Here is a 115,343-nt window from a genome sequence, read left to right on the forward strand (position 1 = left end):
CAGGATCAAACTCTCCATAAAAGAAGTAAGCTTGATTAGCTCTTGTTGATTGGTTAAGCCAATCACTCTTTGAAGTACTTTCAGTACTCAAATTATTGGAATTAACGTTGACATATTGTCATTCAGTTTTCAATGTTCATTTAAATAAATGTTCAAACAATATTGTACTAAAAACAAAGATTGTTTTCAACTTATTTTTCTTAACTATTTTTTAACACGTTTATAAATATATCGCATTTACAACGTCTTAACAAGAGTCAATTTTACACTTTCAATAAAAACTTTATTTATTGTTTTGTGTGTTTCGCCTGTCGTTTTCGGCGACTTTTATATAATATCAAGTGGCCAATAAAAAGTCAACGATATTCCTTAAAATTTTTACAAAAAATTAAAAAACACAAATTCGGATTGTAAATCATCCATAAATTTGTGTTTTTCTTCTCTATTTCGTCTTTTTGGTACTTGTACCTTTAATTTTTTCTTTCTTTTTTCTTTCTTCCAAAGATAGTTCATTATATTTGGGTAACATTATTAATTGATATGAATTACATAATAAAAGTCCAAATATCGTTAAATAAATCCAACTAGTATCCTCAACTCTTAAAAATGGGATTAATTCTACAGTTGTCATAACTATCATAAAGAACATAGAAGGAATCCATAAGTTCTTTTTAGATTGTTTATTTTTGATATTACTTGTAATAATCGCAAAAATAATTACAACAATAGGTAACCATATGAATGAAATAATTTGATCCGTGCCACCAAATCTTAAAAATCTAAAATAAACGAGGTCAAAAATCGCAAATACAGTTACAACGATTTGTACATGTGGCCATATCTTACCAAATATACCTATACCTAACTGATTGATAAACAAATAAATAAAATATGCTAGCTGACTTATTGTTGCAACCAGTAAGCCTACAACAACAAACCATATCGATGCTGCTACAAATTCGCCAACTTCTCCAGCGACTATATATTTAGTTACTTTATCATATCCAAATATCAATGAAGATATATATGTAACAATTACACCGATTAACAGAGTATTCCTATAAAATTGTATTAAATATTTAAGAGTCACTAACTTACCTCCGTATTATGATTCCGTTGTAATATCAATAACATTTTCAGCTATTTGATCATAAATTTTGCCTAGTGGTTCATGAGAACCATAAATAGAAGGAGAGAAATTCTCTTCATTCCATTCTGGTTGACTCAACGGTAATTCTCCTAATAATGGCGTTTGTAACTCTTGTGCTAATTTAGCACCGCCACCTTTACCAAACACATATTCCTTATTTCCAGTTTCTTTACTTTGGAAATATGACATATTTTCTATGACACCTAGTATTGTATGTTCAGTATGTTTAGCCATAGCTCCAGCTCTTGCTGCAACAAATGCTGCGGTTGGATGAGGTGTTGTCACTATTATTTCCTTACTAGAAGGTAACATCGTATGCACGTCGAGTGCCACATCGCCCGTGCCTGGAGGTAAATCTAAGATTAAATAATCTAATTCTCCCCATTTAACTTCTGTGAAGAAACTAGTAATCATTTTACCTAGCATTGGACCTCTCCAAATTACAGGTGCGTTTTCTTCAACAAAGAAAGCCATAGAAATAACTTTAACGCCTTCTCTTTCTACAGGTATGATATGCTCCCCTTCTACTTCAGGTTTTTCCTGAATACCCATCATATCAGGTACACTAAAACCATAAATGTCTGCGTCTACAAGACCAACTTTTTTTCCTTGTCTTGCTAATGATACTGCTAAGTTTACGGCAATAGTTGATTTACCAACTCCACCTTTACCAGAAGCTACTGCTATAAATTCAACCGGATTATCTTTAGATAATAATCCTTCTATTGTTTGTTCTTCCATTATTCCTTTGAATTTTTCTAATGTTTCTTCAGATAATTCATCGAAACGTATTCCAACAGTTTTAGCACCGTTGTCTTTTAATAGGTCTACAATTTCCATTTGTAAATCAAGTTGCGGTTGTCCACCCATCTTGGCAATCGCTATTTTAACACTAATGTGTTCTTTTTCTTCTTTAACGCTAACTTCTACAATTCCACCAGTTTCTTTAATTGGTACATCTACTATCGGGTCGTGTAACTCCCCAACTAATTCTTTAACCTGTTCTACAGATAACAATGCTACTACTTCCCTTCTTCTTGTTAATCTATTCGTATCATATTCAGTGTAACAAAAAATATAGATTAATTGTTAGTTTATTGTTCAAAAAAAGCAGGCGAGACATTAATTAAATGTCTTAGCCTGCTTCTTTTAAATTTAATTTGAATGATTTGGAATTCTTGTATTTTGGTGTTTGTTCTCTGTTTTTATAAACATAGAAAGTACTATACCAAAAAATACAATTACAGTTAATACTAGGAATGCAGTATTAATACCGTGTATCATTGCTTGAGATTGCAATATCTCAGCTTTATTTCCAGCGCTTGCCGCTTCAAATTGTTCTTTTGATGGGTTAAAGTTTTTAGCACCAATTGACATGATTGTTACTAATATACCTGTACCGATCGAACCAGAAATTGTACGTAATGTATTCATCATAGCAGTACCATGTGATAATAAGTCGTTTGGTATTGCATTTAAACCAGCTGTATTTACAGGCATCATTATCATCGATACGCCGAACATTCTAATAGTATATACTACAATTAAATATACTAATGAAGTGTCTGTACTCATAAATGCCAGCATAAACGTTGTAATCGTTATAATTGTAAAACCTGTTATCGCTAACCATTTAGCACCATATTTATCGAATAATCTACCTGTTACAAGTGACATTACACCAGTAATAATTGCCCCAGGTAATAATAATAAACCGGAAATGAGCGCTGAATATCCTCTAGCATCTTGCATATACATTGGCATTAATAAAGATGGTCCTATTAAAGATATCATAGTAAATACACTAATAACTGTAGTTAAAGCGAATGTTTTATATTTAAACACTCTGATATTTAATAATGGATTTGTTAATTTTAATTGTCTTGTTAGGAATATTACGATTGTCACTATACCTATTATTAATGAAACAATAACAGTTAGTGATGAAAAGCCCATCGATCCTGCACTACTAAATCCATATAAGAGGGCACCAAACCCTACTGTTGATAATATAATTGATGGTACATCTAAATGAACATCTTTTGGTTTAGAAATATTAGTTAAATATTTCGCTCCAAAACTCAATGCTACTACTGCAAATGGAATAATTGAATAAAACGGACTTCTCCAACTAAAATTATCAACTAAGTAACCTGATAAAGTTGGTCCTATTGCAGGTGCGAATGAAATAACAAGACCTGCCATACCCATTGCAAAACCACGTTTTTCTTTAGGGAATAAATTAAATAGTACGAATTGCATAAGTGGCATCATAACACCTGCGCCCATCGCTTGAAGTACTCTTGCTAACATTAAAACACTAAAAGTAGGTGCTAAAGCAGCAACTACCGTACCTATCGTAAACGATAGCATCGCCATTAAATAAAGTGGTCTCGTATTAAATTTGTCCATTAAAAATGCAGTGGCAGGTATCATAACACCATTGACTAGCATGAATCCTGTCATTAACCATTGCCCTTGGTTAGCATCAATATTTAAATGCACCATGATTTCAGGTATCGCTGTGTTTAATAAAGTTTGGTTTAAAATAGCCACGAAAGCACTGACTAACATGACAGCGACAACTAAATTTCTTTTACCTTTTGAAATATCCTGAACGTCCATGGTTTCATCTCCTTCTAAATATACCTTAGCTATTATGCACTAATTTATTTCGGAAATCAAAATAAACGTTCTATTTATTTAAATTTTTACTTTCTGGATAGAATATTTCAGTACAGATGTACAGAATCGTGATTATGATCAAAATTACCCAAAAATCAATTTTAATTTGAGAATAGTAAATATGAACGCAAAAATAAAACATAACGGTGCTCACCGATATCGTTAATAAGTGAAATGTCATACCTTTAAAATAAGGGTTATCATTTAATTTGGTTTTAAACCTATCTAGCAACAATTCAATGGCTACTAAAGTGAAATATCCGAATAGTATATAACTGCCGTAATAAATTAAATTGTCAATCATGCTTTTATTATAGTTAAACTCTGCTAAACCATAATATATAAGTATTCTGCTTAATCCAAACATACCAAAGGAAAGTAGCACGATAAATATAGCACCAGATATAGTAAATATACCTACGATAGCTAGTATCGCTAGCAAATGAAAAATATCAAAGCGTTTGTTTTTTCTTCTCATAAAGCGCTACTCCTTTTAAATATGTTTACATACAAATTAAATCTAACTTTTAACTTCTTTAAAAATAATCGCCCATACAAATGTTAATATCACTACAATTAACATGATGTATAACATAATATTTTGAATACCATATGCTAAAAACGGGACGTTTAATGCAAATATAGATGCAACAATTAATGAACCTGTTGTACTTCCGATTGTTTTGAACAATGTATAAATAGACATCATTGAACCTAAATGTTGAGGTGGTGACTCTTCTTGAACAATTACGACATCTTTTGTATATACCGTTCCAAATGAAGTTCCCATTACAAATACAGCAAAAGGTATAATAGCAATCATTTCAACACCTGTTAAGATGGCAAACGCCCCTACAAACATTGCTAAGAAAGCTAACATATAAATAAATTTCAAAGCCAACTTATCTAATTTACCTAAAACAAAAGTAATAATTAGCCAACCTACAGACATAGGGAAAATGAGTAGTCCACTTTGCAATGGCGTAAAGTCTTGTTCATTTTGTAGGTATATAGGCATAAATATAGTGTATCCCATCAGCATTGTTGAATAAATCAAATCTGTAAATAATACGAGTATTATTTTCTTATTAATAGATGCTATCGGAACAAATGGATTTTTAACTTTCTTCTCAACTTTAAATAGTAAAAATATAAAAACAATTAAAGTAACAATACTTAGTATTCTTACTATGGAAGGAACTTGTTCAGAAACAATACACAAGAAACTAGCAACAGCTCCATAGAATACAATTAGGCCTTTATAATCCAATCTCGTTTTTTCAATTGTATCTTGTTCAAAATTAAAATACTTAATAACAAGCCACATTGAAATAAGAGCGATTGGAATATTGATATAGAATAAGAAACTCCAGTTTAAGGATTCTAATATTGCGCCACCAAGTAATGGTCCTACAATACTAGAAATACCCCAAACACTTCCTACTATTCCCATCACTTTATATCTTCTAGGTATAGGGAAAGCAAGTTTAGGAACGACTTGGCCAAGTGTCATCATCACACCTGCTCCCATACCTTGAATAATTCTAGAAAAAACTAAAAGTGTAAAACTTTGCGTTATTTCTGTAAGTCCACAAAGTATACTACCTATAATAAAGGTGGAGATACCTAGTAAAACAACATACTTAATATTTATTCTCTTTACTAACTCACCAACTATTGGTGTCATGAATACAACTGCCATTAAATAAACAGTAAATATCAATGCTACTTCTGTACCAATACCAAAATCTTTTTGCATCGTTGGTGTAGCCAAAGAAACAATAGATGTTTCAATAGCGCTCATAAACATGATTAATACAAGCGCTAATACAATGCCTTTATTTTTAGTCATAATTTACTCTCTTTCATATACAATTTCCCCATTTACAACTGTTTTTGTTGCCTGAATTGTAGCTAATTCTTTTTTATCAATTTCAAATGGATTTTTATTTAATACTGTGAAGTCCGCTTCATAACCTACTTTAATCAACCCAGTTTTCTCAGTAGTTTGAGCTATCTTACTCGCCTGAGTTGTATAAAGACCAATTGCATCAAAAACAGGTAAAGCCTCCTCAATAAAATATGCACCATCTTGTCCATATGATTGTCTATTAACAGCAGCATGAATCCCTAAAATTGGATTAGGTATTTCTATCGGAGCATCTGAACCTCCACCTATTATAATATTACGTTCCAACATTGATTTAAATGGATATAAATACCTCGCTCTTTCTGAACCTACTTTGTCTTCAACCCATGGAAAATCGCTTGTTATAAATTGTGGTTGAACGTCACATATAACAGGTAATTTTGAAACACGTTCTAATAATTCTTCATTTAACGTACTAATATGGATTAAACGGTCTCTTAAGCCGTTTGGAACTGGATTGTTTTCTATCGCATCCAATACCATTTCGCAAGCCCTATCTCCTATCATGTGAACAGCTATAGCACCATTATGCTTTCTTGCAAGTTTTACTTTCTCATCTAGAGCTTCCGGTGTATAAATAGCTAGACCATAATTTTTCCCGCTCGGATCATTCGAGTAAGGTTCTTTCATTAATGCTGTACTCCCACCGAATGCCCCATCAGCGTAAAACTTCATCGCGTCTGGCTCTAGCCAATTTTCTACAAATGTAGCACCGTCTTGTATCATTTGTTCATACACACTAAAATGTCTTAACAGTCTAACTTTAAATGGTTTTTGATGTTGTTTATCTCCTATAACTGTTTTATATGCGTTTAATACATCTTTATAATCATTATAATAACCTAAATCTTCAGTATGTGCGCCAGTCACGCCAAATTGATATAAATAATCAACAGCATTTGTTAAATGTCTAGTTAAAGATTTTTCATCTTCAGTCATGGAAAGTTCTTCAAAAGGTTCCATTGCAGTATCGTATATCCACCCTGTTAACTCGCCGTTTACTTTTTCATATGATCCACCTTCAGGATTTTGAATATGATGATCAATATTTAATAATTCTAAAGCTTTAGAATTAACAAAAGCAGCATGTCTACATACACGTTTTACGATAACAGGATTGTCTTTACATAGTTCATCTAAATCATGTTTATTCAAACGTATACCATCAAGCAAATTTTCATCATAGCCTTCAGCAACAAGCCATTCACCTTCAGATAATTTTTCAGCTTTTAATTTGATTTTATTTTTAATTTCTTCAATATTCGTTTCTCCATTTAAAATTACGGAAGACAACCATACACCAGTTCCCATCACATGGATATGCGTTTCCACAAACCCTGGAAACATTGTTTCGCCTTTTAAATCAATAACTTCGTATTCTTTTTCATTTATTCGATTTAAATCATCTTGGTCCAAAACTTTTTGAACCTTGTTCTGATTAACAATTACGCCTTTATATGTATCATCAGGATTTATCATTGTATAGATTGTGCCATTTTTGAAAAGCTTTTTCATCATATCCATCTCCTTGTAAAATTGCTCTTACGCTAATTCTACATATTAAACCAAAAAAAATACAACGATAAAAATAATAAAACCAATTAAAATAACAATCATTCTTGGCGTTCAGCATAGTTAAAAGCTTTTTAAAAGCTGAACACCAAGTAATCAAGTTTATTAATTGGTTTAAATTTGTTTAATTTTCTAGTACATGCCTAACAGCTGTGATAAGCACTCTTGATCTTTCTTCCCCGAAATACTCTCTAAATCTTGCATCTTCATCATACATCTCCACCATTTCAAGATGTCTTTCTTCTGTATAAGTCGGCCAGCTATATGTTAACCATTCTTTGTGTAATTCTGTTGCTTTTTGCTGTCTTTCTAAAGTAGCTCCATTATCAACAATTTCATCCAGTTGTTTAAACAAGTTATTTTCTATCTCATTTTTGCTTTGAATTTCATCTTGAGACATATCTACATATTTATCATCCGCCTGATCGATATTCTCGTGACCAAATCTTTCTTCTACTTGCTCGCCTTGTTTTTCTTCATTTTCATTAAGTACCTCTCGATGGAACGCTTCATATTTTCTTTCTTTTGTCATCTTTAAAGCCCCCTTCTATTTCAAAAATAGCTTATATATATGTTTTACCCATTTTTTAAAAAGTTAATGAAAAATAAGAAAGGAGAGCAGGACAGAATCCTTATTTTTTCAAAAGATTCCGTAGTCCCGCTCCGGCAAGGATGACTAGGTTTGAAAAGTTTAATATAAGCGCATTTTCCAGTCAGCTACTGCCAATATAACAAAAGAGTCTGAGACAATTTTTATGTCTCAGACCTTTTCATTAATATTTTATATTTTATTTTAATCGTCTATCTTCATCGGTTTTTATATGTTCATTAAATTTTTGTTGGTTATTTCTTTTTTGATGTTTGATCAATAAAATCATGACATAAAGTAAACAAAGACCAAATATAAGGGAAATGACACCCATGAATTGTAAACCGCTTGCTCTACCATCACTAAATACAAAGTAATAAAAGAAATAGCATTGAATCATTATAATAATTGTCAAAACAATATAATACAAACGGTAATTCATGACTTACCTCCTACATAAAGTACATTATTGCAATGAAATGAAATATGGATGCAATCAATATAAAGAAATGCCAAATCATATGGAAATACTTTTTATCTTTTTGTGCATAGAACCATGCACCAATTGTGTAACTAATACCACCGAAAAGTATAAATAACATAAATAGAAGAGATGTTTTATTAATAATAGACGGTAGCATAAGAACACCCATCCATCCCATTATTAAATACATTGATAAACTCAATTTATGATTAACATTTTTAGCAGTAGATTTATAAACTATGCCCCATATTGTTATGCCCCATTGGACACCCATTATGACCCAACCTAACCATCCGCCTACTAGAGACAAAGCGATAGGGGTATATGTTCCACATATTGCAATGTAAATCATACTATGATCTATAATTCGCATAATATATTTCTGCGGAGACGAAGTAGACATAGAATGATAAACTGCTGATGATAAGAACATAAGCATGATACTAATAATATAAATAGACACACTTGTTGATTTTAGTGCACCATCTTGTATATAACTTGCAACTGCTGCATATGGTAAAAAGAATAACAGTATAAAAGCTGGTACTCCATGTGATACTGCATTTCCCACTTCTTCTCCAAAGGAAAGAGGCATAATATCTTTAAAGGCCTCTTTCACTTTTCCTTCTTTTTTGTGATGAGATTTTGCATTACTAGACTGTTCCATTCACTTACCTCTTTTACAATAATTGATTTGCTTCTAGATCTTGTTGTGCTGTTTCTATACTATCTTTTCCTTCTTTATTTTTTAATGGACTAAATTCTTCTTTTCTATCTACTTGTAGTGTAGCAAATGAATTTGCATATTGGAAAATATCAAAATAAAATAATTCGAATTTTAAAGTTTCTTTTTCTATTACACTAAAATCTTCATCTATTTGCTTAAGGTTTTTAATCGCTAAGTGATAAGGAAGTGGTTTAGAAGCCGCTTCAATTAAGAAATCTAATTTAAAGGCATGAATTCCAATATTAGCGTTTTCTAATTTATTAACCTCACCTTCAGGTAATTCTGAATACTCAAGGACTTGTTTTTTATCATCAATAGATACTATACGACCTACTTTTTCGTCTGGATATGCTTGTACTGATTTAGTTGTAATGTCACAATCCTTTTCTTTTATAAAACCGGCAAATTCTGGATCTAATACTTTAACTAGCACATTATCAATATTATTTAAGAATAAGTATTCTACACCATTGTCTTTCATTTCATTTAATAAATTAGCTTTTTCTAATGATTTAAAAACGCCACCGTTTCCATTCGGGGTACGCATAATATGTTTATCTTTATCTAATACAAGTTCCCCCTCTGTTGATAGGGCTACAACATGGTCTTGTTTGAAAAAGTGGATATAAGATTCATCATAACCAAAATAATTATTTTCTAAAAAGAAAGATAGTGTATCTTTATGATTAATATCACTCGTCATGATGTACCAATGAATAGGTGTTCCAGTTTCTTCGAATAATTTATTTAACTGTTCTGCTTGTCTTTCAAATAAACTTTTATCATTAAATGAGAAAGTGCCCTTAGGTGCTTTATGACCTAAACGCGTGCCTTGGCCACCAGCCATAAGTAAAACTGCAAATTTACCTTCTTTAATTGCACTTAAACCTAATGAGCGGTACTCTGCTAATTTCTCTTCAGGTAAGTTTTCTTTAATGTCATAATTAATTTGTTCTACATCATCTGCTATTTCAATCATTTTTCTATTTACATAAACATCTTCATATAATTTATCTACTTCATCTAGATCTATTCTGTCCATATCTATGTGTAGCTGTTCTTTTTCGCTTTGGCTCATCATTTTACAATATTCTAAAATGTGACCTTGCCCGTGTTGCTTTAAGATTGTTTCATCTAGCATTTATAATACCTCCAAAATTTGACTCATTATCATTATACGACTTTAGAATGATTTGTCTAAAAATATCATAAAATAATTAAAATTTAAATGATTACAGAAGTAAAATATGGGTATGATATATAATGTGTAGATTCTATAACACAAATAATCCTATATCTAATAGGTCAAGGAGGATTTTATTATGAGTTTAGGAGACAAATTTAACGACGCAAAAGATCAAGCAGTTGACAAAGGTAAAGAACAGGTAGACAAAAACAAAGACGAGTATACTGAAAAAGGTAAAGATTTTGCCAAAGACAAAGGTAAAGATCTTAAAGACAAATTCAGTAAATAACATAAGTATTATAAAACAGTCCGAGGCATATATAAATGTCTCGGACTGTTTCTTTAATATAGGCAAGGGTGACTATGAAATATTTTTACTAAAAGGAGATTCCCACCCCACTCCCTTCACTTTTAAATATTTATTTTTATAAAAATAATCTATAAATATCTTTCCACCATAATACCACTGTAATAGCGGTAAATGCTGTTGAAAGACTTAAATCAACTACTCCGCCTGTCCTAAATACAAAGGGCATTTTTACAGATATATTAATTGGATAGAATAATTTTACGCCTCTAGGTGTAAGCATATCTAAAATAATATGTGATAGCATCCCCATTATAATAGATACTAAATATGGCTCAGGAGCTTCAATTGCCTTTAACCCCCAAAATATTAAAAATAGAAATAGTAATGAATGTGTAAAAGTCCTATGTCCAAAAATTGTGCGTATAATTAAACTTAAAGGAAAAAGCTTTCTACCTATATTGCTTTTAAAATGACAAATATCTGGTACTAAACTAGCCACTCCACATAAACTGACAATTGTAAAAGACGTAAAGATATCCTCTCCATAATAAATACTTAATGATGACCCGATGAATATACCGCAAGCTAGATGTGTTTTTCCCGTCATATTAGTTTTCCTCGTTTCTATAAATTTCTTTATTAATTTTAACATAATAAAGCGAACAAGTATACGAACACTTTGTGACTTTGTTGTGATTTAAATCACGGTAGAAAAGATTTATTGACAATTATGTGAATTAAATCACATATTCATTGATTTCTATATAACACTTGGTACAATAACAGTGTAAGTCATATTAAACATAACCCTATACCATTGTTGAAATAACCCCCTTATTTCACACCAAAAAGCGCTCGTCAAAATTGACGAGCGCTTTTTGGTTAATCATTAACTTGCTGCTTTATTTTCATTTTGTTGATTATTTTGCAGATTAGACTGTTTGGGTTCTTGCTCTGAGTCATTATTGCTGTTTTGTCTATTCAAATCTTCATGAGATTGTTTATTAGAGTCATCTTCTGAAGAAGGTGTTTCCTGACTTGGAGTATTATCTCGCGATTGATTACTCTGTTCGTTAGGAGACTGTTGTTGATTGTTTTCATTAGTGTCCTGATTTTCTTCAGGTAATTGACAGCCCTCATCATTACATAAATACCCATCATGACTTAAATTTTGCCAAGCTCGAGTAAATTCAATTGTGTTTTCAACTTCATCACACTCCGCTTGAGAATCACCTTGATTCAATAAACAATTTCTTGCTTTTGAATAAGTCTCAGTATCAAATTCACTTTCCCCTGAATTACGATTCGGTTTAACACCATTAACATTTTCTTCAATCGGAATTTCTTCCGATGATTCATTTTCGTTATTAATAGCTTCATTATTATTCTGATTTGTATTTTCGTTCGTTTCTGTTTCTTGACTACTATTTTTCTCAGTCGTCTTTTCTTCCGTTGTTTTTTTCTTATTTGCGTTCGTTTCTGAAGTTTTTTCGTCTTGGTTTGATTTATTTGTATTCGTAGAAGTTTCATTATCACATGCTACTAGAAACATTAAGCAAACTGCTAAGAGACCATATATCCATTTCATAGAATCACTCCTGGGCCTTTTTGCTTTATTTTCCTTGCTACTCATAAAAGACACTTCTTTCTTATAAAATAATTGAGCATTAATTAAAACATAAGAATATCATACATGATAAACTAATATTAGTAAAAATAATTGTATCATCCCAAGGAGGTATTTGTTATGTATAAAGCTGTCAACAAAGATGAATGGACTGGTAGAACAGATAGCGAAACTTTACGTTCTGCTTTTAGATATCATCAAATTATAGACACAGTTAACTTAGAGCAAGAAGCAATTGAACCAATAAAAGAGTTTGACGATCAAATTAATATGGCTCTCATTGGTTTTGAATGTGACGAAGGTGTCGCTCGTAATAATGGAAGAACAGGAGCGGTCGATGGACCTAAACATTTTAGAAAAGCATTAAGTCCCTTGCCTATTCATAACGAATATTTACACTTAACAGATTACGGTAATGTCGTTTGTCATAAAACTAAACTCGAGGAAGCTCAAGCTGAACTTGGAGACAAATTATCTCAAATTCTTCCATATAACCATTACACTGTACTTGTAGGCGGTGGTCACGAAATCCTATATGGTCACTATTTAGGTGTTAGAAAAGCAAATAAGGACAAAAAAATAGGCATAATAAATATTGATGCTCATTTTGATATGAGAGATTATGATAAACAACCATCTTCAGGAACAATGTTTAAACAAATATTGGACCAAGATGATCAAGTAGGCTACTTTGTTCTAGGCATTCAGAAAAATGGTAATACAAAAGCTCTTTTTGAAAGAGCTGATGAATACGGCGTTCGATATATTCTTGAAGACGAATTAAGAAGTCATCTTTCAATTGAGACAATCACTTCTATAAGCTCTTTTATAGAAGAATATGATGAAATTATGATTACATTGTGTACAGATTCAATTGATGTAAGTTATGCCCCTGCTGTAAGCGCTCCTTGCATTATGGGATTACAACCTCAAATTGTACAAACTATTCTACAATTAGTTACGAATTCAAATAAAAGTACGAGTATAAGCATAGCAGAATTATCACCTAGATTCGATATAGATAATCGCACAGCTAGACTTTTAGCTAATATTGCATCGAACATTTATCACGACCAAGCTGAAGTAGTTCAGTCACATTGGGAGTCTTAATTTATGTCAGAAAATAAAAAAGGCATACTATTAGCTGGGTTAGCCTATACTATATGGGGTGTGCTGCCTTTATATTGGAATCTCGTTGACGAGATTGGTCCATTTGAAATACTTGCACACCGCGTTCTTTGGTCAGTAGTATTTATGCTTATACTATTGACAGTAACCAGACAGTTAAATATGTTTAAAAATGCGACAACAAAGTTATTCAAAAACAAAAAAATGCTAATCGCTATCATAGCAGCCGGATATATTATTACATTAAATTGGGGTACGTTTATATGGGCTGTTAATAACCATCATGTGCTACAAGCTAGTTTAGGTTATTATATAAATCCATTAGTCAGTATATTATTTGCTTTTATATTTTTAGGCGAACGATTTTCTATTGCACAATGGATTGCGATTATACTTGCTTTCATAGGTGTACTATTTATGACGTTTCAAGTTGGAGAATTTCCAACAGTATCCATCTTGTTAGCTGTCTCATTTGCGCTATATGGATTAATTAAAAAAGTAGTAGATATTGATGCTTTCAGTAGTATTACAATAGAATGTATTGTAACTTTACCTGCTGCATTGATTTATATCTATTATTTATCTGAAACGAATAATATTACATTTGGTATGAATACTTCTAGCGCTTGGTTATTATTAGCTGGTGTAGTAACAGCTACTCCACTTGTACTGTTTAGTGCTGGCGCAAGAAAAATCCCATTATCTTTAACAGGATTTTTACAATATATTGCACCGACCATTATGTTCTTCTTAGGTATATTCCTTTTAAATGAACATTTTGATATTAATCAATTTATTACTTTCATTTTTATATGGATTAGTATCATCATATATAGTTACTCGAAATACATGGAAATGAAGAAAAACAGAAGAAAACTAATAAAAAACAAATAGAAAAATCGTTTCGTTAGAAATAGCGAAACGATTTTTTATTTAACCATACTATCGATTATTTAAACTTAATTATTAATACAATTCTCCACATGTTGCTGCTAAGAGAGCTTTTATAGTATGCATTCTATTTTCGGCTTGTTCAAATACTCTTGAATAACTTGATCTGAATACATCGTCAGTTACTTCCATATTTGTTACACCAAATTTATTAAAACAAAGTTCGCCCATTTCTGTGTTTAAGTCGTGTATAGCAGGTAGACAATGTAAAAATAAAGTATTTGGCTGTTCTGTTAAATTAATTAATCGTTGGTTTACTTGGTAATCTTTTAACAATTCATAACGAGCTTCTAATTGATTTTCTTCACCCATCGAACACCATACATCTGTATAAATTACATCACTGCCATATACACCCTCTTGAATGTTATCTGTTATCAATATTTCACTTCCAGATAACTCACTTAATTCTATCGCTTGTTGTTGTACGCTTTCTTCTGGTTGTAATTCTACCGGCGCTACGATATGAATATTAACGCCTAATATTGCACTTGTAACTAATAGTGAATGAGCAACATTATTACGTCCATCGCCTACAAACGTAACTGTCTTATTCTCATAAGTACCAAAATATTCTTTGATAGTTAAGAAATCAGCTAACATTTGAGTAGGATGCCATTCATTTGTTAAACCGTTCCAAACTGGTACGTTAGAAAATTTAGCTAAATCTTCAACAGTATGTTGTTCAAAACCTCTAAAGGCTATCCCATCAAACATAGACCCTAATACAATTGCAGTATCTTCAATTGATTCCTTTCTGCCAAGTTGTAAATCTTCTTTACCGAGATAAGATACATGTGCCCCCATTTTAGTAGCTGCTACAGTAAATGCTGCGCGTGTACGAGTTGATTGTTTTTCAAACAATAAAGCAATATGTTTACCATTTAAAAAACGTTGAGGTATGTGATGTTTTTCCTTGAATTTTAGTTCTTCAGCTAATTCAATAAGTTGTTCTAACTCATCTTTAGAAAAATCAACCTCTTTTAAAAAACTTGTCTGATATAAATCTTTTAACTTTGATAACTTCGTCCCAATGAAACCAACTCCTTTTTATTTATAAATAACATCATATAATACTTTTTGCACAATGTAAATAGTTATACAGTATATTGCATAAAAATACTTATTTTATTAGTATGACACATTGTTTTAAAAAGGTAACACATTTTTACTGTTTTCTATTGAAAACGAATTCATAATACGTTATGATATAGCTATCAAACAAAAGGATGTGTTAGATATGGCAATGAGAGTATCAAAGGATAATAATCAAGTTCATATTCACTGGAGAGTAGCTGACATTACTATTCCAAATGACGAAATCAAAGAGGTTAAGGAAGATCAAGACATTCATGCATTGTCTAATGAAGACCAAGATCACGTTGTAAGAATTGGTTCAACTTTTGGTAAAACAAATCGTGTCATTATTAATACAGACGATAAAGAATACATTATATATACACATGCCGATAAGAAAATTTATAACGAATTAACTAAATAATACTTAGAAATAATAAACAGGCTGAGACATATTTTTGTCTCAGCCTAATTTATTGTAATAGCAGTAGATGACTGGGGGGGTGCGACGAAATCTTTTTTAAATAAAATTTCTGTATCTCTCCTTTCTAAGTAGTTAAAATATTATGCTACTTTTTCATAGCGTGCTAACATAGAGTTAAGGAGTGATGCCAATTATGTTAAGAAGTTTATCAGGCTTAAACGCCATTATCACAGGCGGTTCTAGAGGAATCGGTAAATCTATCGCAATTGCTTTAGCACGTGAAGGTGTTAATATTGCAATCACAAGTAGGAATCTTGATACTCTAAAAGAAACTGCTGATGAACTAAAAGAATTTGATGTAAATATATTTTATAAAGACGCTAATATTGCTCGCAAAAATGATGTACAAAAATTTATAGAAGATGCTCACCATGCACTCGGTTCTATCGATATTGTTATTAATAATGCAGGCGTTATGAAAAACAATCCTTTTTTAGAAGTAGATGAAGAAGAGTTTGACCAACTTTTTGATACTAACGTCAAAGGAATATACTATGTACTACAAGAATCTCTCCCTTATTTAGTTAAACAAAAAAGCGGAGATGTTATAAATATCGCTTCAATGTCAGGACTTAAAGCTAATGCTACAAGCAGTATTTACGCTGCTACAAAATATGCAGTCATTGGAATGACTGAAGGAATTATGCAAGAAATGAGAAAACATAATATTAGAGTTTCTTATTTAACACCTTCAGCTGTTCTCACAGATTTAATTGGAGAACCTAAGTTACAAGAAGAAACGATGACACATGCAGAAGACGTGGCAGATGTCGTTGTATCTCAGTTAAAACTTCAACCTAGAACTTTCATGAAAACAGCACAAATTTGGGCTACAAACCCAACACCAAAACAATAGGAGTGATTTAGATGTATGTTGTAACGAATAGAATTAAAATGAAAAAAGGCTATGCAGAAAAATTAGCACCAATGTTTACTAAAGGTGGCGCATTACAAGAAATGAAAGGTTTCATTAAAGTTGAAACTTGGAATATGCAAGATATAGAAGAACATGATTTATTACATGTAAATATGTGGTGGGAAACTTTAGAAGACTTCGAAGCTTGGAAAACAAGTGATGCTTTTAAACAAGCACATAATCGTGATGATAAATCTGAAGATGATAAATCCGAGAATGAACAAAGCGATTCACCAATGCTAGGTTCTGAACTCGCAATTGCTAAAGTTGAAACATCACTAGACCCTAAATAAAAATAATTAGACTTATATGCACAATAAAGCATAAGCATTCATAATAAAAAGTCCGAGACATTTATAAATGTCTCGGACTTTTTATTTATACAGGCATCCTTGCTGAGGTGGGCATACAAAATCTTTTTACCAAAATGAGATTTCTCAGCACTCTCTTTTAATTAAAAGAATATATGAGCCATGATAACAATAATAGGTAATGCAATGATTGTACGTATAATATAAATCATAAATAACTTACCTAAACTGACTGGTATTTTAGATCCTAAAATAACGCCCCCTACTTCTGATAAGTAGATTAATTGCGAGATGCTCAATGCTCCGACGATGAATCTTGTCATATCACTAGGCACATCACTAATTAATAATGATGGTAAGAACATATCAGCAAACCCTATTAATAAAGTTTCTGAAGCTTCATGTGCATAAGGTATTTGCATTAATTCTAATAATGGTACAAACGGTGCACCTAATATACTAAATAACGGTGTATATTCTGCTACAATTGTAGCCAATGTACCGATAGCCATTACGACTGGCAATACAGCCAACCACATATCTAATACAGTTTTTATACCATTAATGAAAAATTGTTTTAATCCCGGAGACACAACTGCTTTATCAGTGGCTTGTTGAAAACCCCATGTTAATGGATTGTGTGTCTTAGGAATCGTTTCATTTAATTTTTCAGTACTACCATTTGAATATTGATCCGGTATTTGTTTAAGTGGCCATATTCTTGGCATAATAAATGCGGCTACAACACAAGCTATAATTACAGATAAATAGAATTTAAAGAAGTGGTCTACAAGCCCTATCGTTTGAGCAATAACAATAGCAAATGTAATTGACACAACTGAAAATGTTGTTGCAATAACTGTCGCTTCACGTCTTGTATAAAATCCTTGTTCATATTGTTGACTCGTAATCATAACCCCTACTGTTCCATCTCCAATAAATGAAGCTAAATTATCAACTGTTGATCTACCTGGTAATTTAAATAATGGTCTCATAACTGGCGCAAACATTGGGCCTAGAAATTCTAATAAACCAAAATCCATTAATAATGGTAGAAACAATCCAGCAAAGAAAAATACCGCTAATAATGTTGGTAATAAGTCGTTATAAACCATTACCCCAGTATTTTCATTAAGCACAACCCCGGGACCGACATTAAAATATACCGAGATTGCAAACAGTGCTCCTAAAATTCTAATAACTACCCAAATCCAATTAACATTAAAAAGTTCATTCGTGATAGTACGTTTTGTAGAAGTCTTGAATACTGTAGAATAAATAATCGTTAATATCGCAGATACTGATATTAATAACATGATAATTAATCCTGATGAATTGCCTAAAAACTCTAAAGTTTTATTAGCTAAAAACGCTACTGGCAGACTTGTTGAAGTCTTCCCGTCCTCATCTGTTACTGAGACAGGTATTAAAAATAAATAAATTCCTAGTAACGATAATATTATAAATTTTAATCTACCAACTAAAACACTTGTTTCTTTCATATGTATGCTCCTTTACGCAAGATTAACTATACACAATATTTTATAAATATTCAATCCTATTCTTTCCTATTTTTATTATATATTTTTTTGTAAGCGCTGTCATTAAAAATCGGGAGAATATATAATAAATAAGACTATTTATAATTAAATAGTCTTATTTCAAGTCACTAATATATTTTAATCATTCAATAATTTGTATATTTCACGTATATTAACCCTTGTTTAATCATGTTCTACTATATTTTTATACATATATTATGAGTTGAATTCTCAATCGTCCGGTTATTAAATTTTGTCTGTATTTTTGCATATCACACTGTTATAATCATGTTTATATGTAAAAAAGAAGGAGTAATAAAATGTCAAAATCACGATTAGTCACATTTATGTTGAGTGTTTTTGTAGTAGGAATGGTTGAATTGATGATTGCTGGTATTTTAACACTGATGAGTGCAGATATGAATATATCAGAAGCAATTGTAGGACAACTTGTAACTGTTTATGCATTAACATTCGCTATTAGTGGTCCGATACTTGTTAAGCTTACAAAGAATTTTTCACCTAAATTAGTATTAATGATTAGCATGATTTTATTTATTATCGGTAACGGGATTATCGCATTTTCACCTAATTTTACAATTTTAGTGATTGGGAGAGTATTATCATCTGCCGCTGCTGCAATCATTGTTGTTAAAATTTTAGCTTTAACTGTTATTTATTCAAAACCAAGTCAACGCGGGAAAATGATAGGTCTTGTTTATACAGGTTTTAGCGCTTCAAACGTTTTAGGTGTTCCTTTAGGTACTAAGATCGGAGACCTTGTTGGTTGGAGAATGACTTTTCTATTTATTTGTTTAGTTGGCGTAGTAGCATTTATTCTAATTTCTATTAATATTTCTAGTGACAAAATAAATAATGCTGATGAGCCTACACCTCAAAATCATAGTTATAAGATCTTACAGCCTTTAGAAGTAGTCAAATATTTAAGCATTACATTTCTAATACTTGCTGCAAACTATGTTGTTATCACATATATTAGCCCATTATTATCTATATATGGTTATGACTTAAATATTGTTTCTCTTGTACTATTAGTCGCAGGAATCGGAGCAATTTTAGGTACATCTCTGGGCGGTTATATTACTGATGCTATAGGTAGTAAAAACTGGTTAATCATATCATTAAGTACATATACAGTACTTATGTTTATATTCCAATCTTTCTTACCTATATTAATCATCACTCTAATGGGTGTATTCGTTTGGAATATCGTACAATGGGGTTCTAACCCACCAGTTCAAATAGGTATTATTTCTCAAATAGAAGGAGATACTAGTGCAGCGATGAGTTGGAATATGTCTAGCTTAAACGCTGGTATCGGAGCTGGCTCATTATTAGGTGGTATTTTTGTAACTTACTTTAATGTAGTTTCAAGCTTATATGTAGCTGGAGCGCTTAGCTTTATCGCTTTATTGATATGTTTAACAATTAAAAAACAACCAAAAATAGTATAAAAAAAGGGAGCAAGACAGAAATCTTATTTTCAAAAAAGATTTCATAGTCTCGCCCCTGACAAACATGACACAGGCTGAGACATTGATATGTCCCAGCCTGTTTTTTATTCATTATTGTAATTCTTTGTTATTACCTTGTGATTGACCATCTTCATTTGAAGAATTTTTTTGTTCATATTCTTTCTTACTCATAACATCATCTACATGCATGTTTACTTCAACAACTTCAAGACCAGTCATATGTTTAACTTGTTCTTTTACTAAGTCAGCAACTTTTTTGAAAATTTTCGGAGCTGATTCACCATATTCTAAAATAACTTTTAAATCTACAGCAGCTTGTTTTTCTCCTACTTCTACAGAAACACCTTGTGTTACATTGTTTCCAGATGTGAAACGGTCAGTTAAACTAGAAGCAAAGCCGCCTTTCATATCTAAAATACCTCTTACCTCTCTAGCAGCAATACCAGCAATTTTCTCTATTACTTCATCAGAGAATGATAATGTATTTGAAAATTGTTGTTCTTGAACTTGTTCTTGCTGTTGTTGTTGGTTTTCACGTACTTGATCATTTACACCAGTTTGTTCATTGTAACTACTTTTTGCTTTATTGTTGTCTAAATTTGCCATAATAGAATCTCTCCCTTAAAATAGTTTAATTTAATTTATAGTTTCTTTAATTATTTAATAATGCAGTTTAACTTATTCGGTTTAAGAAATTTAAAAACTGCTGAGTACAGTCTTTAATGTACCCTAGTCCTATACCTATTAAACATAGGACAAGAATCAATACCGTTTTCCAAAAACCAATTGTTAAAAATAAAACTGCTAATATTAACATCGCAATAAACCCAACAATTCTCCATTTATACTCTTTAATAAAATTAATGAGTTGATTTGGATCTTGATTTTCATTTGGCATAACCGGAACCTCCTATCCTTAGTCTATAAAACTCTTGTATCACTTGTTTTCTGGTCTCTAACATTAATTTCAATATTTTTGACAGGTATTTCGGAAAAATGCTCAACATTTTGCTTAATATCGTTCTTCATATTTTCCGTTAATGATTGAATACCATTCGTTTCAGATACAACAAAGAAATCTGCTTTAATCGTTGCATAAGAATTATTTTTCTTATTGTACAACTTTGCTATAACATTTGGTTGTCGTACTTCGTCGTATTTCTGGATTGTACGATAAACACATTTTTCAATCGAATTTCTAGTAATGTATATGTGCCCATCCTCATAATCACGATGTAAGCCTGGTTTCTTATGTGTCGGTTTAAATGCTGCAAAGAACATTAATAAACCAAAGAATATTAAAACCCCTGCACAAGCAATCAATGTCGGTTGGAACCAATTATATTTTAATAGTTCCTGTTGATAGCTTGTTATTTGACTAATATCCAAGTACATAAAAAGAAGCGTGCCCACTACTACTATGATGAATAAGCCTAGGAAAAAATTCTTTAATCTTCTCACTGGCAACTGCACCTCCTATGTAAAGTTCTATTGCTAGTATTAGTTATACCCCTAAAATGATTTTAGAAACGTTTTCAACTCATTATTTCATTTTTTGGTAAAATTTTTACAAATTCTCCAACTTGCTCATAACCTATTTGTTTATAAATTTTATTGGAGGTGGGATTTTCAAGATCAGTATATAATGTCGTATATTTATAATCTTCTAATAAACGTTTTGTTAAGAGTGATACATTTTTAGCTGCATAGCCATTCCCTCTGTATTCATGAGGCGTATAAACCATAGCAACATGAGCAAATATTTCCCCAACTCCTGAATATTTAACGAAAGATACCGCCTTATTTTTATCAATAAATAATTGTCCAGCTTCATTTTCAATCCAATTCAAAATTATATTATTTTCTTCATCACGATTTAAATTTTTCAATTCAGTTACTAGACCTGTTTCTATCATGAAACTTTCATACCATTTTTTCAGCAATATGATATCTTCATTTTTAGTTATTCGGGAGTGCCCCTTCACATTATCGAATTTATTTATCACTTTATGACATACATAAACACCTTCATGAACTGCTATATACCAGTTACTATATAACTTTTCTGCTAGTTTAATTGTATAATCCTTATCACCTGCAATACCCATCTGAATATTGGAATAAGATGAAAGTTTTTCTGAAATATAATCTATTAATTTCATTTCATTATTCAATATTACAATTTGTATTGGAAACGGTGGTGTATGAATAATTATTCCAAGTACTTCCTTATTCTCAATAATTCCTGATAAATAATACTCTTTATATTTACCTTCTTTGATAAAATATATCAGTCGTTCTGCCAAATTAAATTTTCCATTTGTATTTTGCAAGCTCTGAAAAATTTCTTCAGGGACACGATTACTTTCATAAACTTCCCAGTACATATACCTCTCCTCTTTTCTTTTGTGTATATTTTACACTATTAGTAGGTTTTTAAAACACTTAATATAATTTAACTTTCCAACAATAAAAAAATCCCTAACCTGTTGAATTAAATCTTCCAACTGATTAGGGATTATTATTAAATATAAATATTGATATCTCAAATTATTATATATGTGCTGATTTTTGCATTAAGTATAAGAAGTATGGCGCACCTACTATTGCTACAATAATACCTGCTGGCAAGCCATTTGGTTCTAGTACTATTTTACCAATTGTATCTGCGACAACCAGGAGTATAGCTCCGTTTAATACTGCTATTGGTAAATATAGTTGATGTCTTGGTCCCACAATACTTCTTGCAATATGCGGCCCCATAAGTCCAACAAATCCGATACCACCTGCTACTGATACGGCTGCAGATGACAATACGACTGCTAAAAATACGAGTAAAATACGTTCTCTATTATTGTTTATACCGAATGAAACCGATATTTGTTCATTTGTACTGAGTACATTTAGTACATTAGCTTTATAAAATAGGAATGGCATAACTATGATTAACCATGGTATAAATGCAAATACGAACGGCCATTCATCACCCCAAATATTACCTGCAAACCATCTTGCGATAAATTCCATTTGATCTTGATCAAATGTAGACATAATTGTAATGGAAGCACCACTCAATGCAGTTGATAAGCCGACACCAATCAATACCATTCTCACGGGGTTAATGCCTTCTCCTTTTTTATAACTAAACATGAATATAACCATCGCCGTCGCTATACCACCGACCATACTTACCATTGGAAGTACATATACAAAATCACCTGGTTGTACAGTACCGACAACTAAGAATAAAGCAATCATAAACCCGCTTCCTGCATTAATACCTAATATACCTGGTTCAGCAAGGGGATTCTTAGTAACACTTTGCAAAATTGCTCCACTTAAAGCTAAACTTGCTCCAGCTAATATCGTTATTAACATTCTCGGCATTCTAAATTCATACAATACCATTGAATCTAGTTCATTACCTTGACCAAATAGTGTTTTAAAGAATTGAATGAATGACATCTTAAATTCGCCTGTCGTCATAGCGAATGCCATTGATGCGATTAATGCTATAATTAAAACGACAAGTGTTATTCTCTGTTTTCTAACTATTTTTGGATGTATCATAATATCTTACCGTCCCTTCTTACAAGATAAAGGAAGAACGGTACACCTATTATAGAAATTACAGCACCTATTGGAGCTTCTCCTAACATTCGTGCTATCATGTCAGCTAAAAGTAATATAAAACCACCCATTACTGCTGTTAAAGGTATAACACGTTTATAGTCTGTACCGACTATAAATCTTACTATGTGTGGCACCATCAAACCTACGAATGCTATTTGCCCTACTATTGATACAGCAATCCCTGCTAAAAACATCGTGGATACTAAACTTGTATATCGCACAACATTACTATTTTGTCCTAATCCTTTTGATAGTGTATCTCCTAGGCTAAGTATCGTTAATTGTCTGCTCATTATAACTAAAACAATTAAAATAACTAGAACAATCGGTGTAGAAATCGCAAGCTGTTTCCAGTTTGTACCACTTACGCCACCAACGCTCCAAAATGTTAAAGTTTGGTTTAATCTAAATATCAATGCGATTCCTTCACTTGCAGCTGTCAATAATGCAGATACTGCGGCACCTGCTAATACTAACCTCATCGGGTTAAAACCACCGCGTTTAGAGGAGCCTACGCTCATGACAAGAATACCACCTATACCTGCACCTATAAATCCTGCAAACATAAGGGTGAAATAACCTGCATTTGGAATAACTGCTAAAGTTAAAGCTAGCATCATACTAGCTCCAGCATTTAAACCAAGTAAACCTGGATCAGCTAATCCGTTTCGAGTAACACCTTGCATAACTGCACCAGATACTGCAAGTGCCATCCCAACGACAACAGCTCCTATTTCCCTAGGTATTCTTATCTCTCTTAAAATATTATGTTCTTCGATACTTGGATTATAATTAAATATTGCGTTATATACCATTTGTAATGATGTGTCTTTTGCTCCAAATAAAAATGACAGAAGTAAAACAGCTACAAGTAAAATAATTGTAACTGTTAAGATAATTGGATAGCGATTTTCTTTAACTGTTTTTGATTGACTCATATGTTGCCATCCTTTTATAACTTAGTATAGTGTTTACATAAAAGATTATAAGTAACAAGCATAGGTTTCCCAGTTCTAGGATCCGTAGATAATTCAGCGTCAATATTAAACACTTCTTCTAGAATTTCATTTGTTAATACTTGTTCTGTTTCGCCTTGAGCAACAATATCTCCAGCTTTCATAGCTATTAAATGATCTGAGAATCTGATTGCTTGGTTAATATCATGTAACACCATAATAATTGTGCAACCTTGTTCTTTATTTAACTCTTGTACAAGTTCTAGAATTTCGAGTTGGTGAGAAATATCTAAATATGTTGTTGGTTCGTCTAGGAATATGATATCTGTCTTTTGTGCGAGTGCCATAGCAATCCATACACGTTGTCTTTGACCACCACTTAAATCGTTAATTGCTCTATATTTAAAATCATGAGTGCCCGTAACGTTAAGCGCCCATTCTATTTCTTCTTTGTCTTTTTTTGATAATCTTCCAAATCCTTTTTGATGTGGATAACGGCCATAAGAAACGAGTTCTCCAACTGTTAATCCATCTGCAACGTCAGGTGACTGAGGTAATATTGCAATTTTCTTTGCGATTTCTTTAGTAGATGTTGAATGTAGATTTTTGCCATCTAAAACAACTTGCCCTGATTGTACATTTAAAATACGACTTAATGCTTTAAGTAATGTTGATTTTCCACAACCATTCGGCCCTATAATAGAAGTAATCTTCCCATCAGGTACCTCTAAAGTTAAATCACTAACTATTGCTTTATCTCCATAACCTATTGAAATGGCTTCTCCCGTTAATCGATTCATAGTGAACCCTCTTTCCGTTTAAAATAAATCTATAATATATGCGTTGCGTTAATTTTTAATTGTAGTTAAATGATAATGATTATCATCACTCGTACTTACGTATTATATCATTTAATAATAGTGATTTCTATCAATATATGAATAATTTCACTCATATTACACATTTAATAAAAATAAACATGTTAAAAAAGCTAGAACTTTTTGTCCTAGCTTTTATGTTTTATTCGTCAAGTAAGAATCCGTTCCCAAGTACATCTCTTACATCATGGACAACGACAAACGCATTTTCATCAAATTTTCTAATCATTCGTTTTGTTCTTGTCAATTGCGTTTTGGCAATGACAACGTATAATACATCAGTATCTTTTTTTGAATAGTAACCTCTACCATTTAAAATGGTACAACCTCTACCTATTTTTTCATCTATCATTTTTGCTATTTGATCTGGGTTTTGAGAAATGATTGTAACAGCCTTTTTAGGGTTCAATCCTTCAATTACAAAGTCCATAACTTTCGTTCCTATATATAATGCAACGACAGTTATTAATGCTTTTTCTACAGGCATAACAGTTAATGAAAATAGAACTACGATAAGGTCAAAAAATAGAAGAGCATATGATGTGTTCACATCTAAATACTTATGAGCAATTCTCGCTAATATTGTTGTTCCTGCTGTTGTGCCACCTGATAATACGATTAAACCTATACCTAAGCCAACCGTAAATCCGCCAAACACAGCATTAATAAGTATTTCACTAGAATCTAATGCCCATGAATCCGTCACTCCTAAGAATACGGATATGAGTATTACAGCAATAATAGTATATACTGTGCTTCTCTTACTCAAGAATTTATAACCTAATGCAATTAATACCGCATTTAAAATAAACGTAGACCAAGCTGGCGCAATATCAAACGCATAAAGTAAGATTAGCGAAATACCCGTCACGCCACCTTCACCTAGGTTAGCAGATATAATAAATGTATTAACACCTGCAGAAAAGACAAATGAACCTACAATTATTAATATCATATCTCTTAGTAATCTATTTTTCATGACCTTACCTCCTTTTAGATTTTCAATTGACATACTGATACTACCACAAACAGCTAATCGCCTCAACATGCCGATATTTATAAAAATGGGTCGTAAGATAATTTTTGCCCTAACTCTAGAAAGAGTTATTAGAAATCGCATATAAATACTCCTAATTCGTCAATTTCTTAATGAACGAATTAGGAGTACTATTTAAAGATAGGGATTCTTTATCCCGAACTCTTCATTATTATATTGTCAGTAGCTTATCATTTACTTAAACTCTTTTTCAAATGGTGCTTGAATGTCTTTTAGCACTTTTACTGAATTATCGAACAATCTTGTTTCTTCATCATTAAGTGGCATTTCAATAACTTCCCTTACACCTGTTCTATTTACAAGTGCTGGTACACCGATATAAACATCTTCGTGTCCATACTCACCTTCTAAATATGCTGAAACTGTTAGTACAACATCTTGGTTGTTTAATATTGCTTTAGTAATGCGCATTAAGCCCATTGCTACTCCATAAAAAGTAGCACCTTTTGATTCAATAATTTCATATGCTGCATCTCTTGTCTCTACAAAAATTTCTTCAACTCTATGTTTGCGTGTTTCATCTTTTTCAATTATAGAACGTAATGGTTTACCAGCAATATTGGCGTGTGACCAAACTGCTAATTCAGAATCGCCATGCTCACCAATAATATTAGCGTGTACACTTTGAGGGGCTACATCAAATTCTTCGCTTAATAAATATTTAAAACGTGCTGTGTCTAATATTGTTCCAGAACCTATTACACGTTCTTTTGGTAAACCTGAGAATTTCATCGTAGCATACGAAAGTATATCTACTGGGTTAGTCGCAATTAAGAAAATGCCATCAAATCCTGAATCCATTATTTCAGTTACTATATTTTTAAATATTTTCATGTTTTTCGCTACTAAATCTAATCTTGTTTCGCCAGGTTTTTGAGCTGCTCCTGCACAAATAACAACCAAATCAGCATCTTCACAATCTTTGTATTCTCCCGCTTTTACTTTCATTGGTGATGGCCCATACACTGAACCATGATTTAAATCCATTACATCTCCATTTACTTTCTTCTTATCTAAATCGATGATAACAAATTCATCACAAATACCTTGGTTAATCATTGAGAATGCATAACTAGAACCTACAAATCCGTTACCTACTAATACTACTTTATTACCTTTAAATTGTTTCATCAAAATCTCTCCTCAAATTTTAAATTTTTATATAATAAATGAAAGTACGAACGTCCAAATACAAATGAAGATGACTATTCCTACACTGTATTTTAAAGTCATTTTCAATAATTCTGATTCTTTTCCGACCTGACCTACAGCTGCTGTGGCGATTGCTATAGATTGAGGTGATATAAGTTTTGCTGCTACACCACCTGCAGTATTAGCTGCTACTAATAAAGGGCCACTAGTACCGATTTGGCTAGCTACTGAAGCTTGAATTGGTGCGAATAATGTATTGTTATTGACTACTGATCCTGTCATAAATACCCCAATCCAACCTAACACCGGAGATAGTAATGGGAATATACTACCAGCTTTTGCGATGCCAAGACCCATAGCTGCTGTTAAACCACCATAAGTAGTTACTTTTGCTATTGCTAATATGAAACAAATTGTCAAAATAGGTAACCATAATTCTTTGATTGTTAAACCTAATAATTGAAATGCTTCATTAAATTTGAAATGTTTGGAAATAAGAACTGTTATAATAATTGAAATTAATATAGCTGTACCTGTTGCGCTAAAAATGTCTATTTTTAGTGTTATAAGTTTGTTTGTGATTTCATTCATCGTACCTGGAATACTAATGTTCCATACTAAAAATGATAATGGTCCATCTGGTGCAAATAATGCTTTAAAGAATGGTGCACTCCATATCATCACAAATATCGTTAAAATATAGAACGGACTCCATGCATATAGAATAGACTTAACTGTATGTTTGTTTGCTTGTTTAAATTCAGCGTCTGAAACTCTAAATATTTTTTTCGGTTGGTAAAATTTAGAAAATACTGCTAATGCAACCATTGATAATAACGGAGGGATAATGTCCGCTAACTCAGGGCCTTGGAAATATGTCAATATTAATTGAAGTCCAGAGTAAGTGAGACTTACTACTAATAACATTGGTAATATTTCTTTTATACCCTTAAATCCATCTAAAATCATGACTAATAAAAATGGAATAATAAAGTTTATGATTGGTAAAGTTAATGTTGATATTTGAGAAACATCTAAACTACTTATATTACCTTGTAGGCCTAGGGTATCTATCACGACTACTGGGAGGCCTATAGCACCAAATGCTCCAGCTGCTCCATTAGCGATTAAACATAGCATTGCAGCTTGTAACGGTCTGAAACCAAGTTGTATAAGCAACACACTACAAATTGCTATAGGTACACCAAATCCAGCTGCACCTTCTAAAAATGCATTGAAACTAAAACCTATTAATAACAACTGTATACGTTGGTCTTGAGATATACCTGCTATACTATCTTGAATAATACTGAATTGCCCTGTTCCATTTGAAACTTTATATAACCATACTGCCATAACCACGATGTAACCTATTGGTAGAATACCTTGGAAGAAACCTTCTATAATTCCCCCTAAGGCAACAATTTTTGGTAATTCAAAAACTACTAAAGCTATTATTATCGTTACGATTAGCGTTGTAATAGAAGCATAAATACCTTTCATTTTAAAAACTGTTAAACATAATAAAAATAATATAATAGGTATGCTTGCCACAATTGCTGATAATGCAATATTGTCAAAAGGATTAATATTATTTATTAACACATTAGACATCTTCTTTCTATTTTATTTATTTTAAGATGCGCATCTTTCTTTTGTGATTCTTTTCACAATGTAAATATAGCACTTGGTACCACTGTGGTCAAGTGTTTTTGTGAATATTTTCACATAAATTTTTACGCCTGTTTTCATTAATTTTTATAACTCCTTATTTAACAATAATGTTTGCGTTTACATAAAAAATGTTCTTTAAAGTTATTTTCGTCAACTTTAAAGAACATTTTTTATAATTTATAATTTTATTCTACTAAACTTTGCGTCTTCACAAAATGTCTATATTTTTCATGGTTTTTAATAAGTTCTCCATGAGTTCCTTTACCTGTCACTTCTCCGTTATCTAAAAAGATAATTTGATCAGCTTTTTTAATAGTTGCAAGTCTATGTGCTATTACGACAGTAGTACGGTCTTTCATTAACTCATTTAAAGCCTGTTGAATATAGTACTCACTTTCACTATCTAAATTAGCTGTCGCTTCATCTAGTAACAAGATGTCTGGATTTTTAATAAAACTTCTCGCAATATCAATTCTCTGTCTTTGACCACCTGATAATTTTGTACCTCTTTCCCCAATTTCAGTTTCAAATCCTTGAGGAAATTTCATAATAAAATCATAACAGTTGGCCATTTTTGTGTTATGAATTAAAGTTTCATCACTTACAGTCTCATTTATACCATATGTTAAATTATCTCTAATTGTTCCTGACATCATTGCGTTAGATTGCATAACGTATCCAATTTTTTGTCTCCAAAATCTTAAAGGTATATCTTCAATTAATTCATTACCATATTTGATAACACCTTTATCTACAGGATAAAATCGTTCTAACAAGCTAAATAATGTACTTTTACCTGATCCAGAAGGACCTACAATTGCTGTTACTTCTCCTGAACGAATTGTTAAGGATAAATCTTTTATAACTTCTTCATCTTTCTCATAGCTAAATGTAACATTTTCAAATAATATGTCATTTTTTTCATGAGGTAAATAATTGTTTTCATCGCCTATTGGCTCTGTCGGTTCTTGATAAATTTCATATATTCTTTCGCTCGCTCCTACTGCTTTCTTATAGTCTGTTATAAACATGGAAAAGTTTAATATAGGAGCTGATAATTGAATAACATAGAATATCATAGCAACTAATGTACCAGCTGTGATTGCACCACTTGAAACTCGAATTCCACCAAAACCTAATATAATAGCCACCGTTAACATCATAATAATTCCTGATAACGGTGATATAATAGCTCTTATTTTAGCTTCTTTTAATCCTAATTTATAGATATCTAATAATGTTGTTTTTGTCTTTTCTAACTCTTTTTCCTCAGAGGTAGTAACTTTTACTAATCTCATTTCTGTGAGCACTCTGCCCAACAAACCACTAAAATTCGCAATTTCTGTTTGTGTCGCTTTAGAAATCTTACCCATACTTTTTCCAAGAGGAATCATAATAGCGATAAATAATGGCAATATGATAAATGTTATAAGTGTCATTTGCCAATCTAAAATAAACAACATAGCTACAGAACCAATCAACGTTAACAGTGAAGGTAAAACACTTGGCGCTTTTTCTGAAATGAATAAATTGATGACATTTGTATCGTCAGTAATTCTACTCATGAGTTGACCACTTTCATTTTTATCAAAAAATCTCATGTTCAGTTTTATTAAATGTCTCCACAATTTTTCTCGTATTGAATAAATCGTTTTCTCACCGATTTTACTCAATAAGTATGTACCAAAACCACTTAAAATAGCATTAGCTAGAAAAATAACTATAAATAACCAAACCATTCTTAAATCTAAATTTTCAGCATTGAATGTATCTACTAGTTGTCCCGTAAATAATGGAACTAACAATCCACTCAAACTGCCTAAAATAGATAGAATCATGGCGGTAACGACCATTTTCTTTGGCCAGTCTACTTTTTTCAGTAAATAAAACAACGAATTCTCTGTCTTCATTTTAAAACCTCATTATCTCAATTTATTATCTCATCATCATTTTACAATATTTCCCTATATTAATCTCTCATAATAGCTTTAAATTTACAATATTTTAATATACAATTGTAATTTTTTTCTAGGGAGAATTATAAAAATATGTTAAAATGATGTAGTTATTTTAAAAAAAGAATAAAGAGGTTTTATTAATGAAAAAATGTTTATTATTATTTTTCTCATTGGTTTTAATTAATATTACTTTGAACCAAAATGCTTATGCAGCTGATAATGAAAAGTCACCTACACAAGTAGCTAATGAATACGGGTATAACTTAGGCGAAATATATCAACCCGAGGGGGCTATTAACTACAGCTCAAAAACTGGTCAAATTATGTATGAGTATCAAATAGATAAAAAATGGTATCCGGCAAGTATGTCTAAACTTATGACTTTATATTTAACTGAAAAAGCAATTAAAAGTGGAAAGTTAAAAGAAGATGATACAGTTAAAATGACTGACGAAGAATACCGATTATCTACTTTACCTGAATTAAGTAATACTAAATTATACCCAGGTGATGTTTATACAATTTCAGAATTAATGCAAATTACAATATCTAATTCTTCAAATGCTGGCGCTATGATTTTAGGTAGAGAAACAATGAAAGCTGAAAATATTGGTTCTGCTAAAAAAATCGAAGATAAAGATAAAGATTCAAATAATAATACTGCCTCAAAACAACAGAAAAAAGATTTAGACTCTGATTTTATAGACTATATGAATGAAACTGCTAAAGAATTAGGAATGGAACATACTCAGTTTTATAATTCTAACGGCGCTGCCAATAATTTATTACTGGAATATAAAGCAAAGAGATATCAATCTGATGAAGAGAATTACTCTACTTCTAGAGATTTTGCTATATTAACGCAGCATCTTGTAAACGATTATCCAGGCATTCTGGAATACACTAAAAAAGTAGCACCTACAATACATTACGTTACATACTACACATATAACCATTCTCTTGAAGGTGCTGATATGTCTTTAGAAGGAACGGATGGATTAAAGACAGGATCAAGTGACATTGCCGATTACAATCACAGTCTTTCAACTAAGAGAGATGGACTAAGAGTAAACCAAATTTTATTTGGTGCAGGCGATTATAATACTGTCGGCGGTGAAAAAGAACGTAATATGATGGGTAACAGTTTAATGGAGAAAACTTTCGACGAATATGAATGGAAAAAAGTTCTTTCCAAAGGTGTTCATAAAATTAATGATAAAAAATATTACATTACTGAAGATTTATACGATGTCGTTAAAAAAGGTGTAGATTACGAAGTAGTTGTAGAAAATGGTGAAGCACATATAGATTATGATCGTTCATATATAAACGATAAATATGGCCCACCTACAGTCAAATTAGAATCACCATCAAAACATAAATTTAACCAGACAAAAGATAAAGTCACAAGTCCAGATAATAGACCTATCCTTATGACAGCATCTATCATACTTGCTATCGGCTTAATATTATTATTAACTTGGTTGATTGCGCGTAAGAAAAATACAAAATAACATTAAGTCTTAAGTCCGACAACAAAAGCGTCACTTTAGTGTAGAATAGTATTAGACTATTAAACACGAGGTGACGTTTTTTTGACTCGATTTTTACCGAACTTTTTATCAGAACCAATTAATATATCATTAATAACTATTACATTAATTGCCTTAATATATGTTTTTGTACATCATAGAAGACAACACCCAATATTGAGTATGATTGATATAATACTAGGTTATTTTCCGATTTTAATACATGAAATGGGTCATGTTATTGCCAACAAGTTGTCCGGTGGTAAACCCAAAGATCTAGTCGTAGTTTGGCGTAGAAAAGAACGAATGGAGACTGGTCGTCAAGGTTATGCTATTACAGGATCTAAATCTGGATGGAATCAATTCATCACTACATTATTTGGTTATATTATGCCACCTTTAATGTTAATAATAGGGGTTTGGATGAAGCATCATACATTCGGACCAATTTTCTTAATTTTATTATTAATCATGTTCTTATTTTATGTCACATTAACTTCAAGAAAATTTCTACCAAGTATTATATTATTAGTTATCGCAGTTGCACTTTATGAAGTTATTTCTGCTCCAAACATCCATGATTTTGCTCAAATTACAACTTATATTTATCACATAGCATTAGGTACGCTATTAGGTGAAGTTGCCCAATCTACAATAACCATCTTTTTATTAACATTTTCAAGACAGCGCCCTGAATGGGATGGTAGTCAACTTAGACAAATCACAAAAATACCTACTCTATTCTTTAGTATACTTTGGATTGTTATTAACATATATGCTGTTATGTATACATTTAATGCGTTATGGCCGTAAAAAACTTAGAGAACTATAATATCGAGTTAAGAAACGACCAATCTAGATTTCTCTTATAAAATAAAAATGGGAGTGGGACAGAAATCTCATTTTAATAAATAGATTTCGTAGTCCCACCCCGCCAAGGATGACTAGGGTTGGAAAAAGCTTGATATAAGCGCATCTTCAATCCAGTCAGCTACTACCATTATAATAAAAGAGGCTGAGACATGTATTTATGTCCTAGCCTCTTTTTATTTTATCCTTCTTTAGTTCCGAATATATATGAAGCATTTGTTTCGCTAATCATAATCGTCTTACCATTTAAACTTAATTCTATTAATTGATTAAGTTCATCTTTCTTAGTGATTTCAACGATATCACCTATTAGTAATTCTTCATTACTTAAATAGTCTAATAGATTAACATAGTCCATAACACGTTTGATTTTTATTTTATCGCCTACTTCAAATGTACTAAGTGGCGTATTATAAATCTCTTCGATTTGATTTTCTCTCGGTATAATTCCACCGTGTGGACATGTTTTAGGATAATCCATCAATTTATCTATTTTCTCAATGAAGTGTTCAGAAACTCTATGTTCTAAAATTTCCGCTTCTTCATGTACTTGATCCCATGTGTATTCTAATTCCTCTATTAAAAATCGTTCTATCAGTCTATGACGCTTAATAATATTTGCAGTATGATTTAAACCTTTTTGAGTTAATTTAACACCTTTATATGGACGTATATCCACATAATCCTCTTTCTTTAAACGTAACATCATCTCACTAACAGATGAGGGTTTTATATTTAAATCTTGTGCTAAATTTTTATTAGATACATAATCTGTCGTCCCGTTTAAACCAAATATTGCTTTTAAATAATCTTCTTGTTCTTCAGTCAACATTTGTTCTGACCTCACTTTTTTTAGCATATTTTTATTGTACCACGATTTATTTTTCCTTGCTATCTCTTGACTTTAACATAATTTACAGTTATATTAAAAACATAGTTTAGGTTACCCTAAACTTATTTTCGGAGAAAGGTGATAACATGTTACAGGTTAAGAATTTGAATTTATCATTAGGACATCAGCACATATTGCATGATATTAACTTAACAATTGAATCATCGGGAGAGTTAATTGGTATCATGGGACCCAATGGTGCGGGTAAATCATCATTGCTTAAATCTATCCTTGGTGAATTCAAAGCAACTGGTGAAGCATTATGGAATGATAAGCCAGTTAAACAACAGCTGACGGAACTAACTTATATTCCGCAGAGAAATTCATTAGACTTGGATTTCCCTATTACTGTGAAAGACAGTTTAATTACTGGCTATTATCAAACTTCAGGTTGGTTCAGACCTATGAAGAAAGAAGCTTATATTAAAAGAGATGAATTATTAAATGAACTTCAGTTAACTAATTTAAAAGATAAAATGCTAAATGAGTTAAGTGGTGGTCAATTACAACGTGTTCTTTTAGCGAAAGCATTAATGAAAGAGAGTGACTTTCTATGCCTCGATGAACCGTTTGTTGGTATTGACTTCAAAAGTGAAGAAATCATGATAAATCTGCTGCGACAATTAAAATCAGAAGGTAAACTGATTCTAGTTGTTCATCATGATATTCAAAAAGCTAAAGAATATTTTGATAGAATAATCCTCCTCAATCGATCATTAAAATTCTTTGGCTCTGCTAACGAAGCATTATCTGACGAAAACATAAAAGAGGTATTTTTAAAGGATGGCGTTGTATTATGATGAATGAATTTATTTCATCACTCGTAAATTATAATTTTTTAAGTAGAGCTTTGATTACTTCAATCATAGTCGGAATCGTTTGTGGTATTGTAGGTAGCTTGATTATATTAAGAGGTCTTTCATTAATGGGAGATGCAATGAGCCATGCTGTATTACCTGGTGTAGCGCTCAGTTACTTATTTAACATACCAATGTTTGTAGGTGCTCTTTTTACAGGTATGCTGACAAGTTTTTTAATTGGTTTTATTTCACAAAACTCTAAAACAAAAAATGATGCCGCAATAGGTATTACTTTCACAGCATTCTTTTCGATAGGTATTATTTTAATTAGTCAAATCAACTCCTCTACAGATTTGTATCATATTCTATTCGGAAATATATTAGCAGTAACAAAAAGTGCATTTTATACCACAAGTATTGTGAGCATTATTGTTATTTTATGTGTTGTGATTTTCTATAAACCACTGCACTTGTCTACTTTTGATCCAATTGCAGCTAAAATGAGTGGTCTAAATACAAGATTAATTCATTACTTTGTCATGATGTTATTAGCATTAGTAACAGTAGCAAGTTTACAGACTGTCGGTATTATCTTAGTAGTAGCGTTGCTTATAACACCTAGTTCTACTGCTTTCCTTATTACTAAGTCATTAAAAACTATGATGATTGTTGCAAGTACATTGAGTGCAATAAGTGCAGCCTGTGGCATGTATATTAGTTACCTATATAATTTGCCAAGTGGAGCTTGTATAGTCCTAGTAAGTTGTGCATTTTATATACTAGTATTTACTATACATAAACTTAAAAATAAAATTCAATTTAATTAGGAGGCATCTATGAAAAAATTATTATTACCTTTAATAGCAATTATTTTAGTTTTGGCTGGTTGTAATCAATCTAACTCTAAAGACGATTCAAAACTAAAAATTGTTACGACGAATTCAATACTTGGTGATATGACTAAAGAGGTTACTAAAGGTAACGCTGAAATTACTAGCGTAGTGCCAATCGGTCAAGACCCCCACGAATATGAAATTAAACCTAAAGATGTTAAAGCTATTACAGATGCTGACATTATTATCTATAACGGCTTTAACTTAGAAAGCGGTAATGGTTGGTTTGAAAAAGCATTAGAACAAGCAAATAAAAAAATCACTGACAAAAATGTTATTCAAGCTACTGAAGATGTAAAACCAATATACTTAAAAGGTGGCGAGGGAGATGAAAAGAAAATTGACCCTCATGCTTGGTTAAGTATTAAAAATGGTATTCAATACGTTAACACTATCGAGAAACATCTTAGTAAATTAGATGATGAACATAAAGATGATTATAAAGCTAACGCTGATAAATACACTGAAAAACTTGATAAATTAGACGATGAAATGTCGAAAGCATTTAATGACATTGATAAGAAAAAACGTGCATTTATTACAAGTGAAGGTGCATTTAAATACTTTGCAAAAGCTTATGACATTACTCCTGGTTACATTTGGGAGATAAACACAGAAAAACAAGGTACACCTGACCAAATGAAACAAGCAGTAAACTTTGTACGTGATCATAATCTTAAAGCATTAACAGTAGAAACAAGTGTAGATAAGAAAAGTATGCAGACTCTAGCTGAAGAAACAAACCTAAAAATTCAAGGTGAAGTCTATACAGATTCAATCGGTACTAAAGATTCCGATGGTAATTCTTACTACAATATGATGGAACACAATGTCAAAGTGATCCATGACACAATGAAATAATAACCCCTCCTCCTCATGTATATAATAAACGAAAAAGGGAGTGGGACAGAAATCTCATTTTAATAAACAGGTTTCGTAGTCCCATTCCGGCAAGGATGACTAGGGTTGGAAAAAGCTTGATATAAGCGCATTTTCAATCCAGTCAGCTACTGCCATTATAATAAAAGAGGCTGAGACATGTATTTATGTCCCAGCCTCTTTTTGCTAATTTTTAACTCCATTATTTTTCTTGTCTTTCTTGTTATTATAGCAACTCCTAAGCCATATTCCACTTTAGGATTTCCTCGTGATGATATACGAAAGTGATTTATTTTCAGGTCTGAACCAGAAGAAAAAGTTAATTCGTAAGTTTAGTCATTACATAATCCAATAGAGGTGTGTGTAGTTGGATTAATGTGTTAGTAAATCCAACAAGGGTGTGCCTAATGAAGTAGTAAATCCAATAAAGAGCGTCTAATTGGATTATTGAAATAGAAAATCCAACAAGGGTGTGTCTAATTGGATTAATGAAGCAGAAAATCCAATAAACGTGCGTGTACTTGGATTATTGTAGTAGTAAATCCAATAAAGGTACGTGCACTTGGATTAATGAAGCAGAAAATCCAATAAGGGTGTGCTAATTGGATTAATATCTTAGAAAATCCAATAAAGGTGCATGTACTTGGATTATTGAAATAGAAAATCCAACAAAGGTGCGTCTAATTGGATTAATGAAGCAAAAAATCCAATAAAGGTATGTCTAATTGGATTAATGAGATAGAAAATCCAACAAAGAGCGTCTAATTGGATTAATGAAGTAGTAAATCTAATAAAGAGCGTTTAATTGGATTTAAGTAGTAGTATATCCAACAATAATATCAACTCTAGCTTTTATTGATCAATTTCATCCAAAACGATCTAAGGATTTATGTCCCTAACTCGTTTTTTATATTAGCAGCGGTTGACTCGATCGAACCATACACTAGACAAGCATGCACGAACAAAATTCTAAATCACATAAAAATAACATCTGATTTCTAACTGAATAAATCATTGAAATCAGATGTTATTTATTTTGAATTGATATTTATGTTCCAGCTGTTTTATTTTAAAGTTGGGTCGTCTTTTTTCATAACTTGCTTATATTTACTGAATGTTTCTTTATCATTTTTAGAGAAAGCTTCGTTCATAATTCTTCTTTTCTCTGCTCTTCTTCGTCTATCTTTTTTAGATTCTTTTCGGTCATATCTAAAGTTCAACGAAGTTCCTTTTTTTGTAAATTCTTTCATAAACATATATGAACCAGAATTATATGCCGCTCGTATAATCATATGACCAGCAACTGGCGATGTTAAATATAAAAATAGTATAGTTAATAAAGTACGAACACTAAAGTAATCTTTCGTTACTAAGAAATAAAAAAATACACCCGTTAAACAAAGTAAAACAGATAATGTAGAGCTTTTTGTAGCAGCATGACTTCTTAGAAAGGAATCTCTAAATCTCACAATACCTATCGAACTAATTAAAGCAGTTATAGAACCTAATAATATTGATATAGCTGCAATTAAACTAACGATCTCGCTTAGATTCAAAGACACGACCCCCTTCAATGAAACGAGAAATTCCAACTGTACTTAAGAAGGCTAAAATAGCAATAATTAAACTCGCTTCTAAATAACTGAAGGTGTCATAAACAATGCTCAATATACCTACTGTAGAAACTAAGATTGCACCCATAGCATCAAATGCTATAACTCTATCAGCAGTTGTAGGGCCAATAATTGTTCTAAATAGAACAATTACAATAGATATACCATATATAACTAATGCCGTTTTTATGATAAACATGATAGCTATTTCCATTATTTAAGCACCTCCCAGATTAATTTCTCATACTTCTTAATTTGCTTTGTTAAAATCTTTTTCTCTCTTTCAGAAACATCAATCGCATGTATAAAGAATCGTTGTCCATCTGGTGATAACCTTAATACGACTGATCCCGGTGTTAACATGATTAATAACGTTAATAATGTTATAGCCCAATCTTGTTTTAATGTTGTTTCATAAGTAACAAGTCCTGGATTCAATTTATTTGTTTTAAATAAAATATAATTAATTGTTGTAATACTGGATGTCACAAGCTGATAGTTATAAACACAAATAAATTTAAAAATAACCCATACTTTTTTCATATAAAAAACATGTCCGAAAAATCTATGCATTAAGTAAACGATGAACATACCAATCAAGTAACCTGAAATAAATGTCGATAAATGAAATGTATCTTCGTCTTGAAATAAAGTCCACAAGAAGGCAATTAAAATATTTAATAATAGTTGTGCCATTATTATTTAGCCTCCACTTCTACATTTGGAATAACTTCTTTAAAATATTCAAGCTCATTCATGTTAAACTGAGCTGCCATTTCAGAAATATTTAATACATATTGAGAAGCAATACCTAATATTATTGTTGTTACTGTTAATATTATCATTGCATATAATTTATTCTTAACAAAAACAACTTTACCAACTTGAGGTACACTTTCTCTGCCGAAATACATTACTAAAAATACGCGTAATAAACTATACATTGCAATGATACTTGAAATAATCATCACGATAACGCCAAATGTATAACCATTTTCAAGTGCGCCTTTAATAATTAATAATTTCCCAGGAAATCCACTGAGTGGTGGTACGCCTCCAATTGATAGTATCGTAATAAAGAATATGACACCTAAACTTGGATAATGTTTAATTAAACCACCAAATTGGTCATAATATCTTGTACCTGTTAATAATACAAAAGTACCTATGATTAAGAATAATAAAGTTTTGATAATCATATCATGTCCGACATAGAATATAGCACCGGTAATCCCTGCTAAATTGTTTGCGCTCAATCCTAATACTGCAAATCCAATAGATAGTATCACTTGGTACGCTGCTATTTTCTTAATATCTTTAAATCCAAGAACACCTATTGATCCAATAATCATTGTAAGTATCGCCATAATGTAAAGTAAGAAATGTGTTACTTCTGGCTTTTGATCAAACATAAGTACCATCACACGAATAAGTGCGTATACACCTACTTTAGTCATTAAACTCGCAAATAAAGCAGCTAATTCTGTATTCAATGCTGCATATGCTTTCGGAAGCCACATAAATACGACAAGCGCTGCTTTACCTCCAAATACAAATATCATGATAATTGCGACTAAAGTAGTCGTGGTAGGTTGGTTACTTTCACTAATTCTCATTGCAATATGACCGAAGTTTAAAGTACCTAACGTACCGTATATATAAGCAACGCCCATTAAGAAGAACCAAGAGCTCACAACGTTAATCACGACGTAAATGATACTTGCTCTTAACTGTTCTATTGATTGACCTAATGTTAATAATACAAATGAAGCTAATAACATTATTTCAAACATTACATATAAGTTGAATATATCAGCAGTTAGAAAACTACCATTAACCCCACTTAATAAGAACAATATAAATGATGGTAAAAAGTAGCGGTTAGCTAATCTTTCTCTCTTACCAAAACCAAAGTATATAATCACTGTGACAACAAAGCAGGAAATAGTAGTGAATAATAAGCTGAGCTCATCACCAACAAACTGAATCCCAAATGGTGGTTGCCAGTCTCCGAAGTTGATAACAAGTGCTTTATTCATACTGACATCGACTAATAACCAACCACTTACAATCGTCGTAAGTGCTAGAAAAGTGATGGCGATACGTCTTGTTAACGCTAATCGTTCTTTAAAGAAGAACAATATTAAACCAATAAATAGTGGTACGAGTAATGGTATAAGTATTAAATTATTCATCTACGTCTTCATCCTCACCGCGTAACGCCTCTATTCTGTTGACTTTCGTCAATTTAAATGTTCTATACACTAAAACAAGTAAAAATGCTGTTATCGCAAAACCAATAACAATTGCTGTTAAAATTAATGCTTGAGGTAAAGGATCGACATAGTCTTTTCCTTCACCATTTATGAGTGGTACATTTCGACCACCAAATTCGCTCATTGATAAAATCATTAAGTTAGCTACGTGTGTATAAATAGCTGTACCGATAACAATACGAATTAAGTTTTTAGATAAAATCATATACGTTCCAACGAAAGTAAGTACACCAATGATAATGACTAATATTAAATTCAACTGTTATCACCACTTATCGCAAGCATGATTGTTACAATGGATCCTACTACTGTAAGTAATATCCCGAGTTCAAATAATGTTACGCTTGAAAGATGAATTTCACCTAATAGTGGGAACGTAATATATCCATCTTCATGTGTTAACATTGGATGCCCAAAGAACATTGGTATAATCGCTGTGCTCATTGACACTAGACACCCTATAATTGTAACTGCTCTAAAATCTATCGGTAATGATTGAACAACTGTCTCAACATCAAATGCTAAGAACATTAAGATAAACGCAGAACTAAAGACTAATCCACCAATAAATCCACCACCAGGATTATCGTGTCCCGCAAGGAATATATAAAAGCCGAATGTCAGAATGATAAATATTGCGATTTTTGATATGGTTTCTAATACTACATCATTTTCTTTCATCAGGCTCATCCTTTCTTATCTTAAATTTAACGAGTGTATAAATACCTAGTCCGGCAATCAATATAACGATTCCTTCTAACATTGTATCTAACGCTCTAAAGTCTCCTAAAATACCATTTACGATATTTTTAACACCTGCTAATTCATCAGCGTTATCATAATAATAAGAAATTTTATCGAATAGATTATCTTGTTGCATCATGATAACAAAAATTACGACAAATACCGCCATTAAGAGTGCGATTGCTAATTTAACGATTTCTGCTAAAACATTTGGTTTATCTTTCTGCACGTTTGGCAAATGGAAAAATACTAATAAAAATAAGACTGTCGTAATAGTTTCAATAACCAATTGCGTTAAAGCTAAATCAGGTGCTTTCATAAATATGAATACAACAGCAATCGAATAACCGATTACACCATTTAAAATAGTCATTGTCATTCTTTCTCTAATAAACATTAATGCTGTCGCTGTAATCACAATGTTAATCAATATAATAATCTCGAATGTTGAAGCTTCTGTAATATGGTAATACGCAATATCGTAAATACCGACATGATATATGCCATATGCCATAAGTACGAAAAATATTACATAAATGATGTGTAAATATTGGTTCAATCTATTATTCATTACAATTTGAATTAAATATGCGCTTACTCGATCCAGTAAAGTCATACCTTTATTATAAATTGTATTGATTTCTATATTTTTTGATACTTTGCTATAAATAAATGTCCAATTTGGCCATATTACTAATAATGTACCTATTAAATATATTCCTATAGTTAAAAACAATTCAGTTGTAAATCCATGCCACGCTTGAATATGAGGTATATATTCCATTACTTTATCCGATTGGAATATATCACGTAACGCTGGACCTATTAAATATTTTCCTAATACATTTGGAATAAAGAAAAATAACGGTACAAATATTACAATTAAAACAGGCGCTATAAGAAGTCCCCCGCCATCATGACGTGGTACTTTAGGCAATTGTTTTTCTTTCATTTCCCCAAAGAATGGCTCTTTTATTAACTTTAAACAATAAACAAAAGTAAAAATACTACCTATAAATCCTGCTGCTATCATCACAAAAGACATCGTTTGATTGAAAATATCCACTTGTCCTGTCTCTACCAGACTAGTGAAGAACTTTTCTTTACTCAAAAAACCATTAAATAATGGAATACCTGCCATAGATAAAGCAGAGATTGACATTACAATTGCTGTAATAGGCATTACTTTTCTTAACCCGCCCAATTTATTAACATCTCTTGTTCCTGTTTCATGGTCTATAATACCTACTCCCATGAACAGTACACTTTTGAAAATAGCGTGGTTAATTAAATGAAATAAAGCTGCAAATAAAGCTGCAATAAATATTTCATGTCCCGCTTCAAACCTTTGATTTAAAGCTAACAAGCCTAAACCAATCATAGACATAATCATACCTAATTGACTGATTGTAGAATATGCTAATAAAGCTTTTAAATCTTTTTTACTTACTGCAAAGAATGATCCTACTAACATTGTAACTAACCCGACTGTCACAACTGTATACACGACCCATTCACTTTGACCAATAATAGGTGTAAATCTAAGTAATAAATACAAACCAGCTTTAACCATAGTAGCTGAGTGTAAGTAAGCACTAACAGGCGTTGGCGCTTCCATAGCATCTGGCAACCATATATGAAATGGAAATTGTGCTGATTTTGTAAACGCACCGAGTAAGATTAAAATGACTGCAAGTACAAACCATGGTGATTGAAACACTTCATCAATCATACCGACTTGTTCAGTAATTGTATTCGTACCCGTAATGCTATATAACAATATCAACCCTACGAGCATAGCCATACCACCAAAAACGGTAATCAAGAAAGATTTAAGTGCCCCTTCTTGGCTTCTTTCTCTTTGATACCAATATGCAATGAGTAAGAAAGAAGATATACTCGTTAATTCCCAAAATGAATATAGCAAAATTGTATTATTAGAAAGTACAACACCTAACATTGCCAACATAAACATTAGCAAGTATGTGTAAAATCTTGGGAGATTATCTTTTTCATGAGAAAGATAATAAATAGCGTAAAGGAATACACCTGCGCCAATGAGTGAAATAAGAAGTGCAAAAATTAAAGATAAACCATCTAATCTCAAATCTAAATTAAAATCAATTATAGGTATCCACTCTTTAAAAAAAGAAACAGTATGCCCACTCGATATGTATTTAATTTGACTCAAAAAATAAATGGAACTTATTAGCGGCGCGATTAAACTTATCCAACCAGCAAAGCGGCTAAATTTAGTATTCATAGTCATAAGGACAATAGCCATTACAACTAAGATGGTGAAGAACAACCATATTAAAGCCATACACGAACTCCTTTCTTTTTATATATTTAGTTCTATTGTTGTTTCTTTTTTTATTGTGGTTACATCTATAAATTTTAAAGTTTCTAACAACGATTGATGACCTAAATATTTTTGTATTATTGAAACTGATACACCCGATTTAAATGCATGAAACGCAAAAGTTTTCCTTAAGGAGTATAGACCAATATTTTTCAATCCAACTTCTTCTGCAGCAACATGAATGATCCGATATGCTTGTTGTCTAGACAATTGTTTCTTCGTCTTGATAGATCTAAATACAAAGTCTTCTTTTCCTAACATTTCCATACGTATATAAGATGACAAACTTGATCTTAAGTGCAATGGAATCACTACTTTAATCAAATCCTTTTTATCATTTACCCAGTTAGAAATAATGTCGTTATCTTCATCTAGTAAATCTTGAACAGTTAAATTTAATAATTGATTTACTTTAATACCTGTATGAATAGCAAGACTAAATAATAAATAATCTCTTTCACTGTGTGATTTTAATACTTCATACATCGCTCTAATATCATCTTTATTCTTAATTGGAGATACTTGTTGCATGCATTTCGTCCATCCTTCCTAATTAAGGTACATATTAATAATAATATATATTTGAGTAACATGAAAGAATTTTTAACTAATTTGTGGTCGTTTTTTTAATCTCATTTCGATATATAAAGTGAAAGGAGGTTAGCAAAATGGCAACAGTTAAAGACATCAACATCATATTGTTACATCAGTACTTAGATGAGAATGCCAAAGTAAAAAATGTTCAAAGAAAATTTAAAGCAATTAAATTAAATGTAACAAATGAACAAGTTAAAACTTTTAAAGGCATTATCGAAACGTTATCTGACGAAAAGTTCCAAGATGCTTATATCGTCAAAACAATTCAGATAGAAGATTAATTCTATCCTCTAAATCTACCAAGGAGGTGAATTTCATGAAACTCGTATTAGAACTTACTTTTAAAACTTCAACAGATAAAACTTTCACATTACAGATCCAAAACCCAAAACGTGATCTCACTGAAGAAAACGTACGCCAGGCGATGGATAGTATTTTAAAATTAAATTTATTTGATTTATCTAAAGGTGAATTAGTTTCTATTCATTCAGCGCACTACGTAGAACGCTCAACACGTTCTGTAATCAAGTAATTTTATAATACCCTTTTAAATCATTTTTAAATTCTATAGAAAAACCCAAAGAAAATCTTTTCACTTGAAAGGATTTCCCTTGGGTTTCTTTTTGAATAATTAAACCTATTGTTGTTTTATATGTCTTTTGCTATTTGTTCGTATTGAGCCTTTTGTTCGTCTTCCATGTAATAGTAAACTTTTCTTTCATCTAGCTCACTTCTATATTTATTAATATAATCTTTTCTATATAATTTAGCTAAATTTGTTCCAATGTTAGAAGGTTTCGTTTGAAGTTCTGTTAGCTTCCCGTTAAGTATTTCTTTAATTGTAATTTCTTCAGATCTATAGATTTCTTCTAATATTATAAAATCAACTAATGTTAAACGTTTTTCGTTTTTTAAATTTGCGATTTTATTCTCATAATCTATCATATCTTGAATAATCTTGTTGAAATTCCCTGTCATTCTATATACCTCCATTTTAATATTTTCCCCGTTTTTAATAGTTTACAATACAACAATAGCATTAAGTATTATTGTAAACCGTTTTAATTTCAGATTTTGATTAAATCAATTCATTTATTTGATTTATTATCATCTTTCTTATAAAAATTATTTAATAATCCAACTTTTTCTTACTTTTTTTGATATAATAGTTTAAAATGTAATAAAAATATGACATTATTTGATATAAAATGTAATATCTTAGTGAAGATGAGGTGAAAAAGTGTACAATTACGACATTTCATTGCATAAAGAAGGCATTATTAACCCTAAAAAGTTAGGTTATGGTGCATTATGTTTTGTGCTAGAAGGAAAAGCAATATTAACTTTAAATCAAAAAACATATACATTTACCGTCGGTGACTTATTTTATTTACAGGATAATGACAATTACTTACCAGTAATAAACGACGGCTTAGTCGCAGTATTACATATTGGATATTCAATGATGGAAAGTTTAAGTGGCGAAGAGTCTTACCTATATTGGATACCGAAAACTACAAAAACAAATCAATTAAATAAATATAAACATCAAATAAAGGATTTATTTATAAGAGCTATTTTAGCAGATTTAACGAATATAAAGATCAGACGTAGCCATTATATCGTTGAAATTTATAAAATTATGTATGAGCGTTTTAAAGAAGAAACAAATTATTATGGACAAACAGAAATGGAATTAACAGGACTTATACGTAAAGTGAAGCAATATGTTGATAAGCATTACCAAGAAAAACTATCACTGAACCTCGTAGCTGACTTTTTCTTTATTTCTCCTGAACATTTATCACGTGAGTTTTCTAGACAAATAGGTACGACGTTCACTCAATATTTGAAAGAAACACGTTTGTTCCAAACTACTTACGCCTTGTTATTTACACAATTTAAAGTCGAACAAATTGCAGACTATCATGGATTTTCTAGTTACCATAATTTCAATCGTCAATTTAAAGAACAATTTCAATTAACCCCTAAACAATATCGTTTAATGTATCAACAGAAAAAAATAAGTAAAAAAACTGAGACAATGACAGAAGATGAGCGTAAAACTTTAATTTCTAAATTGCAAAAAATGATGCATAATAAGTCTCTCGTTCATGAGTACAAACATTTAACTTTTAAAGATTTACCTTTACAAAAATTAAAGGCTAACCATAAAACTTATTTACATATCGGTGACGTTAATGATTTTTATACTCCATTCCTTGGTACAATATTGGAAACTGTAGAAAATATACCTCGTCAGCCTATCATTGTTATTCACTGTTCATTAAAATCATTTTTCTGCGATATAGAAAAACATAAGTATCGACATAATTTAGCTTTTTGTTTAAGCATGTTTTCAGATACAAATATAACGCCATGTATAAAAATATATGATTTTGATGTACAAGATCATACGTTCAAAAGTAAATGGTCAGAATTTATAGATGTTATACATAACTATTTCGTTAATAAACAAGGTGAATTTTACTTTGATATCAAGTATGACGAACTCACGCATATACAATCTCAAATTAATGACTCTAAAGAAAGCTTACCTGATTTACAAATAATGATAAATGGACCTGATCCATTTAAACATGATTATGAGCAACTTGATATAGATATGCAACTATGTAAAAATGTCGATTCTTTTGCAATATCTTATAGCTTTAATGAGTTATTCGACTTTAACAAAATGAATAATCATGATATAGCGAAAATAAAAAGTAACTATACTGAAAAGCTTATTCACAATTTAAAATTCATGAAGAACAATAATAAAAACGTAGTACCTATAGAATGGAATGTCATTCATGGTGATTCGAGGACGATGAGTGATTTTTATTTCAATGCTGCTATTATTGTAGATCATTTATTAAGTATCACAACTTATGTGTCTGGTTTAGGCTTCTGGTTATTAGAGGAAACTTCAGCCGATCTCGCAACTATAAATCAACCTTTATCACTACATTTAAAACACCACTGTAAAAGTCCTGTTAATTATTTAATATATATATTAACGTACTTTAACCAACAAGAATTCGAAAAAGGACAAAATTATATTAAGTTCGAGCAACACAATAAAATATTTTTCCTTTTATTTAATTATGAACTATATAATCCAAATGATATCAACTACCAGAATAATGTTGGTATTAGTCTTTCTTATCGTGACATACCTTTTAATACTTTTAGAGTAACTAACATTACATTTGATCAGGATAACGGTAATATCTTCAAAGCAATTAGAAAATTAGATAACGAACGTTTTAATATTGATTATTTCAACACAGTTCTATTAGATAAATACTGTTCTCCAGATATAGAAATGGCTGATTATAATTCTAAGGATGTAGATGAGACATATTATTTAAAAACTAACGCTATCAAATTGCTTATTATTCAAAAAAGAAGTTAAATACAAAAATGCACCTCAAAATTTGAGGTGCATTTTTTGTTTAAAGATTAATATTTTCTAATATTATACTTTATTCCAAACCTAGATTTTCTCTATATGAGTCTACTATATCTTTCTTGCTAGCGTCACTAGGTACAAAATAATATAATCCATCATCTAAAATTGAATCTTGTCCTTCTAACTGATTACGGTCTACATTATCTAAAGCATCATTATATTTAGATCTTAAATCATTTAGTTGTCCAATCTTCATATCTGTTTTAACATTATCACCTAAAGTATCAAAGATTTGATTAATTTTAGGTAAAGATCCTACGCTAACTAATTCGTTAGCTAGTGCTTGAATCACTAATTGTTGACGTTCTTGTCGACCAAAGTCTCCACCAGCGCCTTCTTCTTTTCTACTTCTAATAAATGCTAACGCTTCTTCACCATTTAATTTGTATTTTTGGCCTTTAACATATGATTTCCCTTTAACCGTAAACGTAGCATTACTTGTAACATTTACGCCACCTGCATAATCTACTAAATCTTTAACCCCATCCATATTAATTGTTGCATAATGGTCTACCGGTACGTTCATTAATTTTTCTACAGAGTTAATCGCCATTTTAGGGCCACCATATGCATACGCATGGTTAATTTTTTCTACAGAATCATTGCCAACAATTTCCGCTCTAGTATCCCTAGGAATACTAACCATTACAGTTTTCTTCTTATCTGGGTTTATAGATAATAAAACGATTGAATCCGAACGCTCTCCTCCACCTTCTGCTGATCTTGTAGAGTCAGAATCAATTCCAAATAAAGCTATCGAAATAGGATCTCCATTAGTATCTACTGCGTTCTTTCTAAGTTCAGATTTATCTCTATCCAGTGGGTTATGTATCGTATTACCTAATGCAAAAAACTTATACACAAAATAGCCAATAATAATTAAAAACGCAATTAATAACACAATAATAATAGTTGTTACAATTTTAAATGCTGCTGATTTAGGTTTCTTTGCAGAACGCTCATATTGATTTGCCACGTATTCTCAGTCCATTCTTATTTTATTTTTTCTTTATTATACATTTATTAGATGTAATTTGCCAATATACACATAATTATTTCACACTATACATTTCTTTAAAAAATATATAATATTATCATATTAAATGATATATCTTTTTTCTGTAAAATCTATACATTTTATGTTAGAGTACTTATATAAGTCTACAACGTTACTTATTTAAATTTTTTTAGACATATTAAACGGGAAAGAGGATGAGATTCGGCGATCTCATCCTCTCTTTTTTCTGTTCTTTTTAGATTTATTAGATTTAATAACTTTTGTGGTCATTTGCATATCTTCGTCTTCAGGATATCTAATCCTTACAACATCTCCATAGAAGAGTCTTTCTTCTCCGTATCTTTTACATAAAGATAATTCAGGGTATACTTCTTCTATTTTCGCAATATATTTATAAGATTTATCACTCTTTAATACATCTATAAAATAGCCAGGTTCTAAATATCTATCTGAACCTGCATTTACAACAAACGAGGTATCATCTAATATTCTTATAATTTCTACTTGTTTCATAATAACACGCTAACTTTCCTTAATTCTTAAAATATGATGTTTATGATGAGCAATTAGTTGACTGATTTTAAAGTTTCATAAAGTTGAAGAACGTTTAGTATAAGATTTCTCTCTTCGTTTCTATCAATTTTCTTAGAATTTATTAATTTTTTAATTGTTTTCTTTTTGACATTACATAATTTGGCAATTGACTTATTTGGTAAATTATACTCTTTTTTCAATGTTTTTTCAATAAAATATTTAGTATACTTTAAAGCATCTTCGTGCTTACCAATAGATTCAAAATAATTTAAACGCTTTTCAATTTCGTTTCTTTGTTTGTCTGTTAAAACACCTTGATTCCCATGCATAAGCAATTCATACTTTTCTTTAGGCAAGTTTAATAGTTTTCTCATTTGCTTATCTTCTAGACTAAATGCATCAATTACATTGTTAATTCTACTGGTGTAATTTTTCTTCTTAGATTTTGCCATCATTATGCACCTCCACTCATAATATATATACCCCGTGACAGTCTGTATAAGCGGAGAAAGTGTAATAAATTACTTTCTTTCATCTTTTTTCAGTTCTTACATATTATTTAAATACACTGAGAGTCCGGGACATAAATTGTTGTCTCGGACTCTATCAAACATTTATTCTGTATATAATTCAACTGCATCTCTCGTTTTACTCATCGTTATTACATGTTCATCATAATCTCTTGATAAATAGCTATAAAATAATATATCAAGCGTCATCAATTGCGATATAAGAGAACTCGTAGCTGCTAATCTTAAACTTTCTTCTGAACTTGCATCATGTGTTAATTGATAGTCAGATTGTTGTGATAAAGATGAACTTTTTGATTGAGTCAGACTTATTACTTTAACATTATATTTATGTGCAACTTTAGCTAAAGATAATGTTTCACTATTCTCACCAGAGTTAGAAATTCCTATCAAAATACAATCTTTATTATGTGAAGCTATTGCTGTAGCTAAAAAGTGAGTGTCTAAAGAATGAATAACTTGTTTACCAATTCTAGTAAATTTTTGATATAAATCTTGTGCTACTAAACTTGAAGCACCTACACCAAAAACTATAATTGTTTTTGCCTCATATAATTGATCAATAATGGCATTTACACTGTTACTCTCGATTAATTTTTCAGTCATTTCAAGTGTATGTGATGCTCGTGTAATAAGTTTCTTACTAATAGACGATACTGTTTCATCTTGTTTAATTTCTTGATATATACTTTTTTCATGTTGAGGCATATACCTAGAAATAGACAGTTTCAAATCAGTAAAACCTTTAAAATCTAATTTGTGCGTACAACGTATAACGGAAGCAGCACTTGTGTTTGTTATCGTGCCTAACTCCTTAGCGCTTAATTCAATTATCTTTTCAGGATAATCGACAAAGTACTGTGCTATACGCTGTTCTCGTTTAGTTAAACGAGACATATTTTCTTTAATAAACATAAGTACGTGTTGATGTTCGCTCATATTAATCCTCATCCAATTCTTGTGGTGCTGTCATTTCTTTGTTCGTTCCAAATAAATATGTGAAAATAAAGCCTCCTAAATAAGCTGCTAATAAACCTGCAATATATCCTACATACATATTATGAGATATTAACGGTATAAGGGATACGCCACTCGGCCCAATTGCACTTGCACCAATATGTCCGATGGCGCCTATAACTGCACCTCCGACTCCACCACCGATACAAGCTGTAATAAATGGTCTACCTAGAGGTAAAGTTACCCCGTAAATCAATGGTTCTCCAATTCCTAAAATTCCTACTGGTAGAGCACCTTTTAGAAGGTTAATGATTTTTTTATTTTTTCTACATCTAACCCATAGGGCAAATGCTGCACCTACTTGACCTGCACCAGCCATAGCAAGTATTGGTAATAAGTAAGTAGCACCTGATTGATTAATCATTTCTATATGAATTGGTGTTAACACTTGATGCAATCCAAACATAACTAAAGGTAAGAACGTTGCACCTAATATAAATCCACTAAATGCTCCACCTATATTTAAGACCCAATCAATTACGCCTAACAAGCTGTTAGAAATAAAACCTGCTATAGGCATTATTACAAAGATTGTTCCTAACCCCATAATAAATAATGTAATCGTTGGAGTAACAATAATATCTACAGCAGTCGGTACAATTTTGTGTAATTTTTTTTCAATTAAAGATAACAACCAAACAGCTATAATAACCCCGATTACACCACCTTGCCCTGCTTCAAGTGGTTCGCCATTAAAAATATTTTTCAGCGGACTTTCTGGATCCATTCCAGTCAACATAGTTGTACCACCAATTACACCACCTAAGCCAGGTGTTGCACCAAATTCTTTTGCAGCATTAATACCTACATAAATGACTAAGTAAACAAAAAGACCATCTTTTATAATATTAAATACTAAAACAAATTGTTCCCATGATGCTCCATCGATTGTGCCGGCTGTTAACAGGTTAGAAAGTACAGCAGAAATACCACCAATTAAACCGGCACCCACAAATGCAGGAATAAGAGGTACAAAAATATTAGCTATCGATCTCAACACTCTTTTGAAAGGTGTTTGATTTTTCTTGTTAATATTTTGTTTAAACAGATCCGCTTCTTGTTCTACTTTCTCTTTATTACTTTGATTTTTCTTAATTGTTTCGCCTAGTGGTACGCCAATAATAGAACTCATTTCATTGGCTACTTTATTTACAGTCCCCGGTCCAACTACCACTTGAATCATATCATCTTCTACAACCCCCATCACACCTTTGATATTTTTTAAACCTTCAATATCAACTTTAGTGTAGTCGACGATACTCATTCTAACCCTTGTCATACAATGAATGACTTTTTCTAAATTGTCTTTTCCCCCAACTTTATCAAGTATCTCTTTGGCCATTTCTTTTTCTTTAGACATATACATACACCCCTTGTTTACGTATTTCTCACAAACCCTTTAGCTTTTTCTAATTTCTGAATGGCTTCTTCTTTACTCACATTGTGCATGCCCATAACAATTGCCACTTTTACTTGTTCATCGCTTTCTTCAAAAAGTTTCTGGCTTTCTTCATATGAACACCCTAAAACTTCTTGAATCATATTAATAGCACGTTGTACAAGTTTTTTGTTGGTTGGTTTAACATCAATCATTAAGTTTTCATAAACTTTTCCTATACCAACCATCGCACCAGTTGAAATCATATTTAAAATGAGTTTTTGAGCTGTGCCTGCTTTCAACCTTGTTGAGCCTGTTAAAACTTCTGGACCAACATCAACTTGAACCGGAAAATCAGCGTAATTTCCTACTTCTGATTGTTGATTACATGTTACACAACCAGTAGGAACGCCTATGCTTTGGGCGTATTTTAATCCACCTATAACATATGGTGTTCTTCCACTAGCAGCAATACCTATAACCGTGTCATTTTCGTTTATATTTAAATTTCTTAAATCTTGTTCCCCTAATTCTAAATCATCTTCAGCCCCTTCTACTGCAACCGTCATTGCTTCTGGACCACCTGCAATTAAACCTATTACGACGTCTGGCGTGACACCAAACGTTGGGACACATTCCGCAGCATCCAATACCCCTAATCTTCCGCTCGTTCCTGCTCCCATGTAAATTAACCTTCCACCATTGTTTAAGCCCGTAATAGCTCTTTTAATCAATTCGGCTATCGCATTATTCTCTAACTTAATTTGCTCGGCTACTTTTTGATCTTCTGTATTCATCACTTCAACAAATTGTTCTGGCGTTAAAGTATCTAGTTTTGATGAATATTTATTTCTTGATTCAGTAGTTAGTTTTTTTATGTCCATCACATTATCCCCTTTTAATAAATTGGAAAGCCTGTCCAGCACCAATCATATTTATACAATCTAAATTGCTACTAGAAACACGCCCAATAACATTCACGGCTTCATTTGCTTCTAAATCTCTCTTGACGATTTGCAGTTCGTTCATGTATCGCCCATATTTCAAGTTATCTAATGTAACGGTCCCCTTAACTCTTTCAGTCGTATTATCTGGTTTAACTTCCCCTTGAAAACTCATCCTTGCCTCTTCCGCTCTTACTACATCTCTCGCTTTGTCTTTCCTATTATGAAAAATTCTCCCTATTACATCTTTTAAAGCAGGTGTTTCCTCTTCAATATAAAGACTTACGATTCCATTATTAAAATAATCATGAAATTGATTTATGATATCTAAGTCTATGCTTGTGTCCCCAATACAAACAACGTCGATATCATATTTTAATAATTGATAAGCAGCATATAAAGGATGTATATTTCTGTGTGCTTCAAGTGTTGGTAATCCTCTAAAGATAGGCCCTCTTAATTTAGTACCAGGGACAAATGCCATAATTTTCACATCCGGAAAAACATCCCTTATTTCTTTGTTTTTAGAAATGAAAAACTCATTTTCTAAACCTGTTTCCGGTCGTGGGTAATAATTATGTGCAACCATCACTTTTGATAAGTCTATATCTTTAGCTTTAAGTTGATAGAGCAATTCGACAGCGTCAGTACTTGCGTTACATACTACATTAACTTCATTTAATAAAGATATAATATCTTCTATCTCCAATGATATATCTAATCTTATAAAATCTATTCCAGCATCTTTTAAAGTAGTAGGCTTTTTATACGACAATCCTAAAGTCTTAAACGTTTTAGGATTTGCATCTGCAATAATCTCTGCTCTACCATTTACTATTTTATTTAACTCTTTTAATTTGGTTAAATACAACATTGGATCATCTTCTGGTATTTGCAATGAAGTAAATACATATTTGGCACCTTCATTAAGCATTGTTTCAATATAAGTCTTATCAAATGGTTCTCCTAAATAAACAGAAAAGCCTAGCATTTCAACACACTCCTTATTGGAATCGCTTACATTATCTCACTTTTGGAATGAAATTTCAATATAATATTAAAATATAACTAGAAATGAAATGAAATTACAAAAAGCTTTAAAGTTCAAAATAAAAGTTCTGAACTTTAAAGCTTTTTAGATTAATAATAGTATTAAGGCAAGTATATTCATGACATAGCCACTTTATAATATGATTTCATTTTCCTTCTCATGAATCATTTCAATAATTTCATTACGTTCATTCATTACTGCTACTTTAGGTGATAAATTTTTAGCTTCTTCGTTTGTAACTTGTACGTAATTCATAATGATAATAACATCATCTACTTGAACTAAACGTGCAGCTGCACCATTCAAACAAATCTTACCGCTTCCTCGTTCACCTTCAATTACATAAGTTTCTAATCTTGCACCGTTATTATTATTAACGATTGCTACCTTTTCATTCGGCAAAATATCTACTGCATCAAGAATATCTGCATCTATAGTAATACTACCTACGTAATTTAAATTTGCTTCAGTTACCCTCGCACGATGAATTTTTCCATACATCATAGTTCTTATCATGCTTTTCATCTCCATATGTTTTTTTATAGTTATTATCATCATACAATTATATTTTCATACGTCAACAATTAAATTCTGAGACGTCTTTCTTCTATTATATAGTTGTTAAAGTGTATTCAAATATCATCATAAATGAAAAAGCACTAACTCGTTATATATAATTCAACGAATTAGTGCTCAAAATTTATATTAAAAAATATTTATTTCTTTTCCCACCATCTATCATTTTTGGCATACCTGATAGAAAGTGTACGACGTTCTCTTTCTTTATGAAGTCGAGAGCGTTCTTCTAGTTTAATACGATCGTTGCTTAGCGTTTTGATGAAGGATACCATCAGTAATATAAATATTATAATCAATGGCACACCTGCAATGATTGAGGCGGTTTGTAACAGATTTAAAATCTCATCCCCACTGATTAGCATAAGTGCTAACGGAATAAATGATAACGCAAATGCCCAGAATAATCTGTTCCAACGATATGGCTCGTCATCTACTTCAGTTTGTGTTGCTCCTGCTAAGATGTATGAACCTGAGTCGAAAGTAGTCGCTAAATAAATGACTGCTGTAATTACGAATATAACGATAACGACATTACTCATTGGTAACTGCTCTAAAATGGACATAATCGCAGCGGGTCCTTCTTTTTCTTGAAGTACTTTTGTAACAGAGAATTTACCAGTAATCTCTAGCCATAAACCATAGTTACCTAATATTCCGAAGAATAGTGTACAGCCAAGGGTGCCGTATCCAAGTGTACCTAAAATAACTTCTTTTAACGTACGTCCTTTAGAAATACGGGCTATGAATAATCCTACGAATGGTGCGTATACTAACCACCAAGCCCAGTAGAATATTGTCCATGATTGTGGGAAGTTGTCTTTTGAAATATTACCAAGCCCACCAAATGGTTCTAACCATGTTGCCATTCTGAAGAAATCACGGAACATTAAACCTACACTGGAAAGCGTTGTTTCCATTATAAATACTGTTGGTCCAACAATAAATACAAATAATAATAATATAAACGTTAACCAAATATTAATGTCGCTTAATATTTTAATACCGTAATTAATACCTGAGTAAGAACTTGCTGCAAATATCAATGTTGATATGCCTAGTATCGTTAATCGTAGCCAAGTTGAACTACCATCTAAACCTGTTAGTGAGCCAACTCCTTCAGCAATCATTGGTGTAGCAAGTCCTAAAGTAGTACCTGCACCACCTAGTAAACCAAAAATGAAGAGAACATCAATCATTTTACCAGGCCATTTGTCAGTGTATTTTCCTATTAGTGGTCGACATGCATGACTAATACGTATAATAGGTTGTTCTTTTACATAAAGCGAATAAGCGATTGGAAGTGCTGGCAAGACATATATTGCCCAAGCAATAGGTCCCCAGTGAAACATTCCATATGTAGCAGCATAATTAATTGCTTCTTCACTACGTGGTTTGATATGAAACGGTGGACCATCATAATAATATGCCCATTCGATAATACCCCAATATAAAATACTAGAGCCGATACCTGCACAGAATAACATTGCTGCCCAACTCATCGTATTAAATTCAGGTTTATCATTAGGTTTACCTAGAACAATTCCACCATATTTACCAAATGCGATATAAAGTATAAAGATTAAAACAGCTAGACCAATTCCTAAATAAACAGCACCTAATTTTGAGGTTATTAGATCATTAAGTGATAATATTACTTGACTACTTGCATCTGGAAATGCAATTAAGGGTATAACTACAGATAGCAATATAAGTAAAGAAATTGTAAATGTAACCCAATCCATCAATTTAAATTTTTTCACAATTTACTCATCCTTTAATTTAGTGATTTTTTTCATATAATAAGGACTATCTGCATCATACAAACAGTCCTAGTTATACTTTTATTTACGTTTAATGCCTATTTGACGTCCTAATTCACGTGGTAATGAATCGTCTTGTTTCTTAACTGACTCATTTTTAATTTGCTCCATAATATTATCTGGAAACGCACTAGGACGGCCACTTTCGACATCGATTCCCATTAACATTACTTCATAAGTAGAGCATAATTCGTTTGAACCATTAAACATATTCATGAATACATGACATCTCTTCTGATCAAAGTCTATTAATTGTACACTGACATTTAACGTTTCATTTTTAGGTACTTCTTTTTGGTAAGTAATATGATTTTCTAACGTAAATACAGTATATTTAATATCTTTAATCGTTTGAACATCTAACCCTATGTGAGCAAGCCAAGCATCAGTTGCTTGACTGAACACACGGTTATATTCTGCATCATTCATATGGTTGTTATGATCTAACCACTCATTCTGAACAGTTGTTTGATAGTTGAAAAAGTTAGACACGACATTAAACCTCCGTCTTAGTGAGTTGTTTTTTCTTCATATAATCACTATTTTTTGGCCAATATTCTTCTGCAAGTTCTTTAACTTTAATTAAAAATTCATTTCTTTTTTGGTCTAATTCTGACATTGAATAACCAAATGATGATTGTTCACAGCCTTCAACAACTGCATTGTATAAATCTGTTGTTAATTCTGGTGCGACTAGTTTCGTCCAAGGTTTCTTCAGAGCAGGACCAAATTGTTTTAACATGTGACGCATACCACCTTGACCGCCAGCTAAATGGAAAGTCATAAATGGTCCATATTGTGCATATCTTAAGCCAGCTGCATGAGTAAATGCTTTATCTACTTCTTCTGTTGTAGCAATGCCTTCGTTTACAATATGCAATGATTCACGCCATAAAGCTTCCATAAGACGGTCTGCAATGTGACCTTCTATTTCATGACGTACATGAAGTACATCATTTCCGATAGCTTCATAGATTTCTTCAGCTTTAATAACTGTTTCTTCGCTCGTTTGTTTACCTGGCACAATTTCCACTAAAGGTAAAATATAAACAGGATGGAAAGGATGAGCTACGACTAATCTTTCAGGATGCTTTAAATTTCTTTGTAATTCTGTTGGTTTAATACCTGATGTACTAGAACCGATAATTGCATCTGGACGTGCATAAAAATCAATATCCGTTAATACTTTATCTTTAATTTCTTCTACTTCTGGTACATTTTCTTGTATAAGGTCAGCATCTTTAACAGCTTCTTCTAAATAAGGTGTGAATGTTAAATTATCAAGTGACGCATTTGGGTGTAAGCCCATACGTTCAGCATATGGCCAATTTGATTTCACTTGTTCTAACATTGTTTCATATGCACTTTCACTTGGGTCTGTCGCTACAACTTCATGTCCATGAGCGAGCATACGTGTAATCCAACCGCTTCCGATTACACCTGTTCCTACTACTGCAAATTTCATGATTGTCCTCCTTTAGGGTCTCTTAGTTGATAAAATTCACGCGCTTCTTGAGGCGTCATAGGGTCTATATCTAATTCTTTTAATATTTCTACAGCTTTTTCTACTAATGCTTCATTTGTAGCTTTAACACCTTTAGATATATACAGGTTATCTTCTAATCCAACACGAACACTGCCGCCACGTTTAGCTATTTCTTCTACAGTTGGTAATTGCATTCTACCTATACCAAATCCTGACCAATGTGCATTTTCTGGTAAACGTGTTTTAAAGTATTCAATCGTTTCTGCGTCGTTATCTGCTCCCCATGGAATGCCTAGACAAAATTGGAACATTGGTTCTCCATCAATTAAGCCTTCTGAAATTAATTGTCTAGCAAATCGAATATGACCACTATCGAAACATTCAAGTTCTGGTTTAACACCAGCTTCTTGTACAAGGCGTGCTTGTTCACGTAGCCAATCTGCAGGGCTTAAGTAAACCATATCTCCGAAGTTAGTACTTCCGCAGTCTAGCGTACACATTTCTGGTAGTAATGTTCCGATTGGTTCATGACGCTCTTCAGGCGTTTGCATGTCTGAACCTTCCCCAGCAGTGTATGGATTTTGTAAATTCGGGATGAAATCTCCACCACCACCAGATGTAATATTGATAATAATATCTTCACCCGATTCACGGATTAATCGTATAGCTTCTCTAAATAATTCTGTATCGTGACTAATACCACCAGTTTCTGGGTCACGTGCATGAATATGTGCAACTGTTGCCCCAGCACGTGCACATTTAATTGCTGAATCTGCAATTTCTTCCGGTGTAACTGGTACATTTTCGTTCTTCTCAACAGTATCTCCAGCGCCAGTTATAGCCGCTGTTAACATTACTTTATTCATTATAATCCTCCTGAAATGATGTTTTTAAAAAATTCAACGCTTGTTAGTATACCAACTAGACGGTAAAGTTTCAAGCTGTTATTCAAATTCTTTTTTAAACACAAAAAAAGCTGGGACATAATAATGTCTCAGCATGGTTAACCACTATAGATTAAATATTTTAAATTGTTTAATTCTTATTTGTATAATTTGATAATTGGTTTAAAACTTCTTCACGTCTTGATTCATCTATTGCATCAAGGCCGAATAATTCTGTTAACCATAAGCCATCGATAGCAAGTCGAATAATAGTTGCATCTACAGGGTTCAAACCATCGTCTTCAATAAAATGTTGCCACTCTTGATAAGTTTCTTGTAATGGTTTTAAAAGTGAGCGGTCGTTTCCTTGTGCTGCTAATACAGCTGAACTGATAGCAATATTATTGTCACGATGACTTCTAGTAGCTTCAATATACCCTCTTAACAATTTACCAGTATCGTCATCATCTTGAACGTTTGTATCGACATTATTACGATAAGTGGCACTTGCATAATCGACTAATCCTTGAATTAAAGCTTTTTTGTTTTTAAAGTGATACAAAAGTCCGCCTTTGCTCACCTCTGCACGTTTTGCGACAGCATCAAGTGTAAGAGAATCAGTGCCTTGTTCATTTACTATTTGAATTGCTGCTTCAAGCATCTGTGTACGTCTATCGATTTTACTCATACTTGTCATCTCATTTCGGTTTGTAATTATAAAAGATATTGTATACTAAATAATCTTTTTTATAAACATAGACTATTTCAAAAGTTGTAACTTATTGTCAATTTTTATTAATTTAAATATCCACCTATAACAATACCCTGTTATTTCTATATATATCATTTATTGCTATTTGTAAATTATTATTTCAATATTCGTTCATAATTCTACTAAGTTATAAAAATTTATTTTGATATTAATAGTTTAATCAAAGTCCATGAATCACTTATTTGACAGTCTTTGTTTAGCTTTCACTATATACATTAGTTACATTAAATAAATATACAATTAATTATTAGAATATATAAAAGTTCGATTTATTATTGTATTTTACAACAATAATAATTTCGTAAAACTTAAACCTTTTTAATTAGATTTTCAAACAATATTATTGTACTTTTCTCTATTTTTGGTATTATTTAGTATTATAAGGATTTATAGTTATATTTTGACAATACTATTTGGGGGGCACATCAAAATGAATGATCAATTTTTAAATGAAAATGCTCAGATTTTCAAAAGTTCCCTAGTGAATTTATGTAGTAATTTGCATTATCTATGCAAAGATGTTGCGCAATCCCATGGCATATCCTTAAAACTCGCAAATTTACTAGAGATTATTTATGAACAAGATGGTATTACTTTGAACAACTTATGTAGAAAAATCGATGAAGACAAAGGAAATTTAAGTCGCCTAGTCAATGACTTAATGAAAAATTCTTATGTCATCAAAAAACAATCTGAACGTGATAAACGAATTTACTATATTTATATAACTGAATATGGTAAAGAAGCTATCCTAAATTTAAAACAAGTTTGCATACATAATATGGATAGCTTGCTGTCTATATTGTCTGAGGAAGAACAAAATCATTTTATAAAAGCTCTAACAAAACTTGATAATCACGTATATGACTTAACCATTAAAAAATAGGAGACGATTAAATGAAACAAATTATTTATTACGAACTATTTAAGAAAGATATCCTTAAGACAATTTATAATGAAAAGAAATTAAAAAGAATGGACATTTTAACTTTATTCTATCTATCTGAAATAGATGAGGAAGAAGTCTATGTAAGAAAATTGAGAGATATTATGTTCGATCCGCCCTCTTCAGAAATTACGAATTCATTAAAAACACTTGAACACTTCGGACTATTAAAGAAAGCTAGAGACCCATTTGATGAAAGAGCACTTATACTTAAAGATATTCAATTAAGTAAGATTGATGAAATCCTAGATTATTGTGAAAAAATCGTACAACATCATATAGATAGTATTGATTTAGTTCAAAAGAAAAAACTGATATAACATACTTAAAAAAACTTCCTCATAAATTTTGAGGAAGTTTTTATGTATAAATAATTTTTATTAAGTAATCTTATTATTTTTAAATACATTTTGATACTGCACATAACCTGAAATATAATGCTCCACATCATCTATGCGCACTCTGAAGCCATGATGCTTAATAAAGAATGTGTTCATTATTCTTTCTGGATTTTTAAAATACATTACTATTTCTGGATAAAAATATCCAGTTCTTTGATAATTTGCTCTTGAATGAATGGTATCAATCAATTTTCTTTCGTCTATATACTCTGTTACTAAGTGTTTAAATCCACTATTTTTAGCTGATTGTACAAGTTTGTATGTCGCTACAAGCATTTCTAAAAATGTAGGAAATGTAGTTTCCCTTTGCTTAATATAGTCCAAATGACCAGCAGCATTTTTCATACCAAATATATAGTACTTTTCTTCATGGTTTAACTTCACTAACTCATTTGTACAATAACTTAACCAGTGATCATGATATTTCCAATAATTCTGTTTTATAAACTTTTCAAATAAATGTTTAACTAGATTGAGCCAATTTTCATCTCCATCAACTTGGTACAATCTTAATAAAGCAAAGGCAGCTTCCCCATCATAATATACAATGCGATACTTTTCTTTTACTTTTAATGTTGGATAATGCAATACATGTATCGTTTCTGCATCATTATCATCAATCATACTTTCAATACCTTTAGCCACTTTTTGCGCTATTTCTACATAGTATAAATCATCTGGTCGATGCCTTAAATACTCACAAATCGCTAATATAAATGCTGCATTTTGCCCTAATTTAATTTCATTGATACCTTTCGTATCATCAAAAACATAAGCGATACCATCATGTTCGTATAAATAGTTTTCGATAATATAATTTAAAGGTTTCTTAGCGACTGAAATATCTTTATTCAAATAAGATAATCCTTCTATTAATGCATATGTAGAAGAAGAATGTCTTAAATTATTATAAAAATTAATTTTCTTATCAAAATGAGGAAAATATCCATAAATATACTTACCATTACTTTGAATTTCATTCTTTAAATAATTCACACTTTGTTTAATTAATTCATCTATTTCTTCGTGAAAATTATCAACATCTCTTAAATTTTTCTCATAACCTTTTTCATTTAGCTTAATAATTCGATCTTCTTCAACATAAAAACCTTTTGTATAGAATTTAATCACTTTTTTATTATTATAGTAAGACTTATTAAATGCCAAGTTATTTTTCGTATACTTTCTTAAATAGTTATTGATATTTTTTTCAGATAGATATAATTTTTCATCTTTATTATTAGGTCTTATAAAAGCATTCGCATTAATGATTTCAGGTAAAAATGCATACCTCCAACTATCATCAAGTGAAAAACCATAGTCTACGTAATTTCTACGAGTCTTTTCCAAATCATTTACTAGTATATTAAAGTCAATTTGCTCTGTATGCGTAACGATATCCATTTTAATCCAAACTGGTTCTTTACCCGTTTTTTTCTTAAATTGAGCGCATGCTTTTAATATATCATCTTTTAAATATTTTTTTCTTTTCAAAACTGAAACTATAGCTTTAATATTTGGTAATCCTAAAGATAGAAACGAAATATCAAACTCTAGATTTTCTTCATTTACTGTTGCTAATAATTTATCAATTCGCTTTTCTAAAAACAATTTATTCCCTCATTTCTCGACTTTTGAAATAAGTTGAAAATAAATGGAACCAGGCTAAAAAGCCTGGTAGTAAAAATACTTTCATATTTATTTATACGCTATTTACTTTTCTTTTTTACGACGTCTACCAAACAAGAGCAATGAGCCTAAACCAGCAAATAGTCCACCGAACAATAGACCATTTTGTGTATTTTCTTCACCTGTATCTGGTAATGTCTTATTAGATTTTCCATCTTTACTAGTACTAGCTGCTTTACCAACATTTGATCCAGAATGCGGTCCATTATCTATATTAGACCCTGGAACCATATCATGATCTACATCACCGTCATTATCAGAATCGGCATCACTGTCTGAGTCTGCATCGCTGTCTGAGTCTGCATCACTATCTGAGTCTGCGTCGCTGTCTGAGTCTGCGTCACTATCGGAGTCTGCGTCACTGTCTGAATCGGCGTCACTGTCTGAGTCTGCGTCGCTATCTGAGTCTGCATCGCTATCTGCATCGGCATCGCTATCTGAGTCCGCATCACTGTCTGAGTCCGCATCACTATCTGAGTCCGCGTCGCTATCTGAATCAGCATCACTGTCTGAGTCTGCATCACTGTCTGAGTCTGCGTCGCTATCTGAATCGGCGTCACTGTCTGAGTCCGCGTCACTATCGGAGTCTGCATCACTATCGGAGTCTGCATCACTATCGGAGTCTGCGTCACTATCGGAGTCTGCGTCGCTATCTGAGTCTGCGTCACTGTCTGAGTCTGCATCACTGTCTGAGTCCGCATCACTGTCTGAGTCTGCATCACTGTCTGAGTCTGCGTCACTATCGGAGTCCGCATCACTATCTGAGTCTGCATCACTGTCTGAGTCTGCGTCACTATCGGAGTCCGCGTCGCTATCTGAATCGGCATCACTGTCTGAGTCTGCATCTGCGTCAGAATCTGAATCATCGTCGCCATCACCAGAACCAGAACCTTGTTTTACGATATTTTCATTGTCCCAATAATATGTGTTTTGATTTCCATAATAATCTGTATTACTATGAGTCACTCGTGTTCTTACACTTTCGCCACTATTGTCAAAGTGTCCGTCTACTACTACAACATAAGTTTTTGAAGTATTACTGAAATCTATTATCGCTGTATTGTCTCTATAAGTAATTGCGTTACTAAACTGATTTGTTACATCTACATAATTTGAATCTTCAGGATTAATATAGTAACTATCTGTTAATTTTGTATTATCTTGAACTTCGTATACTTTAAATGATGTATTATTTTCATCAATTAAAGTACTACTTTTCGTAGGGTCTTCATGATAACCTTGGATTTTAACTGTAGAATAATTTAGTTTATTGCCTTTAGGGTTAACGTATATAGATTGAGTATATTCATTTTGCCCAGAATGTAAGTCTATCTCTGTTATAAACGAAGTAATATTTGATCCATTTTTACCTCTATTACCTTGTACTGGACTTCCATAATTAATATTTATATCTTCATTAAATGTTTCGCCAGCTACATCAAACTCTAAGGGATATTCACCAGATTGAGGAGCATTTTTTCTATCTGTAAATAACGGAAGTTCAAATTGACCATTAATATTCTTCTTACCATTTATAAAATCAGTAAATGTATACGTACCTGTTTTATTAGTAGTGTTGTACATTCCTGTAGCAATGACATCACCATTTGCATTTTTTAGTTCTGGTAAATTCATAATATTATTTAAATTTGAATAATCTACATCGCCATCAGCTGTTAAATACTGAGGTAATTTAAACGTAAAGTAGTCTCCAGATTTAACTTCTCCATCAACTTGGAATTTTGAATTAAAGGAAGTGTGCCCACTATTATTCGGATTGATATCTTGAGAATTAAAATTAAACTCAGTCGTGTTTACTTTATCATTTACTAATGTTCCAGAAGGTTGCTCACTTGCTTCCTCTGTACTTTCTTTGTCATCTGTATCAGTTGCTGTATTCGTTACAGCATCATTAGTATTTGACTCTTCTCTATTGGCTTCTTTATCAGTTTGTGTATTTTCAACTGGTTCTTCATTAGTTGATTCAGTGTTGTCTTCTACTTTATCTGTTACCGGTGTTTCTGTTGGCTCTTCTCTTGTTGCTTCTTCGTTATCTTCTACTTTATCTGTTACCGGTGTTTCTGTTGGCTCTTCTCTTGTTGCCTCTTCGCTATCTTCTGCTTTATCTACTGACGGTGTTTCTGTTGACTCTTCTCTTGTTGCTTCTTCGTTATCTTCTGCTTTATCTGTTACCGGTGTTTCTGTTGGCTCTTCTCTTGTTGCTTCGCTATCTTCTACTTTATCTGTTACCGGTGTTTCTGTTGTCGTTGTTTCATTATTAATTTCGTTATCGTTTGATGTATTTTCAGCTGGTTCCGCAACTGGCGGTACTTCTTCACTTGTTGTATTTTCTGTAGTTTTCTCAGCTGTTACCTTATTTATATTACCGTTATCGGTTATGTGTGTTGTACTACTAGTAGTAGTTTCTTCAGCTTGCGCTTCATTTCCTTGTCCTAAAAAGATTAGTGAACCTATAATAATTGAAGCTGTACCTACTGTGAATTTTCTAATTGAATACTTGTTTAATCGATTAGGGATGAAATCTAACCTTCTTGAATTTGGTTTCTTTTTCATAATAATCTTCTCCTTCCATTGTTAAAACTTCATTAATCGTTGTTAATTACAATAATTAGTAAACTTTATTATTTAAATAATAATTATAATAAATTAACAAATTTTTACACTCCCCCTTTAAAAAATATAATATCACATTTATTTTCTTAAATGTATATTTTTTACAAATAATTATGTTTATAATTTCGTTAACAAACCTTATTCAATTACAAAATATCTCAAAATAAAAAACGTTCGAACACACGAACATTTTTCAACCTTTAATTTAAATTACCTTATTATTCTTATTTGTTTGATTTGTTATTCTTGAATTTAGTATAAATTACTATACAATTTTAGTATCACATAAAAAAGAAGGGATATACGTGCAACAAAATAAAATGAGCCGCTACCTAAGTAAAATTGAGAATATAGGTAATAGACTTCCACACCCAGTTACGATATTTTTAATATTTATCGTTATTTTATTTGTTCTTTCACATATACTTTATTTATTTGATGTGTCCGTATCATTTAAAGGTATAAACCAAGAAACTGGAAATGTAGAAAACCAAACTGCAAAAGTTATTAGCTTGCTGACACCTTCTGGTATTTCACATGTATTTACAAGTGTCGTTGAGAACTTTACATCTTTCGTAGCACTCGGCCCTGTTTTGGTCGCTATGCTCGGTGTTGGTGTAGCTGAAAAAACTGGTTATTTAAGTGCATTAATTCAAAAGACCGTTGCACATACACCACGTAAATTCATAACTCCAATTGTTGTGTTATTAGGTGTACTTTCTAACATTGCCGCTTCAGTAGGATATGTTGTATTAGTGCCTCTTGGAGCAATGATTTTCTTATCATTCAAACGTCATCCTATAGCGGGACTCGCTGCTGCATTCAGTGGTGTAGCAGGTGGTTATTCTGCAAACCTATTCCTAGGTACAAACGATCCAATATTAAGTGGTATGACGACAGAAGCTGCACATATACTTAATGCTGATTACATTGTAAATGCTACAGATAACTGGTTCTTTATGTTTGTTTCTACTTTTCTTGTTGTAGGAATTGGAACGTTTATTACAGATAAAATTGTTGAACCTAGTTTAGGAGAATATGAAGAACCTGAAAACACTAAATTTGATGAAATTAATCCTAAAGCTTTTAAATGGGCTAACATTGCTTTAATTGCCGTAATTGTTGTTATCGGTAGTATGGTTATACCATCTAATGGATTATTAAGAGGAGAAAATGGAAGTTTTATCGATTCACCATTTATACACAGTATTATATTTACGATGATGCTCGTATTCCTTATCCCTGGTTTAACTTACGGTGTTATTAACAAAACAGTTAAAAACGATAAAGATGCAGTTGAACTCATGAGTGGGTCTTTAATGACAATGTCTGAATTTATTGTTTTAATCTTTTTCGCTGCACAGTTTGTTGCATTATTTGAATACTCTCATATTGGAACAATACTTTCTGTAAACGGTGCTGAATTACTGAAAGCTATGCATGTAAATGGACTAACAGCGCTAATAGCATTGATCATAATTACAACAATTATAAATATTTTTATCGCTGCAGACTCTGCAAAATGGGCACTCATGGCACCAATATTTGTGCCGATGTTTATGCAATTAGGCGTTTCTCCTGAAGTTACACAAATAGCATATAGAATTGGAGACTCATCAACAAATATCATTTCACCACTAATGCCATTCTTCCCTTACATCGTGTCAGTAGCAGAAAGATACGGAAAGAAAAATGGAATAGGCACAGTCGTATCCGTCATGCTGCCATACTCTATCGCAATTCTCATATTATGGACAATTATGTTTGTCATTTGGTACTTACTAGGAATACCAGTCGGACCAGGCGCACAAACGAATATTTAGTTAAGTTTAAAACTCCCTTCAAACTCGGTTTTGAAGGGAGTTTTTTACAGCATGTCTTATTAATACTTTGTTCACTCAATGATAAAGTTGTGCGTGGACCTCGACTTGCAACTTTCATAAGTAGCATCATCACATCATAAGCAGATTTTAAAACAATATTTATTTTTAAGTTATACTTTAATTAAGAGTAAAAGGAGCGTGGTTGAATGAAACTCAGTGTACTGGATCAGGCACCTATTTCTAAAGGTGACACGCCTGAGGAAACATTAAGGAAGACTATTGAATTAGCAAAATGGACAGAGTCGTTAGGTTATCACCGTTATTGGGTTGCGGAACACCATAATACGAGTGGATTAGCGAGTTCTTCACCAGAGATATTAATGACAAATATAGCCGCTTCGACAAATCAAATTCGTGTTGGTTCTGGTGGTATTTTGTTACCTCAATACAGCCCTTATAAAATTGCAGAAAATGCTAAGACATTATCAGCATTTTTTCCTAATCGTATAGACATCGGATTTGGTAATTCACCTGGTGGTTCGCCTTCTACACAAAAGGCTTTAACGGATAATCACATTAAACCTATTGATGATTTCCCTAGACAAGTTAGTGATTTACAAGGTTTCTTATATAATTCACTTCCCCGAGATCATAAATTCAGACTTGTGAAAGCTGGACCTCGTATCGATAATCCTCCTCCAATGTGGTTATTAGGATTAACTGAAAATGGTGCAAAAAATGCTGCGAATTTAGGAATTGGTTTTGTATTTGGTCATTTTATCAATCCTAAGTATGGAAAAATAGCAATGGAGCGATATTATAATGACTTTAAATCTTCTGTTAGTCAGCAATCACCTTCTAGTATTGTATGTATTTTTGTAGTATGTGCTGAAACTGATGAAAAGGCTGAAGAACTTGCTCTAAGCCAAGATAAATGGTTAATTAATGTTAGCAAAGGTCGAGGGACTAAAGTATTGTCTTCTGAAGAAATCAACTTTGAAGATTTTACAGATGAAGAACAGGATTTAATTAAGAAAAATAGAAAACGTTGTATTATCGGGTCTCCAGAAACAGTCGTAGCAAAATTAAAAGAACTTGAAACATATTATCAAACTGATGAATTCATGATTATTACTAATATTTATAATTTTAAAGACAAGAAAAAGTCTTATAAATTACTTGCGGAAGCAATAACTGAATAATCACAATTATTAGTCATTTTTAATAAAAGTTATATGCTTTTTTGTATAATTATACAAAGAACTTGAATTAATAATTTGATACAATTAAAAAGGAAAAGTGTAAAGGAGAGAACTTAATATGAGTGAATTGAAAATAGCAAAAAGATTAATTATGACACCAGGTCCTGTAAGTGTGGACCCACGTGTTTCACAAGCAATGAGCAACTCTATACTTGGTCAATTTGATCCGGACTTTACAGCTATAATGGATGAAACAATGGAACTGATTAGAAAATCATTTTTAACAGAAAATACATGGTCATTCCCTGTTGATGGTACGAGCAGAGCGGGATTAGAAGCTGTTATTTCAAGTATCGTCGAGCCAGGAGATCGTGTTTTAGTTCCAATTATAGGTAGGTTTGGACATTTATTCGCAGAGCTAGTTCAACGTGCTGGAGGTATCGTACATACTATTGAATGTCCTGTAGGAGAAGTTCTACCACAAGAAGAAATTATTAAAGCATTAGATATCGTAAAACCTAAAGTATTAGCAATTGTTCACGGTGAAACATCTACCGGACGCCAGCAACCTATTGATAAGATTGGTAAAGCTTGTAAAGAACGAGGCGTTTATTCAGTAGTGGATGCCGTTGCTACATACTTAGGTACAACTATACCAGTTGACGAATGGGAATTAGACGCTGTTATTGGCGGTGCTCAAAAATGCTTATCTATACCGTCTGGCATCACACCAATTACTTTTAATGAGCGTTTTAGTGAAGCAATTAATACTAGAAAACGTGTTGAAGAAGGTATTAGAACTAACGAAGAAACAGAGAAAGAAGTTTTCATAAGAAGTAATTACTTTGATTTAACACAACTTCAAGATTATTGGAGTCCTAAACGTTTAAACCACCATACAGAAGCAACAGCTATGGTTTATGCATTAAATGCCGGCTTAAAAATTGCTGTAGGAGAAGGCGTTGAAAATAGAGCTGAACGTCATGCTTACCATCACGAAGGTTTAAAACGCGCACTAGAAGCACTTGGATTAAAAATTTATGGAGATGCAAACCATGAAATGAAAATGGTCATTTGCGTTGAAATCCCTGAAGGTGTAGAGCCTAACGAATTTAGAAAATCATTATTAGAAAATTACGGTGTAGAAATCGCTGGATCATTTGGCGAACTACAAAATAAAATATGGAGAATTGGCTTAATGGGCTATGTAGTAGAAAAACAAAACATACTTACATTCTTATCTATTTTCTCTTTATTTTTACAACAACAAGGCGTACAAGGATTAAATCCTGTTAAAGCATTAGATACACTTATTAAATATTATGAATCATAATTTTGATTAAAATAGGGAGTGGGACAGAAAGGTGTCTCACCCTCTTCAACTCTTATTGGATTTTCTTTTTCATTAATCCAAGTACATGCTCTCTTATTGGATTTTCTACAACAATAATCCAAATAACCACACTCTTATTGGATTTTCTACAACAATAATCCAAATAACCATACCTTTATTGGATTTTCTACAACAATAATCCAACTAACCATACCTTTATTGGATTTTCTAACTCAATAATCCAACTAACCACACCTTTATTGGATTTTCTATCTCAATAATCCAACTAACCACACCTTTATTGGATTTTCTAACTCAATAATCCAACTAACCATACTCTTATTGGATTAACTACAACAATAATCCAACTACACACACCTTTATTGGATTTTCTATCTCATTAATCCAAGTACAACAAAAAACTATTGCAATCCCTAAATATAAACAAATACTCCTAATCCGTTAAATCGGATTAGGAGTATTATTTTATAACTTTTATTGATCTTCTACATATACATCTTGTGCTGCTTGTATAGCAAATATAAACGTTAAAACAGATATAACAAGTAATGCGATTATGCCTACGTCCCATCCGCCGAAGTAATCATGTAAATATCCAACGAAGAACGGTCCAATTGCTGCAATAAAGTATCCGATAGATTGTCCGAATCCAGACAATGACATGCTACCTGCACTTGTTCTTGCTCTTATTGAGAAGAATGTCATACATATACTGAAACATGCACCCATTCCTAGACCCGCTATAACCATACTAATTGCTAGTAAAACAATTGATTGGCTAAATAGTAAACTGAAGCCAACTAAGAATAACACCGTTATAATTGTTACGAGTATTTTTTGATTTTTCATTTTAGAAGCGATTATTGGAAATAGAAATGTCATAGGTACTTGTGAAAATTGGTTCAACATAAGGAAATATCCAGCTGTAGTTGGTGATAGTCCTTTATCTATTAGGATGGAAGGGACCCATGCAACTACTGTATAAAACACCATAGATTGAAAGCCCATTGTTAACGCAACAACCCATGCTAACTTAGAAGTTACCATTTTAGGTTTAGGTCCTTGTGCTTTAGCTTGCATTTCTTTAGTAGCTTTAATTTCCTCGGCTTTTCCACCTTTAACTTGAGGCATCCATAATATAAGCGCTAATACTGCTAATATAATCCAAAACGCTAATGACAAACGGAATCCTAATGGTGAGATTTGGGATAAGGGATAACTTAGTCCACCACCCAGACCAGCAGTAAAGTTCATCGTCGCACTATAAATACCGGTGAATAAACCTATTTGTAATGGGAATTTCCATTTCACATAACTAGGTAGACAAACGTTTCCGAATGCGATAGCCACACCAATTAAGATTGTACCGAAAATAAATAAATTAATACCGCCAGATACACGTAAGAATAAACCAACCATTAATAAAATTAGTGCATAAACAATTGCACCTGACATCGTTAACTTAGTAACAACTCTCGATACTAACGGAGATACAATCCCGAATATAAGTAAAGGTATTGTTGTTAAAAATCCAGCCAAACTATTATTGATTTCTAATGTAGATTTAATTGAGTCAACAACCGGACCAACAGAAGTTAATGGTGCCCTTAACGTTGAAGCTACAAATATCATACCTAATAAAACAATCCAAATATCTTTAAAATGATATTTTTTCATTTGTTCTTCCAAATCCTCACCTCCATATAAAATTTTTAGAGTCTAAGACATAAATAATTGTCTCAGACTCTTTCATAATATTGACAGTAGCTGATTATTTTACAATGCGTGTGCCAGCTTTGCCTTCTAAAGCATCTACTGCTTCGCCTAATGAACAAATAATAGCTTCATTACCTGTCTTAGCAAATTCAATAGCAGCTTCAATCTTAGGTAACATACTACCTGCTGGGAATTGTCCTTCGCTCACATATTGTTCAGCTTCTTCAACTGAAATTTGTTCTAATTTCTTCTCATTCTCTTTACCATAATTAATATAAACATTTGGTACATCTGTTAACATCATGAACACGTCTGCTTCTACTTGTTCAGAAAGTTTTAAGCCTGATCTATCTTTATCGATTACAGCTTCTACACCTTCAAGATTTCCTTCTTCATTACGATATACAGGGATACCGCCACCGCCTGAAGAAATAATAATTGATTTACTTAGTAAACTTTTAATTTCTTCAACGCCATGAATAACAAGTGGTTCTGGAGAAGGTACTAATCTGCGGTAACCTCTACCTGCATCTTCTCCCATTGTGAAGCCTTTATCTTGTTCTAGGCTTTTTGCTGTATCTTCATCAAAGAATACGCCTATTGGTTTAGATGGGTTGCTGAACGCTTTGTCATCTTTATCCACTTCTACCATAGTTAATAATGTACTAACGTTTGCATTAATTTTATCTTTATTCAAATGATTTTTCAATGCCATTTCCATCATATAACCAATCATACCTTGTGATTCTGCACTACAAACGTCTATTGGTAATGCTGGAACGTTATCTTTAGCATACTCATTTTGAGCAATAATATTTCCTACTTGAGGTCCGTTACCATGTGTAACAACAATTTCATGGCCTGCTTTTCTTATTTCTATCATTTTCTCTGTAGCTGTTATGACATTGTTGTATTGATTGTCATATGTTGCTTCTTGTTTAGGTTGTAAAATAGCATTTCCACCTAAAGCAAGCACGACTCTTTTACCCATTAATTCCACTCCTTATGTAAAGCTAGAGAAATACCATAAAGTGTATCCATTCCTGAGGATGAACCAACTGATATTAATTCTTTTATCGCTTTTTCCGATGCTTCATGTTGAAGCTTTGTAATTTTCGAACTAAACAACCCGTCTAAAGCACAATTTAAAAAGGCTTCACTAACGACTGTTGTAAGATGTTCATTCAATAATTGTTTTAATTTTAATAAATTTGATGTCTCTATAAATGGTGTTAATTTATTTGCATAAAGTATTCCAGTTATAATATCATCACCTGTTGGCGTCAGACCTTGTCCTCTACCAATGTAATATCTTAAATAAGGTTCAATATCTACTTCTTTCGAGCTCAGTGCTACTAAAAATTCATCTATTTTTAAACTTGTAAATTCTGATTCTTCATAATCTGCAAAAGAAAATTTATCCAATTGTTCTTTTAATAACGGTACATTACATTGATCAAAATCTTGTTCTAAATCGAGCACATCAACTTTCCAGTTTAACTTTAAATGATTAATATTTAAGGTATGATGTTGAACTTTCAGTTGTGCCCCAATCTCAATTTCAGAAATGAGCTGATCTCTCGTATATGAATCGACAAGTATACCGAAAGGGAACCGACCATTTTCGTCAGTACCTATGAATATTAAATCTTGTTGATTCGTTATGATATTAAAGCCTTTTTTAAATACACTGTGCACATAAAAAGCATCATGCTTTCTTAATAAATCAAGTGCGACACTACCTGTCGCACTTGCATTTAAAATCATCTTAGAATCCTAATTTCTCAGCATAAGCTGTAATTGCTTTTTCGAAACATTCGATTGGAGGATGTACAGTACCCGCTCCAATTTGTCCAAAGCCTGCTACTTTATGTGCAATACCAGTATTAATAACTGGAGTAATGCCTGTTTCTACTACTTTTCTAGCATCAATTCCTAATACAGCCCCTTTGAAATTCCAAGTTGGAATAGCAAAGTTAGGATTTTCACCAATAGTGATTTCTGTCATTTCATTACTTGTTTGTAATGCATCATTAAAGCCGCCTGTGCCTACAAAGCGTGTCACTGCAGGAGCAGCAATCATTGCCATGCCTCCTACACCTATTGTTTCTGTAATTGCAGAGTCTCCCATATCTGGGTTTGCATCATCTGCTGAGTAACCAGTGAAATATAGTCCTTGTGGTGTGTTTACTGGCCCAGTGAACCATTCGTCTCCCATACCAGCGATACGGATACCGAATTGATTACCGTTACGTGTCATAGCTGTAACTACTGTACCAGATTGAATAGTTCTTGCTGCATCCATCATTGCTTTACCAGTTGCCATAGCAACGTTCAAGAAGAATTGGTCTGTATCAGATAAGAACTGTATTACTTCTGTACGTTTTTCGTTATCAATGTGGTCTAATGAAGATATAACTGGTGCTATATCACGTAAGAATGCGTATGAAGAAGCAATATTACGTTGGTGGAATTCGTCACCCATAGCGATAGCTTTTGCGATAAGCACGTTTACGTTCATGCCATCTTCTAGTGAACGAATTGCTTCACCTAATACAGGACCAAGTACATCTTTCATCCAATGTAGACGATTAATAACTTGTTCATTGTATGCACCGAAACGCATAACCGCACCGATACCTTCGTTCATTTGGCAATATGCTTCGTTACCATTTTCTCTGTTTTCTACAACAAGTACTGGCATGTTCATTGAAGTAATACCGCCCATTGGACCCACCGCGTTTACGTGGTGACATGGTATCAATGTAATTTCATCATTTTCTAACATTTTTCTAGCAGTTGCTTCGTCATCAGCCCATTCTTCAAAAAGAATCGCACCGACACATGCACCTTGCATTGGATCTGTCATATCGTCATATGTCATTGGAGGCCCTGCATGTAAAAGAACATTCTCTTTTAATTCTGGAATTTTAGTTTTTGCTGGGACTACATCTACTAAGAACGGTGCAGCAGCAACCATTTTATCTATAACGGCTTGATTGGCTTCATCAATTGTTTTAAATCCCATTATACTGACTCTCCTTCATAATTATTTAAAAATTGTAAGACTTTCATTAATTTTTCATTTCCACCTGCTATTGGACGCCAGTTAAATTGAACAACTTCTGATCCACTGTTTTCAACCGCTTCAGCGAAACTTTTCAGTCCTATGTTAATAACACTTGGTTTCATATTGATAAGGTTCATAATTTTTTCATCAACTGTTAAATCAACTTTAGTTGCTTCAAATGTTTGAACTTGTAATTCAGGTTGTTCTACTTTTCCACCTACTAATTCAATAGCTGTACGAACCATTTGATCGTTTGTATCACAAATAATTGCACCAGCTTCACGTAATGTTTCTTGTTGTTGTTCATAACCTTGATGATCATGTTCAGTACCAACTACAGTAGCTAAGATTGCAATATCTCTACCTTCTGATTGAACTTTAGATTTAATACTTGAGATTGTTGGTGCTAATTCATTTGCCATATCATCATGGCTACCATATCCAATTACGTTATCAAGCATAATGACAGCAGTTGTTTCTTGATCTGCAGATTTTTCTAACATTTCGATACGTTTTCCAGGATCAATCATTGGGTGTGGTCTACCTTGAGTATACATATCATCACCTAAGTCGATTACTTCGTGATTATTTGCTTTCAAAGTAAATCCTTCAGCTTCTTCACTTTCAACATTTAAAGCATCTTTAACTAACATTGCTGCTTCAGAAGCTAAAGTACCGCCTGAATAATAACCTTTAATACCAGTTTGATTATCTTTTAGTTCAACATTAATATCTTTAAGTGTTGAAGCTGCAAAGTTCGGTTCTTCGCCGTTAGATAACTGTACAGAAACACGAGCTGCTTCTTCTAATGTGTATGCATGATGAATATTTTTCTCAGTAAATTCTGGTTTATGACCTAAGAATAGTGTTACAACTGGTTTTTCAATATTACGTAAAAGATTTAATACTTTTTCTTCTACTTCTTTAGCTGGGGGCTTAGAAATTACAGTTATCACTTTTACTTTAGGATCTTGGTTTAAAGCTTTGATTGAATCTAACATTGTAACCGCACCAACTTCTGTTGATAAATCACGGCCACCTGTACCGATTGCGTTTGTAACACCTTTGCCTTCACGGTCAATAATTGTTGTAACTTCTTGGATACCAGTACCAGATGCTCCTACAACACCAATGTCGCCTTCGTTCACGATGTTTGTAAATGCTAAAGGTACACTATGAATAATACCTGTACCACAGTCTGGTCCCATAACCATTAAACCTTTTTCATTAGCTTTTTGTTTCAACGCTACTTCGTCTTCTTTAGCAACGTTGTCACTAAACATGAAGACGTGTAAGCCATTGTTTAAAGCGTTATCTGCTTCCATAGCAGCATATTGACCAGGTATAGAAATCATTGCTAAGTTAGGATTATTTGCTAAATCTAAAGCTTGGTTCCAATTTGAAGCTTCTTTATTATTTGATGCTTCTTCCTTTTCACTATTGCCTTTTAATTCTTCATCTACTGCTTTACTTACTTCTTCTACTTTTTCTTCATCTTCTGTATCAACAACGATAGCAATATCGTTTGGTTTAGCATCTTCTAATTCTTCTGTTCCTAAACCTGATGATTTAAATATATCTTTATTTGCTGGTGTTCCCATCATTATTGAAACTTTATTCACACCGTCAATTGCTGATAATTTATTTGATAATAACATTAATACAATTGAATCTTGGTATGTGTTTTCTTTAATAATTGTATATAACATTTTCTTCCTCCAATTATTATTCGGCAAATCTATTTTTGCCGTGATATCTATCGTAATGTACGTCTTCAGATATTAGATAATTATAAATATCGTCTACTATCTCTATGCCTTCTTCGTCATACTTTTCACTTCTTAATTTGCCGCGTTCACCTGGATAATATATTTCTCCATATCCTTCAGCTGCCGGTTGCTCTTTTAGTTCATCGAGCATAGTCGTGATTTGTTTTTTAAATTGATTTAAATCTGTAAAATAAGAAGGATTAATAACAATGTGTAATTGTCCTAAGTCTCTTCCTTTAGTTAAATCTTGATACATAGATGAAACATGTATACCGTGTGGCACACCTAACAAGCTTCCAGAAAGGATATCAACCATCATCATAAGTCCGTAGCCTTTTGGACCTGCAACAGGTACTAAAGCATGTACATCTCTTGAATCAGTTGTTGGCTCACCTTTGTCGTTTACTGCCCAAGTATCAGGAATAGATTCGTTTTTACTGCGCGCATCTAATACTTTCCCCCAAGCTTGTACAGTCGTTGCCATATCAAAAGTAATAATACGATCATCATTTGATGGTGCACTAAATGCAATTGGATTTGTTCCGAAATATGGCTCAGTTCCACCAAAAGGTACTACCATTGGGTCAGATTGACACATGCTTATCGCTACCATGTCTTCTTTAGCTGCCATTTCAACAAAGTAGCCTAGTGCGCCGCTATGAGAAATATTTTTAACACCTACTACTGCAACGCCATTATCTCGAGCCATCTCTATCGCTTCTTCCATAGCTTGCTTTGCAGCTTGATGTCCAGGACCGTTATCACCATCAAATGTGGCAGTTGCTGGTCCAGTCTTTTCAAATGTATAGTCTGGATCAGCCGTTATACCTCCTTTAGCTATTCTTTCTGCATAATATTCAACACGTACTGCGCCATGTGAATGAATACCACGATGGTCAGCAAATGTTAAAACATCTGAAACATCAGACGCTGCTTCTTCGTTTAAACCAGCTTTAATTAATTTTTGTTTCATAAGATTGAATAGTTCTTGTTTTGAAAGACGCATAACGCCACCTCTTCTCCTTTGGATTAATAAACGCGATCTGAAATTAAATATTCGTATATTTCTTCTGCTACTGGAATACCAGTTTCTTGGTATTTTTTAATAACATCTTCTTGAATTTCACCTGGATAATAAACTTTGTCATATCCTTTTGCTGGTGGTACTGCATGTAACTCTTCCACCATTTGTGAAATCTGTTCTAAAAATCTTTCTTCGTCACCAAAATAAGCAGGATTAATAACAATGTGTAACTGACCTAATCTACGATATTCTGTTAAGTCTTTATACATTGAAGTAACATGTTTACCAAACGGTAGTCCTAATAAACTACCTGATAAAATATCAACCATCATCATTAGTCCGTAACCTTTTGGACCAGCTACTGGTAATAAAGCGCTTACTTCATGTGGGTCAGTTGTTGGTTCACCTTTGTCATCTACAGCCCAAGTATCAGGAATAGATTTATGTTTACTACGTGCATCTAATATTTTGCCCCAAGCTTGAACAGTTGTTGCCATATCAAATAATATTGGTGAAGCATCTTTTCTTGGTGCGCTAAACGCTATTGGATTTGTACCAAAATACGGTTCAGTTCCACCAAAAGGTACTACCATCGGATCTGATTGACATACAGTTAAAGCAACCATACCTTGTTCAGCTGCTTGTTTAGCAAAATAACCAATTGCACCACTGTGACCCATTTCTTTAACACCAACGATACCAATACCTGATGTTTTTGCTAATTTCACTGCTTCTTCCATTGCTTCATATGCAACATAATGCCCTAAAGCGTTGTCACCATGATAAATACCAGAAGCAGGACCTGTTTGTTCAAAATTTAAATCTGGTGATAATTTATATCCGCCTTTTGTAATACGTTCTGAATAATATTGCATTCTCACGGTTCCGTGAGAATGCACACCTCTTTCATCAGCAAATATTAATAGATCCGCGGATTTGTCAGCTTGAGTTTCTGGTAAGCCTGCTTTTATTAATTTATCTTTCATAAGTTGACGTAATTTATTACGTTCAACATATACTAAAGCCTCTTCCGTCATTGCCGATTATCTCCTTTATATTTCGATGTCTCTATTTGCATCTTTAGAATAAATATAAGCGAATGGCTCATCTAAACCTACAGCATAAGTAGCTTGTGGTGAATATGCACCCATGAAGATATAGTCGCCTTTATCAACTGGTAACCAGTCATTGTCTAGGTTATACATACCTCTACCACTTAATACGTAAGCACCATGTTCTTGTACGTGTGTCTCAATGTAACCGTGAGAAGCGCCAGGTTTGAATGACAAGATATGAATATTCATGTCGTATGCAATTTCTTTAGGTAGTAAGTCTTGAACAAGTACTTCTTCCATACCTTCATACGCTTCTTGTTTTAAATCATTTACGTTATCTGTAACAACTTCTGGTGTATGGCCTTCGATTGGTTGGTAACGTTTTTTGTATAAGAATACTCGGCTGTCTTCGCCATTGTTATTGTTTTCAAATGTAAGTTCTAAGTGAGGTGGTACATATAAATAGCCGCCTTCATTTAATTGATATTGTTTGCCATCTGCATAAGCATTAATTTTTCCGTAAACAACATAGATAAATGTTTGAACACCATTTCCACCAAAACCTTCTTTATTTCCGCCTTGATTCTTCAATGTAACTAAGTAGTCAACGAAACGTGCACCTAATCTTGGTGAACCTAAAATTGTAATATCGCAATCTTCAAAGCCAGGTACAACGTTATTTACTAAACCGTCTGGCGTAATTACCGCATAATTGTCTTTCTTAATTACTGAACGTGTCTCTAATAAACCTTCTCTGTATCCTTGATTATGATTTAAATATCCCATTATAAAATGCTCCTTTATTTTTATATTTTTATTCTTTATAAGCTAATTCATAAAGTGTTTCTTTTAATACTTCGATTCCTTTAACAAGATCTTCGATATTTGTTTCTTCTTTGACGTTATGACTAATACCATCAATAGATGGAACAAATAACATTGCTGTTGGTACATATTTCGCAAATATTTGTGAATCGTGACCAGCTCCTGATGGCATAACTTTATATTGATCGCCAACTTTTTTCTGAGCTGATGACTCAATGACTTTAACAATTGATTCATCCATTAATGTTGGTTCTTCATCCATCCAACGATCGATATCACATGTTATACCATCTTCATCACAAATAGTTTGAATAGTTGTTTCAATTTCGTTTGCAAATTGATCCAATGCTTCTTGGTCAATATGTCTGCAATCAATTGAGAATGTTACTTCACCAGGCACTACATTTACAGTGTTTGGAACTGGCGTAACATGGCCAAATGTTAAAACTAACGGATCCCCTATTGATACTGCTTTTTCCGTTAATTGAGTTGCAATTTTACTAAAAGCAACTACCGTATCTTTTCTTAATCCCATCGGAGTCGTTCCAGCATGGTTTGCTTCACCTTTTAGGTTAACTGTATAACGTTTTTGACCAACAATACCATTTACAACTCCAATTGATTTGCCTTCAGCTTCAAGAACTTTTCCTTGTTCAATATGCATTTCAACAAAAGCCTTGATGTCATCTCTGACTGTATCGTTTTGTCTAAAACCAAATCCTGCATCACGCATAGCATCGACAAATTTTATACCCTCTGCATCTTCAATATCTTTAACATCTGCATTGTCAGCTAAATTAAAGAAGTTCTTACTTCCCCAGAAAGCATAAGGGAAACGACTGCCTTCTTCTTCAGCTAAAGATAAAACCTCTAATGAACGCAGTGGTGCACCAAATTCTTCTTTTAAAGATTGGATGGCAACTAATGCTGACAATATTCCGAATTGCCCATCTAAATGTCCACCTTCTGCCACTGTGTCAATGTGTGACCCTGATACGATAACTTCGTTAGGATATTTAGTGCCTTGCAGTCTACCAGTTAAATTCCCAACATCATCAAATTGTGCATCTAATCCAATTTCTTTAAATGCTGTTTCTAATTGTGTTACCGCTTCTTTCCATTCTTTTGAATAAAGCAAGCGCGTAATGCCGCCTTGTTCTAATCCACCAAAACTGGTGAATTGCTTGTCTAATGCTTCAAAAGACGATTTTATATCCATACAACACAACTCCTTTGTTCGTTCTCTTTCATTATAAGATTTATTTTTTGTCAGTTCATCTACATTTCACACAAGAAACTAATAGCTTTTTATGCATAATCAACAAATACTATTTTCTCTTTACTTGAGATAATATAGTTAGAGAAATATACATTTTTAAGGAAGTGATTAAATATGTCTCATATAATAGAGACAGTGAAGGCTCAAGACGGCTTTTTATTAAACATGAAAATATTGTCATCAAAAGATTCAAAAGCTTTAGGTAGTATCGTTTATTATCATGGCGGTGGTTTTTTATCCGGAGAACCTGATGACTTACCTAAAGAATATTTAAACATTTTAAATCAAAGTTTCAATATTATTATTGCGGACTATCGTTTAGCACCTGAAGTGGATTTAAATTGTATTATCCAGGATGCTTTTGAGGCTTATGATTTCGCGCATAATTACTATAAAGATTTGCCAATTTACGTTTTTGGACGTTCAGCTGGAGGTTACTTGGCATTTCAAGTTGCAACTCACAAAGAAACTGCAGGTATTATTGATTTTTATGGCTATGCTCGTATTCACGTACCCCAATTTTTAAGATCTCATGCTCAATATAAAAAATTAACCGAAAGTATTACGCCTGATTTAATCAACAGTATGATACATTCTAAACCTATTACATCAATTCCAATACAAGAACGATATATTTTATATTTATACGCTCGTGGTAATGGAAATTGGTTTAAATATTTAGGTGTAGAACATTCAACTGATTCAAAATTTAATTTACAACCAAACCAATTAAAAAAATTACCACCTACATTTATTGTACATGGTAAACACGACCCAGATGTTCCTAGTAGTGAAAGCAACTTTGTTGAACAAAACATACCAGTGACTGAAAAGGTTATCGTACAAACTGAGGAACATGATTTTGACCGTACCCCTACATCTTATAGTGAATCAATTTATGAACAAGCTGTTGAATTTTTGAAAAATATAAAGTGAGGTTCGAAATGAATATTAAAAGAGTTTTATCTACTTTAGAAACATTTAATCAATATGGTCGCAATGATGATACAGGCGGTATAAACCGAATTGCTTTTACACATCAAGAAAGATTATCTGCGCTCAAGTTTTCAATGTTATGCCAACAAGAAGGTATGAATGTTTATTTTGATTTTATGGGAAATGTAATTGCACGACGAAGCGGTATATATAATGACTTGCCAGCAGTCGTAATCGGTTCTCATATAGATACAGTCATTGAAGGTGGTGAATACGATGGACTACTTGGTGTTGTTGCAGCATTAGAGGTTGTTAGACATTTAAACGACTATAATATTGAAACTGATCATCCAATAGAAATTGTTGCTTTCACAGTTGAAGAGTCAACGCGATTTAACCAGGCAACACTCGGTAGTAAATATTTTTGTGGATTTCTAACAAAGTCACAAATGGAACAAATTAAAGATAACAACGATGAAACATTATTAAATGTCGTTCAATCACTCAAACAAGATGTCAGTACAACAGTAGTCCCTAGAAAGAATTCAGATATGAAAGCATTTTTAGAATTACACATCGAGCAAGGACCCATTCTACAAAATAAAGAGAAAGATATAGGTATTGTCACACATATCGCCGCACCTCACAGATTTAAATTAAAACTAAAAGGTGTAACAAGTCATTCTGGTTCTACACCGATGCCAATGAGAAAAGATGCTTTAACAACAGCTTCAGAAATCATATTAAATATAGAGAAAATTGGTAATCAATTTCATAAAGAAGGCATCGTCACAACAGTCGGCTATACAAAAGTACATCCAAATTCCATGAACGCTATACCCGGTGATGTAACATTACTTATAGATGTTCGAGGAAAATCAATCGAGCCAAGAAATGAAGTAGTACAAAAAATCAAAACAAGCATAGAAGATGTAACAAATGCACGTGGTATTGAATATACACTTGAAGATTTAGGTCACGATAGCCCTGTGACATTAGATCATCAAATTGCTAAAGAAATAGAAAATGTAGCACAAGACTTAAATATAAGTTATCGCTATATGTTTAGCGGTGCTGGTCATGATGCAATGAACCTTGCAAAAATTTGTCCAACAGCTATGATTTTCGTGCCATGTAGAGATGGTATTAGTCACTCACCATTAGAAAGAACAGAACCACAACAAATAGAAAAAGGTATTCAAGTATTGATTGATACCGTTATTGAAATTTCAAAATCATAAATACACATATAAAGCCACGCTGTTAGACGATGAACAGCGTGGCTTTTTTGCAGATTGTTGATGCTTGGATGGTCTTATTGCCGCTTTTTATCAAACGTGTCAATAACAGTAGCCTTATTGTCACTTCTTATCAAACGTGTCAATAACAGTAGCCTTATTGTCACTTCTCATCAAACGTGTCAATAACAGTAGCCTTATTGTCACTTCTCATCAAACGTGTCAATAACGGTAGTCTTATTGTCACTTCTCATCAAACGTGTCAATAACAGTAGTCTTATTGCCGCTTCTTATCAAACATGGAGTTGGACAGAAATCTCATGTTTAAATAGATTTCGTAGTCCCACTCAACCAGCTACTGCCAATACAAAATTTAATCTATGCCCACGATGTTCCAGAGATTAAAAATCTCCTAACTCGTATATTAAACGAATTAGGAGATTTTTTGAGCATGAGGTTTAGGTCTCAAACTCTCTTTGTATATATTAGGAAATTTATAATGAGTTTATAGGTTTATCAACGTTTTATAATTAAATGAATTGACCGATATTTTCGTCAGAAATACCTTTTTCTATGTCATAGATTTCAGTACCACGTAGAATTGTTTTAACTACTTGCGCACCGATAGTTCTACCTACATATGGACTAATTTTATTACGGTAAGCTAAATCTTCAGTTTGTAATGTGTAAGGTGAGTCTTTTTTGATAAATACAAAGTCAGCATCTTTACCTACTGAAATACTACCTTTTGAATCAAGTCCAAAACGTTTTGCTGGGTTTGTCGCAATGATATCAGCAAATTGTTTCAACGACATGTTACGTTTTTGTACACCTTCGTCAAATAACACATCAACGTTATTTTGTACGCCTGCAATACCGCCCCATGCTTCAAAAGCATTGTCAGTATCTTTCAAGTCTGGTGTACATGGTGAGTGGTCTGAAGTTACAAATGAGATATTGCCTTCAAATACATGTTCCCACATACCTTCTAATCTAGATTGTTCGCGGATTGGTGGTGAACATTTCACAACTGGTCCGATTGAATCTAACTCTTCTTTATAGAAGTATAGATAGTGCGTACATGTTTCACATGTGATATCTACACCTTCTTGTTGTGCTTTAACAATTTCTTCTACGCCTTCTTTACAAGCTACATGTACGATGTGTACACGACATCCTGTTTCTTTTGCGAAAAGAATAATTTTACGAATTGGTTCAACTTCTGTAAATACTGGTCTTGAATCAACATATGCGCTTAAAGTAGTTTCGCCATTTTCTTTAGCGATTTCGCCTAAACGATCAGTGATTGTCGCATTTTCAGCATGTACTGATAGTATTTTACCTGTTTTAGCAATTTGTTTCATACCTTCATATAATGAATAGTCATCTACATTCATGAAGTCTCCTTCAATTGAACGATCTCCACATGTAGCTAAAAAACATTTATAAGCAACAACGCCGTTATCAGATAATTCTTGAATGCCGCCATTTAAATTGTAAGGTACTAAACCGCCGTAGCTTGCAACATCGACAGATAGTTTACCGTTACCTGCATCAAATTTTTCTTGAATAGATTTATGATCAACCGTTGCTGGAACTTGGTTCAATGGCATTTCAATAAATGAAGTTACGCCACCTTTAGCAGAAGCTCTTGTACCAGTTTCATAGCCTTCCCAACTATCACGGTATCCGCCACCTGGTTCAGTAATATGAACGTGTGCATCAACCATACCTGGAGATACAATCAAACCTTTAGCATCTACAACATTATCAGCTTCGCCTAACTCTTTTCCAATAGCTGCTATTTTACCGTCTTTAATACCTACTTCTACTTCTTGTTCGCCATCTTCTAAAATGACTAAACCATTTTTTATAATAGAATCAAATTTCATAACTATGCATCCCTTTCTGTTCTTCTTACAGATTTTAATAACCAATATAGTAGACCAGATGTTAAGAATCCAATAAACCAAGAAAAGTCAGATATAACGCTAAATCCTGGTAAGAATCCTAGTAAACAAATGATAACACCCACTATTGTAGCAACATATGCTGGTAGGTTAACTTTAGGTATTGCTTTTTGTTTAGCTTTTACATCAAAGTACAACTCATCAATATTGATTTTACATTTTGAAACAATGAAAAAGTGTATAACCATAACGCCTGTAACAGGTCCTAGAATAGCACCAATCATATTTAAGAATACAAATATGCTATCTTCGTTCTCCATCATTTTCCATGGCATAATCAATACGCTGACCACACAAGCTATGATAACACCTGTTTTATAATTAACAAATTTCGGGAATAACGCACTTAATTGATAAGCTGCTGGAATAATGTTACTTGTAGCATTAGTTGAAATCGTTGTTAATAATAATACGCCTAATGCAACCAACACAGCCCAGAAGTTATCCCATTGATTGATAATCGTTAAAATGTTCCATTCTTGATGTCCAATATAAATTGAACCACCTATGATAATCGAAACACTCGCTACAGCAAATAATGTTTGAGCTACAAAAATACCTGCTGTTTGTCCGATAATTTGTGATTTTGTAGATTTAGCATTTTGTGTAAAGTCTGCCACACTTGATCCGGGTCCAGCCCAAACGCCAAGTAATGAGTTAAATATGAGGAAGAATGCCAACAATGAAGGATATAATAATCCACTGTTTGACGATAATTCATAATTAACAATATTACCGAATCCGCCGGCAGTATAAATGCCCCAAATCGTCATACCACCAAATACAATATAAATAAGGGGATTAAGTATTGCAGTGAATTTATTTAGTGTATCTCCACCACCAAAACCAATTGCAAAATTAATTACCCAGAAGATAATAAACGCAATGAAACCTGGTAATGTTATGCCGAGGAAAGTGCCTCCTCCGCCAATCTCGCTAAATCCTGGTATTACTTTATTAATTAAAATTAACAAAGCTTGTGAACCAGCATAAGTTTGCAGTCCAAACCATGCAATTCCGGCTATAACACCACGTAAAATACCTGGTAGTTTAGCACCGATGTCCCCGTAAGTATGTCTTAAATGCATTGCAAAAGGTATTCCAAATTTAGAGCCAGCGTAACCATTCGCTACGAGTAAAGTTGCAATAAAGAATGAACTTAAAACTAATGCAATCATTACTTGTAATGGCGAAAGACCAAGTAGTAAAAATCCACCAACCGCTGTATAATTTGGTATATTGTGAACCGCACCCATCCACAACGTGAAGAAGTTAAATGCAGTTGAATTTCTTTGTTCAGAATTCTTCGGCATGATATCTTTATTATAACCACGTTGCTCGAAAACTTTAGAATCTAGCTGGGTTCCCCTGCTCTGTTCAATCATAGTAGATTCTCCTTTAACTATTTTAAAGAAGATTATTCGTATAACCTTCAGAAGTAATGTTACTATTAACATAAAACGTTTTCATTGTGCGTATTGACATATTTTTTATAGATTTTATTAAAAATGAACAAAAAAGGAGTTAGATTAATGCCAACATTAAGAGAAATATTGGAAGTTCCTAGATTTTCAAACTTAAAATTAATTAATGAAAATGGGGATATAGATAGAAAAGTTGAGGGGTTAGATATCACGGAAGCCCAAGATATTAAACACTTCACTTCACCATATATGTTAATACTGACAACTGCTATGAATTATCAAGAAGACCAAGATGGATTAATACAACTCATCAGTGATTTAAATGAAATTCAAACAGCTGGTCTTGGAATTAAAGTGTCACGTTTCTTAAAATCTATAGATCAAAAAGTTATAGATTATGCAAATTCCATAGAATTCCCTCTGATTGAGATTCCAGAAGCGTGGAATTTAGGAGATATTACACATCATATTTCATCATATATTTCAGATGATGAATCGGAAAAAATGAACTATGCTTTAAATATACAACAAGAATTAAATCATATGTTAATAAAAGGGTACGATGCTAACTTAATGGTCGAAAGATTCAGCAAGTTACTAAAGGTACCAATCATGTTAATTAATCCTTTTGATGATGTTGAAGCGGTTAGTCATCACTATACTCATAACAGACAATTACTAAATGAAAACTTAAAGTATTTTAAGCTTTATAAGTCGACTCAAGACATCAAACAAAATACTAAATCTTCTTTTAATGAAAAGCATGTCATATTTGAGGTACCAGCTTTTAATTACTTTCCATATTATTTAATGGTTTCAAACGTTGATACTTTAAGCTACCCATTTAGTTTATTAACAATAGAACAAGCTGTTACAACCATAAGCTTTGCTATATATAAAAACAGTCGTATTAAAGCTACCGAACAACAAGATGTAAATAGATTTTTTGAATCGCTTATGACTGAAAATACATTATCTATTAAACAGCATCCAGATTTGTTCAAACGTTATAACATCCATTTATCTGATTTCTATCAAATTTTAATTTGTGCAATTGATAGTGAAGATGGCGTAGAAAATAGTGTTTATCTTAATGAACGATATCAAATGACATCTGAATGGTTATCAAATATGTTGCATGATATCGACAACACTATTTCTGTATTTACATTACCAAGTAACTATAGATTTGCAGTATTACTACAAACAAAACATCAATATTACTTGGATTATTGTAAATTCATACAAAATGAATACACAAAGTATTTCCGCGGAAATATCTCTATAGGCGTAGGTAACGCAGTATCAGAGTTTTCACAACTGCCTTCTTCATTTTTCGAAGCTAATGAGGCATACGAAGATGAAGCTGAAAAAGGTGAAAAAGCTTTCTTAAAAGTTTATAAATCAAAAAGTGTCCAAGAACTATTACAACTTATTCCTGAAAGTAAATTAAAACCTTTCATTACTTATACTTTAGGTCCGTTGGCATATCCTAAAAAGACGAAAGATAAAGAATTAAAATATACATTAAAAGTTTATATGGATAATCAATGCGATATCACTAAAACAGCAGATGAAATTTTTATTCATAGAAACACTGTGAAATATAGAATTAAAAAATGTGAAGAAATCATTGGTTACCCGGTTGAAGATCCCGTAAGATCTTTAGATATACGAATCGCTTTATATGCATCAGAACGTATCAGTTTTCATTAATAAAAACCCCCGCTCGTTAAATTAATCATAACGGACGGGGGTTTTAAAGTTACATTGGATATTTATAATCCACTTACTTTATTATATTAAAATTGTTCTGAAAGAATTTTTTGCTCTAAGAAGTTTAACATGTAGTCTGGGCTACCTGTCTTAGCATCAGTTCCTGACATTTTGAATCCACCGAATGGGTGGTATCCTACTACTGCTGCAGTACAACCTCTATTCAAGTATAAGTTACCTACATCAAAGTCTTCACAAGCTTGTCTCCAATGTTCACGATTATTTGTAATAACTGCGCCTGTTAGACCATAATCTGTGTCATTAGCTACTTCTATCATTTCATCAAAGTTTTCACATTTAGTGAAGCCTACGACTGGGCCAAAGATTTCTTCTTGCATAATTTGATCGCTAGATTTTAAGCCTGAGAAGATTGTAGGGTTTACGAAGTAACCTTTACTGTCATCAGTTTTACCACCTACTTCAAGCTTACCTTCTTTACTACCAATTTCGATATAATTTTTAATTTTATCGAATTGTTTTTGGTTGATAACTGGTCCCATATAAACATCTGAACCTTTATCAGTATTACCAATTGATAATTCTTTAGTAAGGTTAACAGCTTTTTCTAGAACTTCATCATAAACTTCTTTATGCACAATTGCACGAGAACATGCTGAACATTTTTGTCCAGAAAAGCCGAACGCTGAGTCTACTATAGATTGTGCAGCTAAATCTGTATCTACATTATTATCTACAAGAATAGCATCTTTACCGCCCATTTCAGCGATAACACGTTTTAAGAAGTTTTGCCCTTCTTGTATTTTAGCAGCTCTTTCGAAGATTCTCGTACCAGTCGCTCTTGAGCCTGTGAACGTTACGAAATGAGTGTCTTTATGATCTACTAAATGGTCTCCGATTTCTTTCGGGTCACCAGGTACAAAGTTAACTACACCTTTAGGTAAGCCTGCTTCTTCTAACACTTCAATTAATTTATAAGCAATTAATGGTGTGTCCTCAGCTGGTTTAAGCAACACTGTATTACCTGCAATTATAGGTGCAACAGTTGTACCTGTCATTATAGCGAATGGGAAGTTCCAAGGTGGTATTGTAACACCTGGCCCCATTGGTTTATAGATATACTGGTTATGCTCACCTTCTCTATCAAATACCGGTTTACCGTGAGCAAGTTCCATCATTGAACGTGCATAGTATTCAGTAAAATCAATGCCTTCATTTGTATCACCATCTGCTTCATTCCATGGTTTACCCGCTTCATAAACCATCAGTGCAGAAAATTCATGTTTTCTTCTACGAATAATGGCAGAGACACGAAGCAATAATTCTGCTCTTTCATGAGGCGTCCATTTTCTCCAAGTCTTATATGCTTCTTTAGCCGCTTCCATCGCTTGATCAACTTGCTCTTTAGAAGCTTTTGAAACACGACCTAACACTTGTTGATGATCAGCTGGATTTACAGAATCGTACTTATCATCAGTGAAAATTTTCTCTCCGTTTATTACGAGAGGAATTTCTGTTCCAAATTCAGCTTGAACTTGAATTAATGCATCTTTAAATGCCTGTTGATTCTCTTGATTTGTAAAATCAGTTGCAGGTTCGTTACGAAATTCTACTACCATCCTTCATACCTCCTAAATATAATCAACCCTTTATAAGGTAATAAATACCTCTTATTACTATTGTACTATCGCAAAGTTTTTATATTCAAGTAAAGGGCTTACATTATTGATTCTACCCTATTTAGCACGATTTAAAAACCAATATACATCATTAAAATAAATTATCTTTTTCACCTTGTTAATAAGTGTAATAATACAAAAAATTCAATCGTAAATTAAGATATAAAGTTATAGAATTTGTTTAATTTAATAAGGCTTTTTCTAATTTTTCTTGAATTGTTTCTTGATTATCTTCTACAGGATCAAAATCAAATCTTTCTCCATTAATGAATACTGTCGGTATACCCGTTATATCTCTTTCAAACGTTTCTCTATTAATGGCTAATGATCTATCATCTGCATGTTTTTGTGGCGCTAACCTTAATTCATCTTCCATTTTTCTTTCAATCGTTTCAAAGCTTACTGTCCATTCTTCTTGTGTTTCATATAAATCACGTATATATTTTATCGCTTCATCAGGGTCATCATAATCTAAATGGATGTTCGCTACCGTCCCTTTTAAAAGATGTTGCTTCGTCTTATCAAAATGTTTAATGATATATTTTACGTCTCCATTTTCTATATAAGGTGTTAACACTTCATCTGCAGCAAAAAAGTAATGTTTACAATATGGACACGCAAAATTAATAAAAGCTTCTACTGTAATATTTGCATCTTCTTTACCAAAAGTTAAATGTTGTAATTCTGTCATGATATTACCCCCTTTATGTCGTTAACTTTATTAAATCATTAAATATGTAATATTACCATTATAAAGGGTGATTAACTTTCTTATAAAAACAAAAAAGCATGAAACCATCATAATTGATGATTTCATGCTTTATATTTAGAACGATAACGTCCCAAACAGATCATTAACAGAAATATTAGTTTTTGTTAACGTTAACTGCTTGAGGTCCACGTTGACCTTCTTCGATATCGAAAGTAACTGATGCACCTTCGTCTAATGATTTGTATCCTTCAGTTTGGATTGAAGAGAAATGTACGAAAACGTCGCTTCCGTTTTCTCCTTCGATAAATCCGTAACCTTTTTCTGCGTTAAACCATTTTACTGTACCTTTATTCATATAAAAGTCCTCCTAGTGCTTATGCACAATATATTTGCAATAATCAATCTTCAAACTTAAATGGACTTTCATTAACAATGAATAAAACTACCAATTAATTTAATCTCGAAATATCACTTGTCTATTACTATACGCTACATATTATGAAAAGTAAAGCTTTTTGTTAAATTAAACTTTTATTTCCCTTTTATCTCTATAAATAGTATTTATCAATGACTTTCAATTCATCATCTAATTCATAGATAAGTGGCGCGCCAGTTTTAATTTCTAACTCTGATATTTCATCATCAGGTATATCTTCTAAATATTTAATCAATGCACGCAGTGAATTACCATGGGCTGAAACAAGTGTCGTTTGACCATTAACGAGACTCGTTGAGACGTGGTCAATCCAGAACGGAATCACTCTATCTAAAGTGTCTTTTAAACTTTCTGATAGTGGCATTACTCTACGATCTAACATTGCATACCTTCTATCGTTTAAATATTCTTCTTGCAACGCTTTATCAGCTTCAGGTGGTTTTGTATCATAAGAACGTCTCCATATATGTACTTGTTCTTCACCAAATTCTTCTCTTGCTTCGTCTTTATTTTTACCTTGCAAGCCACCATAGTGACGTTCATTTAAACGCCAAGTTTTATAAACGGGAATCCATAATTGATGAGAGTGTTTCAACAATAAATAAGTTGTTTCAATCGCTCTTGTTAACAATGAAGTATAGACAACATCTATTTCTATTTCTTGTTTTAATAATTTTTCCCCTGACAATTTCGCTTCGTTAAATCCTTGCTCAGATAGTCCTACGTCAGCCCAACCAGTAAACAAGTTTTTCTTATTCCAATCACTTTGTCCATGTCGACATAATATTAATTTTGGCATTTCTCTCACTCCAATTTTTTCTATTAGTTTATTCTATTGAAACACTATTTCTTATTTTTTTAAAATAATAAGATAGACTTAATTTATAAAAATACCATTTTAAAAATAACCAATGCATTCTATAATTGAATGATATATGACAAACACAAAGTACTATATTAAATACTTTTTATAAGGATATGAATAAACATGATTTTAAAGTCCATTAAAGTAATACTTCAATTATGCTTAATATATTTGATTACCTTATGTGGAAATTGGATTCAAGAAACATTACACATACCAGTTGCAGGAAGCATTATAGGCCTAGCTCTCTTTTTCTTATTATTACAATTTAAAATCATCAAGACAGAGTGGATATCTAGTGGTGCCAATTTATTATTAGGTACGATGATTTTCTTTTTCATACCTTCTATAGTTGGTGCTATGGATTTAGCTGAACAATTCAATTCGAAATACATAGCATTAATCATATTAATTATTGCGAGTACATGTATCGTTGCTCTCACTTCAGGTTATGTGGCAGAAAAAATGTTAAAATCCGCTCATAAAAAGGAAGGTGACAACATTCAATGATGATTAAAACAATATCAATGATTGTCTTAACTTTACTCATGTACTTACTGGCAATATTCATACAGAAAAAGTTGAAAATAGCGATATTACACCCAGCGCTAGTATCATCAATTGCTATTATTTGCGTACTGCTCATTCTTGGCTATGACTATGATGATTATATGGTTGGAGGACATTGGATTTATGACTTCTTAAACTGTACAGTCGTGTGTCTAGCCTACCCTTTATATTTATATCGAGATATGATTGTAAAACATTTCAGAGTAATATTAACGAGTGTACTTGTTGGTATATTAACTAATATTGTATTAGTTTTTACAACCCTTAAAATACTCGGTTATTCTAAAGAAATGATTGCATCATTATTGCCGAGATCAATAACAGCTGCAGTTGGTATCCAAGTTTCAGAACAAATTGGAGGCGTTGATACTTTAACAGTATTATTCATCATGTTAACTGGACTTATCGGCAGTATGCTTGGACATTACTTAGTTAGACTAGCAAATTTTCAAACTTCCATTGCAAAAGGTCTTACATTTGGAAATGCATCACACGCTATAGGAACAGCTAAAATATTAGAAACTGATATTGAATCAGCAGCATTCAGCTCTATCGGAATGATACTAACAGCGCTATTAAGTTCTGTTATATTACCATTATTCATATTGTTTATATATTAAGAAGTAATATAAGAAAAAGAACTTGGTATATAATCTACAATTTTGTTAGTGCATGCTTGCCTAAGGGCATGGTTCAAGCCTGTAGTCTCTCACTCATACTACTCCCTCGGGCTTCAGCACTTTACAAAATCGTGGAACATACTCTCTTCTTATCTTTATAAATAATAAGCTACTCTCGCTTATATAACACAAAATCCGAGACAATTGTTATGTCTCGGATTTTTTACCTATTCTAAATTCGCATGATTATTTTGCATTGTTGTTTCGGATACGTTTATTTCTTTCATTAATTCCATAATGATACTATCTAAAAATATTTGACTGCTTTGTTCAAACAAACTTCCTAACGGTTGTTCAGAGCCTTTTTCGTCATATTTAGTACCTGCTGGTAGTGTAATGACTTCTTTTGATAATTCAGCGATTTTTGACTCGCTTTGAGTTGATATTAAGATAATGTTTGCTTTAGCTTGGTTTGCTATTTCAGATAAAAGTTGTAAATGCGCTGTTTTACCTGATCCAGAAACAATTAATAAGAGATCATCTTCTTGAATAGATGGTGTTGTTGTCTCTCCTACAACATAGCTACGTTTACCTAATTGGTTTAAACGCATTGCAAAACTATTCGCAACAAATGAAGAGCGTCCTTTTGCTGCAACAAAGATTGCATTCGCTTTTAAGATTTCGTCTAAAAACTTTATATTCTTTTGCTCATCCACTTTATTGAGTGTATGTTCAATTTCACTAAGAATCAGTTTATATTGTGACATCTTGTTTGCCATCCACAATATTTCTACACGTTTTAGCTGCTTCTACAGGATCTTCAGCATTAGCAATTCCGCCACCTACGATAACTAAATCTGGGCCTTCATCTACAACTGATTGAATCGTTTCTGGTTTTATACCACCTGCTACCGCAAGTTTAGAGTTTTTAATAACTGATTTAACAGTACGTAAACTCTCTAATGGAGATACACCTTCTGCTTGTAAATCGTAACCTGTATGAACAGCGATATAGTCAGCGCCTAATTCGTCTAGTTCTTTCGCACGTTTTTCTAGATCTTGGACAGCAATCATATCAACTAACAGTTCTTTGCCACTTTTATGAGCTTCTTCGATTGCAGCTTTAATAGAAGCATCTTCAGAAACTCCTAAAATCGTTACAATATCAGCACCATATTTGACTGCTTGGCTTACTTCATAACCAGCTGCGTCCATAATTTTTAAATCTGCTAATACTTGTGCTTTTTTAACAGATTGGCTCATTAATTCAACTGCACCTAACCCTTCATTAATAACAATTGGTGTACCGATTTCTACAACATCTACATATTCCTCGACTTGTTGAGCTAATTTAGCTGCTTCTTCTTTATTTAATAAATCTATCGCTAATTGTAATTTCATATTTTGTTTATCTCCTTAATATATATTAACTTGCACTTACAATCATGATACAATGGTTAAAAATAAGCAATACTGACAAATATGTCACTTAGTGAAGAAATGGGGTTATATCATGCTTTTGATTAACTATAAAGAAACAGAATATTATAATTCGAAAGACCTGGCACTATCGGTAATTGGAGGACGTTGGAAGATACCTATCATTTGGCATTTACTTCAAGAATCACCACTTAGATTAAATCAATTAGAAAAAAGATTACCTGATATTAATCAACGAATGCTCATACGACAACTTAGAGAACTAGAAAATGATCACATTGTACATCGAGAAGTTTACCCGGTTGTACCACCTAAAGTAGAGTACAGTTTAACTTCAATAGGAAAAGACTTAGAAGCGGTTGTCAACGGTATTTGTGACTGGGGTGACGAGTATTTGGCGTTTTTAAAAGAAAATCATGAAAACGAATAACATATTACTTTAAATAACATTCGTTTCTGGTAAACTATTACAAAAAGGAGCTATGACTATGTCATCAAACAAACTATCGCAAGAAGAACAACAACAACTTATTACTACTTTAAAAGAAAGATTTGAAAAATTTACAGAAAGACACGAAGGTATTAACTGGTCAGATGTAGAAGAAAGACTACTTAATAATTCTGAGCTATTATGGTCACTTAATGAAATGGAAAGAACTGAAGGTGAACCTGATGTTATCGGAATAGAAGATGGAAAATATCTTTTTGTAGACTGTTCAAAAGAGAGCCCTAAAGGACGTAGAAGTGTTTGTTATGACAGAGAAGCATTAGAATCAAGAAAGAAGCATAAGCCCGAAACAAGCGCTATTGATTTAGTAAATGAAATGAAAGTATCTTTATTAACAGAATCACAATACCGTCATCTTCAAACGTTAGGAGAATTCGATAAGAAATCTTCTAGTTGGATTGAGACACCAGATAAAATTAGAAATCTGGGAGGCGCACTATTTTGTGACCGTCGCTATGATACAGTATTTACATATCATAATGGTGCAGAATCATACTATGGAGCAAGAGGATTCAGAAGCATGTTGAGAGTATAAATAAAGAGGATGAGACATGTGTTTATGTCTCATCCTCTTTATTTATTGGATTCCATACATTTATTTTACTCATCTTCATCATGTTCAAGTTCCATTATCCAACTACTTATTAAATGTGAGAAAGTGAAAAATTTTGTATTTTCATGAAATATCTCATGTTCGAACTTAGGGAAGATATGCAACGATTTATGTTCTGAGCCGATTTCTCTATATAAATCAATTGAATCTTCTGGTGATACTGCTCCATCATTTTTTCCGTGGAGTATCATGATAGGGTCAACAAAGTCTTTAGCGTGTTCTTTTAAGTATTCGACTCCTTCCAGTAAGCTGTGCACTAAGCCTCCTGAAATATGTTTTTTAATTAGTGCATCAATTTTATATTCTTCAACAACTGATGCTTTACTGCATAATCCTTCTCCTATTTCATTAGGGAAGTATTCTTCTGGTCCTAATGACTCAGCACCCTCAAATAATTTCGTATGGTACCTAGTTAGCGCACCACTTGTAATATATCCATCTACGGTCCCTGGATACTTAGTGCCATACAGTGTTACTGCAAATCCGCCCATACTATGACCAATTAAATAAATTTTAGGTCCTATGTTTTCTTTCACATAGTCTACAACAGCTTTAACGTCCTCAATAATTTCTTCATAAGAACCATAGTAAGTATCTTTTCCTTCAGAATGCCCATGTCCTCTATGATCAAACCTTACAATGTTACTACCAAACATATTTAATTCATCTACAAACTCATCATAACGTTCAGCATATTCAGCTAAACCATGCACAATAATAATTGTTGAATCATGCTCCTCTGAACGATTTACCTTAGTATATAATTTTGTTCCATCCTTAGATTCTACATAAGTAATATATGACATAAAATCACTCCTTTTATTCATTGTATCTTATATATAACTTGATGTTAATTTTTCACAAAAAAGTTTGAAACAAAAATCTATTACCCTGACAAAGATAATTAGAATTGAAAAAAATAATCTAGATATAAACAAATTTGATTCACTTTATATTCTCTAGCATTATCAGCAGTCGATGATTGTTTAAAAATAATTAATGATTCTAATTCCTTCCCTTTAAAAATCTTTATATACACATTATTAATAAACTGTTCAGGATAAAGATAGTCTTCGTAAAAACAATCATTTAAATTTGCTTTCAACACTGTTAAGTCATAACAATCAATCACATTATACATTCGTTTCCTAACAATCCCCTTTTTACCATTTGTACAAAAGCCTTCAATATCTGTAATTTCAAAAGATAATTTAACCACTATTAACATCCTCCAAATAAAAAAGCGTGTCCTCTGTTAAAACAGAAAACACGCCCTCTTCCCATATACTACTAAGTCTCCTATCACGAAAAAATCGCGATGATATATGCTACAACATAATAAATTAATATATTTTTATTGATTAATAATAATTATCTTAATCATTTTTGTCCCATCAACTTCTAAGAACTTACCAACTTTAAATAATTTAATATAAAAGTATCGATCATTTATACAAAAATAAAACATCACAAATTCAAAAGCGACCAAATAAAATAGTTTTAGTCAGACATGATTTTTAAATTGTTCAGAAATCCAATAATATAGTTTTGTAACCACACAATTCTATAAAGAAGAAATGAACACGATAACCTTTAAATATTATATTTAATTAAAATTATAAGAACTATGGAAAGAAAATGAGAAGAACAAAATATGCAACCTAGTCAAAAGAGTATGGTTTAGAACTTGTATGTTTATTGCCTAAATATACAAGCTTCATAATTACTGTAAAGACTAGAATTTACAGTAGAAGCGAGAACTTAATATAACCTTTACTAATAAAGCAATTAAGAGCTGAACTTTGAACGATCATTTAAAAAATCATTAAAACTTACAGAAAAGATTTATAAGTATATTAACAACAATTAAACGATAAATTATATAATCATCATCACGATATCTTAACAATCATTATATAAACAATTACAAAATTCAGTGTATAAATGTTTATTCATTCCCCTTAAATAGAGGTTCAGTGAGGTTACACTTAATATTATATATAATCTCTTTTTGATGTCAATACATTTATTTAATTTTTTTATAGAATTTTTAATAAAATCTATATGCTCAAATATCGAAAAAATAACCATCTTTTTCAACAGAAATATCATATTACAATCGTCAAAAAAGAAGGTACAATTCTAGAAACCAAATAGAAATGTACCTTCTCTTCAAACTACCTTTTACTTACCCTCTCAGTTTGAAATAATCATCAAAAATACCTGGAAAATAATAAATAATGTTACAAAACAATCATACAATGAAATATATTTCAGTAAACAGAATACCAATAGCCTCCGGATAACTCTTAGATTACTGTTTACACTTATATTATATAAATCAAAAATTCAATGTCAATTATTTTTTATAAAAGTAACATAGAATATTTGTAAATATTAAAATTTTGATTGTATGAATATAAGCGCTATATTTTCGAACTTTATAAAATTATTTAAAGACTAATATAAAACTCTCAATTTTTAATATGATGCTTTCTATAACCAATTTAAAATTGGTATGTCCGCGGGAGCAAGTTTTAAATTAGTTAAGTTTTGTTTATTTAACCATTTACTGTCCTGGTGCTCTATTAAATTAAATTTTCCTTCCTCTAAATTACATAAATACACATTCAGAATGACTCTACCGAACTCGTACTCATACATTGTAGTTCCTAAGAATTTTTTTATATTGCAATTAGCATTTAATTCCTCTTTTATTTCTCTTTTTAATGCTAATTCTGCAGTTTCATTTATTTCTATTTTACCTCCTGGAAACTCCCAATAGCCGGCCAATGATTTATTTTCTGCTCTTTGACAGCATAGGTATTCCTTATGTTCATTTTGAATAACCGCTGCAACTACTTGAATTTCTTTCATGTTATATCTCCAAATCAAAAAATTTTGTAAATGAACTATTCAGCATTTTTCAATGTTGTATTAAATTTCTGTTCTATATTTTTGTGGCCTTTTGTTGACACTTTCTATTAATTTTTCTTTATCAATAGGGTCTTCTAGCATATGGATTTTTGCATGACAATTTGGGCATACCGCTACGCAATTATCTATTGTATCGCTACCGCCTTTTGCTAAATATTCTATGTGGTGAACATGCAAAAATGGCACATTATCAACATTGAAAGGTGCTTTTTCTTCACATAACGTGCATCTTCCATTTGCTAAATACTTTACGATATCTCTAATCTCTTTACTTCTATCGTAATAATTTATCCTAACTTGTCTATGAAATGGTTTTGAACTCCCTATTTGATTTGATTCTTCTTTATTTAATTCACTAGCATCTTTAGCTTTTTTTAACAAATCTTCTATATTGTTTTCTTTTTTATTTTTCCTTGACCTTTCCTCTTTATTATTCTCTATCGTTTCTAGTGGCGGTGCATAAGCTTTATTCTTTAATACAATTGGAAATTTAATAACTGACCTAGCTTCTTTATCAACGTCTCTTTCAAGTATATAAAAAGGTTCTATTTTTTCACTTAATTCAACAGGTCCAGCATATATGTAATGACCCGCTTTAAATGATTCAAATAAATATAGATTTACGTAATTAGACTTATAATTTTTCAAAACTCTATTTTGCCCTTTTTCTATATCTTGATCTCCTTCTCTACCTTCTCCTGTATAATAAAATATATCTCCTTCCCATTTATTATCATATATGTCCTCTCTCTTTATATTTCTTGAAACAATAACTAATGAGTTGGTTCTATGTGATCTATTTAATCCTTTTTGTAATGAACATTTAAATGCATCAGCAACATCTTCCCCTTTATATTCCTCTCCTATTTTCAAATTATTAATTTTATCTTGGTTTAAATTATTTCTAAATTCCACTACTTTTTCTAAATCAAATTCTTGATAATTATCATCTATAGATGGAATTCCATTATCTATCAGATAATTAAAATCCTGTGAACTCATCTCTAAAGTTTTAAGTAATTCACTTTTTTTCATTTTATATCGTCTCTCTTTTTAAGATATTTTAAGTAAATCTTATCATTTAATGTAATTATTTTCATTGTTATTATTAAATTATTTAAATAATCAAAAATTTACATAGTTCCCCACTTCCTCTCCGCCCTCTTTACAGTTAAAATATACTTACACTACTTTTTTCAAAGGAGGGTTCGGTTTGGCTAATCAAAATAGTAAGTTTAGATGGCCAAGTTTTGTGATTGGTGGGATTTTCTTAATCATTGGTATTGTTATTTTTAGTTATCCTGTTGAGAATTTCTACGCGATTACTTGGTTAATTGGTTTATTCTCTTTAATCAGTGGTATTTTAGAGATTGTGTTCAGACGTGCTAATAAGAAGGTTATGGGAGTTCCTAGTGGTTGGACATTCGTTTTGGGTATTATTAACATTGTTTTCGGACTTGTTGTGATGTTCAATTCTGCTGAGAGTTCTGTATTTTTAATTTATATTTTCGCGGTTTGGTTCATGATTAATAACGTGATTGCTATCTTTACAGTTACACCTGCTGAAAGATCTAATGGCATGTTCCATTTATTATCTATTATTTTAAATGTGCTTGGTATTTTAATAGCTATAGTATTGTTATTCAATCCTTTACTAGCAGCAGTGTTTATTTCATTCATGATTGGATTCATGTTTGCTCTGTTTGGTGTGTTTTACGTTATTGATGCTTTATCGTCTTAACTGTAAAAAAATTTAGATATATCTAACAAAAGAAGCGGCTTTTCGCCGCTTCTTTTAATTTATAGATTCTTTCTGTTTTCTGTCATATTTCATATACAGCACTATGGCTAACAATAATATAAACACGATATACAATGTAGTTGTATATATATTAGCCCACCCCAATGCTTTGATTAGCACATAAACTAGATTTCCTCCTATAAATAACATTACGCTTATATACAGCCCTTTACATCGCTTATAAAAAGGCACCTTTTCTCTATCTGAAAAGTAACGCACAATGAGCCCTATACTGAAAAATACCAAGGTAAAAATTCCAGTTATATCATTCTGTGATATCCATAATATTAACCCATAAATAATATTTAATCCTACAATTCCTGATATGACCCAAAAGTCTTTCATACTCATTCCTCGCAATTTTAGTTATTCTATATTATTCGGTATCTAATTTCTTTTTCACATTATCATATTTTTCAAACAAAAACAGCATGACTTTGAGGCACTGCACCCTTACTAAGGGAGCTCAATAAAAACACTATTTTCTAGGCTGCTAATTTCCTATATTCTATAGGGGATAAGTAGCCTAGTTTTTGTTGAATTCTAATTTTATTATAGTTTTCAATGTAATTTTCGACAATATCTATTACAATGGTATTAGAGCTTCTAAGCTCACTGTTTAAGTAGAATGTTTCACACTTTATAGAGGCATGAAAACATTCTATTGGGGCATTATCAGCTGGCGTTCCCTTACGGGACATGCTTCTGGTAATGCCTTTTTCTGTACATAGGGCATAGTATTCATAAGAAGTATACACACTTCCTTGATCACTATGTAATATAGTACCTGGTTCCAATTGAAGTTGTTTTAATGTCTCATTTACTAATTCTTGATTTTGTTTATTACCGATTTTATATGCCACAATTTCACCATTGTAAGCATCCATGATAGATGAAAGATACAACATTGTATTCCCGAAGGGTAAATAAGTGATATCTGTTAAAAGTACTTCTAAAGGTTTCTCTGCTTTGAAGTTTCTATTTAATAGATTATGTGTCTTATAATATGCATTCCCTGGTCTTTTCGATTTCTTCACGCGTACTTTACAATTTAAATTATGTTTTTGCATAATCCTTTGTACTTTTTTGTGATTAATTGGTTTATTATTTTTTCTATTTAATAAGGCAGTTATTTTTCTATAGCCATACGTAAAACGATGTTTCTTACATAATTCTATAATTTCACGTTCATCCTCAGATATACTGAAATCTTTGTTTTTCCATCTGTAATAATTTGATTTTGGAATATCTAAAGTTTCTAAAATGAGTTTTACTGTATATTTAGATTTTAATTCATTTACTAATTCAACAACTACTTCTGGGACCACTTCCTTTCCAATTCCTTGTACTTTTTTAAAATTTCATTTTCTACTTCTTTGCGCTTTAATTGAAATTTGAGCGATTCAACAGTACTTAACTCTTCTATACCTTTTCCATAGGAATATTGTTTACCCACTTGTTGATTAAACCTATGTGTTTCACCATCTCTATACCATTTCCACCACTTATTAACTTGAGATTCATTTTTAATATTTAAAGTATCCATTATTTCTCTTGTGCTAAATCCTTTGAGTTTCATTTCTACTACTTTATATTTTGTTTCAACTGAATATGCCACTCTTTTCATAGAAAAAACACCTCCGTATAAATTCATTTTAATATGAATTCAACGAAAGTGTTTTTATTTTACTCCCACATCATGGGGTTAGTGCATTGATGTCATGCTGTTTTTTATTGTGCTACTTTATCGTTCGAATAATGGTATCCAATTTTATATGTTGTGACTGAGTTTTCTAATATAGGGCTTGTTTCGTCATCTGACTGGTGACGTACGTTTTTGTGTGCTTCTTTGAAAACATCTGATACTAGCCAGTTTTTAAAATTTTGTTCATCTTCCCATAGTGTTAAGATTTTAACTTCGTCGAATTCTTTTAAGTTATTTGTTTTTGTAACAAACATTTCTTTGAATCCTTCGATTGTTTCGATTCCTTGTCTCATATAAAATCTTTCGATTGTCTCTTCTGCTGTGCCTTTGTCTAGTTTTAATTTATTTTCTGCCATAAACATAATAATTACCCCTTTATATTTGTATTTTTATATTTCGACTAATTTCGCTACAACCACAATGCGTCCTGATGATAGTGAATATGCATCCTCACATGTAGACAGGGTTACGATTTTATCATTTTTATTGATTTCTGTTGTTGTTGATATTTCCGATTTTTTTAGTGTTTCTTCTAAGAACTTTTCGTATTGTTTGCTTGATGAAAAGTCTGTTTGAATGTAATCATCTTCTGTTGTTGTTTCGTATGCACTGATAACTTCTAGTTGATACTTTCCGTATTTCGTATCATATTGCATCGTTTTGTGTTGATCATAAAATGATTGATCTAAATATTTTTCAACTGTATCGAACATCGTATCGTCCCCAACATGATGACCATATATAACTGTGTTCATTTTTTCATGTTTTGATGAATTACGATAATCCATAAAGATACTACCTTTTCTGCTATATTGATTTTCAAAATCTTTTTTTAAGTAGTCTTCATTATCTTTAGATTGTAATATTGGATAGTTTAATGTTGTTGCATCTAAATGTATCCAACCAATTATGTCTGGATTGACTGCATCTAGTTGTTTAAATTGTGGACGTACTGTTTTATTCGAGGACACTTGAGTATATTTTTGTTGTAAACTGACATATCTTTCTTCGGTTTTTTTATCTTCTACTTTATTGTGGTATATCGTATAACCTGACCAAACAATCACACCTATTAAAGCTATTTGTATAAGTCTAATGATTATTTTCATATGCTAGTTTGCCCTTTCTTTTACATATAAATACGCCACATTCTGGGTCTTTAATGACCTTAGCTTTAATACCATATACAGATTCAATGAGTGATTCCGTTACGATTTCTTCTGGTGGACCTTGTATCAGTTGTTGTTTATTAATGCATATGATTTCATCACTATATTCTATCGCTTGATTAATATCATGCAATACCATAATGATGGTCATATTATAAGTTTCTTTGAGTGAACGTACGATATCTAATACTTGGTATTGATAATATAAATCAAGATATGTTGTCGGTTCGTCTAATAACATGTACTTTGGTTCTTGAGCAAGTGACATAGCAATATATACACGTTGTAACTCCCCACCAGATAATGCTTGTATCGGTGTATCTTGATAGTGCATTAAGTCGAGTTGTTGTAAAACTTTATCGATTACTTCTTCTTGTCTTGAATCTTTTTTTAAAAGTGATTGATAACTGTATCTGCCACATTTAACAACTTCTCTTACTGTAAAATCATCTGGTGCAGTACTTTTTTGATGTACAGTCGCCAAATGTCTCGCAAGTTCTTTTTTATTAAATGATGATAGTAATTTTTGATTAAGATAAACTAATCCTTCAGTAGGCTTTAAGTTGTTGGATAATATTTGTAATAGCGTTGATTTACCAGCCCCATTTGGACCAACAATTGTTGTGATGGCATGTTTTTTAAACTGTATATTTAAATTTTCGAACAGATTTTGATGCTCTGAATACTGAAATTTAACGTTCTCTATTTGCATTGCCATACGCTCCTTTACAAATTAGGTAAATCAAACAAGGTCCACCTATTACAGTTGTGATAATGCTAGCGGATATTTCTAATGGTGGCGCTATGGATCTCCCTAATGTATCTGCTAACAATACAATCCATGCTCCAAACACCATTGAAATTGGTATAACTTTTTTATAATTACTTCCCACTAACCTTCTCACGATATGCGGTACAATTAATCCTACAAATGCTAATTGACCAACAATAGCAGTAGCACTACTTGCAAGAAATACTGCTACCAAGCCAATGATTAGACGATATTTTGTAATATTAAATCCTATGTTGTTTGCTTGCTTATCATCGAACGATAGTAAATTAACTTTTTCTGCTAACATGTAGGCAATAGTCAGCCCTACAATTGAAAATGCTACGATTATGTATACATCCTGCCATACTTTCATAGTAAATCCTGTAGGCAATTGCATCACTGGACTCATCGAGAATAGTTCTAATACACCGTTTAGCATGGCATATATCGCTACCCCAACAAGAATAAGACGTATAGGTGTAATGTGATATCTAGATACTAATAAGAATAAAACTAAAAATGGTATTAACCCACCTATAAATATAAATATTGGCAAGAAGAAATATAAACTTGGTAAAAATATGAGTATGACACCTCGTGCAACAAGTGCACCAGATGTCACACCAATAATATTCGCTTCTGCTAGTGGATTCTGTAATACCGCCTGTAATAAAGCACCAGACACACTGAGAACAGCACCTACAAATATTGCAATGATGATACGAGGCATACGTAAATCGATAACTGCATCTACTTTTGGTTCGTTACCTGTTGTAATTTTCGTGATGAGTTGCTCTACACTCAAAGGCAATTTACCAGTTACTAATGATATATACGTTGTAACGATAAGCATTAATAACAATATCCAAAATACAAGATGCGAATATTTTTTCATGCTTTAACCTCTTTACTTATTATAAAAAATGTCATAAAGCTGAATCATTGCATCATCAGCTTTAATACTGGCTGTAATGCCAAATGGTATTTCTTCTAAGTCATAAACTTTATCATGCTTGACTGCATCAAAATGTTTCCAAATATCATTCGTTTCAAATTCCTTTTTAAACATTTCTTTCACTTGGTCAGGAAAACCATGTGGTAAACGTAAAATAATATCAGGATTGACGTTATATAATTCTTCAGTATTAGATGCTAAATAGCCTCTTGATTCATCTTGAATAACATTTTCTCCTCCAGCAATTTTAACTAAATCACCAATGTAAGATTTTTCTGTTGCCACAAGATAACTTCCAGGCACACCCATTAGAATTAATACTTTCGGACGTTTTTTACCTTGAATTTTTGCAGTAATTTCTGCTTCAGCATCTTCAAATTTCTTATTCAATGCTTTAGCTTCTTTCTTACGATTAAAAGTTTCGCCCATTTCTGTGATGGATTTTTTCATACCATTTAGGCTATCGTAATCGTAATAAGTCCCTTCCATATTGAGCTGCTTATAAAATGGCTCCATCTCTGATTTAATTGTTGTAACAGTTAAAACATGAGTTGGGTTTAATGATTTAACAACTTCAACATTTGGTTTTTTTGGTTGCCCTACTTCTGGGACATCTTTATATCGCTTAGGTAGATCTTTATAACTCGTCGGTTTACCTACGATATCAAGGTCAAGAGCATCTAATGTTTCAGTTAATGCGACTGTAGTTGGCACAATGCGAAAATCATCATTTCCTTGTTTACTTTCTGTTGGCTTTTCTAAACTGAAGTTACAAGCTGAAAGTAAACAAATACAAGCTAGTAAAACACTCAATAATGACTTTAATTTCATTTCGTAGCACGCTTTCTAGCAATGAAAAATGATCCTGCTAATAATAGTACTGCTCCACCAAAAATAAGTGCGTAAGTCATGATATCTTCATTGCTACTTGTAGATGGATTGATGAGTTTCATGTTATTAGCACCATCTTTAGAACTGCCATCTGCATTACGATCAAACGCTGGGTTTGATTTATCAGTTGCACTTGTAGCGCTATTATCTGAACTTGCATTTGAAGCTGTTCCTGACATTGCATTTGTTCCAGTATTACTAGAACTTAAACCACCATCATTTGTACTTGAACCACTATCAGTCGTACCATTAGAACCACCTGTTGTATTTCCATTATCAGATTGACTTGATCCACCAGTGTTACTGTCAGATGATTCTGCTTCATTATTTTGTCCACTTGTTGCACCTTTGCCATTTGTCACTTCTTTATCAAACACAATGCGTGTTGTGTAATGATTATCGTAATTAATAGCTGGTACAATAATGTGAACTTTAGACGTTAATTCCTTTAAGTTATTCGGTTCTATAAAACGAATAACTTTTGTATCAGCTGACTTATCTTCTGACACAGTTTCTACATTAATTCTCTTACCATTGTCATATAAATCAAATGACTTCCAATATGACGCACTCTTTAGAGTTATTTCTACATAACGCTTACCGTCTTTTTCAACAATACGAGCTGGTTTTACCATATATTGGTCCATATAAGATATTTCATTTGATTTTTCTTTATAGACTTTATAATCTCTTGTAATTTGACCTGATTCAGCTTTTGGTTTCTTTGTCGTATCTGACTTTTGATGTGATTGTTCCATACTTGTACCTGTGTTAGACTCTGAAGGTTTAGTTGTAGGGTTATCTGTTTCATTACTATCTTCTGCTTTACTTCCATCAGGTTTAGGAACTGCTGAATCAAATTTAATCTCTGTTGTATACTTATTATCATAACCTATTGCTGATACAACAATATGAACTTTAGAAGTTAAAGATTTTGTACCTGGCTTAGCCTCAAATTTAATGACTTTAGTATCTGTAGATTTATCTTCAGAAACCGTTTGAACATTCAATTTTTTGTTGCCGTCATACAAGTCAAATGACTTCCAATACGATGCATTCTTCAACGTTAATTGTAAGTACGTTTTACCATTCTCATGTAACACTTGAGCTGGTTTTACCATATATTGGTCCATATAAGATATTTCGCTTGAACCTTCTTTATATACGTTGTACCCTAGCGTTGAAGTTGCCTTTTCTTGATTAGTTGAACCGTGGTTGGACCCAGTTGGTTTTTTAACTTCGTTAGGAATTGGCACTTCTTCTTTTGTTATTGGTTTGTTATCATCTTCAGATGGTTGTTCTGGCTTGTTTATAGAAGGTTTATCAGTACTTGGTTCCTCTGTACTTGGTTCTTCTGTACTTGGCTCTTCTGTACTCGGCTCTTCCGTACTTGGCTCTTCCGTACTTGGCTCTTCCGTACTTGGCTCTTCAATTTTAATCTGTGTACCATGCTTCATTATTCCAAATCCAGGTGCATTAATGCTCACTTTTGCATCATAAACATATTGATTATCTACTAAAGGAAACATGACTACTTTCTTATTACCGTCAACTGAAATAGGAGTTACTCGTTGATAATTATCACCAATTTTCACTTGGAAATCTGTCCAAAATTGTTGACTTGTAATTGTTGTCACAAACATTTTTTGACCGTTTACGTTTGCTATTTTACCTGGCTTTTCCATCTGTCTATCCATCGATGAAGTATTTGAACCATCTTCTTTAAGAACAGTAAAATTACGTTCTTCAGCTGATGATAAATCTACATTTAAATCTGTATAATCTTCTAGATAGTTTTTATCTTCAGAATCTTCTGGTTCCTCTGGACTTGGTTGCTCCGTACTTGTTGGAGCTTCAGGTATTGCTTCTTTAAAATTCACATAAGTTGTGTATTTATTATCATAATTAACAGCTGGTACAACAATGTGTACTTTAGAAGTTAGCTTTTTAGTTCCAGGTTTAACTTTGAACTTTATAACTTTTGTATCTGAATCTTTATCTTCACTTACTGTTTGAACATCAATAGGGTCTGCACCATCTAATAATTCGAATGATTTCCAATATGAAGCACTTTTTAATGTCATCTCAACATAAGTTTCACCATTTTCAAATGAAACTTTTGCTGGTTTTTCCATATATTGGTCCATATAAGAAACTTCATCTGATGTATCTTTGCTTACAGTGTAATCAATCGTTATATTCTCTTTTTCTGACGTTGTTGTTTCCGCTGCTTTAGCTTTGTTCACAGCTGTATGGCTTTGCGGCTCATATGATGTATAAGAAAACGTTGAGAATATTAATGAAAAAGCTAATAGTGACTTAACACCTTTCTTCATTAATTATGACCTCGTTTCATTTTTCTACTAAACACAAACGTTACGACAAGGATTAATCCTGCGAAAATTGGAAGGGTAAAGATTACTGCAGGTGTTCCAGCGCTTGTTTGTGGGTTCTTCACATCTTTAGTTGTAGATGCTGTAGTAGTTCCCGTTGAATTACTATTTTTATCTGTAGATTTGCTTGTTGCTGTTCCTGATGTTGAGTCATCTTTCTTTGCAGGTGTTGTAGTTGCTTGACCTTGATCACTGCTTGCACCAGATGGTTCTTTGACATCAAATATGATTTTATATTTATTGTCATATAAGAATGGTTTGCCATCTACTTCTTCATTAATGTAAACAGTAATAGTGCCATTAATTTTGCCTGAAGATGATTTAACTTTGAAGTTTGATGTTCTCACATCCCCTGATTTATCCTCGCTTACTACTTCTTCTGATGAACCATCTACCGTTATGCCTTTAATCCAGTGACTGTGATTCATCGTCAACTGTAAATGTTTCTCGCCATTTTTGACTACAAGTTTCCCTGGCTTATTAAAATAATCATTTGCAATCGACACATCTGAAGTACCATCCTTTAGGACAGTATAATCCACGTCATAAGTACCATCTTTCGTATCAGCAAATGCCTTTGTACTTAAAACTGTCGATATCATTAGTAAAGCTATAAGACAAAAACTTAAAACTTTCTTTGTGAATTGCATAATATACCTCCTTTTTTTAATTTTATAAAACTTACCTTCCAACCTTTAATTTAATTGATAATGATTATCAATGTCAAGGTAATTTTTTATTATTTTTGTTTTTATTCATGTTCAATCATATAATTTTTTTGTAAAAGTTAATTTTTTAACCTTTTTTACATATTTATACAAATTTAAATTTTAAAGTTGATAATTCTTTAACATGGCTAAATATTTTTCCTATCATGCACTATATAAATGTTACTAACACTGGTATAATAATGCCTTGTTAGAATTTTCTGATTTTATAGATAAGGAGTGATAGAATGGCCGTTTTTCGGAATATATTCTTGAGAATTATAGATAGAGTAGAAAAAGTTGGCAATAGATTACCCGATCCGAGTATTTTATTCTTCAGCTTGTGTTTAATAATGTTACTACTTTCTTCATTATTATCTGTTTTAAATGTAACAGCTACAGACCCTACCAATGGTAAGACGATACATATTACAAATTTACTTAGCGTTTCAGGCATTCAAAAAATTCTTTCTGAAACAATTACAAACTTTGCAACATTCCCTGCTTTAGGCATGGTTCTTGTTGTAATGATAGGTATGGGAATTGCTGAGAAAACAGGATATTTCGAACATTTACTTAATAGCGTTGTTGATAAAACACCTCAAAAGTTTGTTATACCTTTTTTAATTTTTATATCTATTTTGGGAAATGCTGCTGGTGGTGTGGCACCAATGATTATGCCTGTCTTAACAGCAGTTATATTTATAAAGATGGGTTATCATCCTATTGCAGGTTTAGTGATTAGTTATGCTGCAGTAGAAGTTGGTTATGGAGCTAATTTATTAATCGGTTTAGATGATGCTCTAGCATTTTCATTTACTCAATCTGCATTAAAATTATTCTCTGGGGAAGCGTCTATTAATATTGCAATGAACTGGTATTTCACAGCTATTTCAACATTTCTTTTAACCCCTATCATTTTCTATGTAGCTAAGAAGTTTACGATTCCTAGTTTTCAAAATAGCCAAATTGATAAATTGCATGTTGAGTCTGTAAAAACATTCAACCAACGTGCGAAAAAAGCATTAACATATGCGAATATTTCAGTCATTGTATTTTTATTATTTATTGTTGTTATACTTATACCTCAAAATAGTATTTTAAGAAATAATGATACAGGCAGTATTTTAGTTGAGTCTCCATTAATGGATGGCTTTGGAGTCATTCTTCTTCTAGTCTTTATTATTCCTGGTTTAGTATATGGATATATGAGTCGCAGTATTGTGTCTACAAAAGATATAGGCAGATTAATGACAAATAGCATGTCAGATATGGGTAGTTTTATTATAGTTATCTTCTTTGCAGCTCAATTATTAGCTTATTTTGATTGGAGTAATATTGGCAAAGTGATGGCTATTAATGGGGCAGAATTGTTAAAAAACCAAAACGGCGTTATTTTGATTATTGGGTTGATTATATTAACGTCTGTTATTAATATCTTTATGGGTAGCGCTTCAGCAAAATGGGCTATATTAGCACCAATTTTTATACCGATGTTTGCTACATTAGGCTATCATCCGGCATTTACACAAATGGTTTATCGTATAGGCGATTCTATTACAAACCCTATTACGCCAATGATTCCGTATTTACCATTCTTATTAACCATTGCACAAAGGTATGATAAAAATATTAAACTCGGTACTTTAATCGCACACTTATTACCTTACAGTATTATTATCGGTGTCGTTTGGACCATAATCATGCTTATATGGTTCTTATTAGGCCTTCCAGTAGGACCTGGAGGACCAGTTAAATTATAATTTTTATTTATTCAATTTGAATAATTTCCATTTTAATTGTACAATGACATTAATAATTAAATAAATGACCACTGGAAGTGCCTTTATCAAAGGCTGAGACTGAAGTAGTGACTTTAGGATTCCCAGAACCTGATCCAGTTCGTACTGGCGTAGGAAAGTGGCGTACCTATTGAAGCTAATTTGCGCTATTTTTCTACTAAGAAAAATAGCGCTTTTTTATTTGGAGTGATTCAATTGTTTATCGCAATAACACCTTATCAAATTTTAACAAAAGAAGATTTAAATCATTACATCGAAATATCAGAACATATAGATTTACTGTTGTTAAGAACACCTATGAATCATCAAAAATTATTTGCAACCATCGACTATTTAATAACAATCGGTTTTCCAAAAAATAAAATAATGTTGCACACACATACTTCATTAGTAGCAACTTTTGATTTAAAGTATGTACATTTTAAAGAAAATGATGCAAAAGCTTTTTTATTTAAAAAACAACATCCAGACATTTCAGTAAGTATGTCTACTCACAACATTGAGACCGTGACAAAAGCCCAAAAGAACAATTTGGATTTTGTATTTTTTGGTCATGTCTTTGAATCTTCTTCAAAGCAAGGAGCAAAACCTAGGTCTTTAGAAGAGATTAAAAATGTATTTTCAATCGATATACCTATTTTCGCTATAGGCGGAATTGATGAGCATACAATACAAAAGCTGCCAAAAGGTTTTCAAGGTGTATGTGCGATTTCTTTCTTTAGAAATGCTGGAAATTCTGCCATTAAATCATTAAGAAAGGAGTGGGAATCTTATGTATGACGTTCTAATTGTAGGGTCTGGCGTCATCGGTATGTCTATTGCACGCGCTCTTTCCGACAAATCAAATAGTTCAATAGCAGTTGTTGATAGAGATGTACCAGGATTACATGCTTCTTATAAAGCTGGTGGCATGCTTGGCGCTCAAAACGAATTTGAAAATTATTCACCTTTATATGAACTCGCTATACATTCTCGACGTTACTTCAAAGATTTAGCTGAAGATTTATACGATGAGACTAATATCGATATCGAATTTGTATCACATGGATTAATTAAGATGGCTTCTAATATTAATGATATTGCTCATTTAAATAAACAGTATACTTTTTTAAGTCAGCATGATGAACATGTAAAAGCGCTCGATAAATCTTCATTGCAAAGCTTATCCAATGGTTATATAGATTTTCATAACCAAGCAATTTATATACCAGGTGATGGACAAATCAATGCTTCTAAATATACAAAGGCATTGCTTGAATCTATTACCAATAAAGGAGTTGATCGATTTTATAAAACAGAAGTTACAAACATAACTAAGAAACGTGATTATTATAATATCGAAACTTCCCATGATGTGCTTCAAGCTAAAAAAGTTGTAATAGCTGGAGGTGCTTGGAGTCATGAATTAATCCATGACTCCACTATCGCATCTCAAATAACTGGAGTTAAAGGAGAAGTTCTTCTATTAGAAAATAATCAAGTAGATTTAAAACAAACTTTATTTATGACCAATGGTTGTTACATCGTACCTAAAGCTAAAAATAGATTTCTTGTTGGTGCTACTAGTTATATGAATGACTTTTCTGTAGGCACTTCTAAAGAAGGTGAAAGCTGGTTATTTAATGAAGCAGCACAGTATGTTCCAGCATTAAAATCAAGCAATGTTATTCACAAGTGGTCTGGCATCAGACCTTACACTGAAAATGAATGGCCAATCATGGACGAAGTTGATGACGGACTATTTCTTGTCACTGGACATTATCGGAATGGCATACTCCTCTCACCTATTATTGGTAAGTTAATGTCCGAATGGATTATCAATGATCATACACCATCTATATTAGAAAGATTTAAAGCAAAAAGGAGTGTTGAATTATGAAATGTATTATCAATGGAGATGAATTTAATTTTGAACAAGATTTACCTGTTTCAGAAGTATTATCATCCCTTGAATTAGACCAAGAAAGAATCATCGTAGAATTCAATGGATCACTGATTAAAAAGGAAAATTTCAACGAAACAATTGTTAGAGAATCAGATCAACTAGAATTACTAGAATTTGTTGGAGGCGGATAAAATGTTAAAAATAGGACCATATGAATTAAACTCAAGATTATTATTAGGAACAGGGAAATTTGAAGATGAAAAAACACAATCAGAAGCGATTAAAGCGTCACAAACTGATGTATTAACGTTCGCTGTGAGAAGAATGAATTTATATGATAAATCATTGCCAAACCCATTAGCTAATGTTGATTTAAAACAGTTTGTTACATTCCCTAACACTGCCGGTGCACATACTGCAGAAGAAGCTGTGCGTATAGCTGAAATCGCACAACATGCAGGCCTTTGTAACATGATTAAAGTCGAAGTAATTGGAGATGACAAAACACTGCTACCTGACCCAATAGAAACTTATAAAGCTTGTGAAATTTTATTAGAGAAAGGTTATATCGTGTGTCCATACATTTCATGTGATGTAGTACTAGCTAAACGTTTAGAAGAACTTGGCGTACACGCTATTATGCCTTTAGCTTCTCCTATCGGTACTGGTAGAGGCATAAATAATCCACTTAATTTGCGATATATTATTGAGCAATCTGAAGTGCCTGTCATTGTTGACGCTGGAATTGGTTCTCCAAAAGATGCTTGTTATGCGATGGAACTAGGTGCTGATGCAATCCTATTAAATACTGCTATTTCCAGTGCTAAAGACCCTGTAAAAATGGCTGAAGCAATGAGATTAGGCATTGATGCTGGGCGATTAAGTTATGAAGCTGGTAGAATTCCAGTAAAATATACTGCACAAGCATCTAGCCCTACTGAAGGTTTAGGTTTTCTATAATGGATCGCTATGATAGACAAACAAAGTTCCAACCATTTGGTGAAAATGGTCAGCATCAATTACAAACAGCTAAGATAATGATTATGGGCGCAGGTGCTTTAGGTAGTCATGTAGCTGAACAACTTGCAAGAGCTGGTGCACATCATTTAACAGTTGTTGATATGGACATAGTAGAAATCTCTAACCTTCATAGACAAGCTTTATATGATGAATCAGATGCTTATGATATGCGACCTAAAGTTGTCGCTTTACGCGATAAAATCAATAAGATTAATCAACATGTAACGTTAAATGCTGTGAATAAAGAGCTGACACCATCTAACATTGAAGAAGTGATTAAACAATATCAACCAGACATCATAGTAGACGGCATGGATCATTTTGATATACGCTTTTTAATTAACGAAGTATGTCATAAACTACAAATCCCTTGGGTTTATGGTGCAGCTGTCGGGAGTAAAGGAACAGTATATGCAATTGATTTCGAAGGACCATGTTTAAAATGCATTTTAGAGAATGTTCCAGAAACAGGAGAAAGTTGTGCTATAAACGGTGTCTTACCACCAGTCGTTAATCAAGTAGCAAGCTTTGAAGTATCCGAAGTATTACGATATATTGCTGGGAAAGGATTTTCTAAGAAACTTATAACATTAGATTGTTTCGAAATGAATACACGTAGTACTCAAATTGATATGCTGAAAAATCAACAATGCCCTGTTTGTGTAAATGGTCATTACAACATCCTAGATAAGCAACATATGTCATCAATAGAAGCGTTGTGCGGAGATGCATTTTTATTTAGATTTAAAGAAAAGACATTTAACTTAGCGCATTATTTCCCAGGTGATGTTTTGAAAGAAAATGATTACGTCAAATTGATTTCATTCAAAGATTATAAGATGACATTTTTTGCAGATGGACGTATGAATGTACATGGCGTTTCACATTTAGAAGAAGCCGAAACGCTATATCATAACTTACGAAAATCAATACAATAAATATAACACCCTCTAATGTATAGATTAATACAATACATTAGAGGGTGTTTATTGATTATTGATGATCTAGAAATTCTTTTAGAACTACTGCTTGATTATGTTTTTCATCCTTCGCACCATATAATAATACGACATTACCATTATTTTCTTTATAAATGTCTTTGAGTTGATCGAGTGCTTCTTTTTGTTCACCTGATTTAAGTTCTTCTTTATATTTTTTCTTAAATGAATCAAATTTTTCCGGGTCATGTCCGAACCATTTTCTCAGTGAATCAGATGGTGCGATTTCTTTTATCCAATGGTCTAGATTTGCCTTTTCTTTAGAGATGCCACGTGGCCATACTCTATCGACAAGCACTCTAACATTGTCTTTATCGTAATCTTCATAAATTCTATTGATATCACAACTCACCTT

Annotated in this window: 114 protein-coding genes, 1 pseudogene and 1 riboswitch; of the genes and pseudogenes, 34 read left to right on the forward strand and 81 right to left on the reverse strand. The window is 32.2% G+C overall.

What is annotated here, in order from left to right; translation table 11 throughout:
- Positions 1 to 442 precede the first annotated feature (442 nt).
- The 10 genes from LQ688_RS04535 to LQ688_RS04580 all read right to left on the reverse strand — a co-directional run bounded on the left by LQ688_RS04535 (position 443) and on the right by LQ688_RS04580 (position 10,278).
- The gene (locus LQ688_RS04535) at positions 443 to 1,090 is read right to left on the reverse strand and encodes a KinB-signaling pathway activation protein (RefSeq protein ID WP_239724138.1); all 648 of its coding nucleotides are present in this window, start codon (positions 1,088 to 1,090) and stop codon (positions 443 to 445) included.
- Positions 1,091 to 1,105: 15 nt separating this feature from the next.
- Positions 1,106 to 2,167: an Mrp/NBP35 family ATP-binding protein gene (locus tag LQ688_RS04540; protein WP_016998985.1), complete on the reverse strand. Its 1,062-nt coding sequence runs from the start codon at positions 2,165 to 2,167 to the stop codon at positions 1,106 to 1,108.
- Positions 2,168 to 2,305: 138 nt separating this feature from the next.
- Positions 2,306 to 3,775, reverse strand: a complete 1,470-nt coding sequence (locus LQ688_RS04545) for an MDR family MFS transporter (RefSeq protein ID WP_218688777.1) — start codon at positions 3,773 to 3,775, stop codon at positions 2,306 to 2,308.
- A 70-nt stretch (positions 3,776 to 3,845) separates the two neighbouring features.
- Complete coding sequence (locus LQ688_RS04550) at positions 3,846 to 4,313, reverse strand: SepA family multidrug efflux transporter (protein ID WP_016998983.1); 468 nt, start codon at positions 4,311 to 4,313, stop codon at positions 3,846 to 3,848.
- A gap of 42 nt (positions 4,314 to 4,355) precedes the next feature.
- The gene (sdrM, locus tag LQ688_RS04555) at positions 4,356 to 5,687 is read right to left on the reverse strand and encodes a multidrug efflux MFS transporter SdrM (protein ID WP_218708774.1); all 1,332 of its coding nucleotides are present in this window, start codon (positions 5,685 to 5,687) and stop codon (positions 4,356 to 4,358) included.
- A gap of 3 nt (positions 5,688 to 5,690) precedes the next feature.
- Complete coding sequence (locus LQ688_RS04560) at positions 5,691 to 7,280, reverse strand: amidohydrolase (protein ID WP_239724136.1); 1,590 nt, start codon at positions 7,278 to 7,280, stop codon at positions 5,691 to 5,693.
- 181 nt (positions 7,281 to 7,461) lie between these two features.
- A complete protein-coding gene (locus tag LQ688_RS04565) occupies positions 7,462 to 7,869 on the reverse strand; it encodes a TipAS antibiotic-recognition domain-containing protein (protein ID WP_064211665.1) in 408 nt (135 codons plus the stop codon).
- 256 nt (positions 7,870 to 8,125) lie between these two features.
- Complete coding sequence (locus LQ688_RS04570) at positions 8,126 to 8,368, reverse strand: hypothetical protein (RefSeq protein WP_103269459.1); 243 nt, start codon at positions 8,366 to 8,368, stop codon at positions 8,126 to 8,128.
- 10 nt (positions 8,369 to 8,378) lie between these two features.
- Positions 8,379 to 9,077 (reverse strand): PAQR family membrane homeostasis protein TrhA, encoded by a 699-nt coding sequence (trhA, locus tag LQ688_RS04575; protein WP_016998978.1) that lies wholly within the window; start codon positions 9,075 to 9,077, stop codon positions 8,379 to 8,381.
- A gap of 13 nt (positions 9,078 to 9,090) precedes the next feature.
- Positions 9,091 to 10,278 (reverse strand): UTP--glucose-1-phosphate uridylyltransferase, encoded by a 1,188-nt coding sequence (locus LQ688_RS04580; RefSeq protein WP_103269460.1) that lies wholly within the window; start codon positions 10,276 to 10,278, stop codon positions 9,091 to 9,093.
- 181 nt (positions 10,279 to 10,459) lie between these two features.
- Between LQ688_RS04580 and LQ688_RS04585 the strand changes: the two genes are divergently transcribed.
- The gene (locus LQ688_RS04585; protein WP_016998976.1) at positions 10,460 to 10,612 is read left to right on the forward strand and encodes a hypothetical protein; all 153 of its coding nucleotides are present in this window, start codon (positions 10,460 to 10,462) and stop codon (positions 10,610 to 10,612) included.
- Positions 10,613 to 10,748: 136 nt separating this feature from the next.
- On the opposite strand, the gene LQ688_RS04590 is transcribed toward LQ688_RS04585, so the two are convergent.
- Together LQ688_RS04590 and LQ688_RS04595 are read right to left on the reverse strand one after the other, a co-directional pair.
- Entirely contained in the window at positions 10,749 to 11,240 is a 492-nt protein-coding gene (locus LQ688_RS04590) for a metal-dependent hydrolase (protein WP_016998975.1), read from the reverse strand.
- Positions 11,241 to 11,522: 282 nt separating this feature from the next.
- A complete protein-coding gene (locus LQ688_RS04595; protein ID WP_218708775.1) occupies positions 11,523 to 12,221 on the reverse strand; it encodes a hypothetical protein in 699 nt (232 codons plus the stop codon).
- A gap of 159 nt (positions 12,222 to 12,380) precedes the next feature.
- Here LQ688_RS04595 and hutG point away from each other — a divergent pair, with 159 nt between their 5' ends.
- Entirely contained in the window at positions 12,381 to 13,370 is a 990-nt protein-coding gene (gene hutG, locus LQ688_RS04600) for a formimidoylglutamase (protein WP_016998973.1), read from the forward strand.
- A gap of 3 nt (positions 13,371 to 13,373) precedes the next feature.
- A complete protein-coding gene (gene rarD / locus LQ688_RS04605; RefSeq protein WP_016998972.1) occupies positions 13,374 to 14,282 on the forward strand; it encodes an EamA family transporter RarD in 909 nt (302 codons plus the stop codon).
- A gap of 72 nt (positions 14,283 to 14,354) precedes the next feature.
- Here rarD and argF read toward each other — a convergent pair whose 3' ends face one another.
- The gene (gene argF, locus LQ688_RS04610) at positions 14,355 to 15,374 is read right to left on the reverse strand and encodes an ornithine carbamoyltransferase (protein ID WP_182094109.1); all 1,020 of its coding nucleotides are present in this window, start codon (positions 15,372 to 15,374) and stop codon (positions 14,355 to 14,357) included.
- A gap of 205 nt (positions 15,375 to 15,579) precedes the next feature.
- Here argF and LQ688_RS04615 point away from each other — a divergent pair, with 205 nt between their 5' ends.
- The 3 genes from LQ688_RS04615 (at position 15,580) to LQ688_RS04625 (ending at position 17,109) form a co-directional block, all read left to right on the forward strand.
- The gene (locus LQ688_RS04615; RefSeq protein ID WP_064211662.1) at positions 15,580 to 15,840 is read left to right on the forward strand and encodes a SunI/YnzG family protein; all 261 of its coding nucleotides are present in this window, start codon (positions 15,580 to 15,582) and stop codon (positions 15,838 to 15,840) included.
- A 193-nt stretch (positions 15,841 to 16,033) separates the two neighbouring features.
- Positions 16,034 to 16,756, forward strand: coding sequence for an SDR family NAD(P)-dependent oxidoreductase (locus LQ688_RS04620; RefSeq protein WP_016998969.1), 723 nt, complete (start codon positions 16,034 to 16,036; stop codon positions 16,754 to 16,756).
- A gap of 11 nt (positions 16,757 to 16,767) precedes the next feature.
- The gene (locus LQ688_RS04625) at positions 16,768 to 17,109 is read left to right on the forward strand and encodes a heme oxygenase (RefSeq protein ID WP_064205193.1); all 342 of its coding nucleotides are present in this window, start codon (positions 16,768 to 16,770) and stop codon (positions 17,107 to 17,109) included.
- A 161-nt stretch (positions 17,110 to 17,270) separates the two neighbouring features.
- Here LQ688_RS04625 and LQ688_RS04630 read toward each other — a convergent pair whose 3' ends face one another.
- Entirely contained in the window at positions 17,271 to 18,629 is a 1,359-nt protein-coding gene (locus LQ688_RS04630; protein ID WP_017001189.1) for a YjiH family protein, read from the reverse strand.
- Positions 18,630 to 18,988: 359 nt separating this feature from the next.
- Between LQ688_RS04630 and LQ688_RS04635 the strand changes: the two genes are divergently transcribed.
- Positions 18,989 to 20,143 carry an MFS transporter gene (locus LQ688_RS04635; protein ID WP_135032581.1) on the forward strand — a complete coding sequence of 385 codons (1,155 nt, stop codon included), beginning with the start codon at positions 18,989 to 18,991 and terminating at the stop codon, positions 20,141 to 20,143.
- A 111-nt stretch (positions 20,144 to 20,254) separates the two neighbouring features.
- On the opposite strand, the gene LQ688_RS04640 is transcribed toward LQ688_RS04635, so the two are convergent.
- The 11 genes from LQ688_RS04640 to LQ688_RS04690 form a co-directional block, all read right to left on the reverse strand.
- Positions 20,255 to 20,770 (reverse strand): Asp23/Gls24 family envelope stress response protein, encoded by a 516-nt coding sequence (locus LQ688_RS04640; RefSeq protein WP_017001188.1) that lies wholly within the window; start codon positions 20,768 to 20,770, stop codon positions 20,255 to 20,257.
- A 67-nt stretch (positions 20,771 to 20,837) separates the two neighbouring features.
- Positions 20,838 to 21,062, reverse strand: coding sequence for a DUF2273 domain-containing protein (locus LQ688_RS04645; RefSeq protein ID WP_017001187.1), 225 nt, complete (start codon positions 21,060 to 21,062; stop codon positions 20,838 to 20,840).
- A 23-nt stretch (positions 21,063 to 21,085) separates the two neighbouring features.
- Positions 21,086 to 21,625, reverse strand: a complete 540-nt coding sequence (gene amaP, locus LQ688_RS04650) for an alkaline shock response membrane anchor protein AmaP (protein ID WP_064211668.1) — start codon at positions 21,623 to 21,625, stop codon at positions 21,086 to 21,088.
- Positions 21,626 to 21,699: 74 nt separating this feature from the next.
- Positions 21,700 to 22,551: a GNAT family N-acetyltransferase gene (locus LQ688_RS04655; RefSeq protein ID WP_239724135.1), complete on the reverse strand. Its 852-nt coding sequence runs from the start codon at positions 22,549 to 22,551 to the stop codon at positions 21,700 to 21,702.
- A 166-nt stretch (positions 22,552 to 22,717) separates the two neighbouring features.
- Positions 22,718 to 23,734: a FecCD family ABC transporter permease gene (locus LQ688_RS04660; RefSeq protein ID WP_017001185.1), complete on the reverse strand. Its 1,017-nt coding sequence runs from the start codon at positions 23,732 to 23,734 to the stop codon at positions 22,718 to 22,720.
- Complete coding sequence (locus tag LQ688_RS04665) at positions 23,731 to 24,735, reverse strand: FecCD family ABC transporter permease (protein ID WP_017001184.1); 1,005 nt, start codon at positions 24,733 to 24,735, stop codon at positions 23,731 to 23,733. Before LQ688_RS04665 ends, LQ688_RS04660 begins: the two co-directional genes overlap by 4 nt.
- A 14-nt stretch (positions 24,736 to 24,749) precedes the next feature.
- Positions 24,750 to 25,553, reverse strand: a complete 804-nt coding sequence (locus LQ688_RS04670; RefSeq protein ID WP_017001183.1) for an ABC transporter ATP-binding protein — start codon at positions 25,551 to 25,553, stop codon at positions 24,750 to 24,752.
- A gap of 220 nt (positions 25,554 to 25,773) precedes the next feature.
- On the reverse strand, positions 25,774 to 26,610 hold the full coding sequence (locus tag LQ688_RS04675) for a YitT family protein (RefSeq protein ID WP_017001182.1): 837 nt from the start codon (positions 26,608 to 26,610) through the stop codon (positions 25,774 to 25,776).
- A gap of 252 nt (positions 26,611 to 26,862) precedes the next feature.
- Entirely contained in the window at positions 26,863 to 27,819 is a 957-nt protein-coding gene (locus LQ688_RS04680) for an L-lactate dehydrogenase (protein ID WP_017001181.1), read from the reverse strand.
- 27 nt (positions 27,820 to 27,846) lie between these two features.
- Positions 27,847 to 29,445 (reverse strand): L-lactate permease, encoded by a 1,599-nt coding sequence (locus tag LQ688_RS04685; protein WP_135032578.1) that lies wholly within the window; start codon positions 29,443 to 29,445, stop codon positions 27,847 to 27,849.
- A gap of 254 nt (positions 29,446 to 29,699) precedes the next feature.
- Positions 29,700 to 31,424, reverse strand: a complete 1,725-nt coding sequence (locus tag LQ688_RS04690) for an ABC transporter ATP-binding protein (protein ID WP_135032576.1) — start codon at positions 31,422 to 31,424, stop codon at positions 29,700 to 29,702.
- A 188-nt stretch (positions 31,425 to 31,612) separates the two neighbouring features.
- Between LQ688_RS04690 and pbp4 the strand changes: the two genes are divergently transcribed.
- On the forward strand, positions 31,613 to 32,986 hold the full coding sequence (gene pbp4 / locus LQ688_RS04695) for a penicillin-binding protein PBP4 (RefSeq protein WP_135022036.1): 1,374 nt from the start codon (positions 31,613 to 31,615) through the stop codon (positions 32,984 to 32,986).
- Between the two features lie 81 nt (positions 32,987 to 33,067).
- Positions 33,068 to 33,817 (forward strand): M50 family metallopeptidase, encoded by a 750-nt coding sequence (locus LQ688_RS04700; RefSeq protein ID WP_064211655.1) that lies wholly within the window; start codon positions 33,068 to 33,070, stop codon positions 33,815 to 33,817.
- A gap of 238 nt (positions 33,818 to 34,055) precedes the next feature.
- Here the strand turns inward: LQ688_RS04700 and LQ688_RS04705 are convergent, their stop codons facing one another.
- Positions 34,056 to 34,706 (reverse strand): metal-dependent transcriptional regulator, encoded by a 651-nt coding sequence (locus LQ688_RS04705; protein ID WP_064211718.1) that lies wholly within the window; start codon positions 34,704 to 34,706, stop codon positions 34,056 to 34,058.
- 146 nt (positions 34,707 to 34,852) lie between these two features.
- Here LQ688_RS04705 and LQ688_RS04710 point away from each other — a divergent pair, with 146 nt between their 5' ends.
- From LQ688_RS04710 to mntC, 3 genes are read left to right on the forward strand one after another with little or no spacing between them, the layout of a single operon-like run.
- Positions 34,853 to 35,566, forward strand: coding sequence for a metal ABC transporter ATP-binding protein (locus LQ688_RS04710; protein WP_017001212.1), 714 nt, complete (start codon positions 34,853 to 34,855; stop codon positions 35,564 to 35,566).
- Positions 35,566 to 36,393 (forward strand): metal ABC transporter permease, encoded by an 828-nt coding sequence (locus tag LQ688_RS04715; protein WP_026023754.1) that lies wholly within the window; start codon positions 35,566 to 35,568, stop codon positions 36,391 to 36,393. Before LQ688_RS04710 ends, LQ688_RS04715 begins: the two co-directional genes overlap by 1 nt.
- A gap of 9 nt (positions 36,394 to 36,402) precedes the next feature.
- Positions 36,403 to 37,320: a manganese ABC transporter substrate-binding lipoprotein MntC gene (gene mntC, locus LQ688_RS04720; RefSeq protein ID WP_017001210.1), complete on the forward strand. Its 918-nt coding sequence runs from the start codon at positions 36,403 to 36,405 to the stop codon at positions 37,318 to 37,320.
- A 1,082-nt stretch (positions 37,321 to 38,402) separates the two neighbouring features.
- On the opposite strand, the gene LQ688_RS04725 is transcribed toward mntC, so the two are convergent.
- From LQ688_RS04725 to LQ688_RS04760, 8 genes are read right to left on the reverse strand one after another with little or no spacing between them, the layout of a single operon-like run.
- Positions 38,403 to 38,894, reverse strand: a complete 492-nt coding sequence (locus LQ688_RS04725; RefSeq protein ID WP_064211717.1) for a Na+/H+ antiporter subunit G — start codon at positions 38,892 to 38,894, stop codon at positions 38,403 to 38,405.
- Positions 38,872 to 39,165, reverse strand: coding sequence for a Na(+)/H(+) antiporter subunit F1 (locus tag LQ688_RS04730; protein ID WP_017000804.1), 294 nt, complete (start codon positions 39,163 to 39,165; stop codon positions 38,872 to 38,874). The genes LQ688_RS04725 and LQ688_RS04730 overlap by 23 nt, the downstream gene beginning before the upstream one ends.
- Positions 39,165 to 39,647 (reverse strand): Na+/H+ antiporter subunit E, encoded by a 483-nt coding sequence (locus tag LQ688_RS04735; protein ID WP_017000805.1) that lies wholly within the window; start codon positions 39,645 to 39,647, stop codon positions 39,165 to 39,167. Before LQ688_RS04735 ends, LQ688_RS04730 begins: the two co-directional genes overlap by 1 nt.
- Positions 39,648 to 39,649: 2 nt before the next feature.
- Positions 39,650 to 41,146, reverse strand: coding sequence for a Na+/H+ antiporter subunit D (locus LQ688_RS04740; protein ID WP_064205227.1), 1,497 nt, complete (start codon positions 41,144 to 41,146; stop codon positions 39,650 to 39,652).
- Positions 41,139 to 41,486, reverse strand: a complete 348-nt coding sequence (locus LQ688_RS04745; RefSeq protein WP_017000807.1) for a Na(+)/H(+) antiporter subunit C — start codon at positions 41,484 to 41,486, stop codon at positions 41,139 to 41,141. Before LQ688_RS04745 ends, LQ688_RS04740 begins: the two co-directional genes overlap by 8 nt.
- Entirely contained in the window at positions 41,483 to 41,908 is a 426-nt protein-coding gene (locus LQ688_RS04750) for a monovalent cation/H+ antiporter subunit B (RefSeq protein ID WP_017000808.1), read from the reverse strand. The genes LQ688_RS04745 and LQ688_RS04750 overlap by 4 nt, the downstream gene beginning before the upstream one ends.
- Complete coding sequence (locus LQ688_RS04755) at positions 41,895 to 44,294, reverse strand: DUF4040 family protein (protein WP_135032215.1); 2,400 nt, start codon at positions 44,292 to 44,294, stop codon at positions 41,895 to 41,897. The genes LQ688_RS04750 and LQ688_RS04755 overlap by 14 nt, the downstream gene beginning before the upstream one ends.
- A gap of 18 nt (positions 44,295 to 44,312) precedes the next feature.
- Positions 44,313 to 44,864 (reverse strand): tyrosine-type recombinase/integrase, encoded by a 552-nt coding sequence (locus LQ688_RS04760; RefSeq protein WP_017000810.1) that lies wholly within the window; start codon positions 44,862 to 44,864, stop codon positions 44,313 to 44,315.
- Between the two features lie 137 nt (positions 44,865 to 45,001).
- On the opposite strand from LQ688_RS04760, the gene LQ688_RS04765 reads away from it, so the two are divergent.
- On the forward strand, positions 45,002 to 45,211 hold the full coding sequence (locus LQ688_RS04765) for a DUF1659 domain-containing protein (RefSeq protein ID WP_239724132.1): 210 nt from the start codon (positions 45,002 to 45,004) through the stop codon (positions 45,209 to 45,211).
- A gap of 35 nt (positions 45,212 to 45,246) precedes the next feature.
- Positions 45,247 to 45,462, forward strand: a complete 216-nt coding sequence (locus tag LQ688_RS04770) for a DUF2922 domain-containing protein (RefSeq protein WP_135022030.1) — start codon at positions 45,247 to 45,249, stop codon at positions 45,460 to 45,462.
- A gap of 116 nt (positions 45,463 to 45,578) precedes the next feature.
- Here the strand turns inward: LQ688_RS04770 and LQ688_RS04775 are convergent, their stop codons facing one another.
- Positions 45,579 to 45,908: a transcriptional regulator, SarA/Rot family gene (locus LQ688_RS04775; RefSeq protein WP_017000813.1), complete on the reverse strand. Its 330-nt coding sequence runs from the start codon at positions 45,906 to 45,908 to the stop codon at positions 45,579 to 45,581.
- A gap of 262 nt (positions 45,909 to 46,170) precedes the next feature.
- Here LQ688_RS04775 and LQ688_RS04780 point away from each other — a divergent pair, with 262 nt between their 5' ends.
- Positions 46,171 to 48,351 carry an AraC family transcriptional regulator gene (locus LQ688_RS04780; RefSeq protein ID WP_239724130.1) on the forward strand — a complete coding sequence of 727 codons (2,181 nt, stop codon included), beginning with the start codon at positions 46,171 to 46,173 and terminating at the stop codon, positions 48,349 to 48,351.
- Between the two features lie 70 nt (positions 48,352 to 48,421).
- On the opposite strand, the gene LQ688_RS04785 is transcribed toward LQ688_RS04780, so the two are convergent.
- The 13 genes from LQ688_RS04785 to LQ688_RS04845 all read right to left on the reverse strand — a co-directional run bounded on the left by LQ688_RS04785 (position 48,422) and on the right by LQ688_RS04845 (position 60,337).
- Positions 48,422 to 49,384 (reverse strand): LCP family protein, encoded by a 963-nt coding sequence (locus LQ688_RS04785; protein WP_017000815.1) that lies wholly within the window; start codon positions 49,382 to 49,384, stop codon positions 48,422 to 48,424.
- Positions 49,385 to 49,636: 252 nt separating this feature from the next.
- A complete protein-coding gene (locus LQ688_RS04790) occupies positions 49,637 to 49,939 on the reverse strand; it encodes a hypothetical protein (RefSeq protein ID WP_239724127.1) in 303 nt (100 codons plus the stop codon).
- Between the two features lie 53 nt (positions 49,940 to 49,992).
- Entirely contained in the window at positions 49,993 to 50,415 is a 423-nt protein-coding gene (locus LQ688_RS04795) for an HTH domain-containing protein (protein WP_103269281.1), read from the reverse strand.
- Between the two features lie 159 nt (positions 50,416 to 50,574).
- Complete coding sequence (locus LQ688_RS04800; RefSeq protein WP_135022026.1) at positions 50,575 to 51,429, reverse strand: MurR/RpiR family transcriptional regulator; 855 nt, start codon at positions 51,427 to 51,429, stop codon at positions 50,575 to 50,577.
- A 1-nt stretch (position 51,430) separates the two neighbouring features.
- Positions 51,431 to 52,867, reverse strand: a complete 1,437-nt coding sequence (locus tag LQ688_RS04805; protein WP_239724123.1) for a PTS transporter subunit EIIC — start codon at positions 52,865 to 52,867, stop codon at positions 51,431 to 51,433.
- A 17-nt stretch (positions 52,868 to 52,884) separates the two neighbouring features.
- Complete coding sequence (gene murQ / locus LQ688_RS04810) at positions 52,885 to 53,769, reverse strand: N-acetylmuramic acid 6-phosphate etherase (protein WP_070045080.1); 885 nt, start codon at positions 53,767 to 53,769, stop codon at positions 52,885 to 52,887.
- A gap of 4 nt (positions 53,770 to 53,773) precedes the next feature.
- A complete protein-coding gene (locus LQ688_RS04815; protein ID WP_239724122.1) occupies positions 53,774 to 54,820 on the reverse strand; it encodes a MupG family TIM beta-alpha barrel fold protein in 1,047 nt (348 codons plus the stop codon).
- Between the two features lie 192 nt (positions 54,821 to 55,012).
- On the reverse strand, positions 55,013 to 55,396 hold the full coding sequence (panD, locus tag LQ688_RS04820; RefSeq protein WP_017000822.1) for an aspartate 1-decarboxylase: 384 nt from the start codon (positions 55,394 to 55,396) through the stop codon (positions 55,013 to 55,015).
- A 200-nt stretch (positions 55,397 to 55,596) separates the two neighbouring features.
- Complete coding sequence (locus LQ688_RS04825; protein WP_135022022.1) at positions 55,597 to 57,219, reverse strand: BCCT family transporter; 1,623 nt, start codon at positions 57,217 to 57,219, stop codon at positions 55,597 to 55,599.
- Positions 57,220 to 57,300: 81 nt separating this feature from the next.
- Complete coding sequence (locus LQ688_RS04830) at positions 57,301 to 57,771, reverse strand: thioesterase family protein (protein WP_064205222.1); 471 nt, start codon at positions 57,769 to 57,771, stop codon at positions 57,301 to 57,303.
- 4 nt (positions 57,772 to 57,775) lie between these two features.
- A complete protein-coding gene (locus LQ688_RS04835; protein ID WP_017000825.1) occupies positions 57,776 to 58,744 on the reverse strand; it encodes a 3-hydroxyacyl-CoA dehydrogenase NAD-binding domain-containing protein in 969 nt (322 codons plus the stop codon).
- The gene (locus LQ688_RS04840) at positions 58,741 to 59,631 is read right to left on the reverse strand and encodes a beta-keto acid cleavage family enzyme (RefSeq protein WP_239752656.1); all 891 of its coding nucleotides are present in this window, start codon (positions 59,629 to 59,631) and stop codon (positions 58,741 to 58,743) included. Before LQ688_RS04840 ends, LQ688_RS04835 begins: the two co-directional genes overlap by 4 nt.
- Positions 59,632 to 59,800: 169 nt before the next feature.
- Positions 59,801 to 60,337, reverse strand: a complete 537-nt coding sequence (locus LQ688_RS04845; protein WP_017000827.1) for a TetR/AcrR family transcriptional regulator — start codon at positions 60,335 to 60,337, stop codon at positions 59,801 to 59,803.
- 514 nt (positions 60,338 to 60,851) lie between these two features.
- On the opposite strand from LQ688_RS04845, the gene LQ688_RS04850 reads away from it, so the two are divergent.
- Positions 60,852 to 61,307 (forward strand): MarR family winged helix-turn-helix transcriptional regulator, encoded by a 456-nt coding sequence (locus LQ688_RS04850; RefSeq protein WP_239752657.1) that lies wholly within the window; start codon positions 60,852 to 60,854, stop codon positions 61,305 to 61,307.
- Between the two features lie 11 nt (positions 61,308 to 61,318).
- A complete protein-coding gene (locus tag LQ688_RS04855; RefSeq protein WP_017000829.1) occupies positions 61,319 to 61,687 on the forward strand; it encodes a transcriptional regulator, SarA/Rot family in 369 nt (122 codons plus the stop codon).
- A 60-nt stretch (positions 61,688 to 61,747) separates the two neighbouring features.
- Here the strand turns inward: LQ688_RS04855 and LQ688_RS04860 are convergent, their stop codons facing one another.
- Both LQ688_RS04860 and LQ688_RS04865 read right to left on the reverse strand, forming a co-directional pair.
- Positions 61,748 to 63,379 carry a poly(glycerol-phosphate) alpha-glucosyltransferase gene (locus LQ688_RS04860; protein ID WP_239724119.1) on the reverse strand — a complete coding sequence of 544 codons (1,632 nt, stop codon included), beginning with the start codon at positions 63,377 to 63,379 and terminating at the stop codon, positions 61,748 to 61,750.
- Positions 63,380 to 63,496: 117 nt separating this feature from the next.
- Positions 63,497 to 66,031: pseudogene (locus tag LQ688_RS04865) on the reverse strand (fibronectin-binding protein FnbA); the annotation flags it as partial.
- Between the two features lie 365 nt (positions 66,032 to 66,396).
- On the opposite strand from LQ688_RS04865, the gene LQ688_RS04870 reads away from it, so the two are divergent.
- The 3 genes from LQ688_RS04870 to LQ688_RS04880 all read left to right on the forward strand — a co-directional run bounded on the left by LQ688_RS04870 (position 66,397) and on the right by LQ688_RS04880 (position 70,449).
- Complete coding sequence (locus LQ688_RS04870; RefSeq protein ID WP_235855328.1) at positions 66,397 to 67,914, forward strand: AbgT family transporter; 1,518 nt, start codon at positions 66,397 to 66,399, stop codon at positions 67,912 to 67,914.
- 206 nt (positions 67,915 to 68,120) lie between these two features.
- The gene (locus tag LQ688_RS04875; RefSeq protein WP_064205218.1) at positions 68,121 to 69,116 is read left to right on the forward strand and encodes an LLM class flavin-dependent oxidoreductase; all 996 of its coding nucleotides are present in this window, start codon (positions 68,121 to 68,123) and stop codon (positions 69,114 to 69,116) included.
- 118 nt (positions 69,117 to 69,234) lie between these two features.
- Positions 69,235 to 70,449: a pyridoxal-phosphate-dependent aminotransferase family protein gene (locus LQ688_RS04880; RefSeq protein WP_239704192.1), complete on the forward strand. Its 1,215-nt coding sequence runs from the start codon at positions 69,235 to 69,237 to the stop codon at positions 70,447 to 70,449.
- A 495-nt stretch (positions 70,450 to 70,944) separates the two neighbouring features.
- On the opposite strand, the gene LQ688_RS04885 is transcribed toward LQ688_RS04880, so the two are convergent.
- The 9 genes from LQ688_RS04885 to allC form a co-directional block, all read right to left on the reverse strand.
- Positions 70,945 to 72,159: a CynX/NimT family MFS transporter gene (locus LQ688_RS04885; protein WP_228082780.1), complete on the reverse strand. Its 1,215-nt coding sequence runs from the start codon at positions 72,157 to 72,159 to the stop codon at positions 70,945 to 70,947.
- Between the two features lie 82 nt (positions 72,160 to 72,241).
- Complete coding sequence (gene arcC, locus LQ688_RS04890; RefSeq protein WP_016999009.1) at positions 72,242 to 73,177, reverse strand: carbamate kinase; 936 nt, start codon at positions 73,175 to 73,177, stop codon at positions 72,242 to 72,244.
- Positions 73,177 to 73,953 (reverse strand): oxamate carbamoyltransferase subunit AllH family protein, encoded by a 777-nt coding sequence (locus LQ688_RS04895; protein WP_239703902.1) that lies wholly within the window; start codon positions 73,951 to 73,953, stop codon positions 73,177 to 73,179. The genes arcC and LQ688_RS04895 overlap by 1 nt, the downstream gene beginning before the upstream one ends.
- A 1-nt stretch (position 73,954) precedes the next feature.
- Complete coding sequence (locus tag LQ688_RS04900; protein ID WP_239724117.1) at positions 73,955 to 75,214, reverse strand: YlbE family protein; 1,260 nt, start codon at positions 75,212 to 75,214, stop codon at positions 73,955 to 73,957.
- Positions 75,214 to 76,965 carry an acyl-CoA synthetase FdrA gene (locus LQ688_RS04905; protein WP_070045067.1) on the reverse strand — a complete coding sequence of 584 codons (1,752 nt, stop codon included), beginning with the start codon at positions 76,963 to 76,965 and terminating at the stop codon, positions 75,214 to 75,216. The genes LQ688_RS04900 and LQ688_RS04905 overlap by 1 nt, the downstream gene beginning before the upstream one ends.
- A 16-nt stretch (positions 76,966 to 76,981) precedes the next feature.
- Positions 76,982 to 78,031, reverse strand: a complete 1,050-nt coding sequence (gene allD / locus LQ688_RS04910) for an ureidoglycolate dehydrogenase (RefSeq protein WP_016999005.1) — start codon at positions 78,029 to 78,031, stop codon at positions 76,982 to 76,984.
- A 23-nt stretch (positions 78,032 to 78,054) separates the two neighbouring features.
- Positions 78,055 to 79,086 carry an ureidoglycolate dehydrogenase gene (gene allD / locus LQ688_RS04915; RefSeq protein WP_016999004.1) on the reverse strand — a complete coding sequence of 344 codons (1,032 nt, stop codon included), beginning with the start codon at positions 79,084 to 79,086 and terminating at the stop codon, positions 78,055 to 78,057.
- Positions 79,087 to 79,101: 15 nt separating this feature from the next.
- Positions 79,102 to 79,890 carry a (S)-ureidoglycine aminohydrolase gene (allE, locus tag LQ688_RS04920; RefSeq protein WP_016999003.1) on the reverse strand — a complete coding sequence of 263 codons (789 nt, stop codon included), beginning with the start codon at positions 79,888 to 79,890 and terminating at the stop codon, positions 79,102 to 79,104.
- A 28-nt stretch (positions 79,891 to 79,918) separates the two neighbouring features.
- Complete coding sequence (gene allC / locus LQ688_RS04925; protein WP_016999002.1) at positions 79,919 to 81,148, reverse strand: allantoate deiminase; 1,230 nt, start codon at positions 81,146 to 81,148, stop codon at positions 79,919 to 79,921.
- Positions 81,149 to 81,322: 174 nt separating this feature from the next.
- Here allC and LQ688_RS04930 point away from each other — a divergent pair, with 174 nt between their 5' ends.
- Positions 81,323 to 82,144 carry an alpha/beta hydrolase gene (locus LQ688_RS04930; protein WP_239724111.1) on the forward strand — a complete coding sequence of 274 codons (822 nt, stop codon included), beginning with the start codon at positions 81,323 to 81,325 and terminating at the stop codon, positions 82,142 to 82,144.
- An 8-nt stretch (positions 82,145 to 82,152) separates the two neighbouring features.
- Positions 82,153 to 83,385, forward strand: a complete 1,233-nt coding sequence (locus LQ688_RS04935) for a M20 family metallo-hydrolase (protein WP_239724109.1) — start codon at positions 82,153 to 82,155, stop codon at positions 83,383 to 83,385.
- A gap of 527 nt (positions 83,386 to 83,912) precedes the next feature.
- Here the strand turns inward: LQ688_RS04935 and allB are convergent.
- Positions 83,913 to 85,274: an allantoinase AllB gene (gene allB / locus LQ688_RS04940; protein WP_135022221.1), complete on the reverse strand. Its 1,362-nt coding sequence runs from the start codon at positions 85,272 to 85,274 to the stop codon at positions 83,913 to 83,915.
- 2 nt (positions 85,275 to 85,276) lie between these two features.
- The gene (allW, locus tag LQ688_RS04945; protein ID WP_135022220.1) at positions 85,277 to 86,737 is read right to left on the reverse strand and encodes an allantoin permease; all 1,461 of its coding nucleotides are present in this window, start codon (positions 86,735 to 86,737) and stop codon (positions 85,277 to 85,279) included.
- A 147-nt stretch (positions 86,738 to 86,884) separates the two neighbouring features.
- Between allW and LQ688_RS04950 the strand changes: the two genes are divergently transcribed.
- Positions 86,885 to 88,492 carry a PucR family transcriptional regulator gene (locus LQ688_RS04950; protein ID WP_070045061.1) on the forward strand — a complete coding sequence of 536 codons (1,608 nt, stop codon included), beginning with the start codon at positions 86,885 to 86,887 and terminating at the stop codon, positions 88,490 to 88,492.
- A gap of 86 nt (positions 88,493 to 88,578) precedes the next feature.
- On the opposite strand, the gene pruA is transcribed toward LQ688_RS04950, so the two are convergent.
- The 4 genes from pruA to LQ688_RS04970 all read right to left on the reverse strand — a co-directional run bounded on the left by pruA (position 88,579) and on the right by LQ688_RS04970 (position 92,136).
- The gene (gene pruA, locus LQ688_RS04955) at positions 88,579 to 90,129 is read right to left on the reverse strand and encodes an L-glutamate gamma-semialdehyde dehydrogenase (RefSeq protein WP_016998996.1); all 1,551 of its coding nucleotides are present in this window, start codon (positions 90,127 to 90,129) and stop codon (positions 88,579 to 88,581) included.
- Between the two features lie 241 nt (positions 90,130 to 90,370).
- Positions 90,371 to 90,880 (reverse strand): thioredoxin domain-containing protein, encoded by a 510-nt coding sequence (locus tag LQ688_RS04960; RefSeq protein ID WP_135022218.1) that lies wholly within the window; start codon positions 90,878 to 90,880, stop codon positions 90,371 to 90,373.
- A 175-nt stretch (positions 90,881 to 91,055) separates the two neighbouring features.
- A complete protein-coding gene (locus tag LQ688_RS04965; RefSeq protein ID WP_016998994.1) occupies positions 91,056 to 91,256 on the reverse strand; it encodes a cold-shock protein in 201 nt (66 codons plus the stop codon).
- Positions 91,257 to 91,449: 193 nt separating this feature from the next.
- Positions 91,450 to 92,136, reverse strand: coding sequence for a 2,3-diphosphoglycerate-dependent phosphoglycerate mutase (locus tag LQ688_RS04970; protein WP_016998993.1), 687 nt, complete (start codon positions 92,134 to 92,136; stop codon positions 91,450 to 91,452).
- 189 nt (positions 92,137 to 92,325) lie between these two features.
- On the opposite strand from LQ688_RS04970, the gene LQ688_RS04975 reads away from it, so the two are divergent.
- Complete coding sequence (locus LQ688_RS04975) at positions 92,326 to 92,712, forward strand: CidA/LrgA family holin-like protein (RefSeq protein ID WP_064205324.1); 387 nt, start codon at positions 92,326 to 92,328, stop codon at positions 92,710 to 92,712.
- Complete coding sequence (locus LQ688_RS04980) at positions 92,709 to 93,392, forward strand: LrgB family protein (RefSeq protein WP_064205325.1); 684 nt, start codon at positions 92,709 to 92,711, stop codon at positions 93,390 to 93,392. The genes LQ688_RS04975 and LQ688_RS04980 overlap by 4 nt, the downstream gene beginning before the upstream one ends.
- A gap of 227 nt (positions 93,393 to 93,619) precedes the next feature.
- Here the strand turns inward: LQ688_RS04980 and hxlB are convergent, their stop codons facing one another.
- Together hxlB and hxlA are read right to left on the reverse strand one after the other, a co-directional pair.
- Positions 93,620 to 94,159, reverse strand: a complete 540-nt coding sequence (gene hxlB, locus LQ688_RS04985) for a 6-phospho-3-hexuloisomerase (RefSeq protein ID WP_016998990.1) — start codon at positions 94,157 to 94,159, stop codon at positions 93,620 to 93,622.
- Positions 94,146 to 94,793 carry a 3-hexulose-6-phosphate synthase gene (hxlA, locus tag LQ688_RS04990; protein WP_239724105.1) on the reverse strand — a complete coding sequence of 216 codons (648 nt, stop codon included), beginning with the start codon at positions 94,791 to 94,793 and terminating at the stop codon, positions 94,146 to 94,148. Before hxlA ends, hxlB begins: the two co-directional genes overlap by 14 nt.
- 112 nt (positions 94,794 to 94,905) lie before the next feature.
- Here hxlA and LQ688_RS04995 point away from each other — a divergent pair, with 112 nt between their 5' ends.
- Both LQ688_RS04995 and LQ688_RS05000 read left to right on the forward strand, forming a co-directional pair.
- Positions 94,906 to 95,262: a winged helix-turn-helix transcriptional regulator gene (locus LQ688_RS04995; RefSeq protein WP_064211761.1), complete on the forward strand. Its 357-nt coding sequence runs from the start codon at positions 94,906 to 94,908 to the stop codon at positions 95,260 to 95,262.
- Between the two features lie 58 nt (positions 95,263 to 95,320).
- Entirely contained in the window at positions 95,321 to 95,875 is a 555-nt protein-coding gene (locus tag LQ688_RS05000; RefSeq protein WP_174700873.1) for a DUF4256 domain-containing protein, read from the forward strand.
- Between the two features lie 65 nt (positions 95,876 to 95,940).
- On the opposite strand, the gene LQ688_RS05005 is transcribed toward LQ688_RS05000, so the two are convergent.
- The 4 genes from LQ688_RS05005 to LQ688_RS05020 form a co-directional block, all read right to left on the reverse strand.
- Complete coding sequence (locus tag LQ688_RS05005; RefSeq protein ID WP_064211763.1) at positions 95,941 to 96,759, reverse strand: alpha/beta hydrolase; 819 nt, start codon at positions 96,757 to 96,759, stop codon at positions 95,941 to 95,943.
- A 98-nt stretch (positions 96,760 to 96,857) separates the two neighbouring features.
- The gene (locus LQ688_RS05010; RefSeq protein ID WP_135032180.1) at positions 96,858 to 97,172 is read right to left on the reverse strand and encodes a hypothetical protein; all 315 of its coding nucleotides are present in this window, start codon (positions 97,170 to 97,172) and stop codon (positions 96,858 to 96,860) included.
- Between the two features lie 1,277 nt (positions 97,173 to 98,449).
- A complete protein-coding gene (locus LQ688_RS05015) occupies positions 98,450 to 98,830 on the reverse strand; it encodes a (deoxy)nucleoside triphosphate pyrophosphohydrolase (RefSeq protein ID WP_103269026.1) in 381 nt (126 codons plus the stop codon).
- 60 nt (positions 98,831 to 98,890) lie between these two features.
- Positions 98,891 to 99,925 (reverse strand): HNH endonuclease, encoded by a 1,035-nt coding sequence (locus LQ688_RS05020; RefSeq protein WP_237687911.1) that lies wholly within the window; start codon positions 99,923 to 99,925, stop codon positions 98,891 to 98,893.
- Positions 99,926 to 100,103: 178 nt separating this feature from the next.
- Between LQ688_RS05020 and LQ688_RS05025 the strand changes: the two genes are divergently transcribed.
- Positions 100,104 to 100,631, forward strand: coding sequence for an HdeD family acid-resistance protein (locus LQ688_RS05025; RefSeq protein ID WP_064211766.1), 528 nt, complete (start codon positions 100,104 to 100,106; stop codon positions 100,629 to 100,631).
- A gap of 54 nt (positions 100,632 to 100,685) precedes the next feature.
- Here LQ688_RS05025 and LQ688_RS05030 read toward each other — a convergent pair whose 3' ends face one another.
- From LQ688_RS05030 to isdC, 9 genes are all read right to left on the reverse strand, one after another.
- A complete protein-coding gene (locus LQ688_RS05030) occupies positions 100,686 to 101,036 on the reverse strand; it encodes a hypothetical protein (protein WP_070045053.1) in 351 nt (116 codons plus the stop codon).
- A gap of 140 nt (positions 101,037 to 101,176) precedes the next feature.
- A protein-coding gene (locus LQ688_RS05035) for an IS3 family transposase (RefSeq protein ID WP_148125798.1) occupies positions 101,177 to 102,318 on the reverse strand; the annotation gives its coding sequence in 2 pieces (ribosomal slippage) (positions 101,177 to 102,048 and positions 102,048 to 102,318; 1,143 coding nt in all).
- Between the two features lie 104 nt (positions 102,319 to 102,422).
- Positions 102,423 to 102,758, reverse strand: coding sequence for an antibiotic biosynthesis monooxygenase (locus LQ688_RS05040; protein ID WP_135021682.1), 336 nt, complete (start codon positions 102,756 to 102,758; stop codon positions 102,423 to 102,425).
- Between the two features lie 27 nt (positions 102,759 to 102,785).
- Complete coding sequence (srtB, locus tag LQ688_RS05045) at positions 102,786 to 103,505, reverse strand: class B sortase (protein WP_239724103.1); 720 nt, start codon at positions 103,503 to 103,505, stop codon at positions 102,786 to 102,788.
- Complete coding sequence (locus LQ688_RS05050) at positions 103,489 to 104,277, reverse strand: ABC transporter ATP-binding protein (RefSeq protein ID WP_016999522.1); 789 nt, start codon at positions 104,275 to 104,277, stop codon at positions 103,489 to 103,491. Before LQ688_RS05050 ends, srtB begins: the two co-directional genes overlap by 17 nt.
- A complete protein-coding gene (locus tag LQ688_RS05055) occupies positions 104,258 to 105,232 on the reverse strand; it encodes a FecCD family ABC transporter permease (protein ID WP_135021680.1) in 975 nt (324 codons plus the stop codon). Before LQ688_RS05055 ends, LQ688_RS05050 begins: the two co-directional genes overlap by 20 nt.
- Before the next feature lie 12 nt (positions 105,233 to 105,244).
- On the reverse strand, positions 105,245 to 106,123 hold the full coding sequence (gene isdE, locus LQ688_RS05060) for a heme ABC transporter substrate-binding protein IsdE (RefSeq protein ID WP_135021678.1): 879 nt from the start codon (positions 106,121 to 106,123) through the stop codon (positions 105,245 to 105,247).
- Positions 106,120 to 108,519 carry an NEAT domain-containing protein gene (locus LQ688_RS05065; RefSeq protein WP_239752659.1) on the reverse strand — a complete coding sequence of 800 codons (2,400 nt, stop codon included), beginning with the start codon at positions 108,517 to 108,519 and terminating at the stop codon, positions 106,120 to 106,122. Before LQ688_RS05065 ends, isdE begins: the two co-directional genes overlap by 4 nt.
- Positions 108,519 to 109,226, reverse strand: coding sequence for a heme uptake protein IsdC (gene isdC / locus LQ688_RS05070; protein ID WP_135021674.1), 708 nt, complete (start codon positions 109,224 to 109,226; stop codon positions 108,519 to 108,521). Before isdC ends, LQ688_RS05065 begins: the two co-directional genes overlap by 1 nt.
- Before the next feature lie 305 nt (positions 109,227 to 109,531).
- Between isdC and LQ688_RS05075 the strand changes: the two genes are divergently transcribed.
- From LQ688_RS05075 to LQ688_RS05100, 6 genes are all read left to right on the forward strand, one after another.
- Positions 109,532 to 111,046: an AbgT family transporter gene (locus LQ688_RS05075; protein ID WP_239724098.1), complete on the forward strand. Its 1,515-nt coding sequence runs from the start codon at positions 109,532 to 109,534 to the stop codon at positions 111,044 to 111,046.
- 63 nt (positions 111,047 to 111,109) lie between these two features.
- A riboswitch (TPP riboswitch) is annotated at positions 111,110 to 111,219 on the forward strand.
- Positions 111,220 to 111,280: 61 nt separating this feature from the next.
- Positions 111,281 to 111,865, forward strand: a complete 585-nt coding sequence (locus LQ688_RS05080; protein ID WP_239724096.1) for a thiamine phosphate synthase — start codon at positions 111,281 to 111,283, stop codon at positions 111,863 to 111,865.
- A complete protein-coding gene (gene thiO / locus LQ688_RS05085; protein WP_239752660.1) occupies positions 111,858 to 112,964 on the forward strand; it encodes a glycine oxidase ThiO in 1,107 nt (368 codons plus the stop codon). The genes LQ688_RS05080 and thiO overlap by 8 nt, the downstream gene beginning before the upstream one ends.
- Complete coding sequence (thiS, locus tag LQ688_RS05090; RefSeq protein ID WP_239724093.1) at positions 112,961 to 113,161, forward strand: sulfur carrier protein ThiS; 201 nt, start codon at positions 112,961 to 112,963, stop codon at positions 113,159 to 113,161. Before thiO ends, thiS begins: the two co-directional genes overlap by 4 nt.
- 1 nt (position 113,162) lies before the next feature.
- Complete coding sequence (locus LQ688_RS05095) at positions 113,163 to 113,930, forward strand: thiazole synthase (protein WP_135021670.1); 768 nt, start codon at positions 113,163 to 113,165, stop codon at positions 113,928 to 113,930.
- Positions 113,930 to 114,928: a ThiF family adenylyltransferase gene (locus LQ688_RS05100; protein WP_239724092.1), complete on the forward strand. Its 999-nt coding sequence runs from the start codon at positions 113,930 to 113,932 to the stop codon at positions 114,926 to 114,928. Before LQ688_RS05095 ends, LQ688_RS05100 begins: the two co-directional genes overlap by 1 nt.
- Before the next feature lie 55 nt (positions 114,929 to 114,983).
- On the opposite strand, the gene LQ688_RS05105 is transcribed toward LQ688_RS05100, so the two are convergent.
- Entirely contained in the window at positions 114,984 to 115,340 is a 357-nt protein-coding gene (locus tag LQ688_RS05105) for a DUF488 domain-containing protein (protein WP_064211615.1), read from the reverse strand.
- Positions 115,341 to 115,343 lie beyond the last annotated feature (3 nt).

Origin of the sequence: Mammaliicoccus sp. J-M40, from assembly GCF_022386395.1 — a bacterium.
Taxonomy (GTDB): domain Bacteria; phylum Bacillota; class Bacilli; order Staphylococcales; family Staphylococcaceae; genus Mammaliicoccus; species Mammaliicoccus lentus.

Excerpts from the sequence above, each read along its gene's own strand:
- thiS (WP_239724093.1), top strand. The coding sequence starts at position 112,961 with ATGAAATGTATTATCAATGGAGATGAATTTAATTTTGAACAAGATTTA.
- hxlB (WP_016998990.1), bottom strand. The coding sequence starts at position 94,159 with ATGTCACAATATAAACTGATTCTTAGTGAAATTGAACATACACTCAAT.
- LQ688_RS05005 (WP_064211763.1), bottom strand. The coding sequence starts at position 96,759 with ATGTCATATATTACTTATGTAGAATCTAAGGATGGAACAAAATTATAT.
- LQ688_RS04635 (WP_135032581.1), top strand. The coding sequence starts at position 18,989 with ATGTCAAAATCACGATTAGTCACATTTATGTTGAGTGTTTTTGTAGTA.
- allD (WP_016999004.1), bottom strand. The coding sequence starts at position 79,086 with ATGACGGAAGAGGCTTTAGTATATGTTGAACGTAATAAATTACGTCAA.
- LQ688_RS04770 (WP_135022030.1), top strand. The coding sequence starts at position 45,247 with ATGAAACTCGTATTAGAACTTACTTTTAAAACTTCAACAGATAAAACT.
- LQ688_RS05030 (WP_070045053.1), bottom strand. The coding sequence starts at position 101,036 with ATGAAAGACTTTTGGGTCATATCAGGAATTGTAGGATTAAATATTATT.
- LQ688_RS04665 (WP_017001184.1), bottom strand. The coding sequence starts at position 24,735 with ATGAGTCAATCAAAAACAGTTAAAGAAAATCGCTATCCAATTATCTTA.
- LQ688_RS04755 (WP_135032215.1), bottom strand. The coding sequence starts at position 44,294 with ATGGCTTTAATATGGTTGTTCTTCACCATCTTAGTTGTAATGGCTATT.
- murQ (WP_070045080.1), bottom strand. The coding sequence starts at position 53,769 with ATGGACATAAAAAAACTAACTACTGAATCAAGAAATAAATATTCATCA.
- hutG (WP_016998973.1), top strand. The coding sequence starts at position 12,381 with ATGTATAAAGCTGTCAACAAAGATGAATGGACTGGTAGAACAGATAGC.
- LQ688_RS04775 (WP_017000813.1), bottom strand. The coding sequence starts at position 45,908 with ATGACAGGGAATTTCAACAAGATTATTCAAGATATGATAGATTATGAG.
- LQ688_RS04760 (WP_017000810.1), bottom strand. The coding sequence starts at position 44,864 with ATGCAACAAGTATCTCCAATTAAGAATAAAGATGATATTAGAGCGATG.
- LQ688_RS05000 (WP_174700873.1), top strand. The coding sequence starts at position 95,321 with ATGTCATCAAACAAACTATCGCAAGAAGAACAACAACAACTTATTACT.
- srtB (WP_239724103.1), bottom strand. The coding sequence starts at position 103,505 with ATGAAAATAATCATTAGACTTATACAAATAGCTTTAATAGGTGTGATT.
- LQ688_RS04680 (WP_017001181.1), bottom strand. The coding sequence starts at position 27,819 with ATGAAACAATTTAAAGGTAATAAAGTAGTATTAGTAGGTAACGGATTT.
- LQ688_RS05040 (WP_135021682.1), bottom strand. The coding sequence starts at position 102,758 with ATGTTTATGGCAGAAAATAAATTAAAACTAGACAAAGGCACAGCAGAA.
- LQ688_RS04835 (WP_017000825.1), bottom strand. The coding sequence starts at position 58,744 with ATGAAATTTGCAGTAGTAGGAACAGGTGTAATCGGAAGCGGTTGGATT.
- mntC (WP_017001210.1), top strand. The coding sequence starts at position 36,403 with ATGAAAAAATTATTATTACCTTTAATAGCAATTATTTTAGTTTTGGCT.
- thiO (WP_239752660.1), top strand. The coding sequence starts at position 111,858 with ATGTATGACGTTCTAATTGTAGGGTCTGGCGTCATCGGTATGTCTATT.
- LQ688_RS05015 (WP_103269026.1), bottom strand. The coding sequence starts at position 98,830 with ATGAAAGAAATTCAAGTAGTTGCAGCGGTTATTCAAAATGAACATAAG.
- LQ688_RS04975 (WP_064205324.1), top strand. The coding sequence starts at position 92,326 with ATGATTTTAAAGTCCATTAAAGTAATACTTCAATTATGCTTAATATAT.
- LQ688_RS04950 (WP_070045061.1), top strand. The coding sequence starts at position 86,885 with ATGCCAACATTAAGAGAAATATTGGAAGTTCCTAGATTTTCAAACTTA.
- LQ688_RS04595 (WP_218708775.1), bottom strand. The coding sequence starts at position 12,221 with ATGAAATGGATATATGGTCTCTTAGCAGTTTGCTTAATGTTTCTAGTA.
- LQ688_RS04895 (WP_239703902.1), bottom strand. The coding sequence starts at position 73,953 with ATGATTTTAAATGCAAGTGCGACAGGTAGTGTCGCACTTGATTTATTA.
- LQ688_RS04640 (WP_017001188.1), bottom strand. The coding sequence starts at position 20,770 with ATGGCAAATTTAGACAACAATAAAGCAAAAAGTAGTTACAATGAACAA.
- LQ688_RS04995 (WP_064211761.1), top strand. The coding sequence starts at position 94,906 with ATGCTTTTGATTAACTATAAAGAAACAGAATATTATAATTCGAAAGAC.
- LQ688_RS04980 (WP_064205325.1), top strand. The coding sequence starts at position 92,709 with ATGATGATTAAAACAATATCAATGATTGTCTTAACTTTACTCATGTAC.
- LQ688_RS04765 (WP_239724132.1), top strand. The coding sequence starts at position 45,002 with ATGGCAACAGTTAAAGACATCAACATCATATTGTTACATCAGTACTTA.
- LQ688_RS04660 (WP_017001185.1), bottom strand. The coding sequence starts at position 23,734 with ATGATACATCCAAAAATAGTTAGAAAACAGAGAATAACACTTGTCGTT.
- LQ688_RS05095 (WP_135021670.1), top strand. The coding sequence starts at position 113,163 with ATGTTAAAAATAGGACCATATGAATTAAACTCAAGATTATTATTAGGA.
- LQ688_RS04615 (WP_064211662.1), top strand. The coding sequence starts at position 15,580 with ATGGCAATGAGAGTATCAAAGGATAATAATCAAGTTCATATTCACTGG.
- LQ688_RS04735 (WP_017000805.1), bottom strand. The coding sequence starts at position 39,647 with ATGGCACAACTATTATTAAATATTTTAATTGCCTTCTTGTGGACTTTA.
- pruA (WP_016998996.1), bottom strand. The coding sequence starts at position 90,129 with ATGGTAGTAGAATTTCGTAACGAACCTGCAACTGATTTTACAAATCAA.
- LQ688_RS04815 (WP_239724122.1), bottom strand. The coding sequence starts at position 54,820 with ATGCTAGGCTTTTCTGTTTATTTAGGAGAACCATTTGATAAGACTTAT.
- LQ688_RS04790 (WP_239724127.1), bottom strand. The coding sequence starts at position 49,939 with ATGAAACAAGTAGAAATTATAAGAATATTAGATGATACCTCGTTTGTT.
- LQ688_RS04560 (WP_239724136.1), bottom strand. The coding sequence starts at position 7,280 with ATGAAAAAGCTTTTCAAAAATGGCACAATCTATACAATGATAAATCCT.
- LQ688_RS04875 (WP_064205218.1), top strand. The coding sequence starts at position 68,121 with ATGAAACTCAGTGTACTGGATCAGGCACCTATTTCTAAAGGTGACACG.
- LQ688_RS04960 (WP_135022218.1), bottom strand. The coding sequence starts at position 90,880 with ATGACAGAATTACAACATTTAACTTTTGGTAAAGAAGATGCAAATATT.
- allB (WP_135022221.1), bottom strand. The coding sequence starts at position 85,274 with ATGAAATTTGATTCTATTATAAAAAATGGTTTAGTCATTTTAGAAGAT.
- trhA (WP_016998978.1), bottom strand. The coding sequence starts at position 9,077 with ATGGAACAGTCTAGTAATGCAAAATCTCATCACAAAAAAGAAGGAAAA.
- LQ688_RS04900 (WP_239724117.1), bottom strand. The coding sequence starts at position 75,214 with ATGGGATTTAAAACAATTGATGAAGCCAATCAAGCCGTTATAGATAAA.
- LQ688_RS04935 (WP_239724109.1), top strand. The coding sequence starts at position 82,153 with ATGAATATTAAAAGAGTTTTATCTACTTTAGAAACATTTAATCAATAT.
- LQ688_RS05100 (WP_239724092.1), top strand. The coding sequence starts at position 113,930 with ATGGATCGCTATGATAGACAAACAAAGTTCCAACCATTTGGTGAAAAT.
- allE (WP_016999003.1), bottom strand. The coding sequence starts at position 79,890 with ATGGGATATTTAAATCATAATCAAGGATACAGAGAAGGTTTATTAGAG.
- LQ688_RS04930 (WP_239724111.1), top strand. The coding sequence starts at position 81,323 with ATGTCTCATATAATAGAGACAGTGAAGGCTCAAGACGGCTTTTTATTA.
- arcC (WP_016999009.1), bottom strand. The coding sequence starts at position 73,177 with ATGGGTAAAAGAGTCGTGCTTGCTTTAGGTGGAAATGCTATTTTACAA.
- LQ688_RS04655 (WP_239724135.1), bottom strand. The coding sequence starts at position 22,551 with ATGTACTGGGAAGTTTATGAAAGTAATCGTGTCCCTGAAGAAATTTTT.
- LQ688_RS04690 (WP_135032576.1), bottom strand. The coding sequence starts at position 31,424 with ATGAAGACAGAGAATTCGTTGTTTTATTTACTGAAAAAAGTAGACTGG.
- rarD (WP_016998972.1), top strand. The coding sequence starts at position 13,374 with ATGTCAGAAAATAAAAAAGGCATACTATTAGCTGGGTTAGCCTATACT.
- LQ688_RS04550 (WP_016998983.1), bottom strand. The coding sequence starts at position 4,313 with ATGAGAAGAAAAAACAAACGCTTTGATATTTTTCATTTGCTAGCGATA.
- LQ688_RS04580 (WP_103269460.1), bottom strand. The coding sequence starts at position 10,278 with ATGCTAGATGAAACAATCTTAAAGCAACACGGGCAAGGTCACATTTTA.
- LQ688_RS05065 (WP_239752659.1), bottom strand. The coding sequence starts at position 108,519 with ATGAAGAAAGGTGTTAAGTCACTATTAGCTTTTTCATTAATATTCTCA.
- sdrM (WP_218708774.1), bottom strand. The coding sequence starts at position 5,687 with ATGACTAAAAATAAAGGCATTGTATTAGCGCTTGTATTAATCATGTTT.
- LQ688_RS05055 (WP_135021680.1), bottom strand. The coding sequence starts at position 105,232 with ATGAAAAAATATTCGCATCTTGTATTTTGGATATTGTTATTAATGCTT.
- allW (WP_135022220.1), bottom strand. The coding sequence starts at position 86,737 with ATGATTGAACAGAGCAGGGGAACCCAGCTAGATTCTAAAGTTTTCGAG.
- LQ688_RS04715 (WP_026023754.1), top strand. The coding sequence starts at position 35,566 with ATGAATGAATTTATTTCATCACTCGTAAATTATAATTTTTTAAGTAGA.
- panD (WP_017000822.1), bottom strand. The coding sequence starts at position 55,396 with ATGATAAGAACTATGATGTATGGAAAAATTCATCGTGCGAGGGTAACT.
- LQ688_RS04800 (WP_135022026.1), bottom strand. The coding sequence starts at position 51,429 with ATGAGCGAACATCAACACGTACTTATGTTTATTAAAGAAAATATGTCT.
- LQ688_RS04880 (WP_239704192.1), top strand. The coding sequence starts at position 69,235 with ATGAGTGAATTGAAAATAGCAAAAAGATTAATTATGACACCAGGTCCT.
- LQ688_RS04970 (WP_016998993.1), bottom strand. The coding sequence starts at position 92,136 with ATGCCAAAATTAATATTATGTCGACATGGACAAAGTGATTGGAATAAG.
- LQ688_RS04845 (WP_017000827.1), bottom strand. The coding sequence starts at position 60,337 with ATGAGTAAAATCGATAGACGTACACAGATGCTTGAAGCAGCAATTCAA.
- isdE (WP_135021678.1), bottom strand. The coding sequence starts at position 106,123 with ATGAAATTAAAGTCATTATTGAGTGTTTTACTAGCTTGTATTTGTTTA.
- LQ688_RS04965 (WP_016998994.1), bottom strand. The coding sequence starts at position 91,256 with ATGAATAAAGGTACAGTAAAATGGTTTAACGCAGAAAAAGGTTACGGA.
- LQ688_RS04705 (WP_064211718.1), bottom strand. The coding sequence starts at position 34,706 with ATGTTGACTGAAGAACAAGAAGATTATTTAAAAGCAATATTTGGTTTA.
- LQ688_RS04645 (WP_017001187.1), bottom strand. The coding sequence starts at position 21,062 with ATGCCAAATGAAAATCAAGATCCAAATCAACTCATTAATTTTATTAAA.
- LQ688_RS04805 (WP_239724123.1), bottom strand. The coding sequence starts at position 52,867 with ATGTCTAAAGAAAAAGAAATGGCCAAAGAGATACTTGATAAAGTTGGG.
- LQ688_RS04730 (WP_017000804.1), bottom strand. The coding sequence starts at position 39,165 with ATGGAAATAGCTATCATGTTTATCATAAAAACGGCATTAGTTATATAT.
- hxlA (WP_239724105.1), bottom strand. The coding sequence starts at position 94,793 with ATGAAATTACAATTAGCGATAGATTTATTAAATAAAGAAGAAGCAGCT.
- LQ688_RS04545 (WP_218688777.1), bottom strand. The coding sequence starts at position 3,775 with ATGGACGTTCAGGATATTTCAAAAGGTAAAAGAAATTTAGTTGTCGCT.
- LQ688_RS04565 (WP_064211665.1), bottom strand. The coding sequence starts at position 7,869 with ATGACAAAAGAAAGAAAATATGAAGCGTTCCATCGAGAGGTACTTAAT.
- LQ688_RS04840 (WP_239752656.1), bottom strand. The coding sequence starts at position 59,631 with ATGAATAAAGTAATGTTAACAGCGGCTATAACTGGCGCTGGAGATACT.
- LQ688_RS04590 (WP_016998975.1), bottom strand. The coding sequence starts at position 11,240 with ATGACGGGAAAAACACATCTAGCTTGCGGTATATTCATCGGGTCATCA.
- LQ688_RS04625 (WP_064205193.1), top strand. The coding sequence starts at position 16,768 with ATGTATGTTGTAACGAATAGAATTAAAATGAAAAAAGGCTATGCAGAA.
- LQ688_RS04750 (WP_017000808.1), bottom strand. The coding sequence starts at position 41,908 with ATGAAAGAAAATGATGTAGTATTAGAAACCATATCAAAAATCGCAATA.
- LQ688_RS04675 (WP_017001182.1), bottom strand. The coding sequence starts at position 26,610 with ATGAAAAATAGATTACTAAGAGATATGATATTAATAATTGTAGGTTCA.
- LQ688_RS04630 (WP_017001189.1), bottom strand. The coding sequence starts at position 18,629 with ATGAAAGAAACAAGTGTTTTAGTTGGTAGATTAAAATTTATAATATTA.
- LQ688_RS04905 (WP_070045067.1), bottom strand. The coding sequence starts at position 76,965 with ATGTTATATACAATTATTAAAGAAAACACATACCAAGATTCAATTGTA.
- allC (WP_016999002.1), bottom strand. The coding sequence starts at position 81,148 with ATGGATATAAAATCGTCTTTTGAAGCATTAGACAAGCAATTCACCAGT.
- LQ688_RS04570 (WP_103269459.1), bottom strand. The coding sequence starts at position 8,368 with ATGAATTACCGTTTGTATTATATTGTTTTGACAATTATTATAATGATT.
- allD (WP_016999005.1), bottom strand. The coding sequence starts at position 78,031 with ATGCGTCTTTCAAAACAAGAACTATTCAATCTTATGAAACAAAAATTA.
- LQ688_RS04710 (WP_017001212.1), top strand. The coding sequence starts at position 34,853 with ATGTTACAGGTTAAGAATTTGAATTTATCATTAGGACATCAGCACATA.
- LQ688_RS04740 (WP_064205227.1), bottom strand. The coding sequence starts at position 41,146 with ATGAATAATTTAATACTTATACCATTACTCGTACCACTATTTATTGGT.
- LQ688_RS04670 (WP_017001183.1), bottom strand. The coding sequence starts at position 25,553 with ATGAATCGATTAACGGGAGAAGCCATTTCAATAGGTTATGGAGATAAA.
- LQ688_RS04855 (WP_017000829.1), top strand. The coding sequence starts at position 61,319 with ATGAAACAAATTATTTATTACGAACTATTTAAGAAAGATATCCTTAAG.
- LQ688_RS04620 (WP_016998969.1), top strand. The coding sequence starts at position 16,034 with ATGTTAAGAAGTTTATCAGGCTTAAACGCCATTATCACAGGCGGTTCT.
- isdC (WP_135021674.1), bottom strand. The coding sequence starts at position 109,226 with ATGCAATTCACAAAGAAAGTTTTAAGTTTTTGTCTTATAGCTTTACTA.
- LQ688_RS04850 (WP_239752657.1), top strand. The coding sequence starts at position 60,852 with ATGAATGATCAATTTTTAAATGAAAATGCTCAGATTTTCAAAAGTTCC.
- LQ688_RS04795 (WP_103269281.1), bottom strand. The coding sequence starts at position 50,415 with ATGATGGCAAAATCTAAGAAGAAAAATTACACCAGTAGAATTAACAAT.
- LQ688_RS04585 (WP_016998976.1), top strand. The coding sequence starts at position 10,460 with ATGAGTTTAGGAGACAAATTTAACGACGCAAAAGATCAAGCAGTTGAC.
- LQ688_RS05050 (WP_016999522.1), bottom strand. The coding sequence starts at position 104,277 with ATGCAAATAGAGAACGTTAAATTTCAGTATTCAGAGCATCAAAATCTG.
- LQ688_RS05020 (WP_237687911.1), bottom strand. The coding sequence starts at position 99,925 with ATGAAAAAAAGTGAATTACTTAAAACTTTAGAGATGAGTTCACAGGAT.
- LQ688_RS05075 (WP_239724098.1), top strand. The coding sequence starts at position 109,532 with ATGGCCGTTTTTCGGAATATATTCTTGAGAATTATAGATAGAGTAGAA.
- pbp4 (WP_135022036.1), top strand. The coding sequence starts at position 31,613 with ATGAAAAAATGTTTATTATTATTTTTCTCATTGGTTTTAATTAATATT.